This is a genomic window from Herbaspirillum rubrisubalbicans, from assembly GCF_003719195.1.
Lineage (GTDB): Bacteria > Pseudomonadota > Gammaproteobacteria > Burkholderiales > Burkholderiaceae_D > Herbaspirillum > Herbaspirillum rubrisubalbicans.
In genome coordinates this window covers 3,505,450-3,620,792 of the sequence record NZ_CP024996.1, presented here as the reverse complement: position 1 = coordinate 3,620,792, position 115,343 = coordinate 3,505,450, and the positions used below count along the sequence as shown (strand labels likewise).

Genomic DNA, 115,343 nt, shown 5'->3' with positions numbered 1-115,343 from the left:
GGCGAAACCGGTAACGCATCGACGGCGGGTATTCTGTTCGATACCCATGCGCCCACGCTGGACGCCGATGCTACCTTGGTCGAGCTGCAAACGACTTCACGCAAGGTGCTCACGACAGCCAAGGCGGTGGCAGGCGAAGGGCTGTTCACCCACGACATTGCGGTCTGGCCGACCAAGGACATCAGCAGCATCGGCATCAAGCTGGATGGCCCGCAGTTGGACCTGGTCAAGGACAAGCTGGTACTGGACGCGCCGCTGTCCCTCAATGCCAGCATGGCCACCGTCAGCGGCAAGAGCATCGGTGGCGTCAGCGGCTTGAGCTATGGCTATGATGGCAGCACCCATGCGCTGACCATCAGCAAGAGCTCGGGTGCGGCCATGAGCGGACTGGATGCGCGCGCCATCCTGAAGGCCATCCAGTACCAGAATGCCACGCCGACTGCGGGCGACCGCAGCGCCACCATTACGCTCACCGATGTGGCTGGCAACAGCAGCAATACCGGCGTGAATTGGTCGGTGGACATGACGGTCCCGGGCAGCATCACCGGCACGCTGGTGAGCAACAAGCAGATCAGCTACAAGACCTTGACCCTTCCAGAAGAAATGGGCAGCACCAATAAGCACAATCTGCATTCGGGCGAGAGTGTCGATCTCACCAGCCTGCTACCGGCTGGGATGACGCCGACCAGTTTCCTCGCCTCGCTCAAGGGCTTGTACACCGAATGGGGCGGGGTGGCCATTACCAGCGATGCCAATACTACCTTCGAAAGGTACACCACTGTGTTCTCCTTCCCCAGCGGATTCGGATTGGCCACCCCGTTCAGCCTGGTGCACCAGGGCGGCGGTGCTGTCAAGGGCGAGAACTTCACGTTCACGTCCGCTGACGGCAAACAGCTCTTGCTCAATGCCATCAATGGTTTCTACATCCTCAATACCGACGTCTATGCCTTCAAGACGGCGACGGCGTCGCAGAACTATGACATCGGCAATGTCCGCCTGCTGTACCAGGTCACCACGGACAATCCCAACTCGCTGCCGACCATCAATGTCAGCTATGACGGCACCAAGGCCAGCGCTGGTGACGTGATTGGCCTCTACGAGGGCGACAAGCTGCTGGGCAGCCGCACATTGAGTGCGGCCGATGTCGGTAGCGCTGGGGCAACGCTGGATGTGACGGTCGCCAGCAGTCTGGCCGCTGGTGTCCACGTGATCACGCCCAAGTTCAGCGACCCGGCGGGTAACGTGGTGGTGGGCAATGACATTCGGGTCTCGCTGGTAAGCGGGGCGGTTGCTCCGGTGCTGAGCAATCTACGGGTCAATGGTGAAACTCCCGATACCCAGCCCATCAATGCCTCGGCGACCAAGTACGTCATGATCGCGGAAACGCCCACCAGCCCGGTGACCCTGCTTGGTCTAGACCAGAACCTGACCTTCTCCGGCAATGTCAGTGGCGCAGGTCCGGGCGACAGTTACCTGATCTCGGTAAGCATGGGCGGCAAGGTGATCCTGTTCAGTGAGGTGAAGGCAGGCGACTTCTCGCTGACTACCCCGGCCAACATCCTGGCACCGGGCATGTATCACGACCTGACCATCACAGCCACCAATACCAGCGCCGGGATCAACAACGGCCAGACCACCATCCTCCAGAACCAGACGTTGGGTTGGTACTGGGTGCCACAGAAGCTGGATAGCCTCAGCGGTGGTGCCGGTGACGACCAGATCCAGTTGGCCGTCACCACCGGTGGCGCCAATACCGTGGTGCAGACCGGCCAGGGCAAGGACACGCTGACGCTGGGCGGATTCGGCACCACCGATTCGTCCAGGCTGGTGGCGACGGTCTCCGACTTCACCTTGGGGCAGGACAAGGTGAAGGTATTCGGAAAAAGCGTGACCAAGGACAACCTTGATGCCTTCGTCACGGCCACCCCTTACAGCACAAGTTCGACCAAGCTGGTGGTGGACCTGGACGGGGCCGGGGCGGGGACGACGAGCTACACCCTGTACCTGCAGAACCTGGCCTATAACCCCGGCAACACCCATACGATCTTCGGTGTGTGATGGCTTGCACCTGAACCGAGATCGTTGACCTGCAAGCGTATCGCCCCAGTACGAGGCGATACCTCACCGCAAGCAAGCGGACGGGCCGGCAGGGTCTCGTCCGCAATTTTTCAAACTAAATGAAGGAGAAAAAATGGCAGTCCCATCCGCAGATACCGATGATCAAAATTTCTGGCCCGGCTATGTCGATTCCATGGTCAACATGGTCATGTACCTGTTGCTGCTGATCGCCATCCTGGCTATGGCGGTGATGTATTTTTCCATGCGCGCCCGGGATGAAGCCAAGGACAGCAAGGCGACCGAGATTGAGGTGCCGGGGAAGCCTTTCCCCAAGGCGCTGCCGGGTCCTAACGCGCTCACGCCGGTCACCCCCAGTGCCGAGGAACTGCACGCGCAGATCGAGCAGATGCGCCAGACGCTCAATAACAATGAGGTCCGCTACAAAGCCGATGTGGCCGAACTGAAGGAAAAGCTGCGCGAGAGCGACCAGCGCTTCAAGGCCTCGGGCCTGGCCAAGGTGGAGAAACCCAACCAGAAGGAACGCGGCAACAATATGAAGTCCACGCCGGAGGCCGACCTGGCTCAGGATGGCGCTTCCGATCGCGTGGTCGATGCCAGCGGTACCGCCGGTGCCTTACCCAAAGGGGTGGAGCAGTTTGCCTTGCGTCCCAGTGTGCTGATCGTGCGTTTCCGTCCTGGTACCGTGGACCTGAACACCGGCGAGGCCAAGCGCATGAACGACACCTTCATCAGCCACTTCGACTGGAACGGCAACCGCGAACAGACCTTCACCATCTCCGCGGCAGCGGTGGAAGGCTTGTCCGAGTCCAACCGTATGGCCTTCTATCGCGTGGTGGCGGTGCGTAACCACCTGCTGTCCATCGGCGTGCCGGCAGCTCGAATCCGCCAGCGCATCGAACCGGTCCCGGCGGCGCGCCAGAGCGGCACCGAAGGCCTGGAAATCCGTATCCAGAAGAGCGAGTGAGGATGCCCGATGTCTGAAGCCGCAAGTTCCATCGAGGAAGCCCTGGTTGGCAAGACCACCTATACGCTGGACGTCACGCAAGCCGGTACCGCCCTGCGCAAGATCCCGATCGAAACGATCAAGGACGTGCGCAGCCTGGGCATTGACCTCTTGCTGGTGTTGCGCAGCGGTGGTCAGATCCTGCTGCGGGAGGGAGCGCTGGATGCTCTGGTCAACCCCAACCGTCGCCTGGAATTTAGCGATGGTGTGCTGACCCTGCAGCAGATCTTCATGCAGAGCGAGCAGTTCGACTTCTTGAACCAGTCCGGCTCCAGCGTGGAGTACGAGGTGCACGTGGCCGATGCCTATGGCAGGCCCTTGCCCGAATGGGGTCACGCGGCGGTCTTTCCCTTTGGAGGCTGAGACGATGAATGACACCATCGCCCCCGCCAGCGCCGCTGCCAGCGACTTCGGCAAGCAAGCCATCGGCGAGCGCCTCAAGGGAGTGCGCATGATGAGTGGCCTGAACCAGCGCGACTTTGCGGCGCGCCTGGGTACCTCGGGCGCCTACATCAGTTGCGTGGAACTGGGGCACAGTATGCCGGGCGGTCGCTTCCTGCGGACCTTGCATCGCGAGTTCGACGTCAATATCAACTGGCTCTTGACCGGCCTGCAAGCGGAGTTACCACCGCGTCACGGCTTTCACGTCAAGGTGCTCATCGGCGATTATGTCCGCGCATCAGAACGCGGCAAATCACTGGTGATGGCGGTGGCCAGTTTCCTGGTTGCGCAGGGCGGCTGAAGACATCGGTCAGCGCGTGTGCCGGTAGCCGCCCACTGGCGGCGCCGGCCAGGGATGCGGGCTGCCCGGACTGGTTTGCCCGTATTGAGGAGAGGATATGTTCAGTGAAGAAATCGGTAGCCGGATCCGCGAGATCCGGCTTTCCAACGGCCTCAGCCAGCGCGAGCTGGGCCAGCGCCTGCAGACATCCACCGGACACATCAGCTGGCTGGAAGCCGGCAAGGCCATGCCCGGTGGCGAATTGCTGCTGCAGTTGCATCGCGAGTTCGCGGTGGACATCAATTGGCTGCTGACCGGCAGCGAACCCGAATCAGTGCCCCCCGAGGGCGAGCCCGACGTGCGGCGCCTGGTCGATCATTATTGCCGCGCCGATATGCAGGCAAGAGAGATCATCCGCACTCTGGCCAGCTATGCCGGTCGCACACGCTCTTGACGAAGAAGCTTAACGCCCGGCGCCAACTGCTACTCCTGCTGCGGTAGCCGCTGCCGCGCGCAGCTGCACATCGCGGTTGAGCCGCCATACCAGCACCGAAGCCAGCAGGGTGCTCGCCACGATCACGTAGCCCACCACCTCGAAATGCAGCAATTGTCCATCGGCACCCAGCGTGACGATCTGGCCCGCCACCACTGAGGCCACGCCTCCCGAGAGCTGCTGGATGGAGGCGCTCACGGCATTGAAGGAGCCGCGCTGGGTCGGGGCCGGGACCGACGACACCAATGCCTGGAACGGGATCATGCGCGAGAAGATGCCCAGGAACAGCACCGCATTGACCAGCACGATCATGGGCACCGTGACCGGTCCCAGGTGGGTATAGATCAACACCATGATGATGGACAGCAGCGCCCCGAAGAAAAACACCCGCAGCTTGCCCAGCTTGTCGGCGGCGCGCCCGATCAGCGGACCGAAGGTGATGGTGCACAGGCCGGTGATCAGGTAGACCGTGGGCAGGTGGTGCAGGTCGATGCCCAGGTTGCCCACCAGGTAGGCGCTGCTGAAGGGCATGAGCATGAAGCCTCCCGTCATCAGCAGGGCCGTGGTGGCAAAGGCGACCAGGTAGCGCGGTTCGGCGATGGTGTGATACAGGTGCATCCAGGCGCTGTGTTCCTGCTTGAGTTTGAGGTGAGCATCCACCGGCTGCATCTTGAAGCTGACCACCAGGCCGCCCACTGCCCCCAATCCCGCCATGGCCAGGAAAGGAACATGCCAGTTCCAGGTATTGGACAGGTACAGCCCGATAGGAATACCCAGCACCTGGCTGGCCGCAAACGAAGTCTGGATGATGCCCATGACCCGCCCGCGCAGATGCGGCGCAAACAGGTCAGTGGCAATGGCCAGCGTGATGGAACCGATCACGCCGCCGAACAGGCCGGTGACGATACGCGCCAGCAGCAGGCTCTCGAAACTCTGCGCCAGGCCGCACCACACCGTCCCCAGCACGAAACCGCCATAGAAAAACAGCAGCAACCGCTTGCGGTCGAAGCGATCCGCAAAGCCGGCCGTAAGCAAGCCCGAAGCCCCGGCGCTGAAGGCATAGGCCGACACCACCAGCCCGAACTGTTGCGGCGTGATGCGCATGGCCGGCATGATCAGCGCGCCCAATGGCGACATCAGCATGAAATCGAGAATCACCGCAAATTGCAGGAAGGCAAGCAGGCCCCCCACGGTCTTCTGGTAGCGGGTGAAGCCTGCCAGGGCAGGGGGACTGACGGGGTGTTGGGGCTGGGGCTGACTCAAAGGGGCTCCTTGGCGTATCGGTAGGCAGCAGGGCGGCTTGCAAGAGTAGGCGCAAGCCGGGACTTACGCAAGGTGCCGATGTAAATGGAGCAGGAATGGTCAAGGCAACCCCAACACTTCACCTCCCCATTACTGCTTGAGCAGGCTGCACTTGGAATCGGCCACACTGGTGAAGGCTTGTTCACCCGGGATGGTATCCAGCAATGTCAGGTAATCCCAGGGCTGCTTGGATTGGGCCGGCGACTTGACCTGGTACAGGTACATGTCGTGGATGTTGCGACCGTCGGCTCGGATATAGCCCTTGTTGTAGAAGTCGTCGATACGGGTCTTCTTCAGTTGCGCCATCACCTTGGTCGCATCATCGGTGCCGATGGCTTCCACCGCCTTCAGGTAGGTCATGGTGGCCGAATAGGCGGCAGCCTGGTGCGTACTGGGCATCTTCTTCATCTTCTGGTAGAAGCGCTGGGCGAACTGGCGCGAGGCGTCATCCTTGTCCCAGTACCAGCTGTCGGTCATCATCAGCCCCTGGGCATTGGCCAGCCCCAGCGCATGGATGTCGTTGATCACCATCAGCAGGCCCACCAGCTTCATGGTCTTGGTCACGCCGAATTCCTTGGCGGCCTTGATCGCATTGACGGTATCTTCGCCGGCATTGGCCAGGCCCAGGATCTGCGCCTTGGAAGCCTGGGCCTGCAGCAGGAAGGACGACAGGTCCGAGGATTGCGGCGGATGCTTGATCGAGCCCACCACGGTGCCGCCACTGGCCTTGACCACGGCGGCGGTATCGTTGGCCAGCGAGTGTCCGAAGGCATAATCGGCCACCAGGAAGAACCAGGACTTGCCCCCTTGCTTGATGACCGCGCTGGCGGTGCCCTTGGCCAGGGCCACCGTGTCGTATTCGTAATGCACGGTGTAGGGCGTGCATTCTTCGTTGGTCAGGCGTGCCGTGCCGGCGCCGATGTTGATGTAGACCCGTTTCTTTTCGGCCATCACCTTGTTCATCGACAGCGCCGTAGCCGAATTGACGCCACCGATGAGCATGTCCAGGCCACGTTCGTCGACCCATTCGCGGGCGCGGGTGGCGGCGATGTCGGCCTTGTTCTGGTGGTCCGCCGAGAGCACTTCGATGGGCTTGCCCAGCACCTTGCCGCCGTAGTCGGCCACCGCCATGCGGATCGCCTCCAGCCCGCCCAGGCCGTCGGTGTCGGCATAGGGGCCGGACATGTCGGTGATGAAGCCGATGCGCACTGCATCATGGGATGCCTGGGCCAGTGCCGGCCCCGAAAAAATGCCTGCCATGGCACAGGCTGCTGCCAGCCGGCCTAGCGTGGTCGATGTGGTCATGTTCTTGTCTCCTGTTGTTATTGGCCGCCTGCGGCGGCTGGTGTGCCAATCGTGTGCCTGCGGTTCAGCCGCCGCGGCGTTCGGCCAGCAGCGCCTTGGCATAATCCACGCGCACGTCATGCTGCGCCACCATCTGCTGCACCAGCCAGTCCATCTCGCCCGGTTCGGCACCGGCTGCCAGGGCAATGTTGCGCGCATGAAGCGCCATGTGGCCGCGCTGTATGCCTTCGGTGGCCAATGCGCGCAGGGCGGCCATGTTCTGTGCCAGGCCGACCGCCACGGCCACCTCCGCCAAGTCCTGCGCGGATTGCACGCCCAGGATCTTCAGCGCTGCGCGCGCGGCGGGATGGGTCTTGGTGGCACCGCCCACTAGGCCCACCGGCATGGGGATTTCCAGCGTGCCCACCAGGTCGCCATCGGCGGCGATCTCCCAATGGCTCAGTGAGGTGTAGCGGCCATGGCGGCAGGCATAGGCATGGGCGCCGGCTTCCACCGCGCGCCAGTCGTTGCCGGTGGCCACGATGACCGGATCAATGCCATTCATGATGCCCTTGTTGTGGGTGGCGGCGCGATAGGGATCGACGGCAGCAAATTCATAGGCATCGACGATGCCATCGATGACCTCTTCGCCGCGGTAGGCGTTGGTGGCCAGTACCTCTGCAGAAACCTTCACTCTTGCCCTGGCCAGGCGCAGGTCGGCCAGGTTGGAGAGGATGCGCAGGCGCACCTTGCCGGCGGTGATCTCTTCGATGTGGCCGGCCACTGCTTCGGCCATGGTATTGACGGTATTGGCGCCCATTGCATCGCGCACGTCCACGATAAGGTGCGTCACCACCATGGCGCCGCGCCGGGTATCGGGGAAGACATGCACTTCGATGTCGCGGCAGCCGCCGCCCAACTGGGAGAGCAACTGGTCGCGGCTGTTGGCGATGGCGATGATGGCCTGGCGCTCCTTGAGGATGGTCAGCCGCGCGCCATGCGGATCGCTCACGCCGATCAACTGGATCTGGGCGCGCATGAGTGGCGCGCTGCTGGAGGTCTGGAAGCCGCCACAGGTGCGTACCAGCTTGGCCATGAAGGAAGCCGCAGCCACCACGGACGGTTCTTCCACCGCCATCGGCACCAGCACGTCGCGGCCATTGAGCTGGAAGTTGGTAGCCACGCCCAGTGGCAACTGGAAGGTGCCGACCACGTTTTCGATCATGCCATTGGCGGTGGCCAGCGGTAAGCCGCCCGGCTCGCCCAGCAGTTTCTGTGCGTGTTCGTCCAGTCCGGTCACGCGGGCTACCTCGGCCAGGCGTTGGGGTGGGGTCATCGTGCGCAAACCAGGCAGGCGCGAGTCCATGAGCTGGGCAGGGTGGGCATCACTGTGCATACGCTTGTCTCACTTTTTGTCGTTATATGAAGGTTTGGGCGGGCAGGGCCGTGGTATCGGCCTTCTCCGACGCTGGCAGAATAGCAAGGGTGTACCATTGCGCATGGATACAGTTGCCACCAACAGTCAGGCAACTGTACCCAGGACAATCCCTTTGCATTGCAGCAAGATCAGACGATCCAATGCCATGGCCCAGACCCTCACTCAGACCCTGGTGCAGTCGATCCGCCGCCAGATCGCCGATGGCGCCTATCCTCCGGGCAGCCGCCTGCCATCGATCCGTGTGCTGGCCTCGCAGCATGGCTGTGCCAAGAACACCATCGTCAACGTCTTCGAGGAGCTGACGGCTCAGGGTGTGGTCGAGCCCCGGCGCGGTGCGGGGTTCTTCGTGTGTGCCACGCCGCCGCGTCCCAAGGAAGAGGAGGAGCGCAGCCTGAGCCGCGCCATGGACGTGGTCTGGCTCATGCGCGAGCAGTTGAAGCACGATCCCGGCCATCTGCGCCTGGGTGATGGCTTCCCGCCGGTGGAGTGGCTGCATGACGTGCGGCTGGACAAGTTCCACCAGAAGGTGGTGCGCACCGGCATGGGCGCGCTGTTCGGCTATGGCAGCCGTTTCGGCTACCTGCCGCTGCGCCAGCACCTGGTGCACAAGCTCGCGCAGCATGGCATCGAGGCCGCCACCAGCCAGCTCGTGTTGACTCATGGTGCCAACCAGGCGCTGGATATCGTGATCCGCCACTTCGTCCGTCCCTGCGACCGGGTGCTGGTCGATGAGCCCGGTTACTACATGTTGTACGGCAAGTTGAAGCTCTCCGGTGCGCGCATCGTTGGCATCCCGCGCCAGGCGGACGGGCCCGACATCGAGGCGCTGGAGCGTGAGCTGAAGGCATCGGGCAAGCCGCCGCTGTTCTTCACCCAGTCGCTGGCACACAATCCCACCGCCTCCGATACCTCGCCGCACAAGGCCCACAAGATCTTGCAACTGGCTGACCGCTACGATGCCCTGATCGTCGAAAACGATGCCTTCGCTGACTTCAAGCCGGCCACTGCGCCCCGCATCGCCACTCTGGACCAGTTGCGCCGCACGCTCTACCTCGGCAGCTTTTCCAAGTCGGTCTCGGCCGCCTTGCGGGTGGGCTTTATCGCCTGCCATCGGGATCTGGCCAGCGACCTGGCCGACATCAAGATGCTGGTGCACGTGAGCAGTTCCGAATACTGCGAACGCACGCTGGACGTGATCCTCTCCGACGGCCACTTCAGCCGCCATACGGCGCGCCTGCGTGAGCGTCTGGCCCAGGCTACCGATGCCGCCTGCCATCAGTTGCAGCAATTGGGCGCCGAGCTGTTCTGTGCACCCCAGCAATCCATGTACCTGTGGGCGAGATTTCCCGGCTTTGCCGACGCCAAGCAACTGGCACAGGCACTCATGGCACACCATGTGGTGTTGGCGCCGGGCAGCATCTTCCATGTCGAAACCGAACAGAAAGTGCCCTGGTCACGTTTCAATGTGGGACTGCTGGCCGATACCCGCTTTGCCGCCGCGATGGCCGAGTTGCTTGCGGGATAAGGCTCATTTCCCTCATGCTGGGGCATTTGCTCTGATGCTGCGGTGAAGCGAGGAAGTGAGACCGCATTGCCGGTTTGTTCACTCAGGGTCTATCTTTCTTGTCCAGCCAGGTTCTGCGTGCCATAGTGGAGGTCAGCGACGGTCAGGGACTGTCGTACTTAAAAAATAATGACATAAAACCAACAAAAATCGCTTTCTCCCGGAAGCGCCAATAGGGACGGACCTCACATGAACATTCTTGGCAACATGAACATCGGCAAGCGGCTCACGCTTGGCTTCGCCGTTATCCTGGCTTTTTCTGCCGTGGTGGCGGCCATCAGCTTGTGGCGGCTGGAGCAGGTTGCATCTTCTACCCGCGAGATGATGAATGCTCCGCTCAAGACCGAGCGCCTCGTGGCGGATTGGTACACTAACGTCAACGCTGGCATCGCACGTACGTTGGCGATCGCCAAGAGTGCAGATGCTTCGTTGGGGCCTTATTTTTCCAAGGACGTGACGGCCTCTAGCAAGATGTCGTCTGAATACCAAAAACAGATTCAGACCCTGCTTTCTACTCCAGAAGAAAAGGCCTTGTTTGACAAGATCGGCGAGCAACGCAAGATTTATCTCTCTTCGCGTGATGAAATCATCAAGCTCAAGGCCGCCGGTAATGTGGAGGAGGCCATGCGCGTTCTGGACAAGGTATTTGTGCCGAACGCCGCGGTTTTCCAGCAGTTGATGCGTCAGCTGGTCGACATACAGCGCAAGGAAATGGATGAGAGCGCCATGCAGATCGATGCCATCTCGGCGCAAAGCCATATCATCATCCTGGTGCTGGAGGGCTTGATCCTGCTGCTGGGCATCGTGCTGGCGCGCATCCTGACCCTGGGCATCACCAAGCCGCTGCAAAACGCCGTGGTGGTCTCGCGCAAGGTTGCCGCGGGGGACCTGTCGGCCAGCGTACAGGTCCATTCGCAGGATGAGACCGGGCAACTGCTGCAAGCGCTCAAGGACATGAATGACAGCCTGCGCGGCATCGTCTCCAACGTGCGCAGCGGTACCGATACCATCAGCACCGCTTCTTCCGAAATCGCCACCGGCAACCTGGATCTCTCCTCGCGCACCGAAGAGCAAGCCGGTTCTCTGGCCGAGACCGCCTCGGCCATGGAGCAACTCATTTCCACCGTGCGCCAGAATGCCGACAACGCCCGCCAGGCCAGCCAACTGGCGCAGTCGGCCTCCAGCGTGGCCGAGCAGGGCGGTGGCGTGGTCAGCCGGGTGGTTGACACCATGGGTGCCATCAATGCCTCTTCGCGCAAGATCGTCGACATCATCGGTGTCATCGATGGCATCGCCTTTCAGACCAACATCCTGGCCCTGAACGCTGCGGTGGAAGCAGCGCGTGCCGGGGAGCAGGGGCGAGGTTTTGCGGTGGTGGCCTCCGAAGTGCGCTCGCTGGCCCAGCGCTCGGCTTCGGCGGCCAAGGAGATCAAGGAATTGATCCATGATTCCGTGGCCAAGGTGGGCGATGGCAGCCGCCTGGTCGAGCAGGCCGGCAGCACCATGCAGGAGGTGGTCAGCAGCGTGCGCCACGTCACCGACATCGTGGCTGAAATCAGTGCGGCCAGTGCCGAGCAGACCAATGGCATCGAACAGATCAACCTGGCCATCACCCAGATGGATCAAGTCACCCAGCAGAATGCGGCGCTGGTGGAGCAGGCCGCGGCGGCGGCGGCATCCATGCAGGACCAGGCCGGTCGGCTGGCGCAGATGGTCAGTATCTTCCGTCTCCATGAAGGCGAGGCGCTGGCACAGCGCGAGATCGACGTGACGCCGGTCATGCCCGGGATTGCACATTGAGCTAGGTCAGGTGGGCAGCGCCTTCAATGCTGCCTGGTAACCCCACCAACTGGCTTCCTCGAACAGCGACAACCCGGACAGGTCACTGTGGGCGTAGAGGATCTTGCCCTGTGCCTGCTGCAGCCGGCGCAGGTGCATCGGCAACTGATCGAGCGCCAGGTGCGGGTACTGCCGCTGGTATCCCGTGCCTGACCAGGACTCAGAGGCGCTGCTTCCAGTAATCCGGCTGCGCATAGGCGTGACGCAAAAAATCCACGAAAGCCCGGATGCGTAAAGGCAAGTGGCGGCGCTGCGCAAACACCGCATAAATGGACGGTGCCGGGGCGGCAAACTTGTCCAGCACCGTCACCAGTTCGCCAGCCTCGATGGCCGCGCCGACTTCCCACATCGACCGCCAGGCCAGGCCGCGCCCGGCCAGCGCCCAGTTGTGCAGTACTTCGCCATCATTGCAGACCATGTTGCCGCCGACCTTGTAGACGCTCACCTTGCCAGATTGCTTCAAGGTCCAGCCGCGCTGGCTACCTTCGCTGCTCATGGCCAGGCAGTTGTGACGTACCAGCTCATCGGGGGTTTGTGGAGTGCCGTGGCGGCGCAGGTAGGAGGGCGCAGCGACGATGACGCGATGGTTCTCGGCCAGCTTCACGCTCACCAGGTTGGAGTCGGTCAGGGTGGCGATGCGGATGGCCACGTCGATGCCTTCGCCGATGACGTCGGCAATGCGGTCGTTCAGGTTCAGCGTGAGGGTGACGTCGCGGTGCTCGGCCAGGAAGGAGGGCAGCAGCGGCGCCACGTGATGACGACCGAAGCCGGCCGGGGCCGAGATCAGCAACTGGCCGCTGGCGCGGGCGCTGCGTTCGGAGACGGCGGACTCGGCATCTTCCAGGTCAGCCAGGATGCGCTGGCAGTCTTCCAGGAAAGCCGCCCCCTCGTTGGTCAGCACGATCTTGCGGGTAGTCCGCTGCAACAGCTTCACGCCCAGGCGTTCTTCCAGTGCATCCAGGCGCCGACCGATCATGGCCGGCGCGATGCCCTCGGCACGGGCGGCTGCGGAGAGGCTACCGCGTGCGGCGACCTCGGCAAAGGTGGAAATCTGCTTGAATTGATCCATGAGCCCTTCCTTGGAGTGCCGGTAAATGGCTGGCAAAGCCGCGTCAGTATTGGCTTGGCGTGTGAAAGGATTATCTCTCCACTTGTGACTAAAACGCAAAGATAAATTGATAAAAGCTTTCACTCATATCGATTTAGTTTAAATATACTGCGTACATAAAGCGTCTGATGCGATGCGAAAAGCTGCACGCTCTCAGGCACAATCATGAAAACAAGATCACCCAGTCCATTTTTCTTTTTGAGGAGTCCAGCATGACGCAATTGAAGCTGCCCACCGGCATGGAAATCTCCGGCGAGATCAAGCCGGGTTACGAGAACGTCCTGACCTTTGAAGCCCTGTCGCTGGTTGCCAAGCTCTCGCGCGCCTTCGAAGGCCGCCGCCAGGAACTGCTGGCCGCCCGTGCCGAGCGCGTCAAGCGCCTGGACGCTGGCGAGCGCCCCGACTTCCTGAAGGAAACCGAATCCATCCGCACCGGCGACTGGAAGATCGCCCCCATCCCCGAAGCGCTGAAGTGCCGCCGCGTGGAAATCACCGGCCCGGTCGAGCGCAAGATGGTCATCAACGCCTTCAACTCGGGCGCCGACAGCTACATGACCGACTTCGAGGATTCCAACTCGCCGGTCTGGGATAACCAGATCAGCGGCCAGATCAACCTGTATGACGCCATCCGCCGCACCATTTCGCTGGAATCCAACGGCAAGAGCTACAAGCTCAACGACAAGATCGCCACCCTGGTGGTGCGTCCGCGCGGCTGGCACCTGGATGAAAAGCACGTCACTCTGGACGGCAAGCGCATCTCCGGCGGCATCTTCGACTTCGCCCTGTTCCTGTTCCACAACGCCAAGGAACAGCTGGCGCGTGGCGCCGGTCCGTATTTCTACCTGCCGAAGATGGAATCGCACCTGGAAGCCCGTCTGTGGAACGACATCTTCGTGATGGCCCAGAACGAGATTGGCCTGCCGCAAGGCACCATCAAGGCCACCGTGCTGATCGAAACCATCACCGCCGCTTTCGAGATGGAAGAAATCCTGTACGAACTGCGCGAGCATAGCGCCGGCCTGAACGCCGGCCGTTGGGATTACATCTTCTCCTGCATCAAGAAGTTCAAGAACGACAAGGACTTCTGCTTGGCCGACCGCGCCAAGGTCACCATGACCGCGCCCTTCATGCGCGCCTATGCCTTGCTGCTGCTGAAGACCTGCCACAAGCGCGGCGCCCCGGCCATCGGAGGCATGAGCGCGCTGATCCCGATCAAGAACGATCCGGAAAAGAATGCCATCGCCATGCAGGGCATCATCAACGACAAGCGCCGCGACGCCACCGATGGCTACGATGGCGGTTGGGTCGCCCACCCGGGTCTGGTCGAGGCGTCCATGAAGGAATTCGTGGCCGTACTGGGTGACAAGCCCAACCAGTTCGAGAAGCAACGTCCGGACGTCGACGTGAAGGCCGCCGACCTGCTGAACTTCCAGCCGGAGACCCCGATCACCGAAGCCGGCCTGCGCTACAACATCAACGTCGGCATCCACTACCTGGGTGCCTGGCTGGCCGGCAACGGCTGCGTGCCCATCCACAACCTGATGGAAGATGCGGCCACCGCCGAAATCAGCCGTGCGCAGGTGTGGCAGTGGATCCGCAGCGCCAAGGGCAAGCTGGAAGACGGCCGCAAGGTCACTGCCGACATGGTGCGCGCGATGATTCCAGAAGAACTGGCCAAGGTGAAGCAAGTGGCAGGTGAGGGCCCCACTTATGACCGCGCGGCCAAGATCTTTGAAGAAATGTCCACTTCCGAGACCTTCGCCGAATTCCTGACGCTGCCGCTGTACGAAGAAATCTGATTCAGATCGACTTTGGCAGAAATGAAAATCCCCGCCACTCGCAAGAGGGCGGGGATTTTTTATTCATTTCGGCACTGTGCAGCACTGTGCAAAAGCAGCAGACGAAAAAAATCCCCGACAAGTCGGGGATTTTTTCAGCTAGAAAAGCTTAAGCAGCCGGAACGATGTTCGAAGCTTGCTTGCCCTTCGGGCCGGTGGTCACTTCGAAGGAAACGCGTTGGTTTTCCTTCAGGGACTTGAAACCATTCGATTGAATAGCCGAGAAGTGAGCGAACAGATCTTCGCCGCCTTCATCGGGGGTGATGAAACCAAAACCCTTTGCATCGTTGAACCACTTGACGGTACCAGTTGCCATTACGGACTCCTAAATTTAATTGATTGGGGCTTGCGCCCGGCTCTTTATCGTTACTCGGGAGGAATGACAGCGAAGAACCGCACTACCAGCTCGAATCCTAACGACGCGACGATTATACTCATTAAATCGAGAATGCAAGCCATTTTCGGTACGAAAGTTCAATTAAAAGTTTTAATGGTTTTTTCCGGTGCTTTAGATTTCCATACATGCCGGAAAATGGTGCATCCTGTGGCCCGCAATCCCTTGTCTGGTGCGGGTTTTGGGCTGTCGGTCAGTGTCCTACGCGAGCCTGTCCGGCGCTTTCCTACACGCGTTTTCAGTCGTTTTGGCGGTGGATCAGCACAACCGCTTCGGTGGCAATCCCTTCTTCACGACCCAAAAAGCCCATTTTCTCGTTGGTTTTCGCCTTGATATTGACTTGCCCTTCAGAAATTCCCAGGTCGGCGGCCACATGCGAAATCATGGCCGGAATATGCGGCGCCATCTTGGGGGCTTGGGCGATGATGGTGGCGTCCACGTTGCCCACCGTATAGCCGGCTGCGGCCAGGCGCTTGGCGGCTTCGCGCAGCAGTACGCGTGAATCGGCGCCCTTGAATTGCGGGTCGGTATCGGGGAAGTGACGACCGATGTCGCCCAGCGCGGCCGCGCCAAAGAGCGCATCGGTGATGGCGTGCAACAGGGCGTCGGCGTCCGAATGCCCCAGCAGGCCCTTTTTGTGGGGGATGGTGACGCCGCCCAGGATCAGCGGGCGGCCTTCCACCAAAGCGTGACAGTCATAACCTTGGCCGATACGGAAAGGGAAGGGATGGCTCATGCGTGTGGACCTTTCAGTAAGAATTCGGCCAGCGCGGCGTCCTGCGCCAGCGTGACCTTGAGATTGCGGGGGCTGCCTTCGACCAGGCGTGGGCGCAGGCCCAGCATTTCGATGGCGCTGGCGTCGTCGGTGATCTCGCCCAGCCGGCCTTGCTGCTGGGCTTGGTGCAGGGCGCGTTGCAGCAGCGTATAAGGGAACATCTGCGGCGTCTGCGCCGCCCACAGACCGGCCCGCGGCACCGTTTCCAGCGAGCGGGCGGGGCATTGCGCATCGCTGCGCTTGAGGGTGTCGACCATCGGCAGGGCCAGCAGGCCGCCCACCTCATCCCCTTCCAGTGCATCCAGCAGACGGTCGATCAGGGCCGCATCCAGTCCCGGACGCGCGGCATCGTGTACCAATACCCAATCGGCATCGCCGGCCTCGGCACGCATGGCGTTCAAGCCATTGAAGACGCTGTCCTGGCGGGTTGGGCCGCCGACCCGCAAGATGCTCACCCGTGCTTGCAGCGCTGGCGTCATCAGCGTATCGATCCAGCCATCCTCGGCACTGACCACCACGAAGGTATGGGCGATGCGAGCATGGGTCGCAAACGTTTGCAGTGCGTGCTGCAGCATGGGCTGGCCGGCCAGCATCATGTATTGCTTGGGGATCTGGCCCCCCATGCGGGCGCCCACGCCGGCCGCGGGGATGAGCGCCAGGTGGCGCGCCGGGGAAATGGGCGGGGAGGGGAGCTGGGAGCAAGCGGATGGTGCAGCGTTCATGCCATGGAGCTGGCCGGCGCGCCCGCCAGGCGGCGGCCTGCGCGAGGGCCATCGTTTATAATGAGAGGCTGAATTCTAATGCCAATCCCTTGCAAGTGGCCGGCATTTTGCGGCAACGCAGGTGCCCGCCGCAGCCGCGGCAAGCCCACATTAGTTACACAACCCCAAAACAAGCCCAAACCAAGCCGATCCTCCCGATCCTGATGTCTTTCGATCTGAAAAAAAGCCTGCCCAAGGCAGGTGTGCGTTTCCAGCCTCCCGCCGTGCACGGTTCTGCCGATGCCTTCCTGTTGGCCCAGGCCGCGCTGGCCCTGAAGGCCGAAGGCCGCATGTTGGCCGTGGTGGTGGCCGGTGCCACCGATGCCCAGCGCTTGTTGGCCGAGATACCCTGGTTCCAGCCCAAGCAGGGCGAGCGCCTGCGCTGCCACCTGTTGCCGGACTGGGAAACGCTGCCTTACGATGCCTTCTCGCCGCACCAGGATCTGGTGTCCGAACGCTTGGCCACGCTCTATGAAGTGCAGTCCGGCCAGTGCGACCTGCTGATCGTACCGGCTACGACGGCCTTGCTGCGCATGGCGCCGCCGCAGTTCCTGGCGGCCTATACCTTCTTCTTCAAGCAGGGTGAAAAGCTCGACGAAGGCAAGCTCAAGTCCCAGCTCACCCTGGCTGGCTATACCCACGTGGGCCAGGTCATGTCGCCGGGTGAATATTCGGTGCGCGGCGGCCTGATCGATATCTTCCCCATGGGTTCGGTGCTGCCGTATCGCCTGGATCTGTTCGGCGACACCATCGAAACCATCCGCACCTTCGACGCCGATACCCAGCGCTCGCTCTATCCCGTGCCGGAAGTGCGCCTGCTGCCGGGCCGCGAATTCCCCATGGACGAGGCTTCGCGCCTGGCCTTCCGCAATCGCTGGCGCGAAGTGTTCGAGGGCGACCCCTCGCGTTCGGCCATCTACAAGGATATCGGCAATGGCATCGCCTCGGCGGGCATCGAATACTACCTACCGCTGTTCTTCGAAGAGACGGCTACGCTGTTCCAGTACCTGCCGGCCAATGCCATGTTTGCCACCGTCGGCGATATCGAGCAAGCGATCAAGCGTTTCTGGAGCGATACCCGCTCGCGTTGGACATTTCTTCACGCCGACCGCGAACGGCCGGTGCTGGAACCCCGTTCCATCTACCTGGACGATGAAGATTTCTTCACACTGCTGAAACCCCACGCGCGTTGGGTGCTCAAGACCGATGATGCGCCCTCGGCCATCTCCGCGCCGCTGCCCAATATCGCCGTCAACCGGCGCGCGGAGGATCCGCTGGTCAACTTGCGCGGCTTCCTCCTCAAGGGCGCCGAGCGCGTGCTGATCTGCGCCGAGAGCAATGGCCGGCGCGAAACGCTGCAGCAGTACTTCGCCGAATACGATCTGCATCCGGTGCTGTGCGAGGACTGGAACGACTTCCTGGCCAGCGATGAGCCGCTGATGCTGGGCGTGGCGCCGCTGCACGCCGGTTTTGTCAGCGCAGGTGGTCTGGCTTTGGTGACCGAGACCGAACTGTATGCCGGCAGTGGCCGCCGCGTCGGCAGCCGCAAGCAGCAGGCCGCTACCGATGTCGAATACATGGTGCGCGACCTCTCGGAACTGAAGATCGGCGATCCGGTGGTGCACAGCAGCCACGGCATCGGTCGCTACATGGGCCTGGTCAGCATGGACCTGGGGGAGGGCGAGACCGAGTTCCTGCACCTGGAATATGCCAAGGAAACCAAGCTCTACGTGCCGGTCTCGCAACTGCATGTGATCTCGCGTTATTCCGGCGCCTCGCCGGAAGACGCACCGCTGCACGCACTGGGTTCGGGCCAGTGGGAAAAAGCCAAGCGCAAGGCTGCCCAGCAGGTACGCGATACGGCTGCCGAACTGCTGAACCTGTATGCCCGCCGCGCACTGCGCCAGGGCCATGCCTTCCAGTATTCGGCGCACGATTATGAAGCCTTTGCCGACAGCTTCGGCTTCGAGGAAACCGCCGACCAGGCCGCCGCCATCAATGCCGTCATCAAGGACATGACCAGCGGCAAGCCGATGGATCGCCTCATCTGCGGCGACGTCGGTTTCGGCAAGACCGAAGTGGCCTTGCGCGCCGCCTTCGTGGCGGTGATGGGCGGCAAGCAGGTGGCCATCCTGGCGCCGACCACGCTGCTGGCCGAACAACATGCGACCACCTTCGCCGACCGTTTCGCCAACTGGCCGGTGAAGATCGCCGAACTGTCACGCTTCCGTACCGGCAAGGAAGTCACGCAAGCCATCAAGGGCCTGGGCGATGGCACCATCGATATCGTCATCGGCACCCACAAGCTGCTGTCCGATGAAGTGAAATTTTCGCGCCTGGGCCTGGTCATCATCGACGAAGAGCACCGTTTCGGCGTGCGCCAGAAAGAGGCCCTGAAGTCGCTGCGCGCCGAGGTCGACGTGTTGACGCTGACTGCCACTCCGATTCCGCGCACGCTGGGCATGGCCTTGGAAGGCCTGCGCGATTTCTCGGTGATCGCCACCGCGCCGCAGAAGCGTCTGGCCATCAAGACCTTCGTGCGCGCCGAGAATGAATCGACCATCCGCGAAGCCTGCCTGCGCGAGTTGAAGCGCGGCGGCCAGGTCTACTTCCTGCACAACGAAGTGGAAACCATCGCCAACCGCAAGGCCGCGCTGGAGCAGTTGTTGCCGGAAGCACGCATCGCCGTGGCGCATGGCCAGATGCACGAGCGTGATCTGGAAAAGGTGATGCGCGACTTTGTGGCGCAGCGCTTCAATATCCTGCTCTGTACCACCATCATCGAAACCGGCATCGACGTGCCCACCGCCAACACCATCATCATGCATCGCGCCGACAAGTTCGGTCTGGCGCAGTTGCACCAGTTGCGCGGGCGGGTCGGGCGTTCGCACCACCAGGCCTATGCCTACCTGCTGGTGCAGGATGTGCAGGGATTGTCCAAGCAGGCGCAGCGCCGGCTGGAGGCGATTCAGCAGATGGAGGAACTGGGCAGTGGTTTCTATCTCGCCATGCACGACCTGGAAATCCGAGGCGCCGGCGAAGTGCTGGGCGACCACCAGTCGGGCGAGATTCACGAGATCGGTTTCCAGATGTATTCGGACATGTTGAACGAAGCCGTGCGCGCCTTGAAGGATGGTCGGGAACCCGACCTGGCCGCGCCGCTATCGACCACCACCGAGATCAACCTGCACGCGCCTGCGCTGCTGCCTAACGACTTCTGCGGCGACGTGCACGAACGGCTGTCGCTGTATAAACGCTTTGCCAACTGTGAGAAGTCCGACGCTATCGATGCCCTGCAGGAAGAGCTGATCGACCGCTTCGGCAAGCTGCCCGATGCCGCCAAGGCGCTCATCGAAACGCATCGCCTGCGCATCGCCGCCAAGCCGCTGGGCATCATCAAGATCGATGCCCACTCGGAGGCAGCCCTGCTGCAGTTCGTTCCCAATCCGCCCATCGATGCCATGCGCATCATCGAGCTGGTGCAGAAGAACCGGCAGGTCAAGCTCAATGGCCCGGACAAGCTGCGCATCACGGCCAACATGCCGGACCTCAGCACGCGCGTGCAGCAGGTCAAGGCCACCATGAAGGCGCTCACGGGTTGAGGCTGTAGACAGTCCTCCCCCGCATTGCCCGAGTCAACGTATCAACGCATCCATGAATCAACAGAACAACATGAACCTGATCCTGCAAGCCCCCAAGCAACATACCGTTTCCTCTTCCGCCATCGATGCCATCGCCGTGCTGGCCGGTGGTCGTGCCGAACGTCTGGCCGATGAGCGCGTGCCGGATGTGGACGCCTGGCGCGTGGCCGGCGTGCGTGGCGACGATGCGCTCAAGGCCAGCATCGATGCCGCCTGCCTGCAGGCGCGCCTGGACTATGCCTTCATCGAAGAAGGTCGCAAGCTGTCCGACTTCCGCCTGCTGGCCATGGACATGGATTCCACCTTGATCACCATTGAATGCATCGATGAGATCGCCGACATGCAGGGTTTGAAACCGCAAGTGGCCGAGATCACCGAAGCCGCCATGCGCGGGGAGATCGAGTTCAACGAAAGCCTGACGCGTCGCGTGGCGCTGTTGCAGGGGCTGGATGCCGGCGCGCTGCAGCGTGTCTACGATGAGCGCCTGCAATTGTCGCTGGGGGCGGAGAACATGTTGAAGGCGGTGCAGGCGGCGGGCCTGAAGACCTTGCTGGTGTCAGGCGGTTTTACCTTCTTCACCGATCGCATGAAGGCCCGCCTGGGCCTGGACTACACCCATGCCAATACGCTCGAAGTGGTCGATGGCAAGCTTACCGGCAAGGTCGTCGGTGGCATCGTCAATGCCGACGAGAAGCGCGCGACGGTGGAGCGCGTCTGCCGTGAGATCGGCGCCGAGCCGGCGCAGGCCATCGTCATGGGCGATGGCGCCAACGACTTGCGCATGATGGGCATCTCCGGTCTGTCGGTGGCCTTCCGCGCCAAGCCCGTGGTGCGGGCACAGGCCAGCGTGGGCTTGAATTTCGTCGGATTGGACGGCATCTTGAACCTGCTGGCCTGATACTTCGGGCTGTTTTTCCCTCACTTCAGGAGATGCGATGAACCAGGAACTGGTATTCGATCCACAGACCCAAACCGGCCGTGACCTGGTGTGGTGGCTCTACCTGGCCCATGCCGCCTGTCTGGTTTTTTCGCTGGGCATGTTGTCGTGGTTGCCGCTGATCGTCAATTATCTCAAGCGCGGCGATGTGCGCGACACCTTCCTCTACACCCACCATCGCTGGCAGATCCGTTCCTTCTGGTGGTACCTGTTCTGGGTCTTCGCGGGCGGTGTGCTGTGGATGACGGTAATCGGCATCCCTCTGGCGGTGCTGGTGTTTTCCCTGGCCTGGATCTGGAAAGCCTATCGCCTTATCAAGGGTTTCCTCGACCTGCAGGATAACAAGCCCATGCCGGTCTGATCCAAGTAGAGATTTCTTGCCGGTACAGATGGCGCCTCCTGTGGGCGCCATTTTCATTGCGATGAAGCAATTTTCACTGGTGCAGGGGATAATAGCGATATTGAAACGTTTCAATGATAATCTCGAATTATCACTAGAAGTCGCTATAAAGATTCCATCCAAGGGAAAAGGGAAAACCTGCGCATGAAGAACTGGACGATCAAGCAACGCCTCCTCGGGAGCTTCGGGCTCATCCTGCTGTTGATGGCGCTGATGGCCGGTATCTCGGCGCTCAACCTGGGCCGTATCGACAAGAGCGCCACTGCCTTGCGTAGGGATTCTACGCCCGGCCTCTACCACAGCACCCAGATCAATGCCGCCTGGTATGAAAACCTGCTGCTGACCCAGCAGATCGCCCAGATCGATACCAATGACGCCGAGCGTCAGGCCAACCTGGCCCTACTGCGCCGCAATGCCGAGCGCCTGGACAAGTTGCAGGAGGATTACGACCAGACCATCTTCAGCGACACCGATCGCAATCTGTTCGAGCAATTCAAGCAGGTGCGCCAGAGATACCGCGCCTTAGTCGGTGAGGTGCTGAAGATGGATTTCAGCCAACGCCCCCCCATCGACAAGCTCTTCAACGAACAGATCCGCCCGCAGTGGCGCGCCGGTTACCAGTTGACCCAGCGCATGGTCGATACCAACAAGGCCATCGCCGATAAAGCCGCCAGCCGCATCAACGAGGCCGTCACTGCGGCGCAGTTCGCGATGATGACTGCCCTCATGGCCGCCTTGCTGGCGGCCATGGTGTGCGGTTTCTTCCTGCTGCGCGCCATCAACGAGCCGCTGCAAAAGCTCATGGGCATCCTCGATGTGATGCGCTCGGGCGACTTTTCGCGCCGCGTGGCCCTGGATCGCAATGATGAGTTCGGCGTGCTGGGCAGCGGCTTCGACCGCATGACCGATGAGTTGGCCGCGCTGGTATCGCAGGCGCAGAAATCTTCTGCGCGGGTCGCCACTTCGGTCACCGAGATCGCTGCCACCGCCCGCCAGCAGCAGGCCACCGCCGCCGAGACCGCAGCCACCACCACCGAGATCGGCGCCACCTCGCGCGAGATCCATGCTACCTCGCGTGACCTGGTGCGCACCATGAATGAAGTCTCGGTGGTCTCCGAACAGACTTCCGCCCTGGCCGGCAATGGTCAGGCCGGCTTGACCCGCATGGGTGAGACCATGCACAACGTCATGGATGCAGCCGGCTCGGTCAGCGCCAAGCTGGCCATCCTCAATGAAAAGGCCGGCAACATCAACCAGGTCGTCACCACCATCACCAAGGTGGCAGACCAGACCAATTTGCTGTCGTTGAATGCCGCCATCGAAGCCGAGAAGGCCGGCGAACACGGTCGCGGCTTCTCGGTGGTGGCCACCGAAATACGCCGCCTGGCCGACCAGACCGCCGTGGCCACCTATGACATCGAAGTGATGGTCAAGGAGATCCAGTCGGCGGTCGCGGCCGGCGTGATGGGCATGGACAAGTTCTCCGACCAGGTTCGACGCGCAATGCAGGACGTGCAGACGGCCGGCAGCCAGCTCTCGCAGATCATCGCCCAGGTGCAGGCGCTGGCGCCGCGCTTCCAGATCGTTAATGAAGGAATGCAGGCCCAGGCCAACAGCGCCGAGCAGATCAACCAGGCGCTGGTACAACTGTCCGAAGCGGCGCAGCAGACGGTGGAGTCGCTGCAGCAGTCCAGCCAGGCCATCGAGGAATTGAACGTGGTTTCCAATGAATTGCGCAATGGCGTGTCGCGCTTCAAGGTGTCGGACTGAGCCCCGCGTCGGAGCGGCTGACCATGAACCAGCCCTTGTTCCTGTTGTTTTCGCTGGGCGACGAGCGTTATGCCTTGCCCACCGCCGAGGTGGCCATGGTGCTGCCACTGTCGCCCTGCAAGGCCTTGCCGGGGACACCCCCCTGGGTCGCCGGCTTGCTGCCGCATGGTGAGAGCCACGTGCCGGTGATCGATCTGTCCATGCTGGCATTGGGCCGTGCGGCGCCGGCCAGGGTCAGTACACGCTTGGTGCTGGTGCATTACCGTGCTGGGTTGAGCACGCCGGTGTTGCTGGGCTTGCTCCTGGAACGCGCCACCGAGACCTTGCGCGCCGATCCGGCGCATTTCACCAGCGCTGCCATCCGCAATGAAGGGGCCCCTTATCTGGGGCCGGTCATGCCTTACCAGGGCGGCCTGCTGCAGCGGGTACAGGTGGACGACCTGCTTGATCCCGCCACGCGCGCCTTGCTCTATCCAGAGGCGCTGGCATGAAGACCCTGCCGCATATCGCCGAACTGCTCAAGGCCGCCATGGGCCTGGATATGGCTACCGTTGGCAGCAGCCTGATCGAACGCGTGGTGCGTGAACGCATGGCTGCGTTGGAGATCACCGACGACAGCCTTTACCTGGCCGTGCTGCAGACTTCCGAGGCTCAACTGCAAGCCCTGATCGAGTCGGCCGTGGTGCCCGAGACCTGGTTCTTCCGCGACCGCGAAGCCATTTTCGCCACCGCCCGCCTGGCGCGCCAACGGCTGGCAGAGCAGCCTGCGGTGCCGGTGCGCATCCTGAGCCTGCCGTGCTCCACCGGCGAAGAACCCTATTCCCTGGCCATGGCCTTGCAGGAGGAGGGCGTGGCGCCGACCCAGTTCGTCATCGATGCCTATGACATCCGTACCCGTTCCCTGGAGATTGCCGCAGCCGGTGTATACGGTCGCAATTCTTTCCGGGGCCAGGATCTGGGCTTTCGAGACCGTCATTTCACGCCGCACGAGCAGGGCTGGCAGTTGCAGCAGGAAATCCGCCAGCAGGTGCGCTTTGCGCCCGGCAATCTGCTGGCGCCGGACTTTCTGCGACAGGCCGCGCCTTATGACTTCATTTTCTGTCGCAACGTGCTGATCTATTTCGAACGCGAGGTCCAGCAACAGGTGGTGGACCTACTAGAGAGCCTGATGAAGCCTGACGCCCTGGTCTTTGTCGGTCCGGCCGAGGGGGGCATCCTGTTGAGTCCCCGGATGGAATCGGCTGGTATTGCGCTGGCCTTCGGTTTTCGCAAGCGTTCCTCACCCTTGCGGCCAAGTCGCTTGCCGGCCTGGATCACGCCACCGCAGGTCATTTCTGCTGCGCCGTCCACAGTATGCGGCGCGCCCCGCACCGGCCTGACGGCAGTGACGACCCGCCCAGCCATGCCGCAGCCGACTGCCACGGCCCCGACCTTGCTGCAGCAGGCGCGCGTGCTGGCCGACCAGGGCCAGTTCACCCAGGCCGAAGCCTTGTGCGAGCAAGTCATGGTCGAGCAGGGACCGAGTGCCGAAGCCTTCTATCTGCAAGGCTTGATCCACGACGCCAGTGGCCAGGATGAACTGGCCCAGCGCAGCTATCGCAAGGCGCTTTACCTGCAACCGCAGCACCAGGCTGCACTGCTGCAACTGGCGGCCCTGCTGCAGGCCCAGGGCGATGCTGCCGGGGCCGAGCGGATGCGCCAGCGGGCCGCACGCGTGAGCCCGGTGCCGGAGGGTAGCCATGGATGAGACTCAGGACTTGCGCTTGCATCAGCACCTCGACAACTGTTGGAGCCGCATTGGCATCCGCGGCGACGGCAGTTGCCCGGAACTAGCTCAATACGTGCGCTGCCTGAATTGCCCGACGTTTGCGCGCGCCGCCTTGCAGCAACTGGACCGTGTCGATGCCTCGCCCGAGGTGGCCCAGCAGTGGGTGCAGGCCAGTGCGCACGCTCAATTGCAGGGGCAGGGCACCCATGCCCTGGACTCGGCCCTGGTGGTGCGTATCGCCGGCGAATGGCTGGCCATCGCTACTGCGGTTGTGCAGGAAGTGGCCGAGGCGCGTCCCGTACACAGCCTGCCGCACCAGCGCAATACGGCGATTACGGGCGTGCTCAATATCCGTGGGGTCTTGCGCATTTGCGTCTCGCTGGCGCAACTGTTCCAGTTGCCCACCCAGTCTCGCGCACCGTATTTGCTGGTGGCGCTCCATGAAGGGCAGACGCTGGTGTTTCCAGTGGAAGAGGTGGCCGGCGTGCATCGCTATGCACCTGACACCCTGGCTGCGGTACCGACTACGTTGGCCCAGGCCAGCATCCAGTACACACGCGGCATGGTGGAGTGGCGTGGGCATCCTATCGGTCTGCTGGATCATGAATTATTGTTCTACGTGCTGAACCGGAGCATGACATGAGCACGCCCGACCTGAGCCAGATGTCCATGCTGGATCTGTTCCGCTTCGAGGCGGAAAGCCAGATCGCCCAGCTCAACACCAGCCTGCTGGCTCTGGAGCAGAAGCCCGACGCAGCCGAGCACCTGGAAGCCTGTATGCGTGCCGGGCATTCGCTCAAGGGTGCAGCCCGCATCGTCGGCCTGGACACTGCGGTGAAGGTGGCCCATGTGCTGGAGGATTGTTTCGTGCTGGCCCAGCGAGGCCAGTTGCGGCTGGAAAAAAAGCATATCGATGTGCTCCTGCGTGGCGCCGACCTGCTGGGCCGCATTGCCGCCCCGCCGGATGGTGATGAAGCCTGGGCCGATCATGCCGGCAGCGCCGAGGTCCAAGCCTTCCTGCTGGCCTTGCCGGCGGTGATGAGCGGCGGCGAGGCGGCACCTTGGCCGGTACCGGCAGCAGTCGGGCCAGCGACCCCTGAGGTCAACGCCGAGGTTACGCCGGCGCCTACGTCCAGCCCGGCGAGTCCCTTGTCTGGCGAAGCCGTGGCCCTGGCTGCGGCCTCCCGCGCCGTGCGCGTGAGTGCCGACAGTCTGGATCGGTTGCTGGGCCTGAGCGGCGAAGCGCTGGTGGAGTCGCGCCGCCTCAAGCCCTTCTCGGCCAACATGTTGCGCATGAAGCGCGGGCAGCGCGAGGCGATGCAGGCGCTAGACCTGCTGCAACATCAATTGTCGAGCAATCAGTTCGATGAACTGACCCACGCGACCCTGAACGAACTGCGCAGCCTGATGCAGCAGAACCAGCAACTGCTGGGCGAGCAATTGAATGCGCTGGACGCCTTCGACCGCCGTTCGCTGAACCTCTCGCAGCGCCTCTATGACGAAGCCCTGGCGTGTCGGATGCGACCCTTTGCCGATGGCACCGGTGGTTTTGCGCGCATGGTGCGCGATGTCGCGCATATGCTGGGCAAGTCGGTACGGCTGGACATCAGCGGTAACGATACCCAGATCGACCGCGATATTCTGGAAAAACTGGAAGCCCCCATCGGCCACCTGCTGCGCAATGCGCTGGACCATGGCATCGAAGAGGCTGCCACCCGCCGTGCCGCTGGCAAGCCCGAGCAGGGCGTCATCCGGCTGGAGGCGAGGCATAGCGCCGGCATGTTATTGATCGAAGTGGCCGATGACGGCGCCGGTATCGACCTGGCGCGTTTGCGCCAGGCCGTAGTCGCGCGCGGCCTGTCCAACCAGGAGACGGTGGAGCGTCTGTCCGAGAGCGAGCTGCTGGATTTCCTGCTGCTGCCCAGCTTCAGCCTGCGCGATACCGTCACCGAGATTTCAGGACGCGGCGTGGGGCTGGACGTCGTGGCCGACATGCTCAAGCAGGTACGCGGCACCATCCGCATTTCCACCCGGGCCGGGCAGGGCAGCCGCTTCCTGCTGCAGCTCCCGTTGACCTTGTCGGTGATCCGCAGCCTGCTGGTGGATATTGGGGGCGAACCGTATGCGTTCCCGCTGGCCTACGTCAATCGCACCCTGCGCCTGCCGGCCGAGGCGCTGCAGACGCTGGAAGGCTACCAGCACTTCCACCACGAGGGTCGCCAGGTCGGCCTCATCAGCGCCCACCAGGTGCTGCACAAGGGCCAGTGGCGCGTCCGCGATGGCAGCGTGTGCGTGGTGGTCATCGGCGAGCAGGAACGCAGCTATGGGGTGGCGGTGGATGCCTTCCTGGGCGAGCGCACGTTGGTGGTGCAGCCGCTGGATGCGCGTCTGGGCAAGATCCCCGACATCCTGGCCGGTGCCCTGATGGAAGATGGCGCGCCGCTGCTGATCCTGGATGTGGCCGACCTGCTGCGCACAGTGGAAAAGCTGACCTCGTCCGGGCGCCTGCAGACGGTGGATCAGGAGGGTAGTAGTCCAGCGACGGTGGTCGCGCGCAAGAAGGTGCTGGTGGTCGATGATTCGCTCACCGTGCGCGAGCTGGAACGCAAGTTGCTCACCCATCGTGGCTACCAGGTCACGGTGGCGGTGGATGGCATGGATGGCTGGAATGCGGTGCGCGCCGAACATTTCGACCTGGTCATCACCGACATCGACATGCCGCGCATGGATGGCATCGAACTGGTCAGCCTCATTCGCGGCGCGCCGCAATGGCAATCGTTACCGGTGATGATCGTCTCCTACAAGGATCGCGAAGAAGACCGGCAGCGTGGCCTGGCTGCGGGTGCCGACCATTATTTCACCAAGAGCAGTTTTCATGACGAAAGCCTGTTGCGGGCTGTCACGGATTTGATTGGAGAGGCAACATCGTGAAGATCGGCATCGTCAACGATACCCCCATGATGGTGGAAGTGCTGCGCCGGGTGATTGCCGAGAGTGGCCGCCACGAACTGATCTGGATCGCCCGCGATGGCGAACAGGCGGTGCAGATGTGCGCCTGGCAATTGCCTGACGTGGTGCTCATGGATTTGCTCATGCCCAAGATGGATGGGGTGGAAGCCACCCGCATCATCATGCAGGAGACGCCCTGCGCCATCCTGGTGGTCACTTCCGACATGGACACCAGCGCCGCCAAGATCTACGAAGCCATGGGCCATGGGGCGCTTGACGCCACCCAGACCCCGGCCTTGATCGGGGCGGCCGGCAAGCGCGATGCAGCGGCCCTGATCGAAAAGATCGATAACCTCGGACGCTTGAGTCCGGAAGAGATGAGTGCCCCGGTGCGGCCCTGCCTGCCGGCGCTGATCCCGGCGGGGCAGGAAGATCTGGCACCGTTGGTGGCCATTGGTGCGTCGGCCGGTGGCCCGGCCGCGCTGGCGACCCTGCTCAAGCAGGTGCCGCGCGAATTTTCCGGCAGCATCGTGATCGTGCAGCACATCGACGCGAGCTTTGCGGCGGGCATGGCGCAATGGCTGCAACAGCAATCGACGCTGCGCGTGCGGCTGGCCATCGAAGGTGACTTGCCGCGTCGCGGCGAAGTCCTGCTGGCCGGCAGCAACCGGCACCTGGTTTTCAAGGAGGGCAGCCGTCTCGGTTATCGCGATGGCGCCCCAGCGGACGTCTACCGCCCCTCGGTGGACGCCTTTTTCCACAGCATCGTGCGGCATTGGCAAGGCCATGCCACCGGTGTGCTGCTCACCGGCATGGGCCGCGATGGCGCGGCCGGCCTGAAGGCCTTGCGCGACAACGGCTACCACACCCTGGCCCAGGACCAGAAAAGCTGCGCCGTCTACGGTATGCCCAAGGCGGCCGTGGCTCTCGGCGCGGCCGTGGAAGTGTTGCCGGTCAGCGCCATGGCGGCCCGACTGCAAGCCTTGTTGGCAGCGGCATGATGCGATTGAACAGAAGGAATGTACTATGAGCTCGGACTCTACGAGCGGCAATCTGACCGGCATTCCTCTGCTGCCGTCGGACGAATACAAGATCATGGTCTTGCTGGTGGATGACCAGCCCATGGTGGGCGAAGCAATCCGGCGCGCCCTGATCAATGAAGAGCATATCGATTTCCACTTTTGTACCCGCGCCGATGAAGCGCTGGCGGTGGCCGAGAAGACCCGGCCTACGGTGATCCTGCAAGACCTGGTGATGCCCGGCGTGGATGGCATGACGCTGGTGCGCCAGTACCGTGCTAGTCCGGTGCTGGCCAATGTGCCCATCATCGTGCTGTCCTCGCGCGACGACCCCGAGATCAAGCGCGATGCCTTCGCCGGCGGCGCCAACGATTACATGGTCAAGCTGCCGGACGTGATCGAACTGGTGGCGCGGCTGCGTTACCACTCGCGCTCCTACATCAACCTGTTGCAGCGTGATGCCGCCTACCGCGCCCTGCGCGAGAGCCAGCAGCAACTGCAGAAGACCAATTTCGAACTGCAGCGCCTGACCAATACCGATGGTCTGACCGGTATCGCCAACCGTCGCTATTTCGACGACTACCTGAGTGCCGAATGGCGCCGGGCGCGGCGCGATGCTGTGCCACTGTCGCTGTTGCTGATCGATGTCGATTTCTTCAAGCGCTATAACGACAACTACGGTCATGTGGCCGGCGACACTGTGCTGCGGCGGGTGGCGCAGATCATCGATGACACCATCCAGCGCCCGGCCGACCTGGCGGCGCGTTTCGGCGGCGAGGAGTTCGCCATGATCCTGCCGCGCACGCCCATCGAAGGTGCCCACAGCCTGGGTCTGAAGCTGTGCCAGTGCATCGAGGCGAACCAAGTGCCGCATGAGCGGTCCGACATCAGCGCCTGGCTTACCGTGAGCATCGGCGCAGCCTGTGTGATACCGGGGCAGGAGCAGGACATCAGCGAACTCATCGAGATGGCCGACCGCCGTCTCTACCTGGCCAAGCAGCAGGGCCGCAACCGGGTGGTGTGGCAGGATGGCTGACCCATCAAGTACGCCAGAGGAAAGATCACCAAGAACAGCAAGGAACAGATGACCATGCGTACCATTGCCAGCCTGGAAGAACTGAAATCACTGGCCGGCCAGGAAGTGGCCTGCAGCGACTGGATCACCGTCAACCAGGAGCAGGTAGATCGCTTCGCCGATGCCACCGGCGACCATCAATGGATTCACGTCGATGTCGAGCGTGCCGCGCGTGAACTGCCCTATGGCGGCACCGTGGCGCACGGCTTCCTGACGCTGGCGTTGCTGCCGCGCCTGCTGTCCGAATCCATCAGCCTGGGGCCGGACGTGCGCTTGTTGCTCAACTATGGCTTGAATCGCGTGCGCTTCCCGGCACCCTTGCCGGTGGGGAGCAAGGTGCGCGGCGTCATCCGCCTGGAAGCGGTGGAGGACATTCCCGGTGGCGTGCAACTGGCCTGGGGCATTACGGTGGAGTGCGAGGGGGCGGACAAGCCGGTATGCGTGGCCGAGTTCCTGGTGCGGCGCTACTGATGCCGCGCCCATCGACTTCCTCGCGCAAACTCATACATTTGTAGTCTGGCAGCATCGGCTGCACCTGCCCGTAGCGATTTTGATTCAGCCTGTGGTCAGGAATTGTCATAAGGTGCTAATGTGCAAGCATTCGGTAGCGCTTGTCAGCGTTGCCGCCGCGTCATTGCCGATCACGTTTCTCATGATGTCAGAACGCCCGATACCTCAGATCGACGCCGAACCGGATCGCTACCGGAAAGCGCTCGCCTTCAACAATCTCACGCTCTCCTACATTGCCCGAGGGGCGCCGCTGGACCAGTTGCTGGACCGTATCGCCAGCGGTTTTTCATGTAACTATCCGCAGCGCGCACTGGCCATTTTCCTGTTCGACCCCGCGACCCAGCGGATGCGCGTGGGTGCCGCGCCGCGCATGACGCCGCAGTTCCTGGCTGAAGTCGGCGCACTGCCGGTGCCAGATCCCGATACACCGCAGTTCTGGCACAGCTTCACCGCCCTGAGTGAACGTCATCAGATCTGCTTGCTGGAGCTGCTGCCCTTGCGCTCTTTTGCCAGCGCTGTGTCGGGCATTCTGGCGGTGTGTGCCCAGACCCGTGCGCTGGCCGATCCGGCCCATCTTGATCCCGATTACCGCGAGGCCGTGGGCGCGGCCATGTCAATGGCCATGCTGGCCATCGAGCGCGCACTGGTGCCCGCCCATACGCGGGTCGCGCCTGAACCACCAGGACTGGTCGATGAGCGCATGGCGCTGGCCATCGAAGGCAGCGGCACCGGTATCTGGGACCGCAATGCGGTCACCGGCGAGATGTATTATTCGCGCGGCTGGAAGGCCATTCTGGGCTATGAGGACTGGGAACTCTCCAGTCACCTGGAAGACGCCTACCAGCGTATCCACCCGGAAGACCTGCCCTATGTGCAGGAAACCATTCGCCAGCATTTCACCTCGCAGTCGGATACCTACCAGGTGGAGCACCGTATTCGCTGCCGCGATGGCAGCTACAAGTGGATCAGCAGCCGCGGCAAGGTGGTGGCGCGCGATGCGGCCGGCAATGCGCTGCGCATGATAGGCACCACCACCGACATCACCGAAGTCAAGCAGCTCACCGAGAAACTGGCCAAGAGCAGCCGTATGCTGGACTACCTGACCAGCGAAATCCCCGGCATGGTGTTCCAGTACCGGGTGCCACCGAGAAGCCATGGTTTTTTCACCTACATCAGCGAAGGCGCGCGCGAAACCTATGGCCTGACCTCCCAGCAACTGTTGGAAAACCCCACCCTGATCGATACCATCATCCACCCGGAGGACTTGCCGATGTTCCAGGCGGCGCGCCAGGCCGTGCTGGATGGCGGTTCGCACTGGATGCTGGAGTTCCGGGTAATCCCTCCCGGCCAGGGCGTGCGCTGGCTGCGCGGGCAGGCGCGTCCGCGCCGACTGGAAGACGGCACCACGCTATGGCATGGCTTCGTGAGCGACATCAGCCAGAGCAAGGCCTTCGAACTGGAATTGCAGGAACTGGCCCTGACCGACCACCTTACACAATTACCCAATCGCCGCAGCTTCATGCAGCGCCTGCAGGAGGAATATAGCCGCGTGCAGCGCGGCGTGATCGAGGGGGCCGCTGTGCTGATGTGTGACCTAGACCACTTCAAGCGCGTCAACGACAGCCTGGGTCATGCCGTGGGTGACCAGGTGTTGAGCCATTTTGCCGCGCTGCTCAAGGGCCAGTTGCGCAAGTCCGATGCAGTCGGACGCCTGGGTGGGGAAGAGTTCGCGGTGATCCTGAGCCGCGCCAACCGGCAGGCCGCGGCCGAATTCGCGCTACGCCTGCAAACCAGTTTTGCCAGCCACCCGCTGCTGCATGAGGGCGGCGAGGTGGAGGTGACGATCTCCATTGGCATCGCCCTGATGCAGGCCGACAGCAGTGGCCCGGAGCAGGTCTTGCGCGCCAGCGATGACGCCTTGTACCGCGCCAAGGAAAAAGGGCGCAACCGCTTTGAGTTTGCGCCCTTTACAGGTCCGTAGCTTCATGCACTGCGTGGCCGCCACCGCGACGGCCGGCGGGCTTAGCGTTTCTGGTACTGGCTCTTGCCGAACAATAATTCCTTGGCCTTGTCGTCATGCAGCGGCTTGCGCTTGTCGGCCAGCACGGTCACGCCGCGCTGCACGGCAGGACGTGCGCTGATGGCATCGAACCAGCGCTTGACGTTGGGGAAGTCGTCCAGATCGATGCCTTGGTTCTTGTGCGAACGGGTCCAGGGGAAGCAGGCGATATCGGCGATGGTGTACTGCTCGCCAGCCAGGTAGGCGTGCTGGCCCAGTTGCTTGTCCATCACCTGGTACAGACGGCGCGCTTCATTGCTGTAGCGGTTGACCGCATATTCGATCTGCTCCGGTGCATACAGGCGGAAGTGGTGCGCCTGGCCCAGCATCGGCCCCAGACCACCCATCTGGAACATCACCCATTGCAGCACTTCATACTTTTCACGGGGGGTCTCGCCCAGGAAGCGACCGGTCTTGCCGGCCAGGTAGATCAGGATCGCGCCGGATTCGAACAGCGAGATCGGCTCGCCATCCGGGCCATCGGAATCGACGATGGCCGGGATCTTGTTGTTGGGGGAGATCTTCAGGAACTCGGGCGTGAACTGATCACCAGCGCCGATATCGATGGCATGGGCGGTGTAGGGCAGGCCGCATTCTTCCAGCATGATGTGGACCTTGTGGCCGTTGGGCGTGGCCCAGCTATAGACGTCGATCATGGATGTCCTTTTTGCGTGTCGTGTTGAGGGGGGAAGTCACGGAACGAAAATGATATAAACGATTTGCGTGGCAGCGACATTACAGCTTTGCCAGTCGCTCCAGCGCCAGTTGCAGCGTCTCATCCTTCTTGGCGAAGCAGAAGCGCACGATGCCCGATTCCCTGGGCGTGTTGTAGAAGGCCGAGACTGGAATGGCGGCCACGCCGATCTCGCTGGTGAGCCACTTGCAGAACTCGGCCTCGGGCAGGTCCGAAATGGCGCCGTACTTCACGCACTGGAAATAGGTGCCTTGCGAAGGCAGCAGCTCGAAACGGGTGTTGGCCAGACCATTGCGGAAAAGATCACGCTTGCGCTGGTAAAACGCCGGCAAGTCCAGGTACGGGGAAGGATCCTTCATATAAGTGGCCAGTCCGTACTGAACCGGGGTGTTGACCGTGAAGACGTTGAACTGGTGCACCTTGCGAAACTCTGCGGTCAGCGCCGCCGGGGCGGCCACGTAGCCGACCTTCCAGCCGGTGACGTGGTAGGTCTTGCCGAAGCTGGAATTGATGAAGCTGCGCTCGGCCAGCTCGGGATGGCGGGCCAGCGATTCATGCGGCTGGCCGTCATAGACCATGTGTTCGTACACTTCGTCGGAGAGGATCAGGATGTCGGTGCCGCGCACGATGTCGGCCAGGGCCGCCACGTCGGTGGCGCGCATGACGCTGCCGGTCGGGTTGTGCGGGGTATTGACCATGATCATGCGGGTCTTGGCGCTCACGGCAGCCTGGACCTTGTGCCAGGGGATGCTGTAGCCGTGCTCGCCCACTTCCATCTGTACGCATACCGGCACGCCGCCGGCCAGTTCGATGGCGGGCACGTAGCAGTCATAGACCGGTTCGATGACGATGACTTCGTCGCCCGGATGCACCGCGCACAGCACCGAAGTCAGGATGCCCTGGGTGGCGCCGGCCGTGACCGTGATGTCGGAGACCGGGTCATAGCGATGGCCGTAGAGTCGTTCCACCTTGGCGGCGATGGCTTGGCGCAGGGGCAGCACGCCGGCCATGGGCGGGTACTGGTTCAGGCCGTCCTGCATGGCCTGGGTGACGGCTGCCACCAGGGCCGGGTCGCAGTGGAAATCAGGGAAGCCTTGTCCCAGGTTGACCGCGCCTTTTTCGCTGGCCAGGGCAGACATGACGGTGAAGATGGTAGTGCCGACCTTGGGCAGCTTGGTGACGATGTTGGGGGTGCTCATTGCAGCGGGCTCGTTCTTGTGATGATCGCAAGCCCATTATTCTAGCCGCATTCGCGCGCCGGTTCAGGCCAGCGGCTCCATGAAGGCATCCACCCGCCAGTGTTGTGGCGGCACGATGGCAAACAGGCCGCGCTTGAGGGTGCGCTTGCCCAGCTTGAGTACCGCCTTGTCCTTGCTCACCAGCACATGGGCACGGCATTGCAGGGCCAGCTCCAGGAATTTCTGGTCGTCGCGGTCGGTGCACAGTGGCAGGCCGAAGCGGTTGACCTCGGCCAGCGGCAGGCAGTGCAGCAGACGGTCGAATTCGGCGCAGATGGCGGGCTTGTTCTCGGGCGTGACCGGTAGGTGCGGATAATCCAGCACGGCCAGCCATTCATTGCGGCAATCCTCGCGGGTATAGGCCTCGACGCGACCCTGTTCCAGCGCCTGCTGCAGCGCTGCCCAGCGCGGATCGCGAAAGACGAACAGGTCCAGGCAGACATTGGTGTCCAGCACCAGCCGTTGGCGTCCGCCGGGGGCGCCTGGGCTGGCGGTGGGATCGATGGGAAGCGGGGTGGGGAGGGAAGGTGTTGCCAGGGTAGTCATTGAATGGAGAGCTAGTTGTCGATGCCGCGTTGCCCCGGTGGTGGTGAAGCTTCGTACTTGCCGAAGAGTTCGCCACCGGTTTCCAGCGCATCATACCCTTGATCGGTGACGCGCCAGAAATTATGCATGTCCACCGCCGCCAGTCCGCGGTCATAGAGCAGCCGCAGATGATGCAGGATCACCTCCGGCGCCACCTGTCCGGGCAGCGCGCTCTGGATCTTTTCCACGTCGCCGTAGAGCGTGCCGAAGGATGCCAGTTGCTTCAGGATTTCGCCCATCAGGGCTTTGTCGCGTTTCATGATGTCTCCTTTGCCGGTGGCCGATGGGATCGGGCGGGCAGCGTGCTGCAGCGCGATGACTGCAGCGCGTGCAGGTGACGCTGTTGCTCTTGGCATGGACAGCAAAACGCAGCCGAAGTGCCGGTGCGGCTGCCAGCCGGCCAGGCTGCGCCGGAGCAGCCGCCTGGTCGGTTCCTGTTGATTAACGGCAAGTGTAGCGCGGAACTTGAATTGGGGTTTTGCCCCCTGTTTTGTACCCGTTGTGCCGCTCAGATTGGCCTACTGCACCGGCCTATGGCGCCTTGCCATCGGGGCGGCCCGCACGCAAGGGGCGCGCTTTGGGTATCATGGCGACCACCCTGTCCTAACCTGATCATTGGATGAACGCCTCATGCTGATTGTTTTGTCTCCCGCCAAGTCGCTGGACTACGACACCCCCCCGACCACTGACGTCCACACCACGCCGGCCTTCGTGCCGCGTTCGGCCGAGCTGATCGAGGTGCTCAAGACCAAGTCTCCTGCCGAAATTGGCAGCCTCATGGGCATTTCCGACCAGTTGTCGGTCTTGAATGTGAGCCGCTATGCCAGCTGGTCGCGCAAGTTCACCACCAAGAACGCCAAGCAGGCGGTGCTGGCCTTCAATGGCGACGTCTACGAAGGCTTGGACGCCGCCTCGCTCGCAGCCGGGCAGCTCGACTACCTGCAGCAGCATGTGCGCATCCTCTCTGGCCTGTACGGCATGTTGCGCCCGCTGGACCTGATGCAGCCTTACCGCCTCGAAATGGGCACCAAGCTGGCCAATCCGCTCGGCAAGGATCTGTACGCCTTCTGGGGCAGCGAGATCACCGAGGCGCTCAATGGCGAACTGGCCGCGCAAAAGACGCCAGTGCTGGTGAACCTGGCCTCGGAGGAATACTTCAAAGTGGTCAAGCCCAAGCTGCTCAAGGCGCAGGTGGTGGCGCCCGTGTTCGAGGACTGGAAGGGCGGCAAGTACAAGATCATTTCCTTCTACGCCAAGCGCGCACGTGGATTGATGGCGCGCTATGCCGCGCTGAAGAACATCAACCATCCCGAAAAGCTCAAGGCCTTCGACCTGGAAGGCTATGCCTTCGCGCCCGAGGCCTCCAGCGAGAGCAGTTGGGTGTTCCGTCGCAAGCTGGAGGACTGAGCTGCCCGTTGAAGGGAAGGGCGCCGGGCTGAGGGGCTTGAGCGCCCGGTCTGCCTTGCGCCTATCGCTTTGTCCAGTGTTTGCGTTCCCCAAGAAAAATGCCGCCCAGACTTTCGACTGAGCGGCATTTTTTCTGGGACGTTGCCGTTGCGTTGTTTCACTCCAATGCCTGCAGGTCGGCCTTGGGTTACCAGATCTTCCACCACGGATTGTCCTTCTTCTTCGGACCACCGTGGTACCAGGGGCTATTCGGATAGGTGGCCTGGATGATGCGTTCGGTGTCTTCCTTCAGCTTGGTCTGGCCCAGAGCTTCGTAGGAGTGCATCAGGATGAACAGTGCCTCTTCGTTGGCCGGCGAGTCAGGGTACTGCTTGATGGCAGCCTGGGCGCGGTTGGCGGCTGAGACATAGGCACCGCGGCGATAGTAGTAGCTGGCCACGTGGACGTCATACTGGGCCATGGCATTGACCAGGTATTTCATGCGGGCAATGGCGTCCGGGGTGTACTTGCTTTCCGGGAAACGTTCGGCCAGCAGCTTGAACGAATCGAAGGCGTCACGCATGGCCTTGGGGTCGCGTTCGGTGTTGTCCTGGTCGGTGAAGGTGTCGAAGATGCTGGTGCGATCATTGAAATTGATCAGGCCACGCAGGTAGTACATGTAGTCCACATTGGGGTGGTTGGGGTGCAGCTTGATGAAGCGGTCCACCGCCGCCAGCCCTTGCGCCTGCTCGTTCTGGCGGTAGTAGGCGTAGGCGATGTCCATCTGCGCCTGCTGGGCATAAGTGCCGAAGGGATAGCGCGATTCCAGCTTCTCGAAGTACTTGATGGCCTTGTCGTAGCCGCCGGCATTCAGTTCATCCTTGGCTTCCGAGTATAATTTGGCGGCAGACCAGCCGACCGTCTCATCCTTTTGTTCCGGCAACAGGCCGCAGGCGGTGAGCGAGAGGGCAAAACCGATGATGAAGAACTTCAATAAGATTTTGTGCATGACTCTTGTGTGCTTGTCTGGGACTTATCAGTTGTGCATGGCGTGAAGCGCCTTCCCGAGCCGGCTGCATCGATACCCGAAATACAATCAACCCGATCCGGCGATTATAGCTGATGTCACGTAAGAAACCCCTTCCGATTACAAATGGCGATGAGCCTGTAAAGACCGACCTCCCGCTGGAGGACGATTTCGATGACGGCGAGCAAGCCGGCGACGATGGCGTCCCTGGCCTGGAGCCCTTGACTTTCCGCCTTGACGATGAGGTCGTCGGCCAGCGCTTGGACAAGGTCTTGTCTGGCCTCATGCCTGAATTCTCGCGCAGCCGCATCCAGCAATGGATCGAAGACGGCCATGTGACCGTCGATGGCGCGCCCGCCAAGGGCAAGATGACCATGCTGGGCGATGAGCTGGTGGAGGTGGCGCCGCAGGCGGTGCCGGCCGACCAGCCCTATGCGCCCGAAGCCATGGCGCTGGACATCCTGCACGAGGACAAGTCCATCATCATCTTGAACAAGCCGGCCGGGCTGGTGGTCCATCCGGCCGCCGGCAACTGGAGCGGCACGCTCCTGAACGGCCTGTTACACCATTGCCCAGCCCTGGCCAATGTGCCGCGCGCGGGCATCGTGCACCGTCTGGACAAGGAAACCAGCGGCTTGATGGTGGTGGCCAAGACCCTGGCTGCGCAGACCGACCTGGTGCGTCAATTGCAGGCGCGCAGCATGAAGCGCCAGTACCTGGCCCTGGTATGGGGCCTGCCGCAGCTCTCCGGCACCATCAATGCACCGATGGCGCGCCATCCGCGTGACCGCATCAAGATGGCGGTGTCGCAAAGTATGAGGGCCAAGCCGGCCGTGACCCATTACCGTCGCCTGGCCACGGGCGAGATCGACCGCAAGCCGGTTAGCCTGGTGCATTGCCGCCTGGAAACCGGGCGCACCCACCAGATTCGCGTGCATCTGCAGTCGCTGGGCTTCGCGCTGGTGGGAGATTCGCTTTATGGCAAGCAGCACCTGGCGCCGGTGTTCCCGCGCCAGGCGCTGCTTGCTGGTCGCCTGGGCCTGGTGCATCCGACCTCGGGCAAGTTCCGCCAGTGGGCCGCGCCCTTGCCGCCGGACATCGAAGCTCTGCTCCAGCGCGCCGGCATCGACCCGGACTTGGCCGTGATCCCCGAGATGAGCGAAGAAGCCGATCCGGTGCTGGGCGACTACGATGAAGACGATGATGAGTATTGAGGTCGGATATCCATGGAACTGCTGATCCCCGACTGGGCTGCGCCAGCCAACATCGGCGCGCTGACTACGCTGCGTGCTGGTGGATACAGTCCTGCCCCGTATGATGACGGGCAGGGTGGCGGCGGCCTGAACCTGGGGACGCATGTCGAGGATGATCCCGCCCTGGTAGCACGCAACCGCGCCTTGCTGCGCCGCCTGCTGCCTGCCGAGCCGGCCTGGTTGACCCAGGTGCATGGCGTGAATGTGCTGGACGCGGCCGCGCTGCCGGACGATGCCTGCGCTGATGCCTGCATCAGCAGCACGCCTGGTGCCGTCTGCGTGATGATGACCGCCGATTGCTTGCCGGTACTGTTCTGCGACCATGCCGGGACCGTGGTCGGGGCGGCCCATGCCGGCTGGCGAGGACTGGCCGCAGGTGTTCTGGAGCAGACTGTGGCGGCCATGCGCGCGCGCGGTGCGGACCAGATCATGGCCTGGCTGGGGGCGGCCATCGGAGCGGACAATTTCGAGGTCGGCGCCGAAGTGCGGGAAACCTTCCTCGCGCAGCAGGCCCAGGCTGATGCCGCTTTCCGCCCCTATCCTGGGCGTCCCGGCAAGTACCTGGCCGATATCTACCGACTGGCGCGCCAGCGGCTGGCAATGGTCGAGGTGCGCGATGTCAGCGGCGGCGGACTCTGTACCGTCGCCGATACGCGCTTCTATTCCTACCGGCGCGACCGCACGACCGGACGCATGGGATCGCTGATTTGGCTGAAGTGATCCTGTGCTGCAGGCGTGGCGCGTCAAGCGTGACGCTGTAATGCCAGTATCAGTTCACGCGTAGGGCCCGGCAGGCCTTCCAGTCCGCGCACGCAGATCAGCAATTGGCGTCGGCTCCAGCCATCGGAGAGCGGGATGGCGCGGATATCCATGCGGGCTGCGCCGGCCAGAGCGGCGGTCTCGGGCATCACCGCGATGCCGACCTGGTGTTCCACCATGCGGCAGATGCCGTCGAAGCTGCGCAGCCGCACCCGGTATTGCAGCCGCTTGCCGGCCCGCGTGGCGTGGCCCGAGAGGTGCTGTTGCAGGGCGCTGTCGCCGGACAGGCCGACAAAATCCTCGCCCAGCAATTCACTGAAGGTCAGTGATTTGCGGCGCGCCAGCGGGTGCTTCCTAGACAGCACCGCCACCAGGTGGTCCTGGCGGAATGGGTAGGTCTGCAACGGGCCGCTGTCGGTGGAGTCGGCGATGATGCCGATGTCGGCCACGCCATCGACCACCGCCTGCACCACTTCATAGCTCAGTTTTTCTTCCAGTTCGATGTCGGTGTACGGGTGTTGCGCCAGGAAGCGCGCCAGCACTTCCGGCAGGAATTCGGTCATGGCGGAGGTATTGCACAGCAGTCGGATATGGCCCTTGAGCCCGCGTGCATACTGGCCCAGTTCATCTCGCATTTGTTCCATCTGCTGCGCCACCATGCGCGCATGATGCGCCAGCGCACGCCCGGCATCAGTGCTCTGCACGCCGCGCCGACCGCGCTCCAGCAGGGCCGTGCCCAGGGCATCTTCCATGTTGCGGATGCGCGCACTGGCCGAGGCCAGCGCCATGTGAGCCCGTTGGGCACCGGCAGTGATGCTGCCGCTTTCGACGATGTGCAGGAACAGGCGCAGGTCGGAGAGTTCGAAACGGTTGCTCATCGTTGGCCAGGAAAAAACAGGAAAAGCACGACAGAAGGGAAGAAAAAACGCTGCAAGCCATTTTCAGCCTTCGTCCAGGCCGAAGGCTGGCTAAGTGTATTCCACATTTCCAGACGACGCGCACACTGGCAGACTGGGAAACCTCAATACCACCAGCTTTGTCAGCGTCATTTCTCTTCTGCCATGCCCAGCCTGCTTGCCTTTGTCGATATGAATGCCACCGTCTTGCTCGTGAGCCTGGCGGTGTTTCTGCTGGCCGGCTTCGTCAAGGGCGTCATCGGCCTGGGCTTGCCCACGGTGGCGGTGGGCTTGTTGAGCCTGGTGATGTCGCCGGTGCAGGCTGCAGCGCTGCTGATTGTGCCATCGATGGTCACCAATGGCTGGCAACTGGCCACCGGCGGCGCCTTCCTGGCGTTGGCACGGCGCCTGTGGACCATGCTGGCCGGCATCCTCATCGGCACCCTGGCCGGGGCCGGGTTCATGGGCGCCGATGGTGGTCGCCGGGCCATCGTCGTTCTGGGGCTGGCGCTGATGCTGTACGCCATTGCCGGGCTGGCCGCCTGGACGCCGACAGTGCGACCCGGGCAGGAGGTCTGGTGGTCGCCCGTGATCGGGCTCTTCACCGGGCTGGTGACGGCAGCCACGGGCGTGTTCGTCATTCCGGCTGTGCCTTACCTGCAGGCGCTGGGCTTGCCGCGTGACCAATTGATCCAGGCCCTGGGCCTGTCCTTCACGGTGTCCACCCTGGCGCTGGCGGTCAACCTGGGGCAGGGTGGAGCCTTCAGCGGGGGCGTAGGCTGGGCGTCGCTGGTGGTACTGGTGCCGGCCCTGCTGGGCATGGCCATCGGCACCCGTGTGCGTGGCCTGGTGCGGGCTGCCACCTTCCGGCGCTGTTTCTTCATCGGCTTGCTGCTGCTGGGCTTGCACCTTGCCTGGCATATCGTCGATCTGTTCGGAGTGGGGCGATGAGGAGCGCCTACCGTCACCCCTATGGCTGGCAGATCGAAGGACCCAAGCAACGACAGGGCAATGAAATCCACGTCTATGCCTGGCTCGATGGCAGCATGATCGCCATGCTTGATTGTGAGTTACGTGACAGTGGTAGCCTGAAGTTACGTATGGCCTATGTCTCGCCACCGTGGCGCGGATCAGCTGTGTTGCGCGATATGCTTGCTGTACTGAAACCCCGCTACCGGCGTATCGCCTTGCGACGCGTGGCGCGTCGCTGAACAGAGTTTCCTGAGTTTTTGTAGGTCGTCGTGATCGATGCTGCACTGCGAAAAGTAGCGCTGTTAAAGGCTTGTCGCTTCATCAAAGATGTGCCGGCTTTTTGCATTTTCTAAGTTTTTTCGTCGTGCCGACCGTATCCGGGGCTTACTCCGTTGGTGTGGGTGGCGCCTTTCCTTGGGCGTGAGACTCGCATTTCATCGAACTGTCATCGTCCCGCTCTTGCGGATGGATAGCTGACGATTTCTTCATCTTTTGACGATTCCGCTTGCGTTGCGGCGTACCCATCAGGTATAAAACGATGGTCAGGGGAATTATCCCGTACAGCAGGAAAGTAGCGACGCCAGCGATCACTGATTGTTCGGTGATTGACATCATGAAGACGACGTAGAGCCATGCGATAGCGACGATGACCATGGTGAAATTGCGCTTCGAGACAAACCGTAAAGATACGCGAAAATTGCCGATCCGAGCATGAACAAGCAGAATCCGCAGCAACCCTCTCCCGATGTATCCGCGTGGCTGGCACAGATGTCCGATCCGAAATTCTGGACTTCGCTGCAGTCGCAATTCCAATCCCAGTTCGACCAGATCAAGTCGCATTTGCCGCCCATGCCCAACCTGGCAGGGATGGGGCAGATGCCGGGTGCGCAGGGTTTTCCTGGTGGCCTGCCGCCGGGGGCCGGGCAGATCGATCCGGCGCTGCTGGTCAAGCAGTTGGGCGAGATGGGCGCCACCCTCGAGCCTGCCGACCTGGTCCGCCTGCAGCAGGACTATACCCGCGAGTTCGGCGAACTGTGGCAGTCGATGCTGGCGGCCAAGACCCCGGCTATCACCGACCGCCGCCTGTCGGCTCCGGCCTGGCAGGAACATCCTTACTTCGCATTCCAGGCCGCCGCTTACCAATTGAATTCGCGCTTCCTGCTGGCGCTGGCCGATGCGGTCAAGGGGACCGAGAAGGTGCGTCACAAGTTGCGTTTTGCAGTGCAGCAGATGATCGATGCGATGTCGCCTGCCAACTTCCTGGCCACCAATCCGGTGGCCCAGCAAAAGATCCTGGAGACCCGCGGCGAAAGTCTCACCCAGGGCATTGCGCAATTGCTGGCCGACGTGCAGAAGGGCCACATCTCGCAGACCGATGAAACGGCTTTCGAAGTGGGGCGCGATGTCGGCGCCAGCGAAGGCTCGGTGATCTTCGAGACCGAGTTGTTCCAGCTGATCCAGTACAAGCCGCTGACCAAGACCGTGCACGCCGTGCCGCTGTTGATCGTGCCGCCGTGCATCAACAAGTTCTACATCCTCGACCTGCAGCCGCACAATTCGCTGGTGCGCTATACGGTCGAGCAGGGCCATACGGTGTTCCTCATTTCCTGGCGCAATGCCGATGCGACAGTGGAGACCGCGACCTGGGACAACTACGTGGACGACGCCGTGGTGCGTTGCATTCACATCGTTCAGGAAATCAGCAAGCAGCCGCAGATCAATGCGCTGGGCTTCTGCGTGGGCGGCACCATCCTCTCCTGCGCGCTGGCGCTGCTGGCGGCGCGTGGCGAGGATCCAGTGGCCAGCCTGACGCTGTTGACCACCTTCCTCGATTTTTCCGACACCGGCGCCATCGACGTCTATATCGATGAGATGCAACTGGCACTGCGCGAGCAGATGATCGGCCAGCGCGGCCTGATGGCCGGGCGCGATTTCGCCAGCGCCTTCTCCAGCCTGCGTCCCAACGATCTGCTGTGGAACTACGTCGAATCGAATTACCTCAAGGGCGAGAAACCCAGCGCCTTCGATTTGCTGTACTGGAACGCCGACAGCACCAACCTGCCGGGGCCGATGTTCTGCTACTACCTGCGGCACATGTACCTGGAAAATGCGCTCAAGGAGCCCGGTCGCCTGAGCGTGGGCGGAGAGAAGATCGACCTGCGCAAGATCAGCGCGCCGGCCTTCATCTATGCTTCGCGCGATGACCACATCGTGCCCTGGAAGTCGGCCTATGCCTCGCTGGGCTTGATCAACACCGGCAAGCGCAGCAACAACCGCTTCGTGCTGGGTGCCTCGGGTCATATTGCCGGCGTGATCAATCCGGCGTCCAAGAACAAACGTAACTACTGGCTCAACGACAAGGCCAAGGTCGGCAGCGATGCCGATACCTGGTTGGCCGGTGCCACCGAACACCCCGGCAGCTGGTGGGGCGAGTGGGCGGCCTTCCTGGCCAAGCATGGCGGGCGCAAGGTGGCCGCACCCAAGACGGCCGGCTCGACGCGCTACAAGCATATCGAAGCTGCGCCCGGACGCTATGTGAAGGTCAAGGTCGACCAGTAGGTCGGCACAAATGATCAGCCAGCCGGCCATCGTCGAGATAGAAGCCGGCGGCAGTGATGAAAAGAGGGCGGTGACCCCAGGCGGGCCCGCCGACAGGGAGAGACGGCCGGCAGCGCATCCGCGGCGCGGCCAGGCCTGACAAGATAAAGGACGACCCTGTGCAGACGGGGCGTCCACCAATGCGGCGCAAAGCAGACGCGAAACAGGGGGAGCAGGGCTACCCCGATAAATCACCATCCCTATAGGAGGCAACAAAAATGAGCAAGCGTATCGCATATGTGACCGGTGGTATGGGCGGCATCGGCACCGCCATCTGCACCCGTCTGTGCAAGGACGGCTACACGGTCGTGGCCGGTTGCGGCCCCAATTCCACCCGCAAGGATACCTGGCTGGCGGCCATGCGCGCCCACGGCTACGACATCCACGCATCCGAAGGCAATGTCTCGGACTGGGAATCCACCAAGGCCGCCTTCGAAAAGGTACGTGCCGAGATCGGTGAAGTGGACGTGCTGGTCAACAATGCCGGCATCACCCGCGATGGTCAGTTCCGCAAGATGAGCAAGGCCGACTGGGACGCGGTGATCGACACCAACCTCAATTCGCTCTTCAACGTCACCAAGCAGGTCATCGAGGGCATGTGCGAGCGCGGTTTCGGTCGCATCATCAACATCTCCTCGGTCAACGGCCAGAAGGGCCAGTTCGGCCAGACCAACTACTCCACCGCCAAGGCCGGCATCCATGGCTTCACCATGGCGCTGGCGCAGGAAGTGGCGACCAAGGGCGTGACCGTCAATACCGTCTCGCCGGGTTATATCGGGACCGACATGGTGCGCGCGATCCGGCCGGAAGTACTGGAAAAGATCGTCTCGGGCATCCCCGTCAAGCGTCTTGGCGAGCCGGAGGAAATCGCCTCCATCGTGGCCTGGATCGCTTCGGCTGAAGGTGGCTACGCTACCGGTTCGGACTTCTCCCTCAACGGCGGCCTGTACATGGGCTGATGCTGCAGCACGCGGCCACGCACGCGGCAGTGCCGCAAGCGTGGCCGTTTTTACGTGTGTCACAGGCTGAGATTTTGTCAGCCATGCACGATAGAGCTCCCCTTTTGCAGGTCTTCCCCCCTATAATGGCTTGCGTTGTTGCCCTGCAAAATGCAGGCCGCACACAGTAGAAGAGAGAAGAAGCAAAGAGAGGGCAAGCCATGCCCCGGACGCCCGCGCGGCAGGACTGCATCCAAGTCGCCCGCAATCGCTGCAAACCAAGGCCGGCAAAACGGCTGAAATGAGAGAGACTGGACTTCAGATGACTACTGCAAAAAATTCGGCAGATCGCTTGATCAAGAAATATCCCAACCGCCGTCTTTACGATACCCAGACCAGTTCCTACATTACGCTCACCGATGTGAAGCAACTGGTGCTGGACAATGAGGAATTCACCGTGGTCGATGCCAAGAGCGGCGACGACCTGACCCGCAGCATCCTGCTGCAGATCATCCTGGAAGAAGAGTCGCATGGCGTGCCCATGTTCTCCAGCGGCGCGCTCTCGCAGATCATCCGCTACTACGGTCATGCCATGCAGGGCATGATGGGCAATTACCTGGAAAAGAACATCCAGACCTTCATCGACATCCAGAACAAGCTGGCCGAGAATTCCAAGGGCTTCTACGAAGGCAAGCCCTTCAGCCCCGAGATGTGGACCCAGTTCATGAACGTGCAAGGGCCGATGATGCAGGGCATGATGAGCAACTACATTGAGCAGAGCAAGAATCTGTTCATCCAGATGCAGGAGCAGATGCAAAGCCAGACCAAGAATATGTTCGGCACCTTCCCCTTCGGTGCCCAGGGCAATCCGCCGGACCAGAAGAAGTAATCCGTCGTCTCCCAATGCAACGGCCCCGTGTGGGCCGTTTTGCATTGGTGGCGCAGTTGCTGGCGTCGGCGGGGGCGAAAACCGGTAAAAACCGGTGAAAGCGAGCGGACGATGTACAATAGCGCCCTGATTTTTAAAGCATTTTTCGCTTTTTCCCGTATTTTCGGCCGTTTTCGGCCCGTCTCACTGAGCCTTCTGCCATGTCCAACCCATCTACTCCCGCCAGCCCGGCCCTGCCCAAGGTCGGTTTCGTTTCCCTCGGCTGCCCCAAGGCACTGGTCGATTCCGAACAGATCCTGACCCAGCTGCGCGCCGAAGGCTACGATACCGCCAAGTCCTATGACGGCGCCGACCTGGTGATCGTCAATACCTGCGGTTTCATCGACGCCGCCGTGCAGGAGTCGCTGGATGCCATCGGCGAAGCCCTGAATGAAAACGGCAAGGTGATTGTCACCGGCTGCCTGGGTGCCAAGAAGGATGCCGAGGGCGAAGACATCATCCAGAAGATCCATCCCAAGGTCTTGGAAGTGACCGGCCCGCACGCCGTGGGCGAGGTCATGCAGGCGGTGCACAAGCACCTGCCCAAGCCCCATGCTCCCTTCATCGACCTGGTGCCGCCGCAAGGGGTGAAGCTCACCCCCAAGCATTTTGCCTATCTGAAGATTTCGGAAGGCTGCAACCATCGCTGCAGCTTCTGCATCATCCCCTCCATGCGCGGCGACCTGGTTTCGCGCCCCATCGCCGATGTCATGCTGGAAGCCGAGAATCTGTTCAAGGCCGGAGTGAAGGAATTGCTGGTGATTTCCCAGGACACCAGCGCCTATGGCGTGGATGTGAAGTTCCGTACCGGCTTCTGGAACGGCAAGCCGCTCAAGACCCACATGACCCAACTGGTGGGCGCGCTGGGTGAGCTGGCCCAGCAGTACGGCGCCTGGGTGCGCCTGCACTATGTCTATCCGTATCCGCATGTGGACCAGATCATCCCGCTGATGGCCGAAGGCAAGATCCTCCCTTACCTGGACGTGCCGCTGCAGCACGCCCACCCGGACGTGCTCAAGCGCATGAAGCGTCCGGCCAATGGCGAGAAGAACATCGAGCGCATCCAGGCCTGGCGCGCCATGTGCCCGGACCTGACGATACGCTCGACCTTCATCGCCGGTTTCCCCGGCGAGACCGAGGCTGAGTTCGAATACCTGCTGGATTTCCTCAAGGAGGCCGAGATCGACCGCCTGGGCTGCTTCGCCTATTCCCCGGTGGAAGGCGCGACCGCTAACGAGATCGCCAATCCAGTGCCAGAAGAGGTACGCGAAGAACGTCGTGGCCGCGTGATGCAGTTGCAGGAAGAGATCTCCAAGAAGCGCCTGCAAGCCAAGGTCGGCAAGACCTTGCGCGTGTTGATCGATGAAGTCGACCGCAACGGCGGCACCGGTCGCACCTATTCGGATGCGCCCGAGATCGATGGCGTGGTCTATGTGAAGCCGCCTTTCGAACCGCATCGCAAGTTGGAAGTGGGGCAGTTCGTCGACGTGCGCATCAGCGCCGCCGATGCCCACGACCTGTGGGGCGCGGCCGAGTGATGGCTGGGCCGATGATGCGACGCGGCCTGCTGGCCGCAGCCTTGGTGCTGTGCACTGCGGTTGCCTGGAGTCCGGCTCAGGCAGCGTCCTCCGGTCCGGCCGCCAATGCCCCGCCAGGTTCGCTGCAGCAGACCCTGATGACGCACACCCTGGTGCTGCGCGGCCAGATCGACGGGCGCGACATCCAGCTCTCGCTGGCGCCCAAGAAGAACGAGGATGGCCTGGAAGGACGCTACTTCTTCTTCGGCGGCTCGCCCGAGATCCTGGTGGCCGGCGAAGTGGATGGGGATGACCTCATCATGGAAGAGTCGATCAATGGCAAGGATGTCTCCGGCCAGTGGGAAGGGCATCGCCAGGGCCAGTCCATCGTCGGTACCTGGTCCAGCGCCGATGGCGCCATCAGCAAGCCGTTTGCCTTGCAACTGCCCTGAGCCGCCTGGGGCGGCGGCTAGCGGCCATATGAAGTTTTGTTCTGTCCGTCTGCGCTGATCCAGCTGCACTGCCCGTCTGCACGGGCGGCTGTCGCTTTCGATGTGAGCACGCTGCGCGTATAGTGAAGCTTTTGCGCCCCCATCCCGAGGTGCGCCATCGTTTCTTGAGGCAGATCCGTGTCAGATTCCAACGATTTCCCCGCTCCATCCTCCGCATCGCTCCCTCCGCTTGATCCCCAGACCGCGCTGATCCATAGCAGCTACCGTGCCCCGGAAGGCTTCGAAGCCTTCCCGGTGGGTATCCATCATGCCTCTACCGTGCTGTTCCCCAACGTGGCCGCCATGCGCTCGCGTGACTGGCGCGAAAAGCTGGGCTATACCTACGGCTTGCACGGCACCCCCACCAGCTTCGTGCTGGAAGCGCGGCTGGCCGAGATCGAGGGCGGCAGCCATTGTCGCGTCACCCCCAGTGGCCTGGCTGCCATTGCCATGGTCAACTTCGCTTTCTTGAAGAGTGGCGACGACGTGCTGCTGCCCGATAACGTCTACGGCCCCAGCAAGGATCTGGGACAGTGGCTGGAGCGCGATTTCCAGATCACTGCGCGCTTCTACGACCCCATGATAGGCGCGGGGCTGGCTGAGCTGATCCAGCCCAATACGCGGCTGATCTGGACCGAAGCGCCCGGCTCGGTCTCCATGGAAGTGCCGGACATCCCGGCCCTGTGCCGTGCCGCCCATGCGCGTGGCGTGCTGGTGGCCATCGACAATACCTGGGCTGCCGGGCTGGCCTTCAAAGCCTTTGACCACGGCGTGGACATCGTCATGCAAGCCGTCACCAAGTATCAGTCCGGCGGCTCGGACGTGTTGATGGGGGCGGTCATCGTGCGCGACCAGGCGCTCAATGAAAAGCTGGAACTGGCCCATATGCGCCTGGGTTTTGGGGTGGGCATGGATGACGTCTATCTGGTGCTGCGCAGCCTGTCCTCGATGCGCCTGCGCTTCCAGGCGCATGATGCGGCTGCGCGCAAGGTGGCGGCCTGGCTCAAGCAGCGCCCCGAAATCGTGGCGGTGCTGCATCCGGCCTTCGAGGATTGCCCCGGCCATGAGAATTGGAAGCGCGACTTCACCGGGGCGGGCGGCCTGTTCTCGGTGATCTTCGACCCGCGCTACGGTGAACAGCAGACCGACCGCTTCGTGGACAGCCTGCGCCTGTTCAAGATCGGCTATAGCTGGGGTGGCGCGCATAGCCTGTGCGTGCCTTACCGGATGCGCGGGATGCGTCGCCAGTGGCAGCGTGAGGGCCAGTTGGTACGCTTCAATATCGGCCTGGAGTCACCCGAGGATTTGATCGCTGATATCGAACAGGCACTGGCGCAGCTGTGAGATCAAGCCAAGGGAGGGCAGAGCGCCCCCCTGACAGCTCCGTTGCAATGGCTCCGTTTGCTGCTGAGCAATTGAATAAAGGTAAATGTCGGGCTTGTTTTGCGTTTTGAGCTGTGCCGTGGGGGCCTAAAATAGCAGTAATTCTCGATACGCCTGTTTTTTGCGCGCTGACGGCGTTGCGCAAAAAACATCAAGGCGTGTAAAACTCTGCAAGTTTTCTCAGTAGCAAAGCGTAAGGAAACTACAGTGGAGGTTCGGTGAAGAGGTAAAAATGCGGATGAGCTAGTCGCCCACCAGCAACAAGCAGCGCGTAAACATCGAAAATTTACAATTTATTTAATTGCTAAAAATACAATTTTATTGAGTCATTTCAGGCAAGAAAGCTTTTGATCAGGAAATTCCTGATTGGCCCCGAAAGTCGCAAGCAAACTGCCTGTTCCCTCTCCTGACTGAAAAACCACCCGATGATTTCGTGCTTGTGTAGGACTAACGCCTACATGTCGGACGGGCCGGTGTCGGACGAAAAATACCGATCAAGTCTAATTTCCCGCCTGTCCGCCCCCCCTCAGAATTAGCTTGCAGTCAAGTAAATGTAAGCGATTGTAAGCAGCCCGACGCCGCGTCGTGCCGCTTTGAGCAGGGGAAGTATTTACCGAGGTGGGGTGTAAATGAATACCAACGACATGATGGCGGAGATCCGCGATGCCAACCTGAGCTATCTCATGCTGGCGCAGCAGATGATCCGTTCGGACAAGCCGACTGCGATCTTCCGGCTGGGCATCAGCGCCGAGATCGCCGATTTGATCGAAGGGCTGTCCAATGCCCAGATCATGAAGCTGGCGGCGACCAACATGATGTTGACGCGCTTTCGCTTTGACGATAGCGCCATCCTCGGGATGCTGACCAACTACAACAAGGATAAAAGCCTGGCCCAGTCTCATGCGGCCATTCTGATGGCTTGTCAGCCCAGCGAGCAAATTTCGTAAAACAACAAGACAGAGCAGGGCCTGCGCGTACAGGGGATGTTCACGTGCGGGAGGGGAGATGTTCCAGGAAGTTAAACAGTTTGTGTCTTGATCCAGCCTGCATTGATTGTCCGTCCGCCTGGGGCGCACGGGCCTAGGTCAGGCAGTTTTACTACGAAATCACCGGGGGGTAGCAACATGGCTAAGAAGAGCGTCGTCACAGAAGCGCAGGAAATTCAGTTGGCCATTGAATTGATTAACCTGGGGGCACGCCTCCAGTTGTTGGAATCAGAAACTTCGCTGTCGCGCGAGCGCCTGCTGAAGCTGTACAAGGAATTGAAGGGCGTGTCTCCGCCCAAGGGCATGTTGCCGTTCTCGACCGACTGGTTCATTACCTGGCAGCCCAACATCCATTCGTCGTTGTTCATCAACATCCACCGCTATCTGGTGGAATATGCCCGCATCAGCGGTATCGAAGCCGTCATGAAGGCCTACAAGCTCTATCTGGAGCAGGTTGGCTACACCGACTCGGGCGAGCCGGTGCTCTCGCTCACCCGTGCCTGGACCCTGGTGCGCTTCTTCGAAAGCAAGATGCTCATGACCACGCCCTGCTGCAAGTGCGGCGGGCATTTCGTGGTGCATCGCCTGGATCTGCACCAAGATTACCTGTGTGGCCTGTGCCACATGCCTTCGCGTGCCGGCAAGACCAAGAAGGCCAAGGATGCCGTGGTCATGGGTCTGGTCGAGGCCGCCATGCCGCTGGCAGTGGCAGCGCCCCTGGCCGAGGTGCCGGTGCTGGCGGCGGTGGCTTGAGCCATCCCGAGCGGGTGCTGGTGCAGTGATGCATTGATGCGGGAATGGGCCAGGTAGGTCAACCACAAGAATAAGGCCGATTGCCGCGATGTCCGAAGATCAGAACCAGGCCGGTGCGCGCCGCAGACCACTGTTGCAGGCACCGGCCATCCAGGCCCTGTTGTTGTTCGTGCTGGGCCTGGTGGCTGCCAATGTGATCGATGTGCTGTTGCAGCGCGCCGGTCTTTCTCCTTTATCCCCCCTCCAGACGTCGCTGCTGCACGGTGTGTTGGCCGCGCTGTTGGCGCGCCTGCGTGGCATGGCCGTGTGGTGGTGGCTGATCCTGCTGGTGTTCCCGGTGGCGGCGCTGGCCGTGGGCAGCCTGCACCTGCCGCCGTGGGTGTTCCTGGTGGTGTTTTTGTTCATGCTGGTGCTGTTCTGGTCCACCTTTCGCAGCCAGGTGCCGTTTTATCCCTCCGGCCAGCGTGCCTGGGATGCCGTGGCGGCTTTGTTGCCGCAGGATCGGGCGATCCGCTTCATGGACATTGGCAGTGGCCTGGGCGGCGCCGTGCTGGACCTGTCGCGACGCCGTCCCGAGAGCGAGTTCACCGGCATCGAGATCGCGCCCTTGCCGTGGCTGGTCAGTCGCCTGCGGGCTGCGCTGGCGGGTAATCGCTGCCGCTTTGTGCGGGGCGATTATCTGTTGCTCGATTTTGGTGACTACGACGTGGTCTTTGCCTACCTCTCGCCGGCAGCCATGGTGGCGCTGTGGCACAAGGCGCGCGCCGAGATGAAGCCGGGCACGCTGCTTTTGAGCTATGAGTTTCATATTCCGGGTACGACGCCTGATGTCGTGATCGACGCACCGGGTGGCGGACCGGTCCTGCATGGATGGCGCATGTGAGCTGCGAGACGCGACGTATCAAGTTTGTGGCGATTGCGCCGTAAATCAAAAAGGAAGGACGTTTTTCGGATATGTATTCCCTCATTTGCTTGATTGGAATACCTGTAACCTGATGAACGTGAAAATACACTCAACGCCACAGGGACGGGAGTAGGCACTTGTTAGTCATCATTGGATATATCGTGGTCATGGCATCCGTCTTCGGCGGCTTCGCCATGGCGGGGGGGCACCTGGGAGCGCTGTTCCAGCCAATTGAACTGCTCATGATCGGCGGTGCCGCCGGCGGCGCTTTCCTGGTTGGTAACAACGGCAAGGCGATCAAGGCCACCTTGAAGGCATTGCCGACCGTCTTCAAGGGTTCGGCCTATACCAAGGCGCTGTACATGGAATTGATGGCGCTGCTCTTCGAGATTCTGACCAAGTCTCGTAAAGAGGGTTTGATGTCCATTGAAGGGGATATCGAAGAACCCGAGAGCAGCCCCATCTTCAGCAAGTATCCGGGCGTGCTGGCGGACCATCACCTGATCGAATTCATGACCGACTACCTGCGTCTGATGGTGTCGGGCAACATGGATGCGTTCCAGATCGAAAACCTGATGGACAACGAAATCGAGACCCATCACCACGAAGGCGAAATTCCGGTGCATTGCATCGCCAAGCTGGGTGACGGTATGCCGGCCTTCGGTATCGTGGCCGCGGTGATGGGGGTGGTGCACACCATGGAATCGGTGGGTATTCCGCCTTCCGAACTGGGTATGCTGATCGCCCACGCGCTGGTCGGTACCTTCCTCGGTATTCTGCTGGCCTACGGCTTCGTGGGGCCGCTCTCGAGCTTGCTGGAACAGAAGCTGCACGAGTCGACCAAGATCTACCAATGCGTGAAGGTGACCCTGCTGGCCAGCTTGAATGGCTATGCACCGGCGCTGTCGATCGAATTCGGCCGCAAGGTCCTGTTCTCGACGGAACGTCCGACCTTCCTCGAACTGGAAGAACACGTCAAGCAGGCCAAGAGCAAGTAAGACGTTAAGCAACTTAAGCAGCGAAGAAAGTAAGCAAGTCATCCCGCCGGGGCAGGCCAGACTTACATTGATTTACATAGACATCAGTATTGAGGCAGGAGTACAGGCATGGCCGACGAAGGGCTACGTCCCATAATCGTTAAGCGCATCAAGAAGGGCGGCGGCGGTCACCACGGCGGTGCCTGGAAGATCGCCTACGCCGACTTCGTCACGGCGATGATGGCGTTCTTCCTGCTGATGTGGCTGCTGGGTTCGACCGCCAAGGGTGACTTGAACGGCATTGCCGAGTACTTCAAGACGCCGCTGAAGGTCGCCATGGCCGGCGGCTCCGGCAGCGGTGACGCCAATACCGTGCTGCCCGGGGGCGGCAAGGACTTGACCCGTCAGGATGGGCAGTTGCGCAAGGGCGAGAACGATATCGTCTCGCGCAAGCAGAGTCTGAAGCAGGCACAGCAGGAACTGGAACGCGCCGAACGCACCCGGCTGGAAGAATTGAAGACGCGCCTGGAAAAGGCCATCGACTCCAACCCGACCTTGAAGCAGTTCAAGAACCAGCTCTTGATTGACATCACTACCGAAGGCTTGCGCATCCAGATCGTGGACGAAAAGAACCGTCCCATGTTCGCCCTGGCCAGCGCCCAGTTGCAGCCCTATACCAAGGAAATCCTGCATGAGATCGGTCGTACCTTGAATGACGTGCCCAACAAGATCAGCCTGTCCGGCCACACCGATGCCACGCCTTATTCGCAGGGCGAGAAGGGCTACAGCAACTGGGAATTGTCGGCTGACCGCGCCAATGCCTCGCGGCGCGAACTGATCGCCGGCGGCATGGATGAATCCAAGGTGTTGCGGGTGGTGGGCCTGTCTTCGGCGGTGTTGCTGGACAAGGAAGACCCCTTCAACCCGATCAATCGTCGCATCAGCATCATCGTCATGAACAAGAAGGCCGAAGAGATGGTGGAAAAGGATAGTGGGTCGCTCAATGTGCCCACCGATGCCAGCGACGATGACGTCCAGCAGGGGCTGGGCGCGCCGGCCAAGAATTGAGCGGGGGCGTCGAGTTTGACGTCGATGTGGTGATGAAGCAGAAGTGTTCAACTGAACAGGGGAAGAGAGCTGGATATGCCGACCAAGACCATGCTGCAGGAGCTCAAGCGTTTGTTGCTCGATACTGCCAGCGGCGGCAGCCGCCAATTGACGGAAGTGGAGTCGGACCTGGTCCAGACCAACATCCTGCTGGGTGAAGCCATTGGCAAGCTGGGGACCAGCTTCATGGAACTGCATCGTTCGGTGCAGCTCCAGCAGAGCATCCTGGAGGGGCTGATGAACGGCAATAGCCAGTTCGACGGCGAGAGCATCGAGCAGCTCAAGGCCACCCAGGGCCAGGTCAGCCACTACGTCAATGCAGCCGTGACCGGCCTGCAGTTCCAGGACATGACCAGTCAGTTGCTGGAGCGTATCGTGCGCCGCGTGATCGGCCTGCGTGAAGCGCTGGGCGTATTGAGTGCCAACAGCTTCGAGATCGTACCCGAGCAGGGCCAGACCGATGAAGAGTTGAAGGAACTGCTGGCCAGCACCGTGCAGGCCATGGAAGAACGCTTGACAGTGCTCGATTCGGGGCTGTGGAAGGCAGTACGCCAGACCCGCATGGAAAGCGGCGATATCGAGTTGTTCTAGTCGGTGGCTGGCAGAGTGGTACAAGATTGAACTAGGTCATTCCGGTCAGACTGGCCGTTAGGTCGGAGACCAATGGTGCGGCATAATGCATACGCGCATGAGCCTTATTGAAGAAACAGGGAGTAACGATGTCCAAAACGATTCTCGCAGTAGATGATTCCGGGTCACTGCGTCAGATGGTGGTATTCAGTCTGAAAGCTGCGGGTTACAACGTGACCGAGGCGGTCGATGGGGTGGACGCGCTGGAAAAGGCCAAGACGCATACCTTCGACCTGGTGCTGACCGACCAGAACATGCCGCGCATGGACGGCCTGACCCTGATCCGCTCGCTGCGCGAGCTGACCAGCTACGCCCGCGTGCCCATCCTGATGCTGACCACCGAGTTCAGCGACGAGATGAAGGCCAAGGGCAAGGCAGCCGGCGCCAATGGCTGGCTGGTCAAGCCGTTTGATCCGCAACGCCTGACCGAGGTGGTGCGCAAGGTAATCGGCTGATCTTGCCGGAATAATAAGAATACACGTACTGCATCCAGCATGGAGCCCAGGCATGAGCATTGATATGAGCCAGTTTTTCCAGGTCTTTTTCGACGAGGCCGAGGAAGGGCTCGCGGAAATGGAAAAGCTGTTGTTGGCCGTCAATGTGGAGTCTCCCGATCCGGAAGACCTCAATGCGGTGTTTCGCGCCGCACATTCGATCAAGGGTGGTTCATCCACCTTCGGCCTGACCGATATCGCCGAAGTCACGCACGTGCTGGAGTCGCTGCTGGACCGCATTCGCCAGGGCCAGATGGCCCTGACTTCGGAGCACGTGGACGCCTTCCTGGCCGCCAAGGATGTGCTCAAGTCCATGCTCGACGGCCACAAGCATGGCGCCGAGGTGGACCAGGAAGCGGTGGCTCAGGTGCGCATGTTGCTCGAAGCCCTGTCGCAGGGCAAGAGTTCCAGTGCCGCCGCACCCAAGGCGGCGGCTGCCCCGGTCGCGGCCGTGGTCGGACCTGGTGGCGTGCGCCGCTACCGGCTGGACATGCCCGTCATCGCCGACAAGGATGCCGACGCCCTGGCCGATGAATTGTCCATGCTGGGCAAGCTGGAAAAATCCAAGTCGCCCGAGGGGCGCTGGGTATTCATCCTGGATACGGCCGAACCGATCGATGACGTGGTCGCCATTTGCGCCTTCATCGTCAATGTGGCCGATCTGAAGATTTCACAAGCGGTCGAAGCCGCTCAGGGCAGCGATGAAGAGCGCGGCTACGGCTTCTTCGACAATTTCGTGACCCAGGAAGAGCGCGAACGCACCCAGGGCTACGGTTTCTTCGACAATCACACCGCTATCGAAGACAAGGAGCGCGAGCAGGGCTACGGCTTCTTCGCCCCCTTCGTGCCGCTGGACATCAGCCCGAAGAAGGCCGATGCCGACGGCGCGGCTCATGCCACAGGCAATGGCAACGGCAATGCGCATCACGACGATGCCCATTTGCATGGCGAACATGCCTCGGCCGAAAAGAAGGCGGCCAAGGGTGGTGCCGGACTGGCCCAGGAGTCGTCTTCCATTCGCGTGAGCATCGAGAAGGTCGACCAACTGATCAACCTGGTGGGCGAGCTGGTCATTACCCAGGCCATGATCGAGCAGCGCGTGGGCAAGCTCGACCCGATGCACCACGAACACCTGCTCAATAGCGTGAGCCAATTGAGCCGCAATACCCGGGATCTGCAGGAGTCGGTGATGTCGATCCGCATGATGCCCATGGATTATGTCTTCTCGCGCTTCCCGCGCATGGTGCGCGACCTGGCCCACAAGCTGGGCAAGCAGGTCGAGTTCGTCACCCATGGCGCAGCCACCGAGCTGGACAAGGGCTTGATCGAGCGCATCGTCGATCCGTTGACCCACCTGGTGCGCAACAGCATCGACCACGGCATCGAATTGCCGGAAGCCCGGTGTGCGGCCGGCAAGGGCGAAGCCGGGGTGCTGTCACTGTCGGCCGAGCACCAGGGCGGCAATATCATCATCGAAGTCACCGACGACGGTGGCGGCCTGAACCGCGACAAGATCCTGGCCAAGGCCAAGCAGCAGGGGATGCCGGTGACCGACAACCTGTCTGACGCCGATGTCTGGCAACTGATCTTCGAGCCGGGTTTCTCCACCGCCGAGCAGGTCACCGATGTCTCGGGCCGTGGCGTGGGCATGGACGTGGTCAAGCGCAACATCCTGGCCATGGGCGGGGCGGTCGATATCCGCTCCAGCAAGGGTTTCGGCACCACCATTTCGATCTCGCTGCCGCTGACGCTGGCGATCCTGGATGGCATGTCGATCCGCATAGGTGAAGAAGTCTACATATTGCCGCTTGGATATGTGGTTGAATCTTTGCAGCCTTTGCCGCAAGATATCAAGGAAATTTCCGGTCAGGGCCAGGTGCTGCGCGTGCGCGGCGAATATCTGCCACTGATCCCGCTGTATCAGATTTTCAACATCGAACCTTCCTTTACTGACCCCTCGCAAGGATTGGTGGTCATTTTGGAGTCAGATGGAAAGAAGGCGGCACTTTTCGTGGATGACTTGATCGGACAACAGCAAATCGTTGTCAAGAACCTGGAATCCAACTATCGGAAGGTCGCCGGTATTTCCGGTGCTACTATTCTGGGTGACGGCGGCGTTGCCCTGATTGTCGATGTGGCAGCCTTGCTGCGATCCAGCCGCCAACTGAATGACGAATCTGTATTTTCCTGATTTTTAAAGGGCCTCAACATGTCTGACACTGCATCCAAGAATCTTTCCGGCTTCGGCGACAAGACCGACAGCAACGGAAACGAGTTTCTTGCCTTCACCCTGGGTAAGGAAGAATACGGCATCGATATTCTGAAGGTTCAGGAAATCCGCGGCTACGAAGCCGTCACCCGCATCGCCAACTCGCCTGATTTCATCAAGGGCGTGGTCAACCTGCGCGGCATCATCGTCCCCATCGTCGATATGCGCATCAAGTTCCAGCTGGGCGAGCCGACCTATGACCAGTTCACCGTCGTGATCATCTTGAACATCGGTGGTCGCGTGGTAGGCATGGTGGTCGACAGCGTCTCCGACGTGATCACCCTGACCCAGGAACAGATCAAGCCGGCACCGGAAATGGGCACCACCTTCGATTCCGACTACCTGATCGGCCTGGGTACCCTGGAGCAGCGTATGCTGATCCTGGTCGATATCGATAAGCTGATGTCCAGCGCCGAAATGGGCCTGATCGAGAAACTGGCCGCCTGATCACTGTCGGGCTGTGGCAAGGGATCCGGAGGAGACGCAGACCGGATCTGGTTTTGGTCGTCATTCGGTCGCGCAGGAAAAAGCAGGCACGATAGCCTGCTACAGAAGAGAAAAAGGCATCCGCCGTGTGGTGGATGCCTTTTTTATTGGCGTTTCGGCACGCCTTGGGGGCGATATGAAGCTTTGTGCGGCCAAGCCGGTCTGGCCTGCCTCCTGGTAGGCTATTGCTTCATATCTCAGTGGAAGTGCTCGACCTGAGGAGGCGTATCTTCCGGCATTTCCGCGTGCACCAGTTCACCTTCACGGTCAGGGAACAGGGGGGCGCCGCAGTCATCGCAAAACTCCATGGTGAAGCGTTCTGCATGATGCTTGATGTGCACGATGCCGCATTCGCGCAACACCATCAGGATCTGCTGCAGCGGGCTGGGCGGCAGGCCTTCCAGCAGGCCGGCGCCGGCCGGGATCATCATGGGCAGTTCTTCACCGCTTTCCTGTTCATACAAGGGCCAGACCGTGCCATAGACCACGGTGGGGTCGTCGCCGATGGAAAAACCGATGCGGTATTCATCGATCTGGCCATTGATGTCCTCGGAGAAGCCGCCGATGCTGGCGTGCAGCTCGGAAGAGGCGATGTCCAGGGTTTGCGTCAGGAAGTAGTCGGCGGCGCGAATGGAGGCCGGGCGGATGCGCTTGTCGGCCTCGCGGCAGCCGAAGAAGTAGGCCTGCGGCAGCAGCAGTTCGACACTGCAACCGGGCAACAGGCGCGTAAACAGCGGTGTGGCCTGTTGCTTCCAGGCTTCGAAGGCGGCGGCCTTGTTGGCCGAGAAATGGCTTTGCTGTTCGCTGTCCTGCCAGTGGAACAGGGCGCCGCCGGCCGGTACCGCGACTGCGGCGATCACATAGCGCGTATCGGCCAGGAAGGCGGCGGTGGGGGGCTGCTCGCCGCGCATTTGCACCGGCGCGTTCTTCAGGGCGCTTTGGCCCATCTGGCGGGTCAGGGCGAAGACATCAGCGTGCACCCGTGGCAGTTGCTCGATGGAGAACAGCGCCGGGGCCAGTGCCAGACGGGCATCGGTGGCCAGCACGTGGGCGTGCAGATGGGCGCCGATGGCACTGAGCAGGTCGCCGGCGATCGGGCCGGAGGCGATGGCAAAGCGGGTCCAGGCCAATACCGGCAGCACCAGCAATTGCACGTCGTAGTCCTGGCCGTCATGCTCCAGGGTGGTCGATTCGCTGCCGGCCTCGACGGCTTCGATCAAGACGTCATAGGCGTCCAGGTCGGCCTTGAACAGGTGATCCAGGGCGGCATCGAGCAAGCCTTGATGGCCGGTGCGCAGCAGCTTGTTGAGCAGGGCGTCAAGGGGCTTCAGCCAGGCGCGCTCTTCGAGCCGGCTGGAGGCTTGCGCGATGGCTTGCGCGAAGGTCACCAAGTGTTGGCTGTCGGCAGAAAGCTTGGAGGAGGAACGTTTGGCGGGACGACGCATGGAGGCAATCAGTAATCTGTAGAGACGAAACTGCCTATTGTAGATGATTTGTCCGGGCTGTCAGCCGCAAGCGCGGGCAGGTCGCTCCAATGGGCAATAAAAAACGCCGGACGAATCCGGCGTTTTTCGGTCTTGCCTGTGCCACTGCAGCCGCAACGGGCTGCGGTGAGGCCCTGCTTAGGCGGCCAGCAGTTGACGCAGCACGAACGGCAGGATGCCGCCATGCTTGTAGTAGTCCACTTCGATCGGGGTATCGATGCGCAGCAGCAGCTTGACTTCCTGGGTCTGGCCGTTCTTGCGATGGATCACCAGGGTGGCTTCCTGTTGCGGCTTGATCTCGCCTTCCAGGCCCTTCAGGTCGAAGCTTTCTTCACCGGTGATGCCCAGCGACTGAACACTGTCATTGCCCAGGAACTGCAGCGGCAGCACGCCCATACCCACCAGGTTGGAGCGGTGGATACGCTCGAAGGAACGTGCGATCACGGCCTTCACGCCCAGCAGCTGGGTGCCCTTGGCAGCCCAGTCACGGGAGGAGCCGGTACCGTACTCTTCGCCACCGAAGACCATGGTCGGGGTGCCTTCGGCCACGTACTTCATGGCGGCGTCGTAGATCGACATTTCTTCACCGGAAGGCTGGTGAATGGTGATGCCGCCTTCGACGCGCGAGCCGTCTTCCTTGGCCGGGATCATCAGGTTCTTGATACGCACGTTGGCGAAGGTGCCGCGCATCATGATCTCGTGGTTGCCGCGACGCGAGCCGTAGGAGTTGAAGTCCGCCTTCAACACGCCATTGGCTTGCAGCCACTTGCCAGCCGGGCTGGATTCCTTGATGGAGCCGGCCGGGGAGATGTGGTCGGTGGTGATCGAGTCGCCGAACACGCCCAGAGCGCGGGCGCCGCTGATGCCGGTCGCTGCAGCCTGGGGTTCTTCGCTGAAGTTCTCGAAGAACGGCGGCTCGGCGATGTAGGTCGAGCTCGGCCAGTTGTAGACTTCACCCTTGGCCACGCCCTTGATGGCTTCCCACAGCTTGCCGGGAGCGCCCTTCACATCGGCGTAGTTTTCCTTGAAGGTCTTGGCGTTCATGGCGAACTTGAGCAGCTTTTCGATCTCCTGCGAGGTCGGCCAGATGTCGCCCAGGTAGACGGGCTTGCCGCCCTTGCCCTTGCCGACCGGTTCGGTCATCAGGTCACGGGTGACGTTGCCGGCGATGGCGTAGGCCACCACCAGCGGGGGCGAAGCCAGGAAGTTGGCGCGGATGTTCGGGTGGATACGGGCTTCGAAGTTGCGATTGCCCGACAGCACGGCAGCGGCCACCACGTCGTTCTTGACGATGGCTTCGTTCATGGCCGGGGTCAGGTCGCCAGCGTTGCCGATGCAGGTGGTGCAACCGTAGGCGGTCACGCCAAAGCCCAGCTTTTCCAGGTACGGCAGCAGGCCAGCGGCTTCCAGGTACTTGGTCACCACGCGCGAGCCAGGGGCCAGCGAGGTCTTGATGTGCGGTGCGACCTTCAGGCCGGCTTCCACGGCCTTCTTGGCCAGCAGACCAGCAGCCAGCAGCACGCTCGGGTTGGAGGTGTTGGTGCAGGAGGTGATGGCGGCGATCAGCACGTCACCGTTGTGCACATCCACGCCGTCGGCGTTCTTGTAGGAAGCACCCAGGTCTTCAGCCTTCTTGTTGAAGCCGTTTTCAGCGGTCGGCTTGGTGAAGAGGTCCGAGAAAGTGGACTTGACGTTGCCGATCTCGATGCGGTCTTGCGGACGCTTCGGACCTGCCAGCGACGGGGCGACGGTGCCCAGGTCCAGCGAGACTTCCTGGGTGTAGTCGATCTGGCCAGCCTTGGGCACGCCGTACAGGCCTTGGGCCTTGAAGTAGGCTTCGAAGGCGTCGATCTCGGCCTTGGTGCGGCCGGTGCCCTTGAAGTAGGCGATGGTGGCGTCGTCGACCGGGAAGAAGCCCATGGTGGCGCCGTATTCCGGGGCCATGTTGGCGATGGTGGCGCGGTCGGTCAGCGACAGCGATTCGGTGCCTTCACCGAAGAATTCGACGAACTTGCCCACGACCTTGGTCTGGCGCAGCAGTTCGGTGATGGTCAGCACCAGGTCGGTGGCGGTGACGCCTTCGCGCAGAGCGCCGGTCAGGTTCACGCCGACCACGTCGGGGGTCAGGAAGTAGACCGGCTGGCCCAACATGCCGGCTTCGGCTTCGATGCCGCCCACGCCCCAGCCGACCACGCCGATGCCGTTGATCATGGTGGTGTGGGAGTCGGTGCCGACCAGGGTGTCAGGGTAGTAGACGCCGGTCTTGTTGTGCACGCCGCGTGCCAGGTATTCCAGGTTCACCTGGTGCACGATGCCGAAGCCCGGGGGCACCACACCGAAGGTGTCGAAGGCTTGCATACCCCACTTCATGAACTGGTAGCGCTCGTTGTTGCGCGAGAATTCCAGCTTCATGTTCAGGTCCAGTGCCTTCTTTTCACGGAAGTGGTCGATCTGCACCGAGTGGTCCACCACCAGGTCCACCGGCACCAGCGGTTCGATGTTCTTGGGGTTCTTGCCCAGCTTGCTGGCGACGTTGCGCATGGCGGCCAGGTCGGCCAGCAGAGGCACGCCGGTGAAGTCCTGCAGCACCACGCGGGCCACCACGAAGGGGATCTCATCCACGCGAGCGGCCTTGGCGCCCCAGTTGGCCAACTGCTTGACGTGTTCTTCGGTGACCTTCTGGCCGTCGCAGTTGCGCAGCACCGATTCCAGCACGATACGGATGGACACCGGCAGGCGCGAGATATTCACGCCCAGCGATTTTTGCAGGGCGGGCAGGGAGTAGAACTTGCCCTTCTTGGAACCGGAAATCTTGAATTCCTTCAGGGTGTTCAATGTGTTGCGAGACATGGCCTCTTCTCCTTAATTTGGCAATTTAGTGATGCTAGCTAGTCGAATCCGGTTTGCGCTGCAATGGTGAACTGCGGGGTGCTGCCTGATTCTATGATTCTTTGTTACTAAAAACTTCCTGGACCGGCAAAGGCTGCCTGACCGGTTCAGTTCTGGTGCGGTGCGGCGGCCAGGGTCGAGGCCGGCGCTGCGCTGGCGGCAGCAGCGGCCTTGATCTGGTCGGCGTTCTTGCATTCGTTGGCCAGTTGCTGACCCTTCTTGGAATCCAGCAGCAGGCCCTTGGCCGGGATACCGATCCAGACCAGGCCCATCTTGTGGTTTTCGAAGCGGTTGGCACCGGTGGTGGTGGCCACGCGGGTCAGACGGTGGATGCGCTTGTTCCAGCGGATGGCGATGTGCTTGTCATCGGCATCGTTCTTCCAGATGGTCAGCTTGTTGCCCATTTCGCACTGGAAGTCGGCCGACTGGGTGCCGCTGAGTTCGGGTTCGCTGTCGTCATCCTCGGCATCCGAGGAGAACGGCATCTTGGCCGCCGGCGCTGCAGCAGCCGCAGCAGCCTTCTTGGTGTGCGCCTTCTTGACCACCTTCTTCTTGGTGGTGTGCGTGCTGTCGGTGTCGGCATGTGCCGGGGCGATGCCGGCGACGGCGAACAGGGCGCCCAACAGGGCGAGGAGGCTCAGGTGCTTTTTCATAGACGTCTATCGAATATCGAAACGGTTTTTACGGCTGGGTTGAAGGGGAGTCGCCAGGGGCGAACCATGCTGCAGTCTGCGGCGGCAGCGCAATGCCGGTGGCGTGCGCGCGTTGCAGGATACTCCAGTAATAGCGGTAGCTGGCACGGTCATGCAGGTTGCCCAGATGCTGGATCGGGCCCCATTGCACCGCCTGCGCCTTGAGCAAGATCTGTGCCGCCAGTTCGGCTTCCTCGGTGGCAGGCGACATCGCCTGCACGATGGGACGGATCTGGTCCGGATGGATGCTCCACATCCGGGTATAGCCAAACTCCTGTGCCGCGCGGCGCGCATCGTCGGCCACTGCGGCGGGATTCTTGATGTCGGTGCTCACATTGTGCGAGGGCACCTTGCCGTGCGCATGGCAGGCAGCGGCAATCTCCAGCTTGGCGCGTCGCACCAGCGGATGGTCGAACTGTCCGGGCGAGCGCATGGCGCTGCCGGGAATGGCACCGTAGTGGGCCGAAACGAAATCCATCACCCCGAAGGACAGCGACTGCACCTGGGGCAGGGCGGCGATCTTGTTGGCATCGGCCAGTGCGCCGTGGGTTTCGATGAGCACCTGCACCGGCAGGTAGCTGCGACCGGCGGCGCGGGCGGCACGGTTGATGCTCTCCAGTGCGCGCAGCACATCTTCGACGCCTTCCGGCTTGGGCAACATCACGTAGGCCAGCTCGCGCGCAGCGGCGCCGCAGAGGGTGGCCACGTCCTGCTCGAAATGTGCATGACCCACGTCATGCACGCGCGCGCCAATGCGACGGTGAACGTTGTCGGGGCTGGCGATGAGCGCGGCGACCAGTTCGGCGTGCGCGGCTTCATTGCCGGCGGCAGCGCCATCTTCGCAGTCGAAGGTGATGTCGAACACGGGGCCGAGTTCCTGCTGCAGGGCCATCGACTTGCGCATCAGCTTTTCGGAGCCGGCGTAGTGATCGCATACCGGAAGCGAAACCGGCTGCTGGGCACCTGGGAACAAGACCTGGGAAGGATGCATTGCTGCGTAATGGATTGGGGTAGGGGTTGTCGAATCGATCGAGATCGCAATACGTAAGCGTAAGACGTAATGCTTAAATTACGGTTGGTGCGGCAGCAGCAGACTGCTGCCGCACCAACGTCACATGGTCAATCAGCCAACCAGGTGCTTGACGCCTTCACGCTCTTCCATCAGTTCCTTGAGGGTGATGTTGATGCGCTCTTGCGAGAACTCGTCGATTTCCAGACCCTGGACGATCTTGTACTCGCCGTTTTCGGTGGTCACCGGGAAGCCGAACATGGTGCCTTCGGGGATGCCGTAGGAACCGTCGGAGGGGATACCCATGGTGGTCCACTTGCCATTGGTGCCCAGCACCCAGTCACGCACGTGGTCGATGGCGGCATTGGCAGCCGAAGCGGCCGAGGACAGGCCACGGGCTTCGATGATGGCGGCGCCGCGCTTGCCGACGGTGGGCAGGAACACGTTCTTGTTCCATTCCTGGTCGTTGATGGTGTCCTTGACCGAAGCGCCATCAGCGGTAGCGAAGCGGTAGTCGGCGTACATGGTGGGCGAGTGGTTACCCCACACGCACAGCTTTTCGATGGCCGAGACCGGCTTGCCGATCTTGGCAGCCACTTGCGACAGGGCGCGGTTGTGGTCCAGACGCAGCATCGCGGTGAAGTTCTTGGCCGGCAGGTTGGGGGCCGACTTCATGGCGATGTAGGCGTTGGTGTTGGCCGGGTTGCCGACCACCAGCACCTTGACGTTGCGCGAAGCCACGGCGTCCAGTGCCTTGCCCTGTACAGTGAAGATCTGGGCGTTGGCTTCCAGCAGATCCTTGCGCTCCATGCCGGGGCCACGGGGACGGGCGCCCACCAAGAGGGCGATGTCGGCATCCTTGAACGCGGTCATCGGATCGCTGTGGGCGGTCACGCCAGCCAGCAGGGGGAAGGCACAGTCGTCGATTTCCATGATGACGCCCTTCAAGGCCTTCTGTGCCTTTTCATCGGGGATTTCCAGCAGTTGCAGGATGACCGGCTGGTCTTTGCCCAGCAGATCGCCGTTGGCGATGCGGAACAGCAGGGAGTAACCGATCTGACCGGCGGCGCCGGTGACGGCAACACGCATGGGGGCTTTAGCCATGTTGAATCTCCAAAAGAGGTGATGAAAAAAAGCATTCAGACTGCAATGAAGCGCACGTTGCGGCTACGTCGCGCATGGCGCGGCAGGGCCGTTTGCGGTTGCTTCTGGTTTGCGCATGAAAAATGCGCGATTTCCTCGAATTCTTGTTAGGCCGCCATGATACCGTCGAAAACGCAGTGAGTCAGTTGCTTTCGCGGTGGGTCCTGCCGACAAATCAAAAACCTGTCAAACTTGCGTTCCGCTCGCATGAGATTGCCGCGTGGGCGAGGTCTGGATGAGAGCGATTCTCGTTAGCGTCTACTGGTCGGTACATCGCTCCCTGCCTGCCTTGCGGCTCTGCAGACTGCTCGCGAGTTTAGGCCTGGGAAAGACTGCTGTCAATCAATATCTTATGTCTTATATAAGACATATTATTGCCTAGTTTTTGCTGGACGCCGGAAGGAGTTTTGTGGTGAAATTCGAGGTTATGAGCTCGATCCTGCCCAATTCGAACAACGCCGACGCGCAAGCCGCGGGGGCGGGTGCCGCCAGTCCGGCGCCCACCTTCAGTCCGTTGTACCAGCAGATCAAGGCGCTCATCATGCAGCGCCTGGAAGCCGGCGAGTGGAAGCCGGGTGAGCTCATTCCCAGCGAGGTGGAGTTGGGTAGTCGTTTCAAGGTCAGTCAAGGCACGGTGCGCAAGGCCATCGACGAACTGGCGGCCGAAAACCTGGTGGTGCGCCGCCAAGGCAAGGGCACCTTCGTCGCTACCCATCATGAGACCCAGGCGCAGTTCCGCTTCCTGCGGCTGATGGCCGATAGCGAAGAACCGCAGCGTCCCGAAAACAAGATCATCGAAGTCAAGCGCGTGCGCGCCTCGGCCGAAGTGGCCCGTCAGCTCGATATGAAGTCGGGCGACTCGGTCATTTTCATTCGCCGGGTAAAATCGTTTAATGGCGCCCCCATCATCCTCGAAGATATCTGGCTGCCTGGCGCCATCTTCAAGGGCTTGACGGCCGAGCGCCTGGTGGAATACCGCGGCCCGCTGTATGGCCTGTTCGAGTCGGAGTTCGGCACCCGCATGATCCGTGCCGAAGAGCGCATCCGTGCCGTCGGGGCGGATCAGGATGCTGCAGAGTTTCTGGGCGTAGCGCCCCAAACGCCGTTGCTGAGTGTGGAGCGGGCTTCATTTACCTATGGCGACAAGCCGGTGGAGATGCGGCGCGGACTGTACCTGACGACGAATCATCATTACCAAAGCGAGTTGAGCTGAGCAATCCGTTGCCGGTTGTTGCAAGACGCTGGCGAGCCTGGCCTGTCCAGTGGAGAAGGGCTGGTGTCACGCCTTGTCGACGTGCTGCGAAGCGCAATAAAAGTTGATGGTGATTTCGAAAATCGGCGAAAATTGCATGATTGTTTTAAACTGAGGAGAACCTTGTATGTCTGAAGCCGCTAAACCACAACGGCCGCAATTTCGTAACATACACCTAACCCAAATTGCCGGCTACCGTATGCCTTTGGCTGCCATCGTCTCGATCATGCACCGCATCAGCGGTCTGTTCCTGTTCCTGATGCTGCCTTTCATCCTGTTCCTGTTGGACAGCAGCCTGCTCTCGGAAGGTACTTTCGCCTATCTCAAGGGCCTGGCATCGGGCTGGTTCGTCAAGCTCGTCATCCTGGCCCTGTCCTGGGCCTATCTCCACCACTTCTGTGCCGGCATCCGCCACCTGATCATGGATAACCACATCGGTCTGGACAAGGACAGCGCACGCAAGTCCTCGGCAACGGTCCTGGTGGTCAGCATCACGCTGATGGTCCTGGTCGCATTGAAACTGTTCGGAGCATTCTGAAAATGGCTGATAACAACATCGGACCCAAGCGCCTGGTCGTGGGCGCTCACTATGGCCTGCGTGACTGGATGGCGCAACGCGCCACCGCCGTGGTAATGGCGATCTACACCGTGATCCTGCTGGTGTGCTTCTTCACCTCGACCCACTTCAGCTACGAGGGCTGGGCGGCGCTGTTCTCGCGTCAGTGGTTCAAGGTGGCCACCTTTGCCGTGTTCATGGCGCTGTTTTTCCACGCCTGGATCGGCGTGCGTGATGCGCTCATGGACTACGTCAAGCTCGTTGGCCTGCGTCTGGTCCTGCAAGTTGCCACTATCGTGTGGCTGATCGCTTGCGCTGGCTATGCCGCGCAGATTCTGTGGAGAAACTAATCGTGGCTGCAATCAAATCCGCCATCACTACCCGCCGCTTTGACGCGGTCATCGTCGGCGCCGGTGGCTCCGGTATGCGCGCCTCGCTGCAACTGGCCGAAGCCGGCCTGAACGTCGCTGTCCTGTCCAAGGTCTTCCCGACCCGCTCGCACACCGTGGCTGCCCAAGGCGGCATCGGCGCTTCGCTGGGCAATATGTCCGAAGACAACTGGTACTGGCACATGTTCGATACCGTCAAGGGTTCGGACTACCTGGGCGACCAGGACGCCATCGAATTCATGTGCCGCGAAGCACCGAAGGCCGTCTACGAGCTGGAACACTTCGGTATGCCCTTCGACCGCAACCCGGATGGCACCATCTACCAGCGTCCGTTCGGTGGTCACACCGCCAACCTGGGCGAAAAGCCGGTGCAGCGTGCCTGTGCCGCCGCTGACCGTACCGGTCACGCGCTGCTGCACACCCTGTACCAGCGTAACGTGCGCGCCAAGACCCACTTCTTCGTCGAATGGATGGCGCTGGACCTGATCCGCAACGAAGAGGGCGATGTCCTCGGCGTGGTCGCGCTGGAAATGGAAACCGGCGAAATCATGATGCTGCACGCCAAGACCACCCTGTTCGCCACCGGCGGTGCAGGTCGTATCTGGGCCGCCTCGACCAATGCCTTCATCAATACCGGCGACGGTATGGGCATGGCCGCGCGTGCCGGCCTGCCGCTGCAGGACATGGAATTCTGGCAGTTCCACCCCACCGGCGTGGCCGGCGCGGGCGTGCTGATCACCGAAGGCGTGCGCGGCGAAGGCGGCATCCTGATCAACAGCAACGGCGAACGCTTCATGGAGCGCTACGCGCCGACCCTGAAGGATCTGGCCCCGCGTGACTTCGTTTCGCGTTCGATGGACCAGGAAATCAAGGAAGGCCGTGGCGTCGGTCCCCACAAGGATCACGTGCTGCTGGATCTGCGCCACATCGGTGCCGATACCATCAAGAAGCGCCTGCCCTCGATCCTGGAAATCGCCCACAAGTTCGCCAACGTCGATGCGACCAAGGAACCGATCCCGGTCGTGCCGACCATCCACTACCAGATGGGTGGCATCCCCACCAACGTCCATGGTCAGGTGGTCGCACCCAAGGGTGGTTCGATGAAGGAAGTGGTGCAGGGCATGTACGCCATCGGCGAATGCGCCTGCGTGTCGGTGCACGGCGCCAACCGCCTGGGCACCAACTCGCTGCTGGACCTGGTGGTGTTCGGTCGCGCCGCCGGCAACCACATCGTCGGCACCCGTCTGCAGGACCAGAGCCACAAGCCGATCCCGGCTGGCGCCCTGGACCGTTCGCTGGAGCGCATTGCGCACCTGGAAAGCAGCACCGGTTCCGAGCGCGTGCAAGACGTGGCCAACGACATCCGTGCCACCATGCAGAAGTACTGCGGCGTGTTCCGTACCGACGCCCTGCTGCAGGAAGGCTACAAGAAGATCATGGAGCTGGACGAGCGCCGCAAGCACGTCTCGTTCAAGGACAAGTCCAAGGTGTTCAACACTGCCCGCGTGGAAGCGCTGGAACTGGACAATCTGATCGAAACCGCCAAGGCCACCATCACCTCGGCCGCAGCTCGCAAGGAATCGCGTGGCGCCCACGCCCACAGCGACTACGAGCAACGCGACGACGTGAACTGGCTCAAGCACACGCTGTGGTTCTCCGAGGGGAATCGTCTCGACTACAAGCCGGTCAACATGCAGCCGCTGACCGTCGAGACCTTCAAACCTAAAGCACGTACTTTCTAAGAGGTCGCAACATGACTCGCACCCTGAAATTCAAGATTTATCGTTACGATCCGGACAAGGACGACAAGCCGTACATGCAAGACCTGACGGTGGAGTTGAAGCCCACCGACAAGATGCTGCTGGACGCCCTGCAACGCATCAAGTCCGATGTGGACGATTCGCTGGCGCTGCGTCGCTCCTGCCGCGAAGGCGTGTGCGGCTCGGACGCCATGAACATCAACGGCAAGAACGGTCTGGCCTGCATCACCAATCTGAACGAGCTGACCGAACCCATCGTTCTGAAGCCGCTGCCTGGCCTGCCGGTGATCCGCGACCTGATCGTGGACATGACCAACTTCTTCAAGCAATACGACTCGATCAAGCCCTACCTGATCAACGACAGCATTCCGCCCGAAAAGGAACGCCTGCAGTCGCCCGAACAGCGTGAAGAGCTTGATGGCGTCTACGAGTGCATCCTGTGCGCCTGCTGCTCGACCTCCTGCCCGTCGTTCTGGTGGAACCCGGACCGTTTCGTCGGCCCAGCTGGCCTGCTGCAAGCCTACCGCTTCATCGCCGACAGCCGCGACGAAGCCACCGGCGCGCGTCTGGACAATCTGGAAGACCCGTACCGCCTGTTCCGTTGCCGTTCCATCATGAACTGCGTCGATGTCTGCCCCAAGGGTCTGAACCCCAACAAGGCCATCGGCAAGATCAAGGAACTGATGGTTCGTCGTTCGGTATAAGTCTTATCGGTTGATCGGCCCGCCAGACCCGCCGTGGTTGGCGGGCTGCAGCGAGGGGGAGCAGGGCTGCAAGCGGCTTCCCCGACCGTTCCAGTCAGTTTTGGTGCGGTTGAAGTGAATGGAAAGACAAGAAATGAGCGAGTTCACGACTGAGCAGCGTCACCAGGATGATCCGGCCAAACGAGCGCGACTGCGCTGGCGTGCGCGCCGCGGGCTGCTGGAGAACGACCTGATCCTGACGCGCTATCTCGATGCCCATGAGGCCGAGATGAGCGACGACGAGGTGGATGCCTTTTCGCGCCTGATGGACCTGACTGACAACGACCTGATGGACCTGTTGCTGGCTCGCAAGGAGCCCGAAGCGGCGGTCGATTTGCCCCAAGTGCATGCGTTGCTCAAGACACTGCGTACTGCCTGACTGTTGCACGAATATTGCGCCTGGCCACAAGCCAGACGGATTTTGCCCGATCGCGGCCGGCTCCAACTCGCCCCCCCGGCGCATCCGCACCACGATGCAGCCCGGCTTGCGGTCGCGGCGTTTGATTAACGGTTTCACCATCCCAGCAAAAGGAAAAGCTATGTCCAATACCGATATCAAAGCTACCCTGTCGTTCTCCGACGGCTCTCCGTCCGTAGATTTTCCTATCTACAAAGGCAGCATCGGCCCTGATGTGATCGATATCCGTAAGCTCTACGGCGCCACCGGCAAGTTCACCTATGACCCGGGCTTCATGTCGACCGCTTCCTGCAATTCCTCCATCACCTACATCGATGGCGACAAGGGCGAGCTGCTGTATCGCGGCTACCCGATCGAACAGCTGGCGGTGAACTGCGACTTCCTGGAATCCTGCTACCTGCTGCTGCACGGTGAGCTGCCCAATGCCAAGCAGAAGGAAGAATTCGTCAAGACCGTGACCGAGCACACCATGGTGCACGAGCAGATGAACTTCTTCTTCCGTGGCTTCCGCCGCGATGCGCACCCGATGGCCGTGCTGACCGGTTCCGTGGGCGCGCTGTCGGCCTTCTACCACGACTCGCTGGACATCTCCAACGCCAACCACCGCGAAGTCTCGGCCATCCGCATGATCGCCAAGCTGCCGACCCTGGTGGCCATGGCTTACAAGTACAGCATCGGCCAGCCGTTCGTCTATCCGCGCAACGACCTGTCCTATACCGCCAACTTCATGCGCATGATGTTTGCCAACCCGTGCGAAGAGTACCAGGTCAATGAAGTGCTGGTGCGCGCGCTGGACCGCATCCTGATCCTGCACGCCGACCACGAACAGAACGCTTCGACCTCGACCGTGCGTCTGGCCGGCTCCTCTGGTGCCAACCCGTTCGCATGTATCGCCGCCGGTATCGCCTGCCTGTGGGGCCCGGCCCACGGCGGCGCCAACGAAGCCGCACTGAACATGCTGGAACAGATCGGTTCGGTCGACAAGATCCCCGAGTTCATTACGCAAGTGAAGGACAAGAACTCCGGCGTGAAGCTGATGGGCTTCGGCCACCGCGTCTACAAGAACTACGACCCGCGTGCCAAGCTGATGCGCGAAACCTGCTACGAAGTCCTGAACGAACTGGGACTGCACGACGACCCGCTGTTCAAGCTGGCCATGGAGCTGGAAAAGATCGCGCTGGAAGACGAATACTTCGTCTCCCGCAAGCTGTACCCGAACGTCGACTTCTACTCGGGCATCGTGCAGCGCGCCCTGGGCATTCCGACCTCGATGTTCACCTGCATCTTCGCCATGGCCCGTACCATCGGCTGGATCGCACAGTGGAACGAAATGATCTCGGATCCGGAACAGAAGATCGGCCGTCCCCGTCAGCTGTTCGTCGGTTCGCCGCGCCGCGACGTGCCGCCGATGGACAAGCGCTGATCGCACGCTGTTGTCCGTCTGCCTAGTCGGACGGACAACAATGCCTGCCGGATAGCCTTGTTTCCCGTCTTCCGGGATGGTCGGGAGGAGGGTGAAAAGCCCGTCCGGCAAGGCTTTGCAGGCGCGCATTGGTAGCGAGAAATGCCTGTTGCTTCATGTTTCAAATAAAAAAGCGAATCCCTGAGGATTCGCTTTTTTATTTGATATTAGGAGATATAATTCCGTTGCGCTGACTGGATGACGTACAGAAGTTCAGGTAGACAAAGTCCTTCCCCCACAACTTGATGCAATCCGCTAACCGGTCAGGCCGTGTCGCGGAAGGTGTAGAAACCCGCTAATCTCGCGAAGCGCGAAGAAAGGTGAGCAAATGACAAAGCTCTACGAGCAATACAACATCAACTCCTACCTGTTCGGTGGGAATGCTCCGTACATCGAAGAACTGTACGAAGCCTACCTGAACAACCCCGGCTCCGTCCCTGACAACTGGCGTGCTTACTTCGACGCCGTGCAACACGTGCCCGCAACTGACGGCTCGACCCGTCCTGACGTGGCCCACGCTCCGGTGATCGCTTCCTTCGCCGAACGCGCCAAACAAGGCCCGATCCGCACCGTCATCGCTTCCGCCGACTCCGACATGGGCCGCAAGCGCGTCGCTGTTACCCAGCTGATCGCCGGCTACCGTGACCTCGGTTCCCGTTTCGCCAACCTGGACCCGCTGCAACGCCAGGAACGCCCCAACATCCCCGAACTCGATCCGTCCTTCTACGGCTTTACTGACGCCGACATGGACATCGTGTTCAACATCAACAACACCTACTTCGGCCCGGAAACCGCTTCCCTGCGCGACCTGCTGCAGATGCTGCGCGACACCTACACGCGCTCCATCGGTGCCGAGTTCACCTACATTTCCGACATGTCGGAAGTGCGCTGGCTGGAAGAGCGCCTGGAGCCGACCCGTGCCGTTCCCAGCTTCTCCTCCGAGAAGAAGAAGCACATCCTGGAACGCCTGACCGCCGCTGAAGGCCTGGAACGCTACCTCCACACAAAGTACGTCGGCCAGAAGCGCTTCTCGCTGGAAGGCGGCGAATCCTTCATCGCCTCCCTGGATGAAACCATCCAGCGCGCCGGTGAAAAGGGCGTGCAGGAAATCGTGATCGGCATGGCCCACCGCGGCCGTCTGAACGTGCTGGTCAACATCCTGGGCAAGACCCCGCAGGAACTGTTCTCCGAATTCGAAGGCCGTCACGCTGACGACCTGCCGGCCGGTGACGTCAAGTACCACCAAGGTTTCTCCTCCGACGTCTCCACCCCTGGCGGTCCGGTCCACCTGTCGCTGGCCTTCAACCCGTCCCACCTGGAAATCGTCAACCCGGTGGTCGAGGGTTCGGTCAAGGCCCGTATGGACCGCCGCGGCGACAAGGATGGTTCGCAAGTGCTGCCGATCCTGGTGCACGGCGATGCCGCCTTCGCCGGCCAAGGCGTGGTGATGGAAACCCTGAACCTGGCACAGACCCGTGGCTACGGCACGGGCGGTACCGTTCACATCGTCATCAACAACCAGATCGGCTTCACCACTTCCGACCCGCGCGACTCCCGTTCGACCCTGTACTGCTCGGACGTGGTCAAGATGATCGAAGCCCCGGTGCTGCACGTCAACGGCGATGATCCGGAAGCCGTCGTGTTCGCCACCCAGATCGCTGTCGACTACCGCATGAAGTTCAAGAAGGACATCGTGGTCGACATCATCTGCTTCCGCAAGCTGGGCCACAACGAGCAAGATACCCCTGCTCTGACCCAGCCGCTGATGTACAAGAAGATCGCCCAGCACCCCGGCACCCGCAAGCTGTACGCAGACAAGCTGGTGACCCAGCAGACCATCCCCGCCGATGGCGGCGAAGAACTGGTCAAGGCTTACCGCGCCGCGATGGACGCCGGTAAGCACGCCATCGATCCGGTGCTGACCAACTTCAAGAGCAAGTACGCCGTCGACTGGCTGCCGTTTCTGAACCGCAAGTGGACCGACGCGGCCGAAACCGCCGTGCCGCTGGCTGAACTGAAGCGCCTGGCCACCAAGATCACCTCCGTGCCGGAAGGCTTCAAGGTGCACTCGCTGGTCGAGAAGGTCTTGAACGACCGCGCCGCCATGGGCCGTGGCGAAATGAACCTGGACTGGGGCATGGGTGAACACCTGGCCTACGCCAGCCTGGTTTCCTCCGGCTATGCCGTGCGCCTGACCGGCCAGGATGCCGGCCGTGGCACCTTCACCCACCGTCACGCCGTGCTGCACGACCAGAACCGCGAGCGTTGGGATGCCGGTACCTTCATCCCGCTGCAGAATGTGGCCGAGAACCAGTCCACCTTCACCGTGATCGACTCGGTGCTGTCCGAAGAAGCCGTGCTGGCCTTCGAATACGGCTACTCGACTGCTGAACCGAACACCCTGACCATCTGGGAAGCCCAGTTCGGCGACTTCGCCAACGGTGCCCAGGTCGTGATGGACCAGTTCATCAGCTCCGGCGAAGTGAAGTGGGGCCGTGCCTCGGGCCTGGTGCAGATGCTGCCCCACGGCTATGAAGGCCAGGGCCCGGAACACTCTTCGGCACGTATCGAGCGTTACCTCCAGCTGTGCGCCGACAACAACATGCAGGTCGTGCAGCCCACCACCGCTGCGCAGATCTTCCACCTGCTGCGTCGCCAGATGATCCGCCTGTTCCGCAAGCCGCTGATCATCATGACCCCGAAGTCGCTGCTGCGTAACAAGGATGCCGGTTCCCCGCTGTCCGACCTGGCCAAGGGTTCGTTCCAGACCGTGATCCCGGAAGTCGATGAAACCATCGACGCCAAGAAGGTCAAGCGCATCGTTGCCTGCTCGGGCAAGGTGTACTACGACCTGGTCAACGCCCGCAAGGAACGTGGTCAGACCGATACCGCCATCATCCGCGTCGAGCAGTTGTATCCGTTCCCGCACAAGGCCTTCGCGGCCGCGTTGAAGCAGTTCCCCAACTTCAACGAACTGGTGTGGGCACAGGACGAGCCGCAGAACCAGGGCGCATGGCTGCAGATCCAGCACAACATCTTCGAGAATCTCTCCGAAGGTCAGAAGTTGGCCTATGCAGGCCGCCCGGCCAGCGCCTCGCCGGCCGTCGGTTACTACGACAAGCACTACGCACAGCAAAAGGCACTGATCGAAACCGCCTTCGCCAAGCTCAAGGGCTTTGTGCTGACCAAGTAATCATTGATGCAAACGGGACGCGCTGCGAGGGCAGGGCGTCCCTGTTTCCATAAGAACGAAATCACCCGAAAATCGGAGAATCCTGAAAATGGCTCAAATCGAAGTAAAAGTCCCGCAGTTGTCGGAATCCGTTGCTGAAGCAACCCTGCTGCAATGGCACAAGAAGGTTGGCGAACCCGTCGCCCGTGACGAAAACCTGATCGACATCGAGACCGACAAGGTCGTGCTGGAACTGCCCTCGCCGGACGCCGGCGTGATCACCCAGATCATCAAGGCCGACGGCGCCACCGTCGTAGCCGGTGAAGTGATCGCCATCCTGGACACCGACGCTTCCGCACAAGTGGCCCCGACCGAAGTCAAGGCTGCCCCGGCACCGCAAGCGACCAACGAACCGACCCCGGTTGCCGCTCCCGAGCTGGCCTCCAAGGGAGACGTCGCCATGCCCGCCGCTGCCAAGCTGCTGGCCGACAACAACCTGTCGACCTCGCAAGTCACCGGCACCGGCAAGGATGGCCGCGTGACCAAGGGCGACGTGCTGGGTGCGCTGTCGGCTCCCGCCGCTGCACCTGCTGCTGCCGCCAAGCCGGCCCTGGCGCAAGTGGCCGCACCGGTCAAGGCTGGCCTGGAAAGTCGTCCGGAACAACGCGTGCCGATGAGCCGCCTGCGTGCCCGCGTGGCCGAGCGTCTGGTGCAATCGCAATCGACCAACGCCATCCTGACCACCTTCAACGAAGTCAACATGCAGCCGGTCATCGACCTGCGCAACAAGTACAAGGACAAGTTCGAGAAGGAACACGGCGTCAAGCTGGGCTTCATGTCCTTCTTCGTCAAGGCCGTCGTGCATGCCCTGAAGAAGTACCCGATCGTCAACGCCTCGGTCGATGGCAATGACATCGTCTACCACGGTTACTTCGACATCGGTGTGGCCGTCGGCTCGCCCCGTGGTCTGGTGGTGCCCATCCTGCGCGATGCGGACCAGATGTCGATTGCCGACATCGAGAAGAAGATCGGTGAATTCGGCCAGAAGGCCAAGGACGGCAAGCTGTCCATCGAAGAACTGTCGGGCGGTACCTTCACCGTCTCCAACGGCGGCACCTTCGGTTCCATGCTGTCGACCCCGATCATCAACCCGCCGCAATCGGCGATCCTGGGCATCCACGCCACCAAGGAACGCGCTGTGGTTGAAAACGGCCAGGTCGTGGTCCGTCCGATCAACTACTTCGCGCTGTCCTATGACCACCGCATCATCGACGGCCGCGAAGCCGTCCTGTCGCTGGTCGCGATCAAGGAAGCACTGGAAGATCCGGCCCGTCTGCTGCTGGATCTGTAAGCAACCGGCCATCACGGCGTGAGCTAGGCGCTGAACGGCCCCCAGGCATTCAGCGCCTTTTTGCATCCGCTGCAGGCTAAAAGTTAATAGCTAGCAGCGGATGCGCACAACGAATCAGGAATACACACATGAGCAAGAATTTTGACGTGGTCGTCATCGGTGGCGGCCCCGGCGGTTACATTGCCGCCATCCGCGCAGCGCAACTGGGCTTCAATACCGCCTGCATCGACGAATGGAAGAACGAAAAGGGCGGTCCCGCACCGGGCGGCACCTGCACCAACGTCGGTTGCATCCCCTCCAAGGCGCTGCTGCAATCGTCCGAACACTATGAGCACGCCAGCCACGGCTTCGCCGAGCACGGCATCGAAGTCAAGGGCCTGGGCCTGAACCTGGAAAAGATGCTGGGCCGCAAGAACACCGTGGTCAAGCAGAACAACGATGGCATCCTGTACCTGTTCAAGAAGAACAAGGTCGCCTTCTTCCACGGCCGTGGCTCCTTCGTCAAGGGCGATGCCAATGGCTACGAGATCAAGGTCGCCGGTGCTGCCGAAGAAACCATCACCGCCAAGCACGTGATCGTTGCTACCGGTTCGAACGCCCGTGCACTGCCGGGCGCCGAGTTCGATGAAAAGCTGATCCTCTCCAACACCGGCGCACTCTCCATTACTGAAGTGCCGAAGAAGCTGGGCGTGATCGGCGCCGGCGTGATCGGCCTGGAAATGGGTTCGGTCTGGCGTCGCCTGGGCGCCGAAGTGACCGTGCTGGAAGCCCTGCCGACCTTCCTGGGCGCCGTCGACGAACAGATCGCCAAGGAAGCCCAGAAGCTGCTGACCAAGCAAGGCCTGGCCGTGAACCTGGGTGTGAAGATCGGCACCATCAAGGCCGGCAAGAACAGCGTCTCCGTGGAATACACCGATGCCAAGGGCGAAGCCCACACCGGCGAATTCGACAAGCTGATCATCTCGATTGGCCGTACCCCCAACACCATTGGCCTCAACGCCGAAGGCGTGGGTCTGAAGCTGGACGAGCGCGGCTTCATCGCCGTGGATGGCGACTGCAAGACCAACCTGCCCAACGTGTGGGCGGTGGGTGATGTGGTGCGCGGCCCGATGCTGGCCCACAAGGCCGAAGAAGAAGGCGTTGCCGTGGCCGAGCGTATCGCCGGCCAGCATGGTCACGTCAACTTCAACACCATTCCTTGGGTCATCTACACCTCGCCGGAAATCGCCTGGGTCGGCAAGACCGAGCAGCAACTCAAGGCCGAAGGCGTGCAGTACAAGGCCGGTACCTTCCCGTTCCTGGCCAACGGCCGCGCCCGTGCGCTGGGCGATACCTCGGGCATGGTGAAGTTCCTGGCCGATGCCAAGACCGATGAAATCCTGGGCGTGCACATCGTCGGTCCGATGGCTTCCGAGCTGATTTCGGAAGCCGTGGTGGCGATGGAATTCCGTGCTTCGTCCGAAGACATCGCCCGTATCTGCCACGCTCACCCCTCGCTGTCCGAAGCGACCAAGGAAGCGGCCCTGGCCGTCGACAAGCGCGCATTGAACTTCTGATGCGCGATCAATGCGACAATACGCGTCGCTCATGCCTGCCAGCATGGCCAGGTTTGAGTTGCCCGCATAGTCAGCATTGAGATGCCAACCCAATGGGCGAGCCTGGCTCGCCCATTGTCGTTTTACAAGACCACACCATGGATGTCCGTCAATTCTACGAACAGTCGCTGTCCCAGCGCGGTTATCAACCCGATGAGGCGCAGTTGCGCGCCATCGAGCGCCTGCAGCGCGCCTATGAGGAATGGGTCGCCTACAAGGCCCAGCGCGCCTCCACCTTCAAGCGTCTGATCAGCCGGCCGGCCGTGCCGCGCGGCGTCTACATGTGGGGTGGGGTAGGGCGTGGCAAGTCCTTCCTGATGGACAGTTTCTATTCCGTGGTGCCGGTGGTGCGCAAGACGCGCCTGCACTTCCACGAATTCATGCGCGATGTGCATCGTCAGCTCGATGAATTGAAGGGCATCGCCGATCCCCTCGATGAGGTCGCCAAGCGCATCGCCAAGAAGTACCGCCTGATCTGCTTCGATGAATTCCACGTCTCCGACATCGCCGATGCGATGATCCTCTACAACCTGTTGAAGGGCCTGTTCGACCATGGCGTGTCGTTCGTGATGACCTCCAACTACGAGCCCAGCACGCTCTATCCAGATGGCCTGCATCGCGATCGGATGCTGCCCACCATTGCCTTGCTGAAGGAAAAGCTGGACGTCATGAACATCGACGCCGGCATCGACTACCGCAAGCGGGTGCTGGAGCAAGTGAAGGTGTACCACACTCCCCTGAACGCCAAGACCGATGAAGAATTGCGCGCAGCCTTCGCCGCAGTGGCCGAAGCCGCCGACGAAGATCCGCGTGTACACATCGAAGCCCGCGAGATCCGTGCCCTGCGCCGGGCCGGCAGCGCCATCTGGTTCGATTTTGCGACCCTGTGCGGTGGCCCGCGCTCGCAAAACGATTACCTGGAACTGGCCAGCCGCTTCCAGACCGTGATCCTGTCGGGCATTCCGCGCATGTCGGCGGCGATGTCCTCGGAGGCGCGCCGCTTTACCTGGCTGATCGACGTCTTCTACGACCACAAGGTCAAGCTGATCATGTCGGCCGCCGTCGAGCCGGATGAGCTTTATACGGTAGGTACGCTCTCCAACGAGTTCCACCGTACCGTTTCACGTATCATTGAGATGCAATCGAAGGAATATCTGGACGCGGACCGCCGTTCGATTGCCGACAGTCTCTCCTGAACAATCACCTGATGAACAAGAAATCCATGCAAGGTCTTTTTGTCGATGCCAAGGGCGTCACTTCTTCCCTGTGCGGGCTGATGCTGGCCCTGGTGGCCGGCGCCTGTGCTGCGCAAAGTGCTACCTCGGGCGCGCAAAGCCAGGCAAGCCAGCCGCAGGCGGCATCGGCGGCCACCGCGGCCGCACCGGCGGAGCCCATGAGCCGCGAGCGCTTTGATGAATTGGAGGCGCGCCCGCCGATTGCCCAGCGTTTCCCGGCCGGCTCCATCAAGTCCGGCGAACTGGCCCAGAAGGCGCTGGATGAAGCCGCCGAAGACCGCCAGGTTGCCGAGTTGCGCTATATCCTGGACCAGCGTGCGTGCTATCCCAAGTTCCTGGTCTCCGATTGTCTGGAAGCTGCGCGCGACCGCAAGCGTCTCACCGACAAGGGTATCAAGGCGGTGGAGTACGAGGCCAAGGTGTTCCAGCGCCAGGCCACCGTGGATGATCGCGACCGATCGCTAGCCGAGCAGCGCGCCAAGGACGAGGAAGATGCCGCGCGCCGCCTGGCCGACCAGAAGCAGAAGCAAGCCGATTCCGCCCGCAAGGTCGAGGAAAGCCGCGCCAAGAACAGCGAGGTGCAGCAGCGCATCGACCAGAACAAGAACGTGCCAGCCGATTATCGTGTGCGCCAGCATGAGGCCGAAGTCCAGCGCCAGCAGGCCGAGGAGGCTGCCCGTGCGCCGGCGCGTGCAGCCAATGCTGCCGAGCGCCAGCGGCGTATCCAGCAAGCCGAGGAGCATCGCCAGGAAGTCGAGCGCAAGAAGGCCGAGAACGAACGTGAACGTGCCGAACGCAAGCAAAGGCAACAGCAGCAACAGCAACAGCAACAGCAACAGCAACAGCAGTCGGATCAACAGGGTACACCGGCAGCCAAATAAGCCGTCCGTCCGGTGGGACCTCTACATGGCTTGCGCATGTCCATTGGCGTGCGCAAGCCAGTGCATTACACTAGCAAGCACATCAGCAACCAGTCCGCCATCATGACCAGTACGCATCGCGAAGACATCCAGCGCCGCATCATCGAACTCGAAGTAGAGCATCGCGATCTCGACAGTGTCATCGACATGCTCATGCGCGATGCCCGTTCAGAAGACCTGCAACTGCGTCGCCTCAAGAAGCGCAAGCTGCAATTGAAGGACCATATCGCGCTGCTGAAGATGCAGCTGGTCCCCGACATTCCCGCCTGAATCGCGCTGCGCGCGCCGGCCTGGGTCGGTCGCATCTGCATTCAGCTGGCAGTCGGCGCTTGCTCTTTCATGTAAGTCGGGGCCAGGGTGCCGACTCCGCGTAAAATAGCGGCTCGTTCCAATGACGTGCGGGTACGCCGGCATCGCCGATGCCTGTGCCGCACGTATTTCCTACAGGTTTGCCGCAGTGACTGCCCCAGAAGCCCCCGCCGACATCGTCGATAGCAGTGCCTCCACGCTTCCCGCCGACGCGCAGGAGGTCACGGCCGACTCTCCCGGCGTCCATGATGCCGAGATCGATCGTCTCTTCGGTGCCGGTGGCCCGCTGGGCGGGGCCGTGGGCAGCTATCGGCCGCGTCATGCCCAGACCGAGATGGCCAAGGCCATCGCTACGGCCATCGCCAATCAGGGCACGCTGATCGCCGAGGCCGGCACCGGGACTGGCAAGACTTTTGCCTACCTGGTTCCGGCGCTGCTGTGGGGCGGCAAGACTATCGTCTCCACCGGGACCAAGACCCTGCAGGACCAGCTCTACAACCGCGACATCCCTACCGTGCGCAATGCATTGCACGCCCCGGTCTCGGTAGCGCTGTTGAAGGGCCGTAGCAACTATGTCTGCCATTTCCACCTGGAACGCACGTTGCAGAATGGTCGCCTTACCGCGCGCGAGGACGTGGGCTATCTGCGCGAGATCTCGCGCTTCGTCAAATCCACCTCGTCTGGTGACAAGGCCGAGCTGACCAAGGTGCCGGAAACGGCCTCGGTCTGGAACCTGGTCACCTCGACCCGTGACACCTGTTTCGGCTCCGAATGCCAGTACTACCAGGATTGCTTCGTCATGAAGGCGCGCAAGGAGGCCCAGCAGGCCGACGTGGTGGTGGTCAACCATCACCTGTTCTTTGCAGACGTGGCGTTGAAGGATACCGGCATCGCCGAACTGCTGCCTTCAGCCAATACCGTCATCTTCGATGAGGCGCACCAGTTGCCGGATACGGCGACGCTGTTCTTCGGTGAGACTATTTCCACCTCGCAGATACTGGAGTTGTGCCGTGACGTATTGGCCGAAGGCCTCTCTCATGCGCGTGACGGCGCTGACTGGGCGCGCCTGGTGGCGCCGGTGGAGCGTGCCGCGCGCGACTTGCGCCTGGCCTTCCCGGAGGAATCGATCCGCCTGGCGCTGAACCAGATCGCTCCTTCTGCCGCCTTTTTTCCCGCCCTTGATACGCTCAAGGACAGCATGGACGACATGATCGCCGTGCTGGAAAAGCAGGCTGAGCGCGCCGAGACCATCGAGCAGTGCCGCGACCGCGCCAATGAATTGTTGCGCCAGTTGGAAAACTGGGGCACGCCCGAAGAATTGGCCAAGGCCCAGCCTGAAGCGGCAAGCAAGCCGACCGCCACGGTGGGTGAGCCAAGCGAGGGTGAGGGTGACGAGTCGCCCCAGAAACCTTTTTATGTGCTGTGGGTGGAAGCTTTCCAATCTTCGCTGCAATTGCATCGTACGCCGCTGTCGATCGCGCCCATCTTCAACAAGCAGCGCGAGGGTACGCCGCGTTCATGGATTTTCACTTCTGCGACGCTGGCTGTGAAGAAAGACTTCAACCACTATGCCGCCCAGATGGGCTTGTGGAACGCTCCGGCCCAGTCCTGGCCTAGCCCCTTCAACTATGGTGAGCAGGGCATCCTGTACGTGCCGCAGCACCTGCCACAGCCCAACTCGTTTGAATATACCGACGCCGTCATCGATGCCGCGTTGCCTACCATCGAGGCCGCTGGTGGACGCTGCTTCTTCCTGTGTACCACGCTGCGCGCGGTCAACCGTGCGGCTGAACGCTTGCGCACCGAGTTCGCGGCACGCGGACATGATTTCCCGCTGTTCGTCCAGGGTGAGGCGGGACGGACCGAATTGCTGGATCGATTCCGTGCTGCCGGCAATGGCGTGCTGATCGGCAGCCAGAGCTTCTGGGAAGGGGTGGACGTGCGCGGCGATGCGCTCTCGCTGGTCATCATCGACAAGCTGCCCTTCTCACCACCGGATGATCCGGTACTGGCTGCGCGTATCAGCGAGATGGAAAAGCAGGGCTTGAACGGTTTCGTGCACCATCAACTGCCGGCGGCCATCATCAACCTCAAGCAGGGGGCTGGCCGCCTGATCCGCGATGAGGGAGATCGTGGGGTGCTGATGATCTGCGACCCGCGCATCATCACCAAGAATTACGGCCGCCGTATCTGGCAAAGCCTGCCACCCTTCAAGCGCACCCGCGAACTGGAGGTGGTGCAAGCTTTCTTCCGCGAACAGGATGCGCGCCGTGCAGCCGCGGCCGAGGGCGATAGCGCCGTGGTGGAGAATTGAGATGGCCGATCACACCTCGCTGGTGCCGGTGCGCAGCTCCGAACTGAGCCTGGGCAAGCCCGCCCCCTGGCACATCTACAATGAAGCCGGCAAGCTGCTGCTGGCGCGCGGCACCATGATCGACACGCCCGACCAACTGGCCGGACTGATCGAGAACGGCCTGTATCGCAATGCCCGCTGGATCGCCGAACCAGATACCGAATCGGTGCCGCTGCCCCAGGCCCGCGATGTGCTGCGCAAGAAGCATGGTGGCAAGAAGCCGCACAAGCCCAAGCCGGCCCTGCGTGGTCAAGCCAGCGTGATTCCCCTGGATGACGTGCGCTGGCAGATCGGCGACACCGTGTGGCTGCAATTGGCCGACGATGCTGCCCAGCGCCATGCGGTCACCCTGGTGGGTTGCCTGTCCAATCGCAGCATCCTGGTCAGTGCCCCGCAAAAGGAGGGTAAGCAGATCTTCCTGCGCGAGGGCCAGGCTTTCGTGGTGCGCGCGCTGACCGGGCGTCGCGCTTATGCCTTTGCATCGCAATTGCTGAAGTACCAGCATTCGCCCTTCGTCTACCTGCACCTGTCAGCCCCCAGGGAAGTGCGTTCCACCGTTATTCGCCAGGCTACCCGCGTGCCGGTGGGGGCGGAAGGCTATCTAGAGGTGGATGGTTCCACGCCGCTACCGGCCAGCGTGATCGATCTCAGTCTGGCGGGTGCCTCGCTGGTGGCGACTTCCCTCAAAGGCAGGGTGGAGGCGAAAAAGGGCGTCAGTGGCACGTTGCGCTTCATCGCCTCGGTGGCCGACCAGCAATTGCCCCTGGAGTTGCCGGTGGTGCTGCGCGCGGTGGAATCGCTGGGAGAGGCCGATTTCCACCAGTACGGGGTGGAATTTGCCCCGTTGACGGTGCGCGACAAGCTGGTGCTGTCGGCCTATGTCTACCAGGAACTGACCCTGCAGGAATAGGACTGTCATTGCTGCAGGAGAATGTCGGGCGGAGGGGCTGTCCAAAGCCCGGCTTCGGTTAAAATTCAGCCCATGAAAATCCTCATCAGCAACGACGACGGTTACCTCGCCCCCGGCATCATCGCCCTGGCCGAGGCACTCGCGCCGATCGCCGACATTACCGTGGTGGCGCCTGACAGCAATCGCTCGGGCAGTTCCAACTCTCTGACCCTGGACCGGCCCCTGTGGGTAGAGCAGGCCGCCAATGGCTTCTATTACCTCAATGGCACGCCGTCGGACTGTGTTCACGTGGCGCTGACCGGCTTGCTCCAGGAGCGCCCGGACCTGATCGTCTCGGGCATCAACCAAGGCCAGAACATGGGTGACGATACGCTCTATTCCGGCACGGTGGCAGCAGCCACCGAAGGCTTTCTGTTTGGCATCCCCTCGATTGCTTTTTCGCAGTTGCACAAGGGTTGGGCCGAGTTGAAGTCGGCAGCCCGCATCGCCCGTGAGGTGGTAGAGCGGCGCTTCGACAGCCTGCCCAAACCTTACCTGCTCAACGTCAATATTCCCAACCTGCCATATGAAGAAATCAAGGGCAGCCTGGCCACCCGCCTGGGCAAGCGCCATATGTCCGAGCCGGTGCACAAGCTGACCGACCCGCATGGCCGCGACCTGTACTGGATCGGTCCGGCCGGGGCCGCCAAGGATGGTGGCGAGGGTACCGATTTTCATGCCACTGCCAATGGCTACGTCTCTATCACGCCGCTGCAGATCGACCTGACGCACACGGCGCAACTGGACAATCTCAAGAAAGCGCTTGCATGAGCGACAAGCCCAGCCGCTTTCCGCTGAGCCTGTCCTCGGTGGTCGACAAGAAAAAGACCGCCAACGCCGGACGGGATGTGCCTGGCCGCCCCCAGGCCACCACCCAGACGGCGGCCAAGAATGCCGCCCAGTCTTCGCAGCGGGCGGCCTTGAAGCCGGTGCAGCAGGGTCTGGCCCAGGCCTTGCGGCCGCCACCGGCACCGCCACGGGCTCCGCTGGCGCCGGCCCAGCCCTTGTTGAGCGCTGCACCCGTACCGCGTACCGCCGTCAAGAACGTCATGACGGTGACCCAGACCAATGCCTCCCATCATGCCTCGCCGCTGGCTTCCGAAGCGGTGCGCAAGGCCATGGTGGCGCGCGTGGCCAAGCAGGGCGTGGCCGATGCCAAGGTGCTGGCGGCGCTGGAGGCAGTGCCGCGCCACATGTTTGTCGAGCCCGGGCTGGCCAGCCAGGCCTATATCGATGCCTCGCTGCCCATCGGCCACCATCAGACCATTTCCCAGCCCTATATCGTGGCGCGCATGATTGAGTTGATGCGCCAGAACCGCCACGGTGGCCGGCTGGAACGGGTATTGGAAATCGGCACCGGTTGCGGCTACCAGGCCGCCGTACTGTCGCGCGTGGCCGCCGAAGTCTATTCCATCGAGCGCATCAAGCCCCTGCATGAGTTGGCCAAGACCAATCTGCGTCCATTGCGGGTGGCAAATATCCGCTTGCATTACGGAGATGGTATGCTTGGCTTGCCGCAGGTTGCGCCCTTCGATGGCATCATCCTGGCCGCGGCCGGACTGGAAGTGCCGCAGGCCCTGCTGGAGCAGTTGGCCATCGGCGGCAGGCTGGTGGCGCCGGTGGGCGAACGCCAGCAAGTACTGGAATTGATCGAGCGGGTCGGCCAGCGCGACTGGCGTCGTACTACCCTGGAACAATGTCATTTCGTGCCATTGCGGCCGGGGACGGTGTAGGGCAGCGTGACCGGGCGCGACAGCGTGAGATGGCAAGTGCAGCAACGCAATGAACAGCATGGGCGGATATCAGGTCCGCCAGGCATCATCGAAACAGGGAACGGGCGGCAACAAGCACAAGCAACCAAGCCGCGGGTCGATGAAACGAGCGGATGGGTAGCCATGGGGGCCGCATTTCCCTGATGAACTTCTGGCGCTGGCTGCGGGTCAACTAGCGTCGTACAAAATCTAACGTAAGAGCATGAAGAAAATTCGTTTGGCTGTATTGTGCAGTGTCGTCAGTTTGCTGGCCGCTTGCGGCTCGACACCGAATCAGCAGCCGGCGCCCGTCGTGGAGCGCACCACCAGCACCGTCAAGCCGGTCGACACTGCTGCCGCACCCGCTGCGCCGGTTCCCTCGGGACGCGGTTATTACACGGTCAAGAAGGGCGATACCCTGTATCGCATCGCCCTGGACGTCGGTCAGAACTGGCGCGACATCGTCGCCTGGAACAACCTGACCAATCCGAACGACATCAAGGTCGATCAGGTCTTGCGCGTAGCACCGCCTGATCGCGTGGGCCCGGCGCAGACTGCTGCGGTGGTGGCCACTCCAGGTGCAGGCCTGGACGTCAAGCCGCTGGGTGCCCCGGGTGCGGCGGCGCCAGCGGCCGCGCCGATGGCCTCGGGCAACAACAAGACCGGTCCGCGTGGTGACAAGCGGGCCTATTCGGAAAGTGCCCTGGCGGAACTGGAAAAGCCGGATGCAGCGGCGGCTCCGGCACCTGCTGCCAAGCCGGAGCCATCCCATGCGGCGGAAAAGCCGGCAGCGGCCAGCCAGCCTGCGGCCTCAGGCGAGGATGAAGGTGTGTCATGGATGTGGCCGGCCGAAGGCAAGGTGGTGGGTACCTTCGAGGGTGGCAAGAAGGGGGTGGACATTGCTGGCAAGGATGGCCAGGCCGTGCTGGCCGCTGCCAGCGGCAAGGTCATGTATGCCGGCAGCGGCATCCGTGGCTATGGCAACCTGGTGATCATCAAGCACACCAACAATCTGCTGTCGGCCTATGCCCACAACAAGACCATCCTGGTCAAGGAAGGTCAAAGTGTGACCAAGGGACAAAAGATCGCTGAAATGGGTAAATCCGACAGCGACAGTGTCAAGCTGCACTTCGAGATCCGTCAACAGGGTAAGCCCGTTGATCCTTCCAAATACTTACCACCACGCTAGCGTATGACAAGCAATCGCCGCGATCACTTGCCAGACCAAGACCCTCGCGAAGAGGATATGGACGATCCCGTTGATGAGATCGATGAACCGGAAGTGATCGACGGCGAAGCGGCCGGCGAACCCCAGGAGGCGGCGCCCGCCGAAGGGGTGGATGAACTCAAGAAGGTGCTGGCCGCCGAACTGTCCACCGATACCACCCAGCACTATCTCAACAAGATCGGCGCCAAGCCGCTGCTGACGGCGGCCGAAGAGCTGCATTTCGCTACCCAGGCCAAGGCCGGCGAATTCGTTGCGCGCCAGAAGATGATCGAGCACAACCTGCGACTGGTGGTGTCGATCGCCAAGCACTACATCAATCGCGGCGTGGCCCTGCTGGACCTGATCGAGGAAGGCAACCTGGGCCTCATGCGCGCCATCGACAAGTTCGAGCCAGAGCGTGGTTTCCGTTTCTCCACCTACGCCACCTGGTGGATACGCCAGAGCATCGAGCGCGCCATCATGAACCAGGCGCGTACTGTGCGCCTGCCGGTCCATATGGTGCGCGAACTGAACCAGATCCTCCGCGCCAAATATCACTTGGAAGCACAGCAACGTGACGGTCGCGACGCCAGTGCCGAGGATATCGCCCACCTGGTCGATCGCCCGGTGGAGGAGGTGCAGGATGTGTTGGCCTTGTCCGAACACGCGGCCTCGCTCGATACCCCGCTGGACAACGATCCCCAGGCCAGCCTGATGGATCTGCTGCCCAGCTCCGTGGAAGAACATCCTGACACCCGTGCCGAGAGCCAGGAGATGGCAGTGCTGATCCGGGAATGGCTGAAAAGCCTGTCCGAAAAGCAAAGGGTGGTGGTAGCCCGCCGGTTCGGGCTGGATAACGATGATCCATCGACACTGGAGCAACTGGCCGGCGAGATGGGTATCACCCGCGAGCGCGTACGCCAGGTGCAGCAGGAGGCGCTGGTCAAGCTCAAACGCCTATTGGCCTCGCGTGGTGTGGGGCGCGACGCCCTGTTCTAGCGACCTGTATAGACATTTCCGCGGATTTTCCACGTCCGGGGTGGCCCGGACGTGCTTCGTGCTTCCCTCTCGGTCCCGGATCGCGGACAATACCGCTTTTGTTTTCGGCAGTGGACCTCGGTCCCACCTGTGGTTTCCCTCATGCAACAAGACATCATCATTGAAATCAAGTCGCTCGACATGGATGGGCGCGGCGTCGGTCACCTCGAGAACGAGGATGGCACGCAAGGTAAGGTTATCTTCGTCGAAGGCGCGCTGCCCGGCGAGCGCGTCAGTTTCGCGTCCTATCGCAAGAAACCCAAGTGGGAAGCCGGTGTGATGACTACGCTGCATCACGAATCTTCACTGCGCGTGAAGCCAAAGTGTGATTATTTCGGCACCTGTGGCGGTTGCGCCATGCAGCACCTGGAGCCTTCGGCCCAGGTCGCCATGAAGCAGCGCGTGCTGGAAGACAATCTCTGGCACCTGGGCAAGACCAAGGCCGAGGTGATGTTGCGCCCGATCTATGGTCCCACCTGGGGTTATCGCTACCGCGCGCGCATCTCGGTGCGGCATGTGGCCAAGAAGGGCGGGGTGCTGGTCGGTTTTCACGAAAAGCGCTCTTCCTTCATTGCCGATATGAAGACTTGTGAAATCCTGCCGCCTAATGTGTCGGCCATGCTGGTGCCATTGCGTGAACTGGTGGCCGCCTTGTCGATCCGTGACCGGATGCCGCAGATCGAGCTGGCTGTGGGCGAGGGCGATGATGGCAGCAAGGTCACCGTGCTGGTCCTGCGCATCATGGAGTCGCTATCGCCTGCTGATGAAGCCTTGCTCAAGAGCTTCGCCGATGAGCGCAAGATCGAGTGGTGGTTGCAGACCAAGGGCCCCGATACCGCAGCTCCTTACTACCCGGCCGAATCGCGCCTGCAGTACACGCTGCCTGAATTCGGCATCCGTATGCCTTTCAAGCCGACCGACTTCACTCAGGTCAATCATCAGATCAACCGCGTGCTGGTGGCGCGCGCACTGCGGCTGCTGGATGTGCAGCCGCAAGACCGCGTGGCCGACCTGTTCTGTGGTCTGGGCAATTTCACCTTGCCCATCGCTACGCTGGCGCGGGAAGTCGTGGGAATCGAGGGTAGCACGGCTTTGACCGAGCGCGCGCTGGAAAATGCCAAGGTCAATGGCGTGGATGCCAAGACCAGCTTCTACTGCCGCAACCTGTTCGAAGCCAAGTCCGAGGATTTCGTGGCGCTGGGCAAGTTCGACCGCATGTTGATCGATCCGCCGCGCGAAGGCGCCATGGAAGTCTGCAAGGCCTTGGTGGAGCTGCTGCCCGAGCAGCAGCACCTCAAGCCCAGGCGCATCGTGTATGTCTCCTGCAATCCGGCCACCCTGGCGCGCGATGCCGGAATGCTGGTGCATCTGGGCGGCTATGCGCTCAAGTATGCGGGCGTGGTTAACATGTTCCCGCACACGGCGCACGTCGAATCGATCGCGGTGTTCGACTTGCCGCAGTGATCCGGCACGACCAGACGTGAAAAAGCCGGCTTGTGCCGGCTTTTTTGTTACTCATGAGGCAATCAGACTTGCATGTCAGATTTGCATCAGTCGCGGTTGCCGCCCAGGATGCCCAGGATAGACAGCAAGTTGACGAAGACGTTGTAGACGTCCAGGTAGATCGAAAGGGTCGCAGAGATGTAGTTGGTTTCGCCACCGTTGACCACCTGTTGCACGTCAAACAGGATGTAGGCGGAGAAGATGGCGATGGCGACCACCGAAATGGTCAGTTGCAGGGCCGGCAGGTGAAGGAAAATGTTGGCCAGCGAAGCTACCAGGATCACCAGTACGCCTGCGAAGAGCCACTTGCCCATGCCGGAGAAGTCACGCTTGGAGACGGTAGCGATGGTGGCCATGCCGCAGAAGATGATGGCGGTGCCGCCAAAGGCCGTCATGATGAGGCCGGCACCGTTGGAGAAGCCCAGCGTGTACTCGATCAGGCGCGATAGCATCAGCCCCATGAAGAAGGTGAAGCCCAGCAGGAAGGCCACGCCCCAGCCGGAATTCTTGGTCTTTTCGATGGCAAAGAAGAAGCCGAAGGCGATTGCCAGGAACAGCACGAAGCCGATCATGGGGCTGGCAGCGAAAAGGCTGAAATGCATCTGCACGCCAAGCCAGGCGCCCAGTACGGTCGGGACCATCGACAGCGCCAGCAGCCAGTAGGTGTTGCGCAGTACGCGGTTGCGGGAGGCCAGGCTCGTGGTCGAGTGGCCGAAGGTCGTGTCCAGTTGGTTCATATGTCCTCCGAAGCGATGAATGCGAGCCAAAGAATAGCACGACGGCTCACGGTTAAGACAAGTCTTCCCTCGCCATGGTTCGAGATACGGGCTCGTTTTATATGAGGCTGGCATCGCGACCCGGTTCGACAGCAGTTCGTCCGAATAAAGGAGTGCGGCGTCAAAGGAGGTGAATTGACATGATATTTGGTGGTTTCATGCTAAAATACAAGGTTCATTGAATTATCAATTCTTGGCTTTAAGCCATTCTTTTTATTGGAGTTTTTCTCATGGCAATTGAACGCACCCTGTCGATCATCAAGCCCGACGCCGTCGCCAAGAACGTGATCGGTCAGATCTATACCCGTTTCGAAAACGCTGGCCTGAAGGTCGTTGCTGCCCGTATGGCACAACTGTCGCGCGCTGAAGCGGAAGGCTTCTACGCAGTGCACCGTGAGCGTCCTTTCTTCAAGGATCTGGTGGACTTCATGATCTCCGGCCCGGTGATGATCCAGGTGCTGGAAGGCGAAGGTGCCATCCTGAAGAACCGCGACCTGATGGGCGCAACCGATCCGAAGAAGGCTGAAAAGGGTACCATCCGCGCCGACTTCGCCGATTCCATCGACGCCAACGCCGTGCACGGTTCGGACGCTGAAGAAACCGCCAAGGGCGAAATCGCCTACTTCTTCCCGGCGCTGAACGTTTATTCGCGTTAATCTGTTCCTGTTTTTCATCGGTCTTCCGGATCGGGGCCGAAACCGGTGTTGCAATTCCTGCAGCGCCTTTCTGCCTCGCTCCCGACCGCAAGCATCATGACTACAGCTCTCACCAATCTGCTGGATATGGATCCCGCGCAGCTCGTCGCCTACTGCGGCGAGTTGGGTGAGAAGCCGTTTCGTGCAAAGCAGTTGCAGCGTTGGATACACCAGTTCGGTGTTGCTGATTTCGATCAGATGACCGATCTGGCCAAGTCGCTGCGCGACAAGCTGAAGACCCGCGCCGAAGTTCGCGCGCCGGCCATCATCAGCGACCATACCTCCACCGACGGCACGCGCAAGTGGCTGGTCGACGTGGGTCAGGGCAATGCGGTGGAAACCGTGTTCATCCCTGAAGAAAACCGTGGCACGCTGTGCGTTTCGACGCAGGCGGGCTGTGCCGTGAATTGCCGTTTTTGTTCGACCGGCAAGCAGGGCTTCAACCGCAATCTGACTGTGGCCGAGATCATCGGCCAGCTATGGATGGCGGAATTCGAATTGCGCAAGACCAAGGGCATCGAAGGCGGCCCCAAGGGCGAACGCCAGATCACCAACGTGGTGATGATGGGCATGGGTGAGCCGTTGCTCAACTTCGAACCGACCGTCACCGCCTTGCGCCTGATGTTGGACGACAATGCTTATGGCCTGTCGCGCCGCCGTGTGACGCTCTCCACCAGCGGCGTGGTGCCGATGATCGACAAGCTGTCGCAAGAGTGCCCGGTGGCATTGGCCGTCTCGCTGCACGCGTCCAACGATGCGCTGCGCGATTCGCTCATTCCGCTGAACCGCAAGCACCCGTTGCGCGAGCTGATGCTGGCGTGCAAGCGCTACCTGGAATTCGCGCCGCGTGACTTCATTACCTTCGAGTACTGTATGCTCGATGGCGTCAATGACACCGATACTCACGCCCGTGAACTGGTGGCACTGGTGAAGGAGGGTGAGACCGCCATCCCCTGCAAGTTCAACCTGATTCCCTTCAATCCCTTCCCCGAGTCGGGCTTGAAGCGCTCTCATAATCCGCGCATCAAGGCGTTTGCGCAGATTCTGATGGATGCGGGCATTGTCACCACCATCCGCAAGACGCGCGGCGACGATATCGACGCTGCCTGTGGGCAGTTGGCCGGCGAGGTCAAGGATCGCACCCGTGTGCAGGAACGGATGCAGAAGATGGCTGAGTACCAGAGCAAGTTCGGCAAGGATTTTGGCCGCATCGTGGAGATTTCCGGGTGACGGCAAGCAGGTGTGATGCCTTTGCTGAACATGTCGCGCCGGCCTTTGTCGTCAAGGCGAGGAAGCTGGCAGCGGTTTTTAGAGAATGCAGTACGGGGGCGTCGATGTTGCGCTGGGGCGCAGTCATCGAACGTCCTTTTTGTGTTTTTGCTGAAGTTGTCGAATTTCCCCGGAGGGACGCGGCGCAGGCTGCGCAGGGACGCTCCAGAAGAATCCGGCCAGGGCCGGCTAAAAAAAGCTTTTCCATGTGGAGCATTTGATGAGTGATCAACAAATGAACGAAATGTCGTCGCAGCAACCGCAAGATGTCCGTCAACCGTCCCAGGCTGCCATCTTGCCCGGTGCCATGCTGGCGTCGGCGCGGCAAAAGAAGGGTTGGTCGGTGGAGCAGGTGGCCAGCCTGGTGAAACTGGCCCCGCGCCAGATCCAGGCCATCGAGGCCGACAATTACGCGGCCTTGCCGGGCCTGGCGGTGGCGCGCGGATTCGTGCGCAGTTATGCCAAGGTGCTGGGCTTGGATGCCCATGCACTGGCCGCTGCCATGCCGCAGGAAACCGCGGTGCAACAGCGCGATCACATCGTGCCGCAGCATTCGCTGTCCACACCATTCTCGGAAGGTCCGCTGCCGGCCATGATGATGAGTACGCGCGGCAACAGTTCGGTGCTGCCCATCCTGGCAGGCGTGGTCGTGGTCGCCGTGCTGGCCGGGGCGGCCGCCGTGCGCTGGACCGAATTGGGGGCCAACGTGCCGCAACTGGCCTGGTTGAAGGCACACCACAGCGAAACTTCGGCTGCACCGGAAACGACAGAGGCGACCCAAGGCGTGGAGGTCGCATCCAATGACACGCCAGTCAATGCCCGCGTGGAGACCATTACGCCGCCCCCTGCTGAGGCATCCGCCACGCAGGCAGCCCCCGCGCCCGAAGCGCCGGCGCCGGTAGCGGCCCAGCCGGCGCCGACGCCGGCTGCCGCCCCGGCCGCCAGCGAGCCGGCATCGACGGCAAGCCCGGCAGCGGCAGCGGTAGCGCCGACGTCCCCGGCAGCATCGTCCACGTCCATGGCTTCCACTACGGTGCCTAGTGGGCTGAACATCGTCAACAGCAAGGATTTGCTGCGCCTGACCTTTCGTGAGGATTCGTGGGTGGAAATCCGTCGTGCCGACAAGAGCACGATCATCTCGCGCCTGTTGAAGGCCGGAACCACCGAGACCTTCGATGTCTCCGATGCCACGACGCTCATTATCGGCAATGCCGCCGGGGTGGATGCCACCCTGCGCGGCCAGCCGTTGGATCTGAAAACTCCGGGCGGCAGCAATGTTGCGCGCCTGAACCTGAACTGAAGCGACTGTCCATCATGTCTTCCTCCCCGATCGCCTCCGGGCCGCTGGCCCGCCGCAACAGCCGCCGCGTGGTCATCAGCCACGGGGCGCGCGAGATTATCGTCGGCGGCGGCGCACCGGTGATGGTGCAATCCATGACCAACACCGATACGGCTGATGCCATCGGGACGGCGATCCAGATCAAGGACCTGGCCCGCGCCGGCTCCGAAGTGGTGCGTCTGACCGTCAATACGCCCGAGGCTGCGGCGGCGGTGCCGGCCATTCGCGAGCAGCTCGACCGCATGGGCGTGGATGTACCGCTGGTGGGCGATTTCCACTACAACGGTCACACGCTGTTGACCGAGTATCCGGAGTGCGCCCAGGCACTCTCCAAGTACCGCATCAACCCCGGTAACGTGGGGAAGGGCGCCAAGCGCGATACCCAGTTCGCGCAGATGATCGAAGTGGCCTGCAAGTACGACAAGCCGGTGCGCATCGGCGTGAACTGGGGCAGCCTGGACCAGGCGCTGCTGGCGCGCATCATGGATGAGAATGCCGGTCGCGCCGAGCCATGGGCCGCCCAGGCGGTGATGTATGAAGCCTTGGTCACCTCGGCCATCGAGAATGCCCAACGCGCTGAAGAACTGGGCATGGCGGGTGACAAGATCATCCTGTCGTGCAAGGTCTCGGGCGTGCAGGACCTGATCGCGGTGTACCGTGAGCTGGCGCGTCGTTGCGACTACCCGCTGCACTTGGGCCTGACCGAGGCCGGCATGGGCAGCAAGGGCATCGTGGCCTCCACGGCGGCGCTGTCGGTGCTGCTGCAGGAGGGTATCGGCGACACCATCCGCATTTCACTGACTCCCGAACCGGGCGGCGACCGTACCAAGGAAGTGGTGGTCGGGCAGGAAATCCTGCAGACCATGGGCTTGCGCAAGTTCACCCCGATGGTGATCGCCTGTCCGGGTTGCGGTCGCACCACTTCCACTGTCTTCCAAGACCTGGCCGACAAGATCCAGACCTTCCTGCGCGAGCAGATGCCGGTGTGGAAGGGCAAGTATCCCGGCGTGGAAGCCATGAACGTGGCTGTGATGGGGTGCATCGTCAACGGTCCTGGTGAATCCAAGCACGCCAACATCGGCATCAGCCTGCCCGGTACCGGCGAGTCGCCAGCCGCGCCGGTGTTCATCGATGGCGAAAAGAAGATGACCCTGCGTGGCGAGCGCATCGCCGAGGAATTCCAGAACGTGGTGCTGGAATACGTTCAATCGCATTACGGTCAGGGCAGCCATGTCTGATGGCCGTGTGGCCCGCCAAAGTAGGGCGTTGCGGGCCATGCAGTACACTTGCGCTGGTATATCGCACGAAAGGTGCGTCATATTCCAGATTTCAGAAATGAAGTAAAAGACAACACTCTCCGGTATTCGGTATGTCAGAACAAAAGAAAGTCGAAAAAATCGTTGGCGTCAAAGGCATGAATGACATCCTGCCGGCCGACGCCCCGCTGTGGGAACTGTTCGAAAACACCGTGCAATCGGTGCTCAAGAGCTACGGTTTCCAGCAGATCCGCACCCCCATCGTCGAGCCGACCGCGTTGTTCGCACGCGGGCTGGGCGAGGTGACCGACATCGTCGAGAAGGAGATGTATTCCTTCACCGATTCCATGAACGGCGACAACCTGACCCTGCGTCCGGAAAACACCGCCGGCGTGGTGCGCGCAGCCCTCGAACACAACCTGACCTACGATGGTCCCAAGCGCCTGTGGTACGTCGGCCCGATGTTCCGCCATGAACGTCCGCAGCGCGGCCGTTACCGCCAGTTCCACCAGGTCGGTGCCGAAGCCGTGGGCTTCAGCGGCCCGGACATCGATGCCGAACTGATCATGATGTGCCAGCGCCTGTGGGATGACCTGGGCCTGTCCGACATCCGCCTGGAACTGAACTCCATCGGCAATGCGGAAGAGCGCAACAAGCACCGCGCCGACCTGATCGCCTACTTTGAGCAGCACAAGGAGCTGCTGGACACCGACGCCCAGCGCCGCCTGCACGCCAACCCGCTGCGCATCCTCGATACGAAGAATCCTTCCATGCAGGAGATGGTGAACGCCGCTCCCAAGTTGCTGGATTACCTGGGTGAAGAATCGCGCGCGCATTTCGAAGGCGTGCAGAAGATCCTGCGCCACAACAACATTCCCTTCACCATCAACCCGCGCCTGGTGCGTGGCATGGACTACTACAACCGTACGGTGTTCGAGTGGGTCACCGACCAGCTCGGCTCGCAGGGCACGGTCTGCGGTGGTGGTCGCTACGATCCGCTCATCGAGATGTTCGGCGGCAAGCCGACTCCGGCCTGCGGTTTCGCCATGGGCGTGGAGCGTCTGCTGGAGCTGATGAAGGCCAATGGCGAGCAGTACGCGCCCAACCAGTGTGACGTCTACCTGGTCCATCAGGGCGAGGATGCCCAGCTGCAATCTTTCGTCCTGGCTGAACGTTTGCGGACTGCCGGGCTCGATGTTGTGCTACATTGCGCATCGTCGAATGGTGGTGGTTCGTTCAAGGCGCAGATGAAACGCGCCGACGCCAGTGGTGCCGCCTTCGCCGTGATCATCGGTGAGGATGAACTCAAGGCCGCTACCGCCACCGTCAAGCACCTGCGCGAAGGCAACGCCGAAGAAGGCCGCGCCAACCAGAGCAACATGGCCTTCGATGGTGTGGTCGATTACATCGTGGAGCAGATCGTGGGCGATCACGACCATGATCATGACCACGATCACGTGCACTACCACCCCTGAAGACCCGTCAACTTTACCTAATCGCTGAGTTACATGGCATACGATCTCGAAGAACAAGAACAGCTTGATTCCATCAAGGCCTGGTGGGCAAAGTACGGCAACCTGGTGACCTGGGCCCTGATCATCGCCCTGGCCGGTTACGCTGCCTGGACCGGCTGGAACACCTACCAGGGCCGCCAGTCGGCGCAAGCCTCGGTATTGTACGAAGAGCAGCAGAAGGCCCTAGCTGCCAAGGACAATGCCAAGGTACAGCGCGCTGCCACCGACATCCAGGACAAGTTCAGCGGCACCGCCTACGCCGAGATGAGCGCGCTGGTGGCGGCCAAGTCGGCCTTCGATGCCAACGACAACGAGACTGCCAAGAAGCAGTTGCAATGGGTGATCGACCATGGTCGTGGCAAGGAATACAAGGCCATCGCCGCGGTGCGCCTGGCCGGTGTGTTGCTCGACACCAAGTCCTATGAGGAAGCGTTGAAGGTCTTGGCTGGTGATTATCCGGCCCAGTTCGCCGGCGCCATCGCCGACCGCAAGGGCGACGTCCTGCTGGCCCAGGGCAAGCGTGATGAAGCCCGTACCGCCTACAAGCTGGCGCTGGAGAAGAGTGATGCCAAGGATCCGGGTCGTCAGCTCATCCAGATCAAGCTGGACGCCATCGGCGGCGAAGCACCCAAGGCCTGAGCTTCTATTGAGCTATTGAGCCACTGAACTTCCGGGACCCAGGTCCGCTGCGGCGGACCGCCTGCCCGACGGGTTGCCCACGCAGCCCAGCCATTGAACCGCAATCCCAGTGCGAATCCATCCATCGCTGAGAGGAAACAGAATATGCGTAGTGTGACAGCCACTGCTGCCCAGGCAACATCCTTTGCTCGTTCCCGCCGCGCCGGCAAGCTGGCGCTGAACATGGCCGCCATTGCCGCCGTGGTCGCCCTGTCCGGTTGTTCGCTGTTTTCCAGCAAGAAGGATCCCAATCCGCCGGCACCGCTGGTCGAATTTACGCAGAAGATGCGTGCCCAGTCCGCCTGGACGGTGTCGGTCGGCAAGGCTGGCAGCTACCAGTTCAGCCCGGCCTTTGCGTCCGGCAGTATTTTTGCCGCCGCCAACGATGGCACCGTGGTGCGTATCAATGCCCAGAACGGCCAGACCCTGTGGCGCAGCCGTGCCGAGGGTGACCTGACGGCCGGTGTCGGTACCGACGGCAGCACGGTCGTGGTGGTGGGCGAGAAGGGCCGTATCCAGGCCTTCGATGCCGCTTCCGGCAAGCCGACCTGGACTGCCCAGGCGCCCAGCGAAGTGCTGTCGGCACCGGCCGTGGGTGAAGGCTTGGTGGTCATTCGCAGTATCGACAACCGTGTCACTGCCTACGACGCCGACAGCGGCAGCCAGCGCTGGATGGTCCAGCGCAACCTGCCTTCGCTGACCCTGCGCAATGCGCCGGGCATCGCCATCGGTGCGCAGACTGCCTTCGTGGCCCTGCCGGGTGGTCGTCTGTCGGCCCTGGCGCTGAACAATGGCGGCCCGCGCTGGGAAATCCCGGTCGGTGACCCGCGCGGCACCACCGAGCTGGAGCGCATCTCCGACGTGTCGGGGATGCCGGCCCTGGGTGCGACCGACATCTGCGCGGCTTCCTACCAGGGGCGGATAGGTTGCTTTGACTTGCTTAATGGCAATGTGCGCTGGCTCAAGGAGTTTTCCAGCGATGTCGGCGTCAATCTGGATGATGCCTACGTCTATGCTGCCGATGTCGGCGGTACCGTCACCGAGTTTGCGCGTGACACCGGCGCTGTCATCTGGCGCAACGACCGTCTGAAGAATCGCGTACTATCAGCCCCGATTGCCATCGGCAAGGCAGTGGCCGTGGGCGACTTCCAGGGTTATATTCACTTCCTGTCGCGTGAAGATGGTGCCTTCGTGGCCCGTCTGGCCACCGATGGCAGTGCCATCCAGGCGCCGCCGGTCTCGACCGGATCGTCTGTCGTTTTCCAAACCAAATCAGGAACCGTGGTCGCCGTCGCTGCTGAGTAAGCCAGTGACGAACGACCCCCAAGAAAAGAAATGAAACCGGTAATTGCACTTGTAGGCCGTCCCAACGTCGGCAAATCGACGTTGTTCAACAGGCTCACCCGCAGCCGCGATGCGCTGGTGGCGGACCTGCCCGGCCTGACGCGCGATCGTCACTACGGCGAAGGCCGAGTCGGCGAACGTCCGTTCCTGGTGATCGATACCGGTGGCTTCGAACCCGTGGCCAAGGACGGGATCATGTATGAGATGGCCAAGCAGACCAAGCAGGCGGTGGTCGAGGCCGACATCGTGGTGTTCATCGTCGACGGTCGCCAGGGATTGACGCCGCACGACAAGACCATCACCGACTTCCTGCGCAAGTGCGGTCGTTCCGTGCTGCTGGTGGTCAACAAGTCCGAAGGCATGAAGTACACCTCGGTCACCGCAGACTTCTACGAGCTGGGCATGGGCGATCCCTATGTGATCTCCGCGGCCCACGGCGATGGCGTGGCCGATCTGGTGCAGGAAGCGCTGGACATGGTCGAGGCCGAACGTGCCCAGGAGCCCGAGCCGGAAGAGCCGGCTGTACGCGGTACCAAGATCGCCATCGTCGGTCGTCCCAACGTGGGCAAGTCGACCCTGGTCAATACTTTGCTGGGCGAAGAGCGCGTGATCGCCTTTGACATGCCCGGCACCACGCGCGACTCGATTGAAATTCCGTTCGAGCGCGAAGGGCGCCATTACACCCTGATCGATACCGCCGGCATCCGCCGTCGTGGCAAGGTGTTCGAGGCCATCGAGAAGTTTTCCGTGGTCAAGACCCTGAAATCGATTTCAGATGCCAACGTCGTGCTGCTGCTGCTGGATGCTCAGCAGGATATTTCCGAGCAGGATGCCCACATCGCCGGTTTCGTGCTGGAGTCGGGCAGGGCGCTGGTGGTCGGTGTGAACAAATGGGATGGCATGGAAAGCGACCAGCGCAACCAGATCAAGATGGATCTGGAGCGCAAACTGAATTTCCTTTCCTTCGCCAAGTTCCACTTCATCTCGGCCCTGAAGTCCACCGGCATCGGCCCGTTGATGAAGTCCATCGACTCGGCCTACGCTGCTGCTATGGCCAAGCTGAGCACGCCGCGCCTCACACGCGCGCTGGAAGAGGCGCTGGAGCATCAGCAGCCGCGCCGCAAGGGTTCGATCCGTCCCAAGCTGCGCTATGCGCACCAGGGCGGCCAGAATCCGCCGGTAGTGGTGATCCACGGTAATGCCTTGGAAGCCATTGATGACAACTACAAGCGCTATCTGGAAAAGCACTTCCGGGAAACTTTCTCCCTGGTGGGCACTCCACTGCGTATCGAGTTCAAGTCGGGCAAGAATCCTTTCATCCGGCAGGAAAAATAATCGTAAATCCTGCTATTCGATCAATGTTTTTTGGCGTTGGAGCGAAAATCGTTTAAATTGAATAGCATAAAGTTGGTAAAGCACTTGATATTCTTAGAAGTGCCTCCAAGTCCTAATCACAACAACACCGTGGAGCTGCCATGAGCAACAAAGGGCAATTGTTACAAGACCCATTCCTGAACGCATTGAGAAAAGAGCACGTTCCCGTCTCTATCTATCTGGTCAACGGCATCAAGCTGCAAGGCCATGTGGAATCTTTCGATCAATACGTGGTCCTGCTGCGTAACACCGTTACGCAAATGGTTTACAAACACGCCATCTCTACCGTCGTGCCTGCACGTGCGGTCAACCTCAGTCTCGAATCCTCGTCCGACGAATAATGGTCTACCTGGCCGGCTTGACGCCGTGGGCATTCTGACATGCGTGCCGCGTTAGTCGGCCTGGACTTCGGCAAGAACGATTTCGCCGCAAGTCTGGATGAGCTCTTCCTGTTGGCAAAATCGGCTGGTGCGGAACCGGTGGTCACCATCACCGGTCGTCGTGCCAGTCCTGATGCTGCTCTCTTCGTTGGTACCGGCAAGGCACAGGAAGTCGCCGATGCCGTTGCCGATCTCCAGCTCGAACTGGTCATTTTCAATCACGCCCTTTCGCCGGCCCAGCAACGTAACCTGGAGCGGATGCTGAAGGTGCGCGTGCTCGACCGTACCAGCCTGATTCTCGATATCTTCGCGCAACGCGCCAAGAGCCACGAGGGCAAGGTGCAAGTCGAACTGGCCCAGTTGCAGCACCTGTCCACTCGCCTCATCCGCGGCTGGACTCACCTGGAGCGACAAAAGGGCGGTATCGGCCTGCGCGGTCCCGGTGAAACCCAGCTCGAAACCGACCGCCGCCTGCTGGGTGAGCGTGTCAAGGCACTGCGCGCAGTGCTGGCCAAGCTGCGCCGGCAACATGCCACGCAGCGCCGTGCGCGGGGGCGCAACGAGACCTTCTCGGTCTCGTTGGTGGGTTATACCAACGCCGGCAAGTCAACCATCTTCAACGCACTGGCCAAGGCTGGTGTGTATGCCGCCAACCAGCTTTTTGCCACGCTGGATACCACCTCGCGTCGGGTCTACCTGGGCGAAGTGGGGCATGTGGTGATCTCGGATACGGTCGGGTTCATCCGCGAACTGCCGCACCAACTGGTGGAAGCCTTCCGCGCCACGCTGGAAGAGACTATCCACGCCGACCTGCTGCTGCATGTGGTCGACGCGGCCAGCCCGGTGCGCATGGAGCAGATCGAGCAGGTCAACCTGGTCTTGAAGGAAATCGGTGCCGACCATGTGCCGCAGATCTTGGTCTGGAACAAGATCGACGCCGCTGGGCTGGAACCGACGGTCGAGTATGACGAGTATGGTAAAATCCAGCGGGTTTTTGTCAGTGCCCAGTCCGGTGCTGGCCTGGATCTGCTGCGCGAAGCGATCGCCGCTTCGCTCAAGGCCACCTTGGAGGCCAGGGGTCGCAGCCGTTCTGAGCCAGTCGATTCCGCAGACATGCACGCTTGAGCCGTTCGAGGGAACGGCTTTTTAGACGTTCCTGGCGCGCATTCCTCCTAGATTTTCTTAATCCATCACTACAGCCGGAACGCAAACGAATGCTTGTGTCTTTATTCAGGAAAATCGGTGTCAAGTTTTCGTTGAACGACCCCCAATGGGGGCGTGGTTCACAAAATGACAACCGCGACAATCAGAATAACGGAAATAACGGCGACAAACGGCCCGAAAAACCGTCCGGCAACGATGACGGCCCGCCCGACCTGGACCAGCTCTGGCGCGACTTCAACCAGCGCATCGCCGGGATGCTCGGCCGCAAGGGCGGTGGCTCCGACGGCGGCAACGGTGGTGGCGGCTTCAACCGGGGTGACGTCAAGGGCGCCGGTATCGGTGTGGGCGTGATCGCCATCATCGTCGTGTTCCTCTGGCTGGCCAGCGGCTTCTTCATCGTGCAAGAAGGCCAGACTGCCGTGGTGACCACCTTCGGTCGCTACAGCCACACCACGCTGCCCGGATTTAACTGGCGCTGGCCCTATCCCATCCAGGGCCACGAGATCGTCAACATGTCCCAGGTGCGGACCGCCGAGATCGGCTATCGCGGCAACGTGCGCAACAAGCAGTTGAAGGAATCCCTGATGCTCACCGATGATGAAAACATCATCGACATCCAGTTCGCCGTCCAGTACAAGCTCAAGAACGCAGCCGAATGGCTGTTCAACAACCGCGATCCAGATGATTCCGTGCGCCAGGTGGCTGAAGCCGCCATCCGCGAAATCGTCGGCCGCAGCAAGATGGACTTCGTGCTCTACGAAGGCCGTGAAAAGGTTGCACTGGATGTCAGTCAGCGGATGCAGCAGATCCTGGACCGCTACAAGTCCGGCGTACAGATCACCAACGTGACCATGCAAGGCGTGCAACCGCCCGAACAGGTGCAGGCGGCCTTCGATGATGCCGTCAAAGCAGGTCAGGACCGCGAACGCCTGAAGAACGAAGGCCAGGCCTACGCCAACGACGTGATCCCGCGCGCCTCTGGCGCCGCCTCGCGCCTGCTGGAAGAAGCTGAAGCTTACCGTTCCCGCGTGGTGGCCAATGCCGAAGGTGACGCCTCACGCTTCACCCAGGTGCAAGAAGCCTATGCCAAGGCCCCGGCCGTCACCCGCGACCGCATGTACCTGGAAACCATGCAGCAGATCTTCGCCAACACCACCAAGGTCATGGTCGATGTCAAGAATGGCAGCAACCTGCTGTACCTGCCGTTGGACAAACTGATCCAGCAAAGCGTGAGCGATGCGGCCCCGGCTGGCGCCAAGTCGCCAGCCTCCGCGGCTGGCCAGGCTGCCCCCAGTGCTGCGTCCACCAATTCGACTGCAGGAACCGACACCGTGTATTCATCCGAGCTGATGCGAGATTCGAGAAACCGCGATCCCCGCGAGTCGCGTGAAAGGGAGGTGCGCTGATGGGCCGCCTCGTTACTTCCGTCATCGTCGCCGTGGTGGCGATCTGGCTGGCATCGTCCACCATCTTCGTGGTCGACCAGCGTTCCTCGGCCATCGTCTTTGCCCTCGGGGAAGTCAAGCAGGTCATCACCGAACCCGGTCTGCACTTCAAGCTGCCGCCGCCGTTCCAGAACGTGATGTATCTGGACAAGCGCATCCAGACCCTGGATACGCCCGACGCCGACCGTTTCATCACCGCTGAAAAGATGAACGTGCTGGTCGATGCCTACGTCAAGTGGCGTATCGTCGATCCGCGCCTGTACTTCGTCAGCTTCGGCGCCGACGAACGTCGCACCCAGGATCGTCTGTCGCAGATCGTCAAGGCCGCGCTCAACGATGAAATCACCAAGCGCACCGTGCGCGAAGTCATCTCCAGCCAGCGCAATAGTGTGATGGACGCCATCCAGGCGCGCGTGGCCAACGAAGCCAAGCAGATCGGCGTGGAAATCATCGATGTGCGTCTGCGCCGCGTAGATTATGTTGACCAGATCAACAACTCGGTGTTCGAACGCATGAAGTCCGAGCGCGTGCGGGTGGCCAATGAGCTGCGCTCCACCGGTGCGGCCGAATCCGAAAAGATCCGCGCTGATGCCGATCGCCAGCGCGTGGTGATCCTGGCCGAAGCCTATCGTGAGTCCGAAAAGATCCGCGGTGCCGGCGACGCCAAGGCATCCCAGATCTATGCTCAGGCCTTCGGCCAGAACCCGGACTTCTACAAGTTCTACCGCAGTCTGGAAGCCTACCGCGCCAGCTTCAAGAGCCGCCACGACGTCATGGTGGTGGATCCCAGCTCGGAGTTCTTCAAGTACTTCAAGGGAATAGGCGGCGCTACCAGCGCGGCGAAGAAGTAAAAATCCGCTTAACAGGCGATAATGTGAACAGTTCTGCGCCGTCTCCAGAGTGGGGCGGGCAGGGCGAACCGGATGGATGCCGCTGGTAAAGGGCATCTTTCCTTTTTTGGGTCGGACATATGTTCCGGGATGCAATTTTCCCGGAATGCAAGAAGAGGGGCGGCAGGCATTCCCGGACCGCCCCGATTGTTCGTCTGGGCGCCTGCTTGCATCGTTGTTGTCTGCACCGCGCAAGCACGCAAACCGTTTTTTCTGCTTTGACTTTTGTTTATGCCTAACTGGCTTCTTCCTGAAAACATCGCCGACGTCTTGCCCTCGGAAGCGCGCAAGATCGAGGAACTGCGCCGTCGCTTGCTCGACAATTTCCGCTTGTACGGCTACGAAATGGTCATGCCGCCGCTGCTGGAATACCTTGAATCCCTGCTCACCGGCGCTGGCCAGGACACCGACCTGCGTACCTTCAAGCTGGTCGATCAGCTCTCCGGCCGCACCCTGGGCGTGCGCGCCGACATGACCACGCAAGTGGCGCGCATCGACGCTCACCTGCTCAATCGCGCCTCGGTCACCCGCCTGTGCTATGCCGGCAGTGTCCTGCATACCCGCCCCACCGGTCTGCACGCCACGCGCGAACCGATCCAGATCGGCGCCGAGATCTACGGTCATGCCGGCCTCGAAGCCGACGCCGAGATTCAGGAACTGGCCTTGAATTCCCTGGCCCTGGCCGGAATGCGCACCATCCGCCTGGACCTGTGCCACGTCGGCGTGCTGCGCGCCATCATCGCCAACGATGCCGCCGCCAAGCGCGACGAAGCCCAGCTCTTCGGCCTGCTGCAGGCCAAGGACGTGCCGGGCTTGAAGGAAATCACCGCCGCTTACCAGGAGGGCACCCGCGCCGCGTTGCTGGCGCTGCCCAACCTGTATGGCGACATCTCGGTCATCGCGCGCGCCCGCATCACCCTGCCGGCGCTGCCTGGCATCGCCCAGGCCTTGGATGAGCTGCAGGCCCTGGTGGAACTGGCGGCCGGCCATGAAGGCGCGGCCGTTACCATCGATCTGGCCGACCTGCGCGGCTACCATTACCACAGCGGCGTAATGTTCTCCGCCTATGTGCCCGGCTTGCCCAATGCGGTGGTGCGCGGCGGCCGCTACGACCATGTGGGTGAAGCCTTCGGCCGTGCGCGGCCGGCGACGGGCTTCTCCCTGGACCTGCGTGAACTGGCACGACTGATGCCGGGCGCAGAACGAAAACGCGCCATCCTCGCCCCTTGGGGCAGGGACGCCGGTCTGCGTGAGAAAATAGCGCAATTGCGGCAAGCGGGAGAGATCGTGATCCAAAGCCTTCCCGGCCACGAACACGATCAGGACGAATTCGATTGCGACCGCGCACTCGATTTCAGCAATGGAAACTGGATTATCAAAAACTTGGGTTGAGTCATGTTACAGAACAGCAATGCAAAGAATGTCGTCGTCATCGGTACGCAATGGGGCGACGAAGGTAAGGGCAAGATCGTCGATTGGCTGACCGATCACGCCCAAGGCGTGGTGCGTTTCCAGGGCGGCCACAATGCCGGCCACACGCTGGTCATCGGCGGCAAGAAGACTGCGCTGCAACTGATCCCCTCGGGCATCATGCGCGCAGGCGTGGCCTGCTACATCGGCAACGGCGTGGTGCTGTCGGTGCCCGACCTGCTGCGCGAGATCGACAAGCTCGAAGCCGCCGGCGTGGAAGTGTGCTCGCGCCTGAAGGTCTCTGACGCCTGTCCGCTGATCCTGCCCTATCACGTGGCGCTGGACGTGGCGCGTGAAGCCGCCCGTGGCGTCGACAAGATCGGCACCACTGGCAAGGGCATCGGCCCGGCCTACGAAGACAAGGTGGCCCGTCGCGCCATCCGCGTGGCTGACCTGCTGAACGAAAAGCGCTTTGCCGAAAAGCTGCTGGCCAACCTGGACTACCACAACTTCGTCCTGACCCACTACCTGAAGACCCAGCCGGTGGACTACCAGAAGACCCTGGACGAAGCCCTGGCCAACGTGCCGCGCATCAAGCCCATGGTGACCGACGTCTCCAGCGACCTGTACGCCATCCACAAGGCCGGCGGCAAGATCCTGTTCGAAGGCGCGCAAGGCAGCCTGCTGGACGTGGACCATGGCACCTATCCGTTCGTCACCTCCAGCAACTGCGTGGCCGGCAATGCCGCTGCCGGTGCGGGCGTGGGTCCGGGCATGCTGCACTACATCATGGGCATCACCAAGGCCTATACCACCCGCGTCGGTTCGGGACCGTTCCCGGCCGAACTGCCGACGGACGCCGGCACCGGCAAGCACCTGGCCTCGGTCGGCCATGAATTCGGTACCGTCACCGGCCGTGCACGCCGTTGCGGCTGGTTCGATGCGGCCCTGCTGAAGCGCTCGGTGCAGATCAATGGCGTCTCCGGCATGTGCCTGACCAAGCTGGACGTGCTCGATGGCCTGGAGTCGTTGAAGCTGTGCACCGGCTACAAGTTGAACGGCAAGACCGTCGACATCTTCCCGGTGGGCGCCGAAGAAGCTGCTGCCTGCGAGCCGATCTACGAAGAAATGCCCGGCTGGTCCGAGACCACTGTCGGCGCCAAGTCGCTGGACGCGCTGCCGGCCAACGCCCGCGCCTACATCAAGCGCATCGAGGAACTGGTGGGCGTGCCCATCGACATGATCTCCACCGGCCCGGACCGCGAAGAGACCATCGTCTTGCGCCATCCGTTCAAGTAATTCACCACGCAATCGCCCGCAAGGGCACAAGGCACTACGAAGCAATCAAGAATATGAAGATCTCTGACGACAAAGACCTCTGGGTCTCCTGGGACGACTACAACCGCCTGATCGAACGATTGGCATTGAAGGTCTACGAATCCGGCTACCAGTTCGACCAGGTGCTGTGCCTGGCGCGTGGCGGCCTGCGCCCGGGTGACGTGATGTCGCGCATTTTCGATGTCCCGCTGGCCATCCTTTCGACCAGCTCCTACCGCGAAGCCGCCGGCACCATCCGCAGCTCCCTGGACATCGCCAAGTACATCACCATCACCAAGGGAACCCTGGGTGGCCGCATCCTGCTGGTGGACGACCTGGTCGATTCCGGCGTCACCCTGCAGAAGGTGATGGTCCACCTGAAGGAACATTACCCGTCCGTCACCGAGATCAAGAGTGCCGTCTTGTGGTGGAAGGCCTGCTCGGTGGTGGAGCCCGATTTCCACATCGACTACCTGCCGACCAACCCGTGGATTCACCAGCCGTTCGAAGAATATGACGGCCTGGGCCCGCACCAACTGGCGGCCTGGATCAAGAAGGGCGCCTGATCTTTTGCTTCAGTTTCATGGAAGCAGATGTGAAAAGAGCTTGCCGCGGCAAGCTCTTCAGATTGATGACAAAGCCTTGGCGAAAGCCAAGGCTTTGTTGTTTAATCGGTCATGCTCAAAAAACCGACTGCCGCCCAGCACGAGTTAGAGATGGTGACCATCGAGATGCTCGTGCCCAAGGACCACCTGCTGCGCAAGATCGACGCGGCGGTGGATTTCGAGTTCATCCGAGAGAAGGTGGCGCATCTGTATTGCGCCGACAATGGCCGCCCGGCACTGGACCCGGTGGTACTCTTCAAGCTCTTGTTCATCGGTTACCTCTTCGGTATCCGCAGCGAGCGCCAGCTCATCCGCGAGGTCCAGGTCAATGTGGCCTATCGCTGGTTTGCCGGATTCCGTTTGACCGACAAGGTACCGGACTCCTCCACCTTCTCCCAGAACCGGCGCCGCCGCTTCATTGATACCACCGTCTATCAAGAGATCTTCGACGAGATCGTGCGCCAGGCCATTGGACGCGGCATGGTCGATGGCCGTGTGCTCTACAGCGACAGCACCCACCTCAAGGCCAACGCCAACAAGAACAAGTTCGACTACGTTCAAGTTACCCAGACCCCCTCGGCCTATCTGGCCGAATTGGATGCCGCTGTGGATATCGACCGTGCCGAGCATGGCAAGAAACCGCTCAAGCGTGACGACGATGATGAGCCGCCCACCAAAGAGATCAAGGTCAGTCGCACCGATCCCGAGAGCGGCTACATGGTGCGCGACGACAAGCCCAAGGGCTTCTTCTACCTGGATCACCGCACCGTCGATGCCAAGCATTCCATCATTACCGATACCCATGTCACGCCCGCCTCAGTCCATGACAGTCAGCCTTATCTGGCACGCCTGGATCGTCAGCGCCAGACGTTCGGATTTGATGTACAGGCCGTTGGCCTGGATGCGGGCTACTTCACACCGGCCGTCTGCCAGGGACTGGAGAATCGCGAGATCAGCGGCGTGATGGGCTACCGCACACCCAACCACAAGCCGGGGACATTCTTTAAACGGGCGTATGAGTACGATGCCTACCGTGACGAATACATCTGCCCGCAGGGTCAACCCTTGCGCTACAGCACGACCAATCGACTGGGGTATCGGGAATACAAATCCAACCCTGAGCAATGCCGAGGCTGCAAGGTACGCGAGCAATGCACCAATAGCGCCAATGCGGTCAAGGTGGTGACGCGCCATGTGTGGGAGCGTTCCAAGGAGAAGGTGGATGATCGGCGTCGTACCGAATGGGGCAAGCGCATCTATGCCCGACGCAAGGAAACGGTAGAACGCAGCTTCGCCGACGCCAAGCAATTGCACGGACATCGTTATGCCCGTATGCGGGGATTGCGCAAGGTCGCCGAGCAGTGCTTGTTGGCGGCGGCGGCCCAGAACATGAAGAAGATTGCCCTGTTGGTGGCGCGCTTGCGCGCGCTTTTACACGGCTTGAGCGCCTCTGCCAGCGTACAAAAGTGGCTACAGCGAAAAATGAGCGCCTTGCTTGGCTTCTGCGCCATCGACCATCTGCAAATTACCTGCGCCTGAAAAACAAAACCCCGTGTTCGAAAACACGGGGTTCGTCATCAACCTGAAGAGCTTGCCGCGGCAAGCTCTTTTTTTTCGTCCGTTGAGGCCGGGCAGGGCATCAGGACCAAGGAATGATCTTGCGCTCCTTGAAGGTATCAAAGAGCCGATAAAACATCTGCTCCGTCTCCACATATTCATGAAAGCCCAGGCGCCGCGCCTTGCTGCCATCGCCGAACATGTCGTAGTCCCAGGAGAACACGAAGTCGGCAAATTCCCACGCCGACAATGAAGCATAAGGATGCTGCTTCAAGCCATGCGCTGTGACGATGCGTTCCCACAATGCTGCCTTGTCGGCCATCACCTCGGCCAGCTTCAGCGGCAGCGGCGTGCCCACTTCCATACCGAAATAGCGGGCGATCTTCGGCCACATCTCGCTCCAGCGGAACAGGTCGCCATTGCCGACATTGAAGGCCTGGTTGGCGACCGCCTCGGTGGTGGCGGCCCACACCGTGCCCTTGGCCAACAGATCGGCGTCGGTCATCTCCACCAATTTGTCATAGGCGCCCGGCTTGCCCGGAAAGCGCAGCGGCAGTCCCAGCGCCTTGGACATGCAGGCATACAGTGCAATGGCCAGCGCCAGGTTCATGGGATTGCCCAGCGCGGCGCCGCCGACCACCGCCGGGCGCGGTGCCGACCAGCTCCAGCAGCGGCCGGAATCGATGCGCCGCTGCTCCAGCCAGCGCTGCTGGTCGAACATGAATTCGGGCGGCATGAACTGCGCATCGCTTTCGCGCGCCGGTGTCTTGAAGGGACCGAGATGACCGCCGTAGACCTTGTAGCCCTGCATCAGGCTGATATGCCGCAAGCCCGGCGCATGGGCTTGCACTGCCTGCACCGTGTGCTGCAGCATGGTCAGGTTGGGCGCTACCAGCTCGCTCCAGCTGGGGCGGTGCTGGTAGGCGGCGTAGAACACGTGGGTGACCTGTTCCAGCCGCGCCAACTGGCGTTCGGTATCGACGGCATCGAGCAGGTCTACGGCGACGTGGCGCAGGCGCTCCTGCTTGCCTTGCTCGCCGCCGCGGCGCGACAGGCCGATCACCTCCCATTGCGGCAGGGACTGCAGATGCGCGATCAACCGACTGCCGATCACGCCGTGGGCACCCACCACCAGGGCGGTGTGGCGCTGCGGCTGGGGAGAAGTTGCAGGATGGGGCATGGTGCTCTTCCGCAAATCAGCAGGTCGTGGTGCGTTCGGTGCCGGACAGTGCGGCCGAGCTGGCATCCATCTTCCAGCTCACCAGGGCCACCACGATCCCGGCCAGCGGCAGCAGGGCGGCCACGTAGGGCACCGCGTGCAGGCCCGGACCGTGATCGATGGTCACGCCGCCCAGCCAGGCGCCGGCGGCATTGCCCAGGTTGAAGGCGGCGATATTGGCTGAGGAGGCTAGGTTGGGTGCGCCGGTCGCCTTTTCCAGCACGCGCATCTGCAGCGGCGGCACGGTGGCGAAGGCGGCCATACCCATCAGGCCCACACCGACGATGGCGGCGATCTGGTGGCCATTGGTCAGGCCGAACAGCACCAGCACCACGGCCAGCAAGACCAGGCTGCCCAGCAGGGTGGCCATCAACTTCTTGTCGGCCAGCTTGCCGCCGGCCAGGTTGCCGATTACCAGTCCCAATCCGAACAGCAGCAGGATGGGCGAGACCGCCGAGGCCGGGAAACCGCTGATGTCGGTCAGGATCGGGGCGATATAGGTGAAGGCCGCAAATACGCCGCCAAAGCCCAGCACCGTCATCAACAGGCCCAGCATCACCTGCGGGCGCATCAGTACCCGTACTTCCTTGCCGAAGTCGGCTTCCTGGCCACCCTGCGAGCGCGGCACCAGCACTGCGGTGGCGGCCAGCGCGATCACGCCGATGGCGGTCACCGCCCAGAAGGTGGCACGCCAGCCATAGCTCTGGCCCAGCCAGGTGCCGAAGGGTACGCCCAGCACATTGGCCACCGTCAACCCGGTAAACATCAAGGCGATGGCGGAGGCTTGCTTTTCCTTGGGCACCAGGCTGGTGGCTACCACCGAACCGACGCCGAAGAAGGCGCCATGGGCGAAGGACGCCACTACGCGTCCTATCATCAAGGTGACATACCCCGGTGCCATGGCGCAGGCCAGGTTGCCGATGACGAATACCACCATCAGCGCAATGAGCAAGGTCTTGCGCGGCAGGCGGCCGGTGGTGGCGGTGACCAGCGGGGCGCCCACGAACACGCCCAGCGCATAGCCGGTCACCAGCAACCCGGCCGAGGACAGGCTCACGCCCAGATTGGCCGCGACTTCCGGTAGCAGGCCCATGATGACGAATTCGGTGGTTCCGATGGCGAATGCGCTGATGGTCAGCGCCCAAAGAGCAATTGGCATGGCAATCCTTATGGAGTGAGGGGTTCCGGCTGGTCGATCCGCTCTGGATGGCCAGCGATATGAAGGATTGTGCGCGCAGTCTTTGTTGAGAAAAATGCCGTTACAATCAAAGAATATTTGATCTGGAGTCAATAATGAGCATTCAATCGGAGGAATTGCGCACCTTTGTCGCCGTGGTGGAGGCGGGCACCTTGTCATCGGCCGCCGAGGTGCTGGAGCAGACCACCTCGGGCGTGAGCCGGGCGCTGTCGCGGCTGGAGGAAAAACTGGGCGCCAGTCTGCTGACCCGCACCACGCGTCGCATGGAATTGACCGAGGAAGGCGAAGCCTTGCTGCACCAGGCGCGCGCCATCCTGGGGGCGATGGAGCAGGCCGAAGACACGGTAAGGATGCGCAGCCGCAAGCCGGTAGGCAAGTTGCGGGTGGACGCCGCCGTGCCCTTCATGCTGCACTGTGTGGTGCCGCATGTGGGGGCCTTTCGCGCAGCCTATCCCGACATCGAACTGGAACTGACCACCAATGACCGCTTCATCGACCTGGTCGAGCAGCGCGCCGACATCGCCATCCGCATCGGTGAATTGCAGGATTCGACACTGCACGCGCGGCCCCTCAGTTCGGCCCGGCTCAACATCGTGGCCAGCCCCGACTATCTGGCCCGGTGCGGCACGCCGGAGTCGGTGGAGGCGCTGGAACAGCACCAGTTGATCGGCTTTTCCCAGCCCGACATCCTCAATCACTGGCCGCTGCGCCATACCGCCGGCGACCGCTACCAGACCCGCCCCGCCATTCGCGCCTCCAGCGGCGAGACCATCCGCCATCTGGCCTTGCAAGGGCAGGGCATCGCCTGCCTGTCCAGCTTCATGACCGATGCCGATATCGCCGCCGGGCACCTGGTACGCCTCCTGGATCATTACGATAGCGGCTTTCGCCAGAAGATCTCGGCGGTGTACTACCACAACACCCAACTCTCGCGCCGCATCAGCTGTTTCCTGGATTTTTTGCAATGCAAGCTATAAACCGGAAACGTTTTGCCGTTATTCCAGTCTGAGCGCCAGCATCGCCGCAAGGGGGAAGAGACCTGTGGCTGTCATCACAACAAGATTGCTCCGGAGAACAAGATGAATCAAACGGAAACCGGCCTGGCCACACGGGTCACGACATCCTTGCGTCACATCGCCACCCGCGCCCTGGCCGCAAGCCTGCTGCTGGGGGCAGCCATGTGGTCGCTGCCGGCCCCGCCGGCGCAAGCCGCCAATGCCAGCGTGCTGTCCTTCTCGCCGCAGGGCGAGGTGCAGCGCATCCGCCAGGTGCGGGCGCGCTTTTCCGAATCCATGGTCAAGTTCGGCGACCCCAAGGCGGCGTCGCCCTTCGACGCCGATTGCGCCGTGGCCGGCACCGCCCGCTGGGCCGATGACAAGAACTGGGTCTACGACTTCGAACGCGACCTGCCACCCGGCACCCGGTGCAGCTTCAACCTGCGCGCCGATGCCAAATCGGTGGCCGGCAATGCGATGAGCGGCAAGACCCGCTTCCAGTTCAGCACCGGCGGCCCGGCTGTCACGCGCATCGAACCCTACCACGGCGCCCAGATCGCCGAAGACCAGGCTTTCATCCTGTTCCAGAACGGCCCGGCCACCGAAGCCTCGGTGCGCGAGCACCTGTATTGCGAAGCTGAAGGTATCAACGAACGCATTCCCACCAAGGCGGTGGGCCAAGCCGATCGCAAGGCGCTGCTGCAACAGTTCGCCAAGGGCGTGGACCCGGCTGCCGTGAGCATCGTGCAGTGTCAGCAGCGCCTGCCCAATGAAGCCCATGTGAAACTGGTCTGGGATCGCGGTATTGCGGCAGCCAGCGCACCCGCCATCGTCACCTCCAAGCCCCAGGTCTTCACGTTCCAGGTGCGCAGCGAATTCGCCGCCAGCCTGTCCTGCCAGCGCGAGAACGCCAACGCCGCCTGCTCGCCGATCCTGCCGGTGAGCTTGTCGTTTTCGGCGCCGGTGCCGCGCAAGCTGGCCGAGCAGGTGGTGATGAACGCCAGCACCGGCAAGATCAAGCCAACCCTGGAAGGGGACAAGGATGAAGCGGTGCGCGAACTGCGCTTCAAGCCGCCATTCCCGGAAAAATCCGAATTCACCATCAGCCTGCCATCGGGCTTCAAGGATGAAGATGGCCGCACGCTCACCAATGCCGCCTCCTTTCCGCTGAAGTCGGCGCTGGCCGATTTCCCGCCGCTGGCCAAGTTCGCGGCGGCGCCCTTCGGCATCATCGAACTCAATGCCGATCCCGCCCTGCCGGTCACGCTGCGCCGGGTGGAAGCCGGCCTGCAGGTGCGCGGCAAGGATGGGCGCGCCATGCCGGGCCAAGTGGCCGATCTCAAGGTCGATGGTGACCGTGCGGTCATCGCCTGGCTCACGCGCCTGAACCAGTATCACGAGAAATGGGGCGACCCGAAAAAGGTCGATACCCGCAGCATCAGCCTGCTGGCCAAGGAGCCGGGTGTCAAGAAACTCGACCTGCCCGCGCAGAAGGAGGCCAAGGACGGCGAATGGCCCTTTGAAGTGATCGGCATTCCCTTGAAAGACCCCGGCTTCTACGTGGTCGAACTGGAATCGCAGAAGCTGGGCGCGTCGCTGCTGGGCAAGCCGCAACCGATGTACGTGCGCACCAGTGCGCTGGTGACCAATTTGTCGGTGCATGTGAAACTGGGCCGCGCCAATGGCGCCGTCTGGGTGACCCGGCTGGATGATGCCAAACCGGTGGCCGATGCCGAGATCCGCGTGTCCAATTGCGATGGTACCCAGCTCTGGCAGGGCAAGACCAATGCCAATGGCGTAGCCATGATGCCGGCGCTGGAAGATGCCTGCCTCAACCGTGGCTACAGCGCCGACAATGCGGCCAAGATCAATGGCCTCTTCGTGAGCGCCCGCAAGACCGATGAAAAGGGCCGCCAGGACATGGCCTTTGCGCTGACCTCCTGGAACGAAGGCATCGAATCCTGGCGCTTCAACCTGCCCACCGACATGGACAAGTCGGCCACCACCCGTGCCACCACCATCTTCGACCGCACCCTGTTGCGCGCCGGCGAAACGGTGTCGATGAAGCACGTCATCCGCACCGAGACCCTGCAAGGCTTCGGCCTGGTGCGCAAGGAAGACCTGCCCACGCGCATTCGCATCAGCCACCTCGGCAGTGGCCAGCAATATCAGTTCCCGCTGACCTGGCGTGGCAACAAGAGCGCCGAGACCAGCTTCACGCTGCCGAAGGAAGCCAAGCTGGGCACGTATGAAGTCGTGTTAGACCAGGGGCGCGTCAATGCCAATGCCAGTGAGCAGACTGGTGACGACGAAGATAGCTACGGCCGTGGCACCTACGTCACCGGCACCTTCCGTGTGGAAGAATTCCGCCTGCCGCTGATGCAGGGCCGCATCACTCCGCCCAAGGGCGCGCAGGTCGCCATCAAGGAACTGCCGCTGGACCTGCAACTGAACTACATCAACGGCGGTGCTGCCGCCAACCAGACGGTACAGGTGTCCTCGCTGCTGCGTTCGCGTTCGCTGGACATGGCTGGTTACGATGGCTTCTCCTTCGACGCCCCGCGCAGCGATGACGACAGCAATGCCGACGACCAGAAGATCGTCGCCGACAAGCTGGCCGTCACGCTCGACAAGAACGGCGCCGGCCGCGCCATCATCGGCAAGCTGCCGGCGCTGCAACGGCCGCAGGAACTGCTGACCGAGATGACCTACAGCGACCCCAATGGCGAGGTCCAGACCATCTCCACCGTCACGCCGCTGTGGCCCTCCGCCGTGGTGGTGGGCCTGCGCACTGGCAACTGGGTCTCGGTCAAGAAAAAGCTCACGTTGACTGCCGTCACCCTCAACACCGCCGGCCAGCCGCAAGCCGGCGTGCCGGTGGAAATCCGGGGCCTGGCGCGTCAGACCAATTCGCACCGCAAGCGCATGGTCGGCGGCTTCTACGCCTATGAAAACGATGAGAGCAAGCAAGACCTCGGCAAGCTTTGCTCGGGCAAGAGCGACCAGCATGGCATGTTCACCTGCGACACCGAGCTGTCCGAGGCCGGTAATGTGGACCTGATCGCCACCGCCAAGGATGGCAATGGCAACGCCGCGGCGGCCCGTTCCTCGGTGTGGGTCACCGGGCGCGGCGAAGTCTGGTTCGATGGCGAGAACCAGGACCGCATCGACATCCTGCCCGAGAAAAAGAATTACCAGCCCGGCGAGACCGCCAGCTTCCAGGTGCGAATGCCCTTCCGCCATGCCACCGCCCTGGTGGCGGTGGAGCGCGAAGGGGTGATCGATACCCGCGTGGTGTCATTGTCGGGGCAGGACCCGACCATCAGCGTACCGATGAAAGCCGAGTACGGTCCCAACGTCTACGTCTCGGTCCTGGCCGTGCGCGGCCGGATGCGCGAGGTGCCGTGGTATTCCTTCTTCATCTGGGGCTGGAAGGAACCGATCAACTGGTGGCATGAATTCCGCGAGTACCAGGGCCCCGGCCCCATCGTCGATCTCTCCAAGCCGGCCTGGAAGTTCGGCATCGCCGAGGTCAACGTGGGCGACGCCGGTCATCGCCTGCAAGTAGCGGTCAGCACCGACAAGCCGAGCTATCCCATCCGTGCCGTGGCCAAGGTCCAGGTGCAGGTCAAGCTGCCCAACGGCAAGCCAGCCGCCGGCGGTGAATTCGCCCTGGCCGCCGTCGATGAAGCCCTGCTGGAACTGCAACCCAATGGCAGTTGGGATGTGCTGCGCGCCAT

The 115,343-nt window shown here is 61.7% G+C and carries 101 protein-coding genes (2 of these 101 only partly in view); 78 read left to right on the top strand and 23 right to left on the bottom strand.

All coding sequences use genetic code 11. The annotated features are described in order from the left end of the window. The 5 genes from RC54_RS16140 to RC54_RS16120 form a co-directional block, all read left to right on the top strand. Window positions 1-2,058: the 3' portion of a cell wall anchor protein gene (locus RC54_RS16140; RefSeq protein ID WP_244216358.1), read on the top strand. Its footprint begins 19,674 nt before the window's first position; only the last 2,058 of its 21,732 coding nucleotides appear in the window; the start codon falls outside the window, past its left edge; the stop codon is at window positions 2,056-2,058. 133 nt (window positions 2,059-2,191) lie between these two features. Next, window positions 2,192-3,043, top strand: a complete 852-nt coding sequence (locus RC54_RS16135) for a hypothetical protein (protein ID WP_061788969.1) — start codon at window positions 2,192-2,194, stop codon at window positions 3,041-3,043. 9 nt (window positions 3,044-3,052) lie between these two features. Then, window positions 3,053-3,445 carry a hypothetical protein gene (locus RC54_RS16130; protein WP_058896095.1) on the top strand — a complete coding sequence of 131 codons (393 nt, stop codon included), beginning with the start codon at window positions 3,053-3,055 and terminating at the stop codon, window positions 3,443-3,445. Between the two features lie 4 nt (window positions 3,446-3,449). After that, entirely contained in the window at window positions 3,450-3,824 is a 375-nt protein-coding gene (locus RC54_RS16125) for a helix-turn-helix domain-containing protein (RefSeq protein ID WP_017451722.1), read from the top strand. A 97-nt stretch (window positions 3,825-3,921) separates the two neighbouring features. Beyond that, entirely contained in the window at window positions 3,922-4,257 is a 336-nt protein-coding gene (locus tag RC54_RS16120) for a helix-turn-helix domain-containing protein (protein ID WP_017451723.1), read from the top strand. 9 nt (window positions 4,258-4,266) lie between these two features. Here the strand turns inward: RC54_RS16120 and RC54_RS16115 are convergent, their stop codons facing one another. The 3 genes from RC54_RS16115 to RC54_RS16105 all read right to left on the bottom strand — a co-directional run bounded on the left by RC54_RS16115 (window position 4,267) and on the right by RC54_RS16105 (window position 8,278). Further along, a complete protein-coding gene (locus RC54_RS16115) occupies window positions 4,267-5,559 on the bottom strand; it encodes an MFS transporter (protein ID WP_058896094.1) in 1,293 nt (430 codons plus the stop codon). Window positions 5,560-5,688: 129 nt separating this feature from the next. Continuing rightward, window positions 5,689-6,903, bottom strand: a complete 1,215-nt coding sequence (locus RC54_RS16110; RefSeq protein WP_061788968.1) for an ABC transporter substrate-binding protein — start codon at window positions 6,901-6,903, stop codon at window positions 5,689-5,691. A 64-nt stretch (window positions 6,904-6,967) separates the two neighbouring features. After that, a complete protein-coding gene (locus RC54_RS16105) occupies window positions 6,968-8,278 on the bottom strand; it encodes a hydroxymethylglutaryl-CoA reductase, degradative (RefSeq protein WP_061788967.1) in 1,311 nt (436 codons plus the stop codon). A 187-nt stretch (window positions 8,279-8,465) separates the two neighbouring features. Here RC54_RS16105 and RC54_RS16100 point away from each other — a divergent pair, with 187 nt between their 5' ends. Together RC54_RS16100 and RC54_RS16095 are read left to right on the top strand one after the other, a co-directional pair. Next, the gene (locus RC54_RS16100) at window positions 8,466-9,845 is read left to right on the top strand and encodes an aminotransferase-like domain-containing protein (protein ID WP_058896091.1); all 1,380 of its coding nucleotides are present in this window, start codon (window positions 8,466-8,468) and stop codon (window positions 9,843-9,845) included. 228 nt (window positions 9,846-10,073) lie between these two features. Beyond that, the gene (locus RC54_RS16095; protein WP_058896090.1) at window positions 10,074-11,684 is read left to right on the top strand and encodes a methyl-accepting chemotaxis protein; all 1,611 of its coding nucleotides are present in this window, start codon (window positions 10,074-10,076) and stop codon (window positions 11,682-11,684) included. A 6-nt stretch (window positions 11,685-11,690) separates the two neighbouring features. Here RC54_RS16095 and RC54_RS25900 read toward each other — a convergent pair whose 3' ends face one another. Both RC54_RS25900 and RC54_RS16090 read right to left on the bottom strand, forming a co-directional pair. Then, window positions 11,691-11,822, bottom strand: a complete 132-nt coding sequence (locus RC54_RS25900; protein WP_255220985.1) for a hypothetical protein — start codon at window positions 11,820-11,822, stop codon at window positions 11,691-11,693. Between the two features lie 61 nt (window positions 11,823-11,883). Beyond that, window positions 11,884-12,792 carry a LysR family transcriptional regulator gene (locus tag RC54_RS16090; protein WP_017451736.1) on the bottom strand — a complete coding sequence of 303 codons (909 nt, stop codon included), beginning with the start codon at window positions 12,790-12,792 and terminating at the stop codon, window positions 11,884-11,886. 251 nt (window positions 12,793-13,043) lie between these two features. On the opposite strand from RC54_RS16090, the gene aceB reads away from it, so the two are divergent. Beyond that, window positions 13,044-14,630 carry a malate synthase A gene (aceB, locus tag RC54_RS16085; protein WP_058896089.1) on the top strand — a complete coding sequence of 529 codons (1,587 nt, stop codon included), beginning with the start codon at window positions 13,044-13,046 and terminating at the stop codon, window positions 14,628-14,630. Window positions 14,631-14,778: 148 nt separating this feature from the next. On the opposite strand, the gene RC54_RS16080 is transcribed toward aceB, so the two are convergent. The 3 genes from RC54_RS16080 to ispD form a co-directional block, all read right to left on the bottom strand. Further along, entirely contained in the window at window positions 14,779-14,985 is a 207-nt protein-coding gene (locus RC54_RS16080; RefSeq protein ID WP_006464465.1) for a cold-shock protein, read from the bottom strand. 316 nt (window positions 14,986-15,301) lie between these two features. Continuing rightward, window positions 15,302-15,799 (bottom strand): 2-C-methyl-D-erythritol 2,4-cyclodiphosphate synthase, encoded by a 498-nt coding sequence (ispF, locus tag RC54_RS16075; RefSeq protein WP_058896088.1) that lies wholly within the window; start codon window positions 15,797-15,799, stop codon window positions 15,302-15,304. Then, window positions 15,796-16,560 carry a 2-C-methyl-D-erythritol 4-phosphate cytidylyltransferase gene (ispD, locus tag RC54_RS16070; protein ID WP_061788966.1) on the bottom strand — a complete coding sequence of 255 codons (765 nt, stop codon included), beginning with the start codon at window positions 16,558-16,560 and terminating at the stop codon, window positions 15,796-15,798. Before ispD ends, ispF begins: the two co-directional genes overlap by 4 nt. A 203-nt stretch (window positions 16,561-16,763) precedes the next feature. On the opposite strand from ispD, the gene mfd reads away from it, so the two are divergent. The 12 genes from mfd to RC54_RS16010 all read left to right on the top strand — a co-directional run bounded on the left by mfd (window position 16,764) and on the right by RC54_RS16010 (window position 32,649). Continuing rightward, a complete protein-coding gene (gene mfd, locus RC54_RS16065) occupies window positions 16,764-20,201 on the top strand; it encodes a transcription-repair coupling factor (protein WP_061788965.1) in 3,438 nt (1,145 codons plus the stop codon). A gap of 52 nt (window positions 20,202-20,253) precedes the next feature. Then, on the top strand, window positions 20,254-21,138 hold the full coding sequence (gene serB, locus RC54_RS16060) for a phosphoserine phosphatase SerB (protein ID WP_061788964.1): 885 nt from the start codon (window positions 20,254-20,256) through the stop codon (window positions 21,136-21,138). A 37-nt stretch (window positions 21,139-21,175) separates the two neighbouring features. Beyond that, the gene (locus RC54_RS16055; protein WP_017451742.1) at window positions 21,176-21,538 is read left to right on the top strand and encodes a DUF4870 family protein; all 363 of its coding nucleotides are present in this window, start codon (window positions 21,176-21,178) and stop codon (window positions 21,536-21,538) included. Window positions 21,539-21,721: 183 nt separating this feature from the next. Beyond that, on the top strand, window positions 21,722-23,347 hold the full coding sequence (locus RC54_RS16050) for a methyl-accepting chemotaxis protein (protein WP_058896084.1): 1,626 nt from the start codon (window positions 21,722-21,724) through the stop codon (window positions 23,345-23,347). Window positions 23,348-23,370: 23 nt separating this feature from the next. Continuing rightward, a complete protein-coding gene (locus tag RC54_RS16045; protein WP_061788963.1) occupies window positions 23,371-23,838 on the top strand; it encodes a chemotaxis protein CheW in 468 nt (155 codons plus the stop codon). After that, on the top strand, window positions 23,835-25,094 hold the full coding sequence (locus tag RC54_RS16040; protein WP_058896082.1) for a CheR family methyltransferase: 1,260 nt from the start codon (window positions 23,835-23,837) through the stop codon (window positions 25,092-25,094). Before RC54_RS16045 ends, RC54_RS16040 begins: the two co-directional genes overlap by 4 nt. After that, window positions 25,087-25,758: a chemotaxis protein CheW gene (locus tag RC54_RS16035; protein ID WP_061788962.1), complete on the top strand. Its 672-nt coding sequence runs from the start codon at window positions 25,087-25,089 to the stop codon at window positions 25,756-25,758. Before RC54_RS16040 ends, RC54_RS16035 begins: the two co-directional genes overlap by 8 nt. Further along, window positions 25,755-28,046 (top strand): hybrid sensor histidine kinase/response regulator, encoded by a 2,292-nt coding sequence (locus RC54_RS16030; RefSeq protein WP_061788961.1) that lies wholly within the window; start codon window positions 25,755-25,757, stop codon window positions 28,044-28,046. The genes RC54_RS16035 and RC54_RS16030 overlap by 4 nt, the downstream gene beginning before the upstream one ends. Next, window positions 28,043-29,065 (top strand): chemotaxis response regulator protein-glutamate methylesterase, encoded by a 1,023-nt coding sequence (gene cheB / locus RC54_RS16025; protein ID WP_061788960.1) that lies wholly within the window; start codon window positions 28,043-28,045, stop codon window positions 29,063-29,065. The genes RC54_RS16030 and cheB overlap by 4 nt, the downstream gene beginning before the upstream one ends. A gap of 25 nt (window positions 29,066-29,090) precedes the next feature. Continuing rightward, on the top strand, window positions 29,091-30,119 hold the full coding sequence (locus tag RC54_RS16020; protein ID WP_058896078.1) for a GGDEF domain-containing response regulator: 1,029 nt from the start codon (window positions 29,091-29,093) through the stop codon (window positions 30,117-30,119). Between the two features lie 54 nt (window positions 30,120-30,173). Further along, window positions 30,174-30,629, top strand: a complete 456-nt coding sequence (locus RC54_RS16015) for a MaoC family dehydratase (protein WP_164471220.1) — start codon at window positions 30,174-30,176, stop codon at window positions 30,627-30,629. 181 nt (window positions 30,630-30,810) lie between these two features. Then, window positions 30,811-32,649 (top strand): sensor domain-containing diguanylate cyclase, encoded by a 1,839-nt coding sequence (locus RC54_RS16010; RefSeq protein WP_244216357.1) that lies wholly within the window; start codon window positions 30,811-30,813, stop codon window positions 32,647-32,649. 41 nt (window positions 32,650-32,690) lie between these two features. Here RC54_RS16010 and RC54_RS16005 read toward each other — a convergent pair whose 3' ends face one another. From RC54_RS16005 to RC54_RS15990, 4 genes are all read right to left on the bottom strand, one after another. After that, window positions 32,691-33,383, bottom strand: a complete 693-nt coding sequence (locus RC54_RS16005; RefSeq protein WP_061788958.1) for a glutathione binding-like protein — start codon at window positions 33,381-33,383, stop codon at window positions 32,691-32,693. Between the two features lie 79 nt (window positions 33,384-33,462). Next, a complete protein-coding gene (locus RC54_RS16000) occupies window positions 33,463-34,620 on the bottom strand; it encodes a pyridoxal phosphate-dependent aminotransferase (RefSeq protein ID WP_061788957.1) in 1,158 nt (385 codons plus the stop codon). Window positions 34,621-34,683: 63 nt separating this feature from the next. Further along, a complete protein-coding gene (locus tag RC54_RS15995; protein WP_058896073.1) occupies window positions 34,684-35,205 on the bottom strand; it encodes a PIN domain-containing protein in 522 nt (173 codons plus the stop codon). A gap of 11 nt (window positions 35,206-35,216) precedes the next feature. Further along, the gene (locus tag RC54_RS15990) at window positions 35,217-35,504 is read right to left on the bottom strand and encodes a hypothetical protein (protein WP_058896072.1); all 288 of its coding nucleotides are present in this window, start codon (window positions 35,502-35,504) and stop codon (window positions 35,217-35,219) included. A gap of 370 nt (window positions 35,505-35,874) precedes the next feature. On the opposite strand from RC54_RS15990, the gene yaaA reads away from it, so the two are divergent. Further along, window positions 35,875-36,651, top strand: a complete 777-nt coding sequence (gene yaaA / locus RC54_RS15985; protein ID WP_061788956.1) for a peroxide stress protein YaaA — start codon at window positions 35,875-35,877, stop codon at window positions 36,649-36,651. Window positions 36,652-36,838: 187 nt separating this feature from the next. On the opposite strand, the gene RC54_RS15980 is transcribed toward yaaA, so the two are convergent. Then, window positions 36,839-37,639 carry an outer membrane protein assembly factor BamD gene (locus tag RC54_RS15980; protein ID WP_058896070.1) on the bottom strand — a complete coding sequence of 267 codons (801 nt, stop codon included), beginning with the start codon at window positions 37,637-37,639 and terminating at the stop codon, window positions 36,839-36,841. A 113-nt stretch (window positions 37,640-37,752) separates the two neighbouring features. On the opposite strand from RC54_RS15980, the gene RC54_RS15975 reads away from it, so the two are divergent. Both RC54_RS15975 and pgeF read left to right on the top strand, forming a co-directional pair. Continuing rightward, window positions 37,753-38,871 carry an RluA family pseudouridine synthase gene (locus RC54_RS15975; protein WP_061788955.1) on the top strand — a complete coding sequence of 373 codons (1,119 nt, stop codon included), beginning with the start codon at window positions 37,753-37,755 and terminating at the stop codon, window positions 38,869-38,871. 12 nt (window positions 38,872-38,883) lie between these two features. Then, a complete protein-coding gene (gene pgeF, locus RC54_RS15970) occupies window positions 38,884-39,630 on the top strand; it encodes a peptidoglycan editing factor PgeF (protein WP_061788954.1) in 747 nt (248 codons plus the stop codon). Window positions 39,631-39,653: 23 nt separating this feature from the next. On the opposite strand, the gene RC54_RS15965 is transcribed toward pgeF, so the two are convergent. Beyond that, window positions 39,654-40,547, bottom strand: a complete 894-nt coding sequence (locus RC54_RS15965; RefSeq protein ID WP_058896067.1) for a LysR substrate-binding domain-containing protein — start codon at window positions 40,545-40,547, stop codon at window positions 39,654-39,656. Window positions 40,548-40,730: 183 nt separating this feature from the next. Between RC54_RS15965 and RC54_RS15960 the strand changes: the two genes are divergently transcribed. Both RC54_RS15960 and RC54_RS15955 read left to right on the top strand, forming a co-directional pair. Next, window positions 40,731-41,516 (top strand): sulfite exporter TauE/SafE family protein, encoded by a 786-nt coding sequence (locus tag RC54_RS15960; RefSeq protein ID WP_044529741.1) that lies wholly within the window; start codon window positions 40,731-40,733, stop codon window positions 41,514-41,516. Next, entirely contained in the window at window positions 41,513-41,776 is a 264-nt protein-coding gene (locus RC54_RS15955; protein ID WP_017451765.1) for a hypothetical protein, read from the top strand. The genes RC54_RS15960 and RC54_RS15955 overlap by 4 nt, the downstream gene beginning before the upstream one ends. 145 nt (window positions 41,777-41,921) lie before the next feature. Here RC54_RS15955 and RC54_RS15950 read toward each other — a convergent pair whose 3' ends face one another. Continuing rightward, on the bottom strand, window positions 41,922-42,191 hold the full coding sequence (locus RC54_RS15950; protein WP_058896066.1) for a hypothetical protein: 270 nt from the start codon (window positions 42,189-42,191) through the stop codon (window positions 41,922-41,924). Between the two features lie 57 nt (window positions 42,192-42,248). Here RC54_RS15950 and phaC point away from each other — a divergent pair, with 57 nt between their 5' ends. The 15 genes from phaC to RC54_RS15875 all read left to right on the top strand — a co-directional run bounded on the left by phaC (window position 42,249) and on the right by RC54_RS15875 (window position 57,959). After that, entirely contained in the window at window positions 42,249-44,096 is a 1,848-nt protein-coding gene (phaC, locus tag RC54_RS15945; protein WP_061788953.1) for a class I poly(R)-hydroxyalkanoic acid synthase, read from the top strand. A gap of 257 nt (window positions 44,097-44,353) precedes the next feature. Then, complete coding sequence (locus RC54_RS15940; protein ID WP_058896064.1) at window positions 44,354-45,094, top strand: 3-ketoacyl-ACP reductase; 741 nt, start codon at window positions 44,354-44,356, stop codon at window positions 45,092-45,094. A 301-nt stretch (window positions 45,095-45,395) separates the two neighbouring features. Next, entirely contained in the window at window positions 45,396-45,962 is a 567-nt protein-coding gene (phaR, locus tag RC54_RS15935; RefSeq protein WP_017451769.1) for a polyhydroxyalkanoate synthesis repressor PhaR, read from the top strand. Window positions 45,963-46,162: 200 nt separating this feature from the next. Then, window positions 46,163-47,539 carry a 30S ribosomal protein S12 methylthiotransferase RimO gene (rimO, locus tag RC54_RS15930; RefSeq protein WP_058896063.1) on the top strand — a complete coding sequence of 459 codons (1,377 nt, stop codon included), beginning with the start codon at window positions 46,163-46,165 and terminating at the stop codon, window positions 47,537-47,539. Then, window positions 47,539-47,970, top strand: coding sequence for a hypothetical protein (locus RC54_RS15925; protein WP_058896062.1), 432 nt, complete (start codon window positions 47,539-47,541; stop codon window positions 47,968-47,970). The genes rimO and RC54_RS15925 overlap by 1 nt, the downstream gene beginning before the upstream one ends. A gap of 177 nt (window positions 47,971-48,147) precedes the next feature. Then, entirely contained in the window at window positions 48,148-49,353 is a 1,206-nt protein-coding gene (locus tag RC54_RS15920; protein ID WP_058896061.1) for a cystathionine beta-lyase, read from the top strand. A gap of 668 nt (window positions 49,354-50,021) precedes the next feature. Further along, the gene (gene flhD / locus RC54_RS15915; protein WP_058896060.1) at window positions 50,022-50,339 is read left to right on the top strand and encodes a flagellar transcriptional regulator FlhD; all 318 of its coding nucleotides are present in this window, start codon (window positions 50,022-50,024) and stop codon (window positions 50,337-50,339) included. A gap of 177 nt (window positions 50,340-50,516) precedes the next feature. Further along, window positions 50,517-51,131 carry a flagellar transcriptional regulator FlhC gene (gene flhC / locus RC54_RS15910; RefSeq protein ID WP_044529746.1) on the top strand — a complete coding sequence of 205 codons (615 nt, stop codon included), beginning with the start codon at window positions 50,517-50,519 and terminating at the stop codon, window positions 51,129-51,131. 88 nt (window positions 51,132-51,219) lie between these two features. Continuing rightward, a complete protein-coding gene (locus RC54_RS15905; protein WP_058896059.1) occupies window positions 51,220-52,014 on the top strand; it encodes a class I SAM-dependent methyltransferase in 795 nt (264 codons plus the stop codon). A gap of 158 nt (window positions 52,015-52,172) precedes the next feature. After that, complete coding sequence (gene motA, locus RC54_RS15900; RefSeq protein ID WP_017451776.1) at window positions 52,173-53,033, top strand: flagellar motor stator protein MotA; 861 nt, start codon at window positions 52,173-52,175, stop codon at window positions 53,031-53,033. A 108-nt stretch (window positions 53,034-53,141) separates the two neighbouring features. Next, entirely contained in the window at window positions 53,142-54,080 is a 939-nt protein-coding gene (motB, locus tag RC54_RS15895) for a flagellar motor protein MotB (protein ID WP_058896058.1), read from the top strand. Between the two features lie 75 nt (window positions 54,081-54,155). Continuing rightward, window positions 54,156-54,710: a hypothetical protein gene (locus RC54_RS15890; protein ID WP_058896057.1), complete on the top strand. Its 555-nt coding sequence runs from the start codon at window positions 54,156-54,158 to the stop codon at window positions 54,708-54,710. A 128-nt stretch (window positions 54,711-54,838) separates the two neighbouring features. After that, on the top strand, window positions 54,839-55,204 hold the full coding sequence (locus tag RC54_RS15885; RefSeq protein ID WP_006463269.1) for a response regulator: 366 nt from the start codon (window positions 54,839-54,841) through the stop codon (window positions 55,202-55,204). A 52-nt stretch (window positions 55,205-55,256) separates the two neighbouring features. Continuing rightward, on the top strand, window positions 55,257-57,434 hold the full coding sequence (cheA, locus tag RC54_RS15880; RefSeq protein WP_061788952.1) for a chemotaxis protein CheA: 2,178 nt from the start codon (window positions 55,257-55,259) through the stop codon (window positions 57,432-57,434). Window positions 57,435-57,452: 18 nt separating this feature from the next. Next, on the top strand, window positions 57,453-57,959 hold the full coding sequence (locus RC54_RS15875) for a chemotaxis protein CheW (RefSeq protein WP_058896055.1): 507 nt from the start codon (window positions 57,453-57,455) through the stop codon (window positions 57,957-57,959). 236 nt (window positions 57,960-58,195) lie between these two features. Here RC54_RS15875 and RC54_RS15870 read toward each other — a convergent pair whose 3' ends face one another. From RC54_RS15870 to RC54_RS15850, 5 genes are all read right to left on the bottom strand, one after another. Beyond that, window positions 58,196-59,443: a DUF2863 family protein gene (locus RC54_RS15870; protein WP_061788951.1), complete on the bottom strand. Its 1,248-nt coding sequence runs from the start codon at window positions 59,441-59,443 to the stop codon at window positions 58,196-58,198. A gap of 177 nt (window positions 59,444-59,620) precedes the next feature. Next, on the bottom strand, window positions 59,621-62,332 hold the full coding sequence (acnA, locus tag RC54_RS15865; protein ID WP_058896053.1) for an aconitate hydratase AcnA: 2,712 nt from the start codon (window positions 62,330-62,332) through the stop codon (window positions 59,621-59,623). Window positions 62,333-62,478: 146 nt separating this feature from the next. After that, complete coding sequence (locus tag RC54_RS15860; protein ID WP_058896052.1) at window positions 62,479-63,024, bottom strand: hypothetical protein; 546 nt, start codon at window positions 63,022-63,024, stop codon at window positions 62,479-62,481. Window positions 63,025-63,052: 28 nt separating this feature from the next. Next, window positions 63,053-64,054, bottom strand: a complete 1,002-nt coding sequence (locus RC54_RS15855; RefSeq protein ID WP_061788950.1) for an HpcH/HpaI aldolase/citrate lyase family protein — start codon at window positions 64,052-64,054, stop codon at window positions 63,053-63,055. Window positions 64,055-64,186: 132 nt separating this feature from the next. After that, complete coding sequence (locus RC54_RS15850; RefSeq protein WP_017451784.1) at window positions 64,187-65,176, bottom strand: malate dehydrogenase; 990 nt, start codon at window positions 65,174-65,176, stop codon at window positions 64,187-64,189. A gap of 466 nt (window positions 65,177-65,642) precedes the next feature. Here RC54_RS15850 and RC54_RS15845 point away from each other — a divergent pair, with 466 nt between their 5' ends. The 20 genes from RC54_RS15845 (at window position 65,643) to rlmD (ending at window position 89,139) form a co-directional block, all read left to right on the top strand. Beyond that, on the top strand, window positions 65,643-66,428 hold the full coding sequence (locus RC54_RS15845) for a GntR family transcriptional regulator (RefSeq protein WP_058896050.1): 786 nt from the start codon (window positions 65,643-65,645) through the stop codon (window positions 66,426-66,428). A 166-nt stretch (window positions 66,429-66,594) separates the two neighbouring features. Continuing rightward, window positions 66,595-67,005 (top strand): succinate dehydrogenase, cytochrome b556 subunit, encoded by a 411-nt coding sequence (gene sdhC / locus RC54_RS15840; RefSeq protein ID WP_058896049.1) that lies wholly within the window; start codon window positions 66,595-66,597, stop codon window positions 67,003-67,005. Window positions 67,006-67,007: 2 nt separating this feature from the next. Next, window positions 67,008-67,373 (top strand): succinate dehydrogenase, hydrophobic membrane anchor protein, encoded by a 366-nt coding sequence (sdhD, locus tag RC54_RS15835; RefSeq protein WP_061788949.1) that lies wholly within the window; start codon window positions 67,008-67,010, stop codon window positions 67,371-67,373. 2 nt (window positions 67,374-67,375) lie between these two features. Then, window positions 67,376-69,154, top strand: coding sequence for a succinate dehydrogenase flavoprotein subunit (gene sdhA / locus RC54_RS15830; protein ID WP_058896047.1), 1,779 nt, complete (start codon window positions 67,376-67,378; stop codon window positions 69,152-69,154). 11 nt (window positions 69,155-69,165) lie between these two features. Further along, entirely contained in the window at window positions 69,166-69,876 is a 711-nt protein-coding gene (locus RC54_RS15825) for a succinate dehydrogenase iron-sulfur subunit (RefSeq protein WP_017451788.1), read from the top strand. A gap of 133 nt (window positions 69,877-70,009) precedes the next feature. Then, window positions 70,010-70,294, top strand: a complete 285-nt coding sequence (locus RC54_RS15820; RefSeq protein ID WP_017451789.1) for an FAD assembly factor SdhE — start codon at window positions 70,010-70,012, stop codon at window positions 70,292-70,294. Between the two features lie 160 nt (window positions 70,295-70,454). Then, window positions 70,455-71,756: a citrate synthase gene (gene gltA, locus RC54_RS15815; RefSeq protein ID WP_058896046.1), complete on the top strand. Its 1,302-nt coding sequence runs from the start codon at window positions 70,455-70,457 to the stop codon at window positions 71,754-71,756. Between the two features lie 367 nt (window positions 71,757-72,123). Beyond that, entirely contained in the window at window positions 72,124-74,988 is a 2,865-nt protein-coding gene (locus RC54_RS15810) for a 2-oxoglutarate dehydrogenase E1 component (RefSeq protein ID WP_058896045.1), read from the top strand. Window positions 74,989-75,076: 88 nt separating this feature from the next. Further along, entirely contained in the window at window positions 75,077-76,318 is a 1,242-nt protein-coding gene (gene odhB, locus RC54_RS15805; protein WP_008329921.1) for a 2-oxoglutarate dehydrogenase complex dihydrolipoyllysine-residue succinyltransferase, read from the top strand. A 128-nt stretch (window positions 76,319-76,446) separates the two neighbouring features. Next, on the top strand, window positions 76,447-77,874 hold the full coding sequence (gene lpdA, locus RC54_RS15800) for a dihydrolipoyl dehydrogenase (protein ID WP_017451792.1): 1,428 nt from the start codon (window positions 76,447-76,449) through the stop codon (window positions 77,872-77,874). 137 nt (window positions 77,875-78,011) lie between these two features. Further along, complete coding sequence (gene zapE, locus RC54_RS15795) at window positions 78,012-79,109, top strand: cell division protein ZapE (protein ID WP_026052016.1); 1,098 nt, start codon at window positions 78,012-78,014, stop codon at window positions 79,107-79,109. An 11-nt stretch (window positions 79,110-79,120) separates the two neighbouring features. After that, window positions 79,121-80,029 (top strand): hypothetical protein, encoded by a 909-nt coding sequence (locus RC54_RS15790; protein WP_061788948.1) that lies wholly within the window; start codon window positions 79,121-79,123, stop codon window positions 80,027-80,029. A 102-nt stretch (window positions 80,030-80,131) separates the two neighbouring features. Beyond that, window positions 80,132-80,338: a YdcH family protein gene (locus RC54_RS15785; protein ID WP_026052017.1), complete on the top strand. Its 207-nt coding sequence runs from the start codon at window positions 80,132-80,134 to the stop codon at window positions 80,336-80,338. A gap of 214 nt (window positions 80,339-80,552) precedes the next feature. Then, window positions 80,553-82,691, top strand: a complete 2,139-nt coding sequence (gene yoaA / locus RC54_RS15780) for a DNA repair helicase YoaA (RefSeq protein ID WP_482793356.1) — start codon at window positions 80,553-80,555, stop codon at window positions 82,689-82,691. 1 nt (window position 82,692) lies between these two features. Next, window positions 82,693-83,640, top strand: coding sequence for a flagellar brake protein (locus RC54_RS15775; protein WP_061788946.1), 948 nt, complete (start codon window positions 82,693-82,695; stop codon window positions 83,638-83,640). A gap of 72 nt (window positions 83,641-83,712) precedes the next feature. Continuing rightward, the gene (surE, locus tag RC54_RS15770; RefSeq protein WP_058896039.1) at window positions 83,713-84,450 is read left to right on the top strand and encodes a 5'/3'-nucleotidase SurE; all 738 of its coding nucleotides are present in this window, start codon (window positions 83,713-83,715) and stop codon (window positions 84,448-84,450) included. Next, window positions 84,447-85,412: a protein-L-isoaspartate(D-aspartate) O-methyltransferase gene (locus RC54_RS15765; RefSeq protein ID WP_061788945.1), complete on the top strand. Its 966-nt coding sequence runs from the start codon at window positions 84,447-84,449 to the stop codon at window positions 85,410-85,412. Before surE ends, RC54_RS15765 begins: the two co-directional genes overlap by 4 nt. A gap of 241 nt (window positions 85,413-85,653) precedes the next feature. Beyond that, window positions 85,654-86,619, top strand: a complete 966-nt coding sequence (locus RC54_RS15760) for a peptidoglycan DD-metalloendopeptidase family protein (RefSeq protein WP_058896037.1) — start codon at window positions 85,654-85,656, stop codon at window positions 86,617-86,619. Window positions 86,620-86,622: 3 nt separating this feature from the next. After that, on the top strand, window positions 86,623-87,636 hold the full coding sequence (gene rpoS / locus RC54_RS15755; RefSeq protein WP_061788944.1) for an RNA polymerase sigma factor RpoS: 1,014 nt from the start codon (window positions 86,623-86,625) through the stop codon (window positions 87,634-87,636). A gap of 141 nt (window positions 87,637-87,777) precedes the next feature. Next, window positions 87,778-89,139, top strand: coding sequence for a 23S rRNA (uracil(1939)-C(5))-methyltransferase RlmD (gene rlmD, locus RC54_RS15750; RefSeq protein ID WP_058896035.1), 1,362 nt, complete (start codon window positions 87,778-87,780; stop codon window positions 89,137-89,139). Window positions 89,140-89,225: 86 nt separating this feature from the next. Here the strand turns inward: rlmD and RC54_RS15745 are convergent, their stop codons facing one another. Further along, the gene (locus RC54_RS15745; RefSeq protein WP_061788943.1) at window positions 89,226-89,915 is read right to left on the bottom strand and encodes a Bax inhibitor-1/YccA family protein; all 690 of its coding nucleotides are present in this window, start codon (window positions 89,913-89,915) and stop codon (window positions 89,226-89,228) included. Window positions 89,916-90,184: 269 nt separating this feature from the next. Here RC54_RS15745 and ndk point away from each other — a divergent pair, with 269 nt between their 5' ends. From ndk to RC54_RS15665, 16 genes are all read left to right on the top strand, one after another. Next, complete coding sequence (ndk, locus tag RC54_RS15740) at window positions 90,185-90,610, top strand: nucleoside-diphosphate kinase (protein ID WP_058896032.1); 426 nt, start codon at window positions 90,185-90,187, stop codon at window positions 90,608-90,610. Window positions 90,611-90,706: 96 nt separating this feature from the next. Further along, window positions 90,707-91,879 carry a dual-specificity RNA methyltransferase RlmN gene (rlmN, locus tag RC54_RS15735; RefSeq protein WP_058896031.1) on the top strand — a complete coding sequence of 391 codons (1,173 nt, stop codon included), beginning with the start codon at window positions 90,707-90,709 and terminating at the stop codon, window positions 91,877-91,879. Window positions 91,880-92,138: 259 nt separating this feature from the next. Continuing rightward, window positions 92,139-93,218 carry a helix-turn-helix domain-containing protein gene (locus tag RC54_RS15730; RefSeq protein WP_061788942.1) on the top strand — a complete coding sequence of 360 codons (1,080 nt, stop codon included), beginning with the start codon at window positions 92,139-92,141 and terminating at the stop codon, window positions 93,216-93,218. Window positions 93,219-93,232: 14 nt separating this feature from the next. After that, window positions 93,233-94,495 (top strand): flavodoxin-dependent (E)-4-hydroxy-3-methylbut-2-enyl-diphosphate synthase, encoded by a 1,263-nt coding sequence (ispG, locus tag RC54_RS15725; RefSeq protein ID WP_058896029.1) that lies wholly within the window; start codon window positions 93,233-93,235, stop codon window positions 94,493-94,495. 131 nt (window positions 94,496-94,626) lie between these two features. After that, window positions 94,627-95,988, top strand: coding sequence for a histidine--tRNA ligase (gene hisS / locus RC54_RS15720; RefSeq protein WP_017451808.1), 1,362 nt, complete (start codon window positions 94,627-94,629; stop codon window positions 95,986-95,988). Window positions 95,989-96,021: 33 nt separating this feature from the next. Further along, on the top strand, window positions 96,022-96,666 hold the full coding sequence (locus RC54_RS15715; RefSeq protein ID WP_058896028.1) for a YfgM family protein: 645 nt from the start codon (window positions 96,022-96,024) through the stop codon (window positions 96,664-96,666). 144 nt (window positions 96,667-96,810) lie between these two features. Then, complete coding sequence (bamB, locus tag RC54_RS15710) at window positions 96,811-98,010, top strand: outer membrane protein assembly factor BamB (RefSeq protein ID WP_058896027.1); 1,200 nt, start codon at window positions 96,811-96,813, stop codon at window positions 98,008-98,010. A 30-nt stretch (window positions 98,011-98,040) separates the two neighbouring features. Then, the gene (gene der / locus RC54_RS15705; protein WP_017451811.1) at window positions 98,041-99,384 is read left to right on the top strand and encodes a ribosome biogenesis GTPase Der; all 1,344 of its coding nucleotides are present in this window, start codon (window positions 98,041-98,043) and stop codon (window positions 99,382-99,384) included. A gap of 140 nt (window positions 99,385-99,524) precedes the next feature. Then, complete coding sequence (gene hfq / locus RC54_RS15700) at window positions 99,525-99,764, top strand: RNA chaperone Hfq (protein ID WP_006463311.1); 240 nt, start codon at window positions 99,525-99,527, stop codon at window positions 99,762-99,764. Between the two features lie 39 nt (window positions 99,765-99,803). Beyond that, entirely contained in the window at window positions 99,804-100,928 is a 1,125-nt protein-coding gene (gene hflX, locus RC54_RS15695; protein ID WP_058896026.1) for a GTPase HflX, read from the top strand. Between the two features lie 89 nt (window positions 100,929-101,017). Next, window positions 101,018-102,373, top strand: a complete 1,356-nt coding sequence (gene hflK, locus RC54_RS15690; protein WP_058896025.1) for an FtsH protease activity modulator HflK — start codon at window positions 101,018-101,020, stop codon at window positions 102,371-102,373. Then, complete coding sequence (gene hflC / locus RC54_RS15685; protein WP_058896024.1) at window positions 102,373-103,263, top strand: protease modulator HflC; 891 nt, start codon at window positions 102,373-102,375, stop codon at window positions 103,261-103,263. The genes hflK and hflC overlap by 1 nt, the downstream gene beginning before the upstream one ends. Before the next feature lie 270 nt (window positions 103,264-103,533). After that, window positions 103,534-104,694 carry an ATP phosphoribosyltransferase regulatory subunit gene (locus tag RC54_RS15680; protein WP_061788941.1) on the top strand — a complete coding sequence of 387 codons (1,161 nt, stop codon included), beginning with the start codon at window positions 103,534-103,536 and terminating at the stop codon, window positions 104,692-104,694. Between the two features lie 3 nt (window positions 104,695-104,697). After that, window positions 104,698-106,011, top strand: a complete 1,314-nt coding sequence (locus RC54_RS15675) for an adenylosuccinate synthase (RefSeq protein ID WP_017451816.1) — start codon at window positions 104,698-104,700, stop codon at window positions 106,009-106,011. A 53-nt stretch (window positions 106,012-106,064) separates the two neighbouring features. Then, on the top strand, window positions 106,065-106,595 hold the full coding sequence (locus tag RC54_RS15670; protein ID WP_034332511.1) for a phosphoribosyltransferase: 531 nt from the start codon (window positions 106,065-106,067) through the stop codon (window positions 106,593-106,595). Between the two features lie 111 nt (window positions 106,596-106,706). After that, complete coding sequence (locus RC54_RS15665) at window positions 106,707-108,173, top strand: IS1182 family transposase (protein WP_058896034.1); 1,467 nt, start codon at window positions 106,707-106,709, stop codon at window positions 108,171-108,173. Window positions 108,174-108,273: 100 nt separating this feature from the next. On the opposite strand, the gene RC54_RS15660 is transcribed toward RC54_RS15665, so the two are convergent. After that, window positions 108,274-109,371, bottom strand: coding sequence for an SDR family oxidoreductase (locus tag RC54_RS15660; RefSeq protein WP_123020462.1), 1,098 nt, complete (start codon window positions 109,369-109,371; stop codon window positions 108,274-108,276). A 16-nt stretch (window positions 109,372-109,387) separates the two neighbouring features. Next, the gene (locus tag RC54_RS15655) at window positions 109,388-110,569 is read right to left on the bottom strand and encodes an MFS transporter (protein ID WP_123020461.1); all 1,182 of its coding nucleotides are present in this window, start codon (window positions 110,567-110,569) and stop codon (window positions 109,388-109,390) included. Between the two features lie 134 nt (window positions 110,570-110,703). Here RC54_RS15655 and RC54_RS15650 point away from each other — a divergent pair, with 134 nt between their 5' ends. Both RC54_RS15650 and RC54_RS15645 read left to right on the top strand, forming a co-directional pair. Beyond that, window positions 110,704-111,585: a LysR family transcriptional regulator gene (locus tag RC54_RS15650; RefSeq protein WP_017451819.1), complete on the top strand. Its 882-nt coding sequence runs from the start codon at window positions 110,704-110,706 to the stop codon at window positions 111,583-111,585. Window positions 111,586-111,687: 102 nt separating this feature from the next. Next, window positions 111,688-115,343, top strand: partial view of an alpha-2-macroglobulin family protein gene (locus RC54_RS15645; protein WP_061790694.1) — the 5' portion only. Its footprint extends 2,203 nt past the window's final position; the window shows 3,656 of its 5,859 coding nt (coding positions 1-3,656); its start codon is at window positions 111,688-111,690; its stop codon lies off the right edge, out of view.

Excerpts from the sequence above, each read along its gene's own strand:
- hfq (WP_006463311.1), top strand. The coding sequence starts at position 99,525 with ATGAGCAACAAAGGGCAATTGTTACAAGACCCATTCCTGAACGCATTG.
- rlmD (WP_058896035.1), top strand. The coding sequence starts at position 87,778 with ATGCAACAAGACATCATCATTGAAATCAAGTCGCTCGACATGGATGGG.
- RC54_RS15860 (WP_058896052.1), bottom strand. The coding sequence starts at position 63,024 with ATGAAAAAGCACCTGAGCCTCCTCGCCCTGTTGGGCGCCCTGTTCGCC.
- RC54_RS15670 (WP_034332511.1), top strand. The coding sequence starts at position 106,065 with ATGAAGATCTCTGACGACAAAGACCTCTGGGTCTCCTGGGACGACTAC.
- RC54_RS16005 (WP_061788958.1), bottom strand. The coding sequence starts at position 33,383 with ATGATCGACGTCTATAGCTGGGCCACGCCCAACGGCCACAAGGTCCAC.
- RC54_RS25900 (WP_255220985.1), bottom strand. The coding sequence starts at position 11,822 with ATGCACCTGCGCCGGCTGCAGCAGGCACAGGGCAAGATCCTCTACGCC.
- RC54_RS16045 (WP_061788963.1), top strand. The coding sequence starts at position 23,371 with ATGAACCAGCCCTTGTTCCTGTTGTTTTCGCTGGGCGACGAGCGTTAT.
- mfd (WP_061788965.1), top strand. The coding sequence starts at position 16,764 with ATGTCTTTCGATCTGAAAAAAAGCCTGCCCAAGGCAGGTGTGCGTTTC.
- RC54_RS16125 (WP_017451722.1), top strand. The coding sequence starts at position 3,450 with ATGAATGACACCATCGCCCCCGCCAGCGCCGCTGCCAGCGACTTCGGC.
- RC54_RS15905 (WP_058896059.1), top strand. The coding sequence starts at position 51,220 with ATGTCCGAAGATCAGAACCAGGCCGGTGCGCGCCGCAGACCACTGTTG.
- RC54_RS16095 (WP_058896090.1), top strand. The coding sequence starts at position 10,074 with ATGAACATTCTTGGCAACATGAACATCGGCAAGCGGCTCACGCTTGGC.
- RC54_RS15665 (WP_058896034.1), top strand. The coding sequence starts at position 106,707 with ATGCTCAAAAAACCGACTGCCGCCCAGCACGAGTTAGAGATGGTGACC.
- RC54_RS16055 (WP_017451742.1), top strand. The coding sequence starts at position 21,176 with ATGAACCAGGAACTGGTATTCGATCCACAGACCCAAACCGGCCGTGAC.
- hflC (WP_058896024.1), top strand. The coding sequence starts at position 102,373 with ATGGGCCGCCTCGTTACTTCCGTCATCGTCGCCGTGGTGGCGATCTGG.
- serB (WP_061788964.1), top strand. The coding sequence starts at position 20,254 with ATGAATCAACAGAACAACATGAACCTGATCCTGCAAGCCCCCAAGCAA.
- RC54_RS15845 (WP_058896050.1), top strand. The coding sequence starts at position 65,643 with ATGAGCTCGATCCTGCCCAATTCGAACAACGCCGACGCGCAAGCCGCG.
- RC54_RS15775 (WP_061788946.1), top strand. The coding sequence starts at position 82,693 with ATGGCCGATCACACCTCGCTGGTGCCGGTGCGCAGCTCCGAACTGAGC.
- RC54_RS16120 (WP_017451723.1), top strand. The coding sequence starts at position 3,922 with ATGTTCAGTGAAGAAATCGGTAGCCGGATCCGCGAGATCCGGCTTTCC.
- lpdA (WP_017451792.1), top strand. The coding sequence starts at position 76,447 with ATGAGCAAGAATTTTGACGTGGTCGTCATCGGTGGCGGCCCCGGCGGT.
- RC54_RS15990 (WP_058896072.1), bottom strand. The coding sequence starts at position 35,504 with ATGAAACGCGACAAAGCCCTGATGGGCGAAATCCTGAAGCAACTGGCA.
- RC54_RS16110 (WP_061788968.1), bottom strand. The coding sequence starts at position 6,903 with ATGACCACATCGACCACGCTAGGCCGGCTGGCAGCAGCCTGTGCCATG.
- hisS (WP_017451808.1), top strand. The coding sequence starts at position 94,627 with ATGTCAGAACAAAAGAAAGTCGAAAAAATCGTTGGCGTCAAAGGCATG.
- RC54_RS15825 (WP_017451788.1), top strand. The coding sequence starts at position 69,166 with ATGACTCGCACCCTGAAATTCAAGATTTATCGTTACGATCCGGACAAG.
- RC54_RS15820 (WP_017451789.1), top strand. The coding sequence starts at position 70,010 with ATGAGCGAGTTCACGACTGAGCAGCGTCACCAGGATGATCCGGCCAAA.
- phaR (WP_017451769.1), top strand. The coding sequence starts at position 45,396 with ATGACTACTGCAAAAAATTCGGCAGATCGCTTGATCAAGAAATATCCC.
- RC54_RS16090 (WP_017451736.1), bottom strand. The coding sequence starts at position 12,792 with ATGGATCAATTCAAGCAGATTTCCACCTTTGCCGAGGTCGCCGCACGC.
- RC54_RS15760 (WP_058896037.1), top strand. The coding sequence starts at position 85,654 with ATGAAGAAAATTCGTTTGGCTGTATTGTGCAGTGTCGTCAGTTTGCTG.
- RC54_RS15980 (WP_058896070.1), bottom strand. The coding sequence starts at position 37,639 with ATGCACAAAATCTTATTGAAGTTCTTCATCATCGGTTTTGCCCTCTCG.
- rimO (WP_058896063.1), top strand. The coding sequence starts at position 46,163 with ATGTCCAACCCATCTACTCCCGCCAGCCCGGCCCTGCCCAAGGTCGGT.
- RC54_RS16015 (WP_164471220.1), top strand. The coding sequence starts at position 30,174 with ATGCGTACCATTGCCAGCCTGGAAGAACTGAAATCACTGGCCGGCCAG.
- RC54_RS15965 (WP_058896067.1), bottom strand. The coding sequence starts at position 40,547 with ATGAGCAACCGTTTCGAACTCTCCGACCTGCGCCTGTTCCTGCACATC.
- odhB (WP_008329921.1), top strand. The coding sequence starts at position 75,077 with ATGGCTCAAATCGAAGTAAAAGTCCCGCAGTTGTCGGAATCCGTTGCT.
- RC54_RS15940 (WP_058896064.1), top strand. The coding sequence starts at position 44,354 with ATGAGCAAGCGTATCGCATATGTGACCGGTGGTATGGGCGGCATCGGC.
- RC54_RS15650 (WP_017451819.1), top strand. The coding sequence starts at position 110,704 with ATGAGCATTCAATCGGAGGAATTGCGCACCTTTGTCGCCGTGGTGGAG.
- RC54_RS15765 (WP_061788945.1), top strand. The coding sequence starts at position 84,447 with ATGAGCGACAAGCCCAGCCGCTTTCCGCTGAGCCTGTCCTCGGTGGTC.
- RC54_RS15790 (WP_061788948.1), top strand. The coding sequence starts at position 79,121 with ATGAACAAGAAATCCATGCAAGGTCTTTTTGTCGATGCCAAGGGCGTC.
- acnA (WP_058896053.1), bottom strand. The coding sequence starts at position 62,332 with ATGTCTCGCAACACATTGAACACCCTGAAGGAATTCAAGATTTCCGGT.
- rlmN (WP_058896031.1), top strand. The coding sequence starts at position 90,707 with ATGACTACAGCTCTCACCAATCTGCTGGATATGGATCCCGCGCAGCTC.
- RC54_RS15680 (WP_061788941.1), top strand. The coding sequence starts at position 103,534 with ATGCCTAACTGGCTTCTTCCTGAAAACATCGCCGACGTCTTGCCCTCG.
- sdhD (WP_061788949.1), top strand. The coding sequence starts at position 67,008 with ATGGCTGATAACAACATCGGACCCAAGCGCCTGGTCGTGGGCGCTCAC.
- RC54_RS15955 (WP_017451765.1), top strand. The coding sequence starts at position 41,513 with ATGAGGAGCGCCTACCGTCACCCCTATGGCTGGCAGATCGAAGGACCC.
- RC54_RS15655 (WP_123020461.1), bottom strand. The coding sequence starts at position 110,569 with ATGCCAATTGCTCTTTGGGCGCTGACCATCAGCGCATTCGCCATCGGA.
- surE (WP_058896039.1), top strand. The coding sequence starts at position 83,713 with ATGAAAATCCTCATCAGCAACGACGACGGTTACCTCGCCCCCGGCATC.
- RC54_RS15785 (WP_026052017.1), top strand. The coding sequence starts at position 80,132 with ATGACCAGTACGCATCGCGAAGACATCCAGCGCCGCATCATCGAACTC.
- flhC (WP_044529746.1), top strand. The coding sequence starts at position 50,517 with ATGGCTAAGAAGAGCGTCGTCACAGAAGCGCAGGAAATTCAGTTGGCC.
- RC54_RS16020 (WP_058896078.1), top strand. The coding sequence starts at position 29,091 with ATGAGCTCGGACTCTACGAGCGGCAATCTGACCGGCATTCCTCTGCTG.
- RC54_RS16035 (WP_061788962.1), top strand. The coding sequence starts at position 25,087 with ATGGATGAGACTCAGGACTTGCGCTTGCATCAGCACCTCGACAACTGT.
- der (WP_017451811.1), top strand. The coding sequence starts at position 98,041 with ATGAAACCGGTAATTGCACTTGTAGGCCGTCCCAACGTCGGCAAATCG.
- RC54_RS15730 (WP_061788942.1), top strand. The coding sequence starts at position 92,139 with ATGAGTGATCAACAAATGAACGAAATGTCGTCGCAGCAACCGCAAGAT.
- RC54_RS15890 (WP_058896057.1), top strand. The coding sequence starts at position 54,156 with ATGCCGACCAAGACCATGCTGCAGGAGCTCAAGCGTTTGTTGCTCGAT.
- cheA (WP_061788952.1), top strand. The coding sequence starts at position 55,257 with ATGAGCATTGATATGAGCCAGTTTTTCCAGGTCTTTTTCGACGAGGCC.
- ispF (WP_058896088.1), bottom strand. The coding sequence starts at position 15,799 with ATGAGCCATCCCTTCCCTTTCCGTATCGGCCAAGGTTATGACTGTCAC.
- rpoS (WP_061788944.1), top strand. The coding sequence starts at position 86,623 with ATGACAAGCAATCGCCGCGATCACTTGCCAGACCAAGACCCTCGCGAA.
- RC54_RS16135 (WP_061788969.1), top strand. The coding sequence starts at position 2,192 with ATGGCAGTCCCATCCGCAGATACCGATGATCAAAATTTCTGGCCCGGC.
- RC54_RS15675 (WP_017451816.1), top strand. The coding sequence starts at position 104,698 with ATGTTACAGAACAGCAATGCAAAGAATGTCGTCGTCATCGGTACGCAA.
- RC54_RS15885 (WP_006463269.1), top strand. The coding sequence starts at position 54,839 with ATGTCCAAAACGATTCTCGCAGTAGATGATTCCGGGTCACTGCGTCAG.
- RC54_RS15745 (WP_061788943.1), bottom strand. The coding sequence starts at position 89,915 with ATGAACCAACTGGACACGACCTTCGGCCACTCGACCACGAGCCTGGCC.
- gltA (WP_058896046.1), top strand. The coding sequence starts at position 70,455 with ATGTCCAATACCGATATCAAAGCTACCCTGTCGTTCTCCGACGGCTCT.
- RC54_RS16010 (WP_244216357.1), top strand. The coding sequence starts at position 30,811 with ATGATGTCAGAACGCCCGATACCTCAGATCGACGCCGAACCGGATCGC.
- RC54_RS16000 (WP_061788957.1), bottom strand. The coding sequence starts at position 34,620 with ATGAGCACCCCCAACATCGTCACCAAGCTGCCCAAGGTCGGCACTACC.
- phaC (WP_061788953.1), top strand. The coding sequence starts at position 42,249 with ATGAACAAGCAGAATCCGCAGCAACCCTCTCCCGATGTATCCGCGTGG.
- RC54_RS16105 (WP_061788967.1), bottom strand. The coding sequence starts at position 8,278 with ATGCACAGTGATGCCCACCCTGCCCAGCTCATGGACTCGCGCCTGCCT.
- RC54_RS15660 (WP_123020462.1), bottom strand. The coding sequence starts at position 109,371 with ATGCCCCATCCTGCAACTTCTCCCCAGCCGCAGCGCCACACCGCCCTG.
- hflX (WP_058896026.1), top strand. The coding sequence starts at position 99,804 with ATGCGTGCCGCGTTAGTCGGCCTGGACTTCGGCAAGAACGATTTCGCC.
- sdhC (WP_058896049.1), top strand. The coding sequence starts at position 66,595 with ATGTCTGAAGCCGCTAAACCACAACGGCCGCAATTTCGTAACATACAC.
- RC54_RS15870 (WP_061788951.1), bottom strand. The coding sequence starts at position 59,443 with ATGCGTCGTCCCGCCAAACGTTCCTCCTCCAAGCTTTCTGCCGACAGC.
- hflK (WP_058896025.1), top strand. The coding sequence starts at position 101,018 with ATGCTTGTGTCTTTATTCAGGAAAATCGGTGTCAAGTTTTCGTTGAAC.
- RC54_RS15975 (WP_061788955.1), top strand. The coding sequence starts at position 37,753 with ATGTCACGTAAGAAACCCCTTCCGATTACAAATGGCGATGAGCCTGTA.
- pgeF (WP_061788954.1), top strand. The coding sequence starts at position 38,884 with ATGGAACTGCTGATCCCCGACTGGGCTGCGCCAGCCAACATCGGCGCG.
- flhD (WP_058896060.1), top strand. The coding sequence starts at position 50,022 with ATGAATACCAACGACATGATGGCGGAGATCCGCGATGCCAACCTGAGC.
- RC54_RS15875 (WP_058896055.1), top strand. The coding sequence starts at position 57,453 with ATGTCTGACACTGCATCCAAGAATCTTTCCGGCTTCGGCGACAAGACC.
- RC54_RS16040 (WP_058896082.1), top strand. The coding sequence starts at position 23,835 with ATGAAGACCCTGCCGCATATCGCCGAACTGCTCAAGGCCGCCATGGGC.
- motB (WP_058896058.1), top strand. The coding sequence starts at position 53,142 with ATGGCCGACGAAGGGCTACGTCCCATAATCGTTAAGCGCATCAAGAAG.
- RC54_RS16030 (WP_061788961.1), top strand. The coding sequence starts at position 25,755 with ATGAGCACGCCCGACCTGAGCCAGATGTCCATGCTGGATCTGTTCCGC.
- ndk (WP_058896032.1), top strand. The coding sequence starts at position 90,185 with ATGGCAATTGAACGCACCCTGTCGATCATCAAGCCCGACGCCGTCGCC.
- RC54_RS15925 (WP_058896062.1), top strand. The coding sequence starts at position 47,539 with ATGGCTGGGCCGATGATGCGACGCGGCCTGCTGGCCGCAGCCTTGGTG.
- ispG (WP_058896029.1), top strand. The coding sequence starts at position 93,233 with ATGTCTTCCTCCCCGATCGCCTCCGGGCCGCTGGCCCGCCGCAACAGC.
- RC54_RS15715 (WP_058896028.1), top strand. The coding sequence starts at position 96,022 with ATGGCATACGATCTCGAAGAACAAGAACAGCTTGATTCCATCAAGGCC.
- zapE (WP_026052016.1), top strand. The coding sequence starts at position 78,012 with ATGGATGTCCGTCAATTCTACGAACAGTCGCTGTCCCAGCGCGGTTAT.
- RC54_RS16050 (WP_058896084.1), top strand. The coding sequence starts at position 21,722 with ATGAAGAACTGGACGATCAAGCAACGCCTCCTCGGGAGCTTCGGGCTC.
- yaaA (WP_061788956.1), top strand. The coding sequence starts at position 35,875 with ATGCTGATTGTTTTGTCTCCCGCCAAGTCGCTGGACTACGACACCCCC.
- RC54_RS15810 (WP_058896045.1), top strand. The coding sequence starts at position 72,124 with ATGACAAAGCTCTACGAGCAATACAACATCAACTCCTACCTGTTCGGT.
- RC54_RS16080 (WP_006464465.1), bottom strand. The coding sequence starts at position 14,985 with ATGGCAACTGGTACCGTCAAGTGGTTCAACGATGCAAAGGGTTTTGGT.
- ispD (WP_061788966.1), bottom strand. The coding sequence starts at position 16,560 with ATGAACGCTGCACCATCCGCTTGCTCCCAGCTCCCCTCCCCGCCCATT.
- bamB (WP_058896027.1), top strand. The coding sequence starts at position 96,811 with ATGCGTAGTGTGACAGCCACTGCTGCCCAGGCAACATCCTTTGCTCGT.
- RC54_RS15960 (WP_044529741.1), top strand. The coding sequence starts at position 40,731 with ATGCCCAGCCTGCTTGCCTTTGTCGATATGAATGCCACCGTCTTGCTC.
- RC54_RS15995 (WP_058896073.1), bottom strand. The coding sequence starts at position 35,205 with ATGACTACCCTGGCAACACCTTCCCTCCCCACCCCGCTTCCCATCGAT.
- RC54_RS15950 (WP_058896066.1), bottom strand. The coding sequence starts at position 42,191 with ATGGTCATCGTCGCTATCGCATGGCTCTACGTCGTCTTCATGATGTCA.
- RC54_RS16130 (WP_058896095.1), top strand. The coding sequence starts at position 3,053 with ATGTCTGAAGCCGCAAGTTCCATCGAGGAAGCCCTGGTTGGCAAGACC.
- aceB (WP_058896089.1), top strand. The coding sequence starts at position 13,044 with ATGACGCAATTGAAGCTGCCCACCGGCATGGAAATCTCCGGCGAGATC.
- RC54_RS16100 (WP_058896091.1), top strand. The coding sequence starts at position 8,466 with ATGGCCCAGACCCTCACTCAGACCCTGGTGCAGTCGATCCGCCGCCAG.
- RC54_RS15850 (WP_017451784.1), bottom strand. The coding sequence starts at position 65,176 with ATGGCTAAAGCCCCCATGCGTGTTGCCGTCACCGGCGCCGCCGGTCAG.
- RC54_RS15855 (WP_061788950.1), bottom strand. The coding sequence starts at position 64,054 with ATGCATCCTTCCCAGGTCTTGTTCCCAGGTGCCCAGCAGCCGGTTTCG.